This is a genomic window from Sinorhizobium chiapasense (genome assembly GCF_045277575.1).
Classification (GTDB): domain Bacteria; phylum Pseudomonadota; class Alphaproteobacteria; order Rhizobiales; family Rhizobiaceae; genus Ensifer; species Ensifer chiapasense_A.
On the sequence record NZ_CP144206.1, the window covers coordinates 1027768 to 1143110 of the forward strand.

The window sequence follows — 115343 nt, forward strand, 5'->3', positions numbered from 1 at the left end:
GCATTGGCGGCCAGCGAGACCGCCTCGTCATAGCTGCCCGTGTTCGTATGGTTCAGCGACTCATACTGCGTCAGCGTCACCGATCCGTCGGCCGCGTTGATCGCGACCGTGAAGGCCACCGTGCTGCCGACGCGGCCCTCGATCACGGAGCCGTTCTGCACCAGCAGGATCTCCGTCGTGCCTCCCGTCAGGTAGAGCCCGGTGTGGCCCCCGTTGACGATCGCCAGCGAATAGGCCGTCGTCGCGCCTTCGTTGTCCTGGCCGACCGACGTGCCCGCCGTCGTGAACAGGTCCGAACCGGCAACCGTCACCTGGCCGAGGCCGACAGCGGCCTCACCGGCGTTCTCGCCCACCGTCTCGTCGACCACGAGCGTCTTCGGCTGCGACACCAGTCCCAGCGCCGCGCTCGGCCCGTCGTCCTCGAAGCTGATCAGGCCGCCGCCGAGGTCGACCTTGGCGGTGGCGACGTCCTTGTCGCCGTCCGTCACCGTCAGGACCGCCTGCAGCGCATTGGCGGCCAGCGAGACCGCCTCGTCATAGCTGCCCGTGTTCGTATGGTTCAGCGACTCATACTGCGTCAGCGTCACCGATCCGTCGGCCGCGTTGATCGCGACCGTGAAGGCCACCGTGCTGCCGACGCGGCCCTCGATCACGGAGCCGTTCTGCACCAGCAGGATCTCCGTCGTGCCTCCCGTCAGGTAGAGCCCGGTGTGGCCCCCGTTGACGATCGCCAGCGAATAGGCCGTCGTCGCGCCTTCGTTGTCCTGGCCGACCGACGTGCCCGCCGTCGTGAACAGGTCCGAACCGGCAACCGTCACCTGGCCGAGGCCGACAGCGGCCTCGCCGGCGTTCTCGCCCACCGTCTCGTCGACCACGAGCGTCTTCGGCTGCGACACCAGTCCCAGCGCCGCGCTTGGCCCGTCGTCCTCGAAGCTGATCAGGCCGCCGCCGAGGTCGACCTTGGCGGTGGCGACGTCCTTGTCGCCGTCCGTCACCGTCAGGACCGCCTGCAGCGCATTGGCGGCCAGCGAGACCGCCTCGTCATAGCTGCCCGTGTTCGTATGGTTCAGCGACTCATACTGCGTCAGCGTCACCGATCCGTCGGCCGCGTTGATCGCGACCGTGAAGGCCACCGTGCTGCCGACGCGGCCCTCGATCACGGAGCCGTTCTGCACCAGCAGGATCTCCGTCGTGCCTCCCGTCAGGTAGAGCCCGGTGTGGCCCCCGTTGACGATCGCCAGCGAATAGGCCGTCGTCGCGCCTTCGTTGTCCTGGCCGGCCGACGTGCCCGCCGTCGTGAACAGGTCCGAACCGGCGACCGTCACCTGGCCGAGGCCGACAGCGGCCTCGCCGGCGTTCTCGCCCACCGTCTCGTCGACCACGAGCGTCTTCGGCTGCGACACCAGTCCCAGCGCCGCGCTCGGCCCGTCGTCCTCGAAGCTGATCAGGCCGCCGCCGAGGTCGACCTTGGCGGTGGCGACGTCCTTGTCGCCGTCCGTCACCGTCAGAACCGCCTGCAGCGCATTGGCGGCCAGCGAGACCGCCTCGTCATAGCTGCCCGTGTTCGTATGGTTCAGCGACTCATACTGCGTCAGCGTCACCGATCCGTCGGCCGCGTTGATCGCGACCGTGAAGGCCACCGTGCTGCCGACGCGGCCCTCGATCACGGAGCCGTTCTGCACCAGCAGGATCTCCGTCGTGCCTCCCGTCAGGTAGAGCCCGGTGTGTCCCCCGTTGACGATCGCCAGCGAATAGGCCGTCGTCGCGCCTTCGTTGTCCTGGCCGGCCGACGTGCCCGCCGTCGTGAACAGGTCCGAACCGGCGACCGTCACCTGGCCGAGGCCGACAGCGGCCTCGCCGGCGTTCTCGCCCACCGTCTCGTCGACCACGAGCGTCTTCGGCTGCGACACCAGTCCCAGCGCCGCGCTTGGCCCGTCGTCCTCGAAGCTGATCAGGCCGCCGCCGAGGTCGACCTTGGCGGTGGCGACGTCCTTGTCGCCGTCCGTCACCGTCAGGACCGCCTGCAGCGCATTGGCGGCCAGCGAGACCGCCTCGTCATAGCTGCCCGTGTTCGTATGGTTCAGCGACTCATACTGCGTCAGCGTCACCGATCCGTCGGCCGCGTTGATCGCGACCGTGAAGGCCACCGTGCTGCCGACGCGGCCCTCGATCACGGAGCCGTTCTGCACCAGCAGGATCTCCGTCGTGCCTCCCGTCAGGTAGAGCCCGGTGTGTCCCCCGTTGACGATCGCCAGCGAATAGGCCGTCGTCGCGCCTTCGTTGTCCTGGCCGACCGACGTGCCCGCCGTCGTGAACAGGTCCGAACCGGCGACCGTCACCTGGCCGAGGCCGACAGCGGCCTCGCCGGCGTTCTCGCCCACCGTCTCGTCGACCACGAGCGTCTTCGGCTGCGACACCAGTCCCAGCGCCGCGCTCGGCCCGTCGTCCTCGAAGCTGATCAGGCCGCCGCCGAGGTCGACCTTGGCGGTGGCGACGTCCTTGTCGCCGTCCGTCACCGTCAGGACCGCCTGCAGCGCATTGGCGGCCAGCGAGACCGCCTCGTCATAGCTGCCCGTGTTCGTATGGTTCAGCGACTCATACTGCGTCAGCGTCACCGATCCGTCGGCCGCGTTGATCGCGACCGTGAAGGCCACCGTGCTGCCGACGCGGCCCTCGATCACGGAGCCGTTCTGCACCAGCAGGATCTCCGTCGTGCCTCCCGTCAGGTAGAGCCCGGTGTGCCCCCCGTTGACGATCGCCAGCGAATAGGCCGTCGTCGCGCCTTCGTTGTCCTGGCCGACCGACGTGCCCGCCGTCGTGAACAGGTCCGAACCGGCAACCGTCACCTGGCCGAGGCCGACAGCGGCCTCGCCGGCGTTCTCGCCCACCGTCTCGTCGACCACGAGCGTCTTCGGCTGCGACACCAGTCCCAGCGCCGCGCTTGGCCCGTCGTCCTCGAAGCTGATCAGGCCGCCGCCGAGGTCGACCTTGGCGGTGGCGACGTCCTTGTCGCCGTCCGTCACCGTCAGAACCGCCTGCAGCGCATTGGCGGCCAGCGAGACCGCCTCGTCATAGCTGCCCGTGTTCGTATGGTTCAGCGACTCATACTGCGTCAGCGTCACCGATCCGTCGGCCGCGTTGATCGCGACCGTGAAGGCCACCGTGCTGCCGACGCGGCCCTCGATCACGGAGCCGTTCTGCACCAGCAGGATCTCCGTCGTGCCTCCCGTCAGGTAGAGCCCGGTGTGTCCCCCGTTGACGATCGCCAGCGAATAGGCCGTCGTCGCGCCTTCATTGTCCTGGCCGACCGACGTGCCCGCCGTCGTGAACAGGTCCGAACCGGCAACCGTCACCTGGCCGAGGCCGACAGCGGCCTCGCCGGCGTTCTCGCCCACCGTCTCGTCGACCACGAGCGTCTTCGGCTGCGACACCAGTCCCAGCGCCGCGCTTGGCCCGTCGTCCTCGAAGCTGATCAGGCCGCCGCCGAGGTCGACCTTGGCGGTGGCGACGTCCTTGTCGCCGTCCGTCACCGTCAGGACCGCCTGCAGCGCATTGGCGGCCAGCGAGACCGCCTCGTCATAGCTGCCCGTGTTCGTATGGTTCAGCGACTCATACTGCGTCAGCGTCACCGATCCGTCGGCCGCGTTGATCGCGACCGTGAAGGCCACCGTGCTGCCGACGCGGCCCTCGATCACGGAGCCGTTCTGCACCAGCAGGATCTCCGTCGTGCCTCCCGTCAGGTAGAGCCCGGTGTGTCCCCCGTTGACGATCGCCAGCGAATAGGCCGTCGTCGCGCCTTCGTTGTCCTGGCCGACCGACGTGCCCGCCGTCGTGAACAGGTCCGAACCGGCGACCGTCACCTGGCCGAGGCCGACAGCGGCCTCGCCGGCGTTCTCGCCCACCGTCTCGTCGACCACGAGCGTCTTCGGCTGCGACACCAGTCCCAGCGCCGCGCTCGGCCCGTCGTCCTCGAAGCTGATCAGGCCGCCGCCGAGGTCGACCTTGGCGGTGGCGACGTCCTTGTCGCCGTCCGTCACCGTCAGGACCGCCTGCAGCGCATTGGCGGCCAGCGAGACCGCCTCGTCATAGCTGCCCGTGTTCGTATGGTTCAGCGACTCATACTGCGTCAGCGTCACCGATCCGTCGGCCGCGTTGATCGCGACCGTGAAGGCCACCGTGCTGCCGACGCGGCCCTCGATCACGGAGCCGTTCTGCACCAGCAGGATCTCCGTCGTGCCTCCCGTCAGGTAGAGCCCGGTGTGCCCCCCGTTGACGATCGCCAGCGAATAGGCCGTCGTCGCGCCTTCGTTGTCCTGGCCGACCGACGTGCCCGCCGTCGTGAACAGGTCCGAACCGGCGACCGTCACCTGGCCGAGGCCGACAGCGGCCTCGCCGGCGTTCTCGCCCACCGTCTCGTCGACCACGAGCGTCTTCGGCTGCGACACCAGTCCCAGCGCCGCGCTTGGCCCGTCGTCCTCGAAGCTGATCAGGCCGCCGCCGAGGTCGACCTTGGCGGTGGCGACGTCCTTGTCGCCGTCCGTCACCGTCAGAACCGCCTGCAGCGCATTGGCGGCCAGCGAGACCGCCTCGTCATAGCTGCCCGTGTTCGTATGGTTCAGCGACTCATACTGCGTCAGCGTCACCGATCCGTCGGCCGCGTTGATCGCGACCGTGAAGGCCACCGTGCTGCCGACGCGGCCCTCGATCACGGAGCCGTTCTGCACCAGCAGGATCTCCGTCGTGCCTCCCGTCAGGTAGAGCCCGGTGTGTCCCCCGTTGACGATCGCCAGCGAATAGGCCGTCGTCGCGCCTTCATTGTCCTGGCCGACCGACGTGCCCGCCGTCGTGAACAGGTCCGAACCGGCAACCGTCACCTGGCCGAGGCCGACAGCGGCCTCGCCGGCGTTCTCGCCCACCGTCTCGTCGACCACGAGCGTCTTCGGCTGCGACACCAGTCCCAGCGCCGCGCTTGGCCCGTCGTCCTCGAAGCTGATCAGGCCGCCGCCGAGGTCGACCTTGGCGGTGGCGACGTCCTTGTCGCCGTCCGTCACCGTCAGGACCGCCTGCAGCGCATTGGCGGCCAGCGAGACCGCCTCGTCATAGCTGCCCGTGTTCGTATGGTTCAGCGACTCATACTGCGTCAGCGTCACCGATCCGTCGGCCGCGTTGATCGCGACCGTGAAGGCCACCGTGCTGCCGACGCGGCCCTCGATCACGGAGCCGTTCTGCACCAGCAGGATCTCCGTCGTGCCTCCCGTCAGGTAGAGCCCGGTGTGTCCCCCGTTGACGATCGCCAGCGAATAGGCCGTCGTCGCGCCTTCATTGTCCTGGCCGACCGACGTGCCCGCCGTCGTGAACAGGTCCGAACCGGCAACCGTCACCTGGCCGAGGCCGACAGCGGCCTCGCCGGCGTTCTCGCCCACCGTCTCGTCGACCACGAGCGTCTTCGGCTGCGACACCAGTCCCAGCGCCGCGCTCGGCCCGTCGTCCTCGAAGCTGATCAGGCCGCCGCCGAGGTCGACCTTGGCGGTGGCGACGTCCTTGTCGCCGTCCGTCACCGTCAGGACCGCCTGCAGCGCATTGGCGGCCAGCGAGACCGCCTCGTCATAGCTGCCCGTGTTCGTATGGTTCAGCGACTCATACTGCGTCAGCGTCACCGATCCGTCGGCCGCGTTGATCGCGACCGTGAAGGCCACCGTGCTGCCGACGCGGCCCTCGATCACGGAGCCGTTCTGCACCAGCAGGATCTCCGTCGTGCCTCCCGTCAGGTAGAGCCCGGTGTGTCCCCCGTTGACGATCGCCAGCGAATAGGCCGTCGTCGCGCCTTCGTTGTCCTGGCCGACCGACGTGCCCGCCGTCGTGAACAGGTCCGAACCGGCGACCGTCACCTGGCCGAGGCCGACAGCGGCCTCGCCGGCGTTCTCGCCCACCGTCTCGTCGACCACGAGCGTCTTCGGCTGCGACACCAGTCCCAGCGCCGCGCTCGGCCCGTCGTCCTCGAAGCTGATCAGGCCGCCGCCGAGGTCGACCTTGGCGGTGGCGACGTCCTTGTCGCCGTCCGTCACCGTCGCCACCAGCTGCAGCGAGCCACTCGTGATCGTCAGGCTGGTCGTCTCGTTATAGTTCGACGGGCTGTCGCCGTGCCAGATCGCCTTGATCTGATCGAGCGTCACCTGGCCATTGGCCAGCGTGATGGTGAAGTAGGTCGTGCCGTTCACTGCACCGGTGATCACGTTGTCCGTCTGGCTGAGCAGGATCTCCGCACCCTTGGTGCCGTTCTCACCATGCGCAAACAGACCTGAACCGACAGCGCTGCTCGACAGTTGCAACCCATAGCTCACCGAGCCCGCACCATCCGCGCCATAGGCCGAGAACCCCGCCTTGAACACGTCCGAGACCTCGAAGGAGGCATTCGTGCCCAGCGCCGTCTCGTCGACCGTCAGCGCCGCCGGCGCCGCGATCTGGGTCGTGTCGATCGTCGGACCGTCGTCCTTGAAGGTAAAGGTGCTGCCGGTGCCAAGGTCGACGCCTTGGCTCTTCGCATCGCCGTCGGCATCCGTTACCGTCGCCACCAGCTGCAGCGCATTGTTGGCCAGCTTCAGGCTCAGCGGCTCGTCGTTGCTGCCCGTGTTGTCGTGCCAGATCGCCTTGATCTGATCGAGCGTCACCTGGCCATTGGCCAGCGTGATGGTGAAGTAGGTCGTGCCGTTCACTGCACCGGTGATCACGTTGCCCGTCTGGCTGAGCAGGATCTCCGCACCCTTGGTGCCGTTCTCACCATGCGCAAACAGACCCGAACCGACAGCGCTGCCCGACAGCTGCAACCCATAGCTCACCGAGCCCGCACCATCCGCGCCATAGGCCGAGAACCCCGCCTTGAACACGTCCGAGACCTCGAAGGAGGCATTCGTGCCCAGCGCCGTCTCGTCGACCGTCAGCGCCGCCGGCGCCGCGATCTGGGTCGTGTCGATCACCGGCATGTCGTCCGAGACCGAAACGCTCACCGTGCCTTCGGCCTTGTCGCCGTCCGTATCGGAGGCGATCACCTTGACCGAGCCGAGGTCCGCGAGGTCGTCGGCATCGATGCCGGGATGGCTGGCGTAGTTGTCGTTCAGCGTCGCCGTCACCGTCGCGCTGTCGCCGCTGCGCACCAGGTCGAGCGTCACGATCGCAACGCCGCCGGCGCGGCCGACGATCTGCGTGTCGGAGACACGATCCCAGGTCAGCGCGCCGCTCAGGCCGCTGACATCGTTGCTGAAGGCGATCGTCGCGATCGCATCCGAACCGGCAGTAAAGCCGATCGTGCCGCTGCTCGTGTCGGAGCCAGCCGGCGTCGAGCCGTCGGCAAGGTTCTGATCGTCGAGCGTCAGTGCGGCCGAAGCCGCAAGCGGATCGACCGTCGGGCCGGCGCCATCTGTGATGGTGATCGTCTGGCTGTCGCTCGTCGTGTCGCCATCGGCGTCCGCGGCCGACAGCGAGAAGCTGACATTGACGCTGCCGGCATTGTTGAGGTTGTTGGCCGCAGCGAACGACCAGCTCTTGTCGGCATTGACCGTCAGCGTGCCCTCGGCCAGCGCGAACACCACCTTCTGGCCGGCCGCAAGTGTCAGCGTCTGCGTCGTGTTGCCGACCGTCACGTTCACCGTGCCGACACCGTCAGCACCGGCTGCAAGCATCCAGTTGCCGGCCAGCGTCTGACCCTCGACCACCTGTGCAGATTCCGGATCCGTGATGCCGATCATCGGAACGTCGTCGACGACGTCGATGCGGAGCGCCGCAGTCCCGGTCGCGCCGTCGGCGTCGGTCACCGTCAAGTTGAAGGTGTCCCGGTCCTGTTCGACATTCGTGCCGGGACCGGAGCCGGTTACAGGGCTCGTCAGTTCATAGGTATATTGCGCGACACCGGTGACAGGGTCGTAAGCGGTGATGGTCAGCACGCCAAACAGGCCTGTTACCGATTGCCCGGCGAGGCTGCCGATTGGAAAAGTCTGACCGTTGATCGTCAGGCTGGCGACATCGTCGAGGCCATCCGGATCGGAAATCGTGAAGACGCCGTTGACCGAAGCGCTGCCATCGCCGGCGCGCGATCCGCTGGCGAGACCGGCTTCGTCAACCTCACGATCACTCACGAAGATGCCGCTCGGATCACTGCTGCCGCCGTCCGGGATGATCGACGGGTTCTCATTGGCATCAAGCGTGAAGGGAAGAAGCTCAGTCGCCTCGAGCGCCGGAAACTGCAGGGATGTCGGCGGCAGCAGGTCGATGACCGGGCCAGCCTGGCCGATGTCGCCGTTGGCATCGGAGAAGCCGCCGCCGCTGCTCTGGTTCGAAACGACGCTGATGCTGCCGTCCGGGCCGGCTGCAACGTTGATGCCGTTTTCGCCGAGCACTGCCACGAGCGTTTCGCGCGGAATTTCGGCGTCGCCGATCACGAAGGTCGGAACCTTCAATGCGGCATTGTGAATGGTGATCGTCGAGCCGTCCGGCTGTTCCAAAACGATATCGCTACCGACCACCTTGATTTTCTCGATCGACGCGCCTGCGGGTAGGTGCACCACGTTCGAAGCATCGGCGGTGACCGTCGCCGGCATGGGCGGCGTCTGGGGCGCAGTCTCGGCACCTTTCACCGGCGCTCCGGTCGCAGGATCGACGAGCTGGGGTTCTTCCTCCGCTCGGGTCGCAGCCTGTGCCACCAGTCGATCACCCTTGCCATCCGGCGCGTTGCGGAACTCGATTGCGTCTGCCTGCGCAGCGGCGGCTTCGTTGGAAATTGCGGTGCCTTCGGTTGCCATAGAAATACCCCTCGACCTTTGCGAGCACGAAAACACCAAGCTTTTGGGATCGCAATCGGTCCGGCCGAGATTCGCGAAAAACAGCATAATATCTTATGCCAATACCCAAAATTGGTTACGTTAGTACAAATTTAGTATTTCTGGTCATCGGCTCGTAACCATCCTCCGCACGGGCGGACGGCGACTCGATAACGTGCGCCGAAATCGTGCTCCAAAACACCAGATTTCTTCCGTTGGTTCGCTGTGCAGGCTTGTCGCAGAGGGACCCATATGGGTGCCCGCTCAAAACAAGCGGTCGCGATCGGCAACTGCTGCGACATGCCGCCATCGATGGTGATTTTGGTGCAGCGGCGAAGTCGGGTCGTATCCGCATCAAAAGAATACACAAGTATAGAATTTGAATAAAATTTTATATAAAACGTATTACTTCGAAACACACTAAATAATACATACGGCTTTACCGGCGTTTTTCTTTTCATTCGTACAGTGTCCTCATGAAACCGAGAGACACGGCGATGAACAAGAAGAGCTGGAAGCGCTGCGGAAAATACCTGAAGACTTCAGTGTTCGCGATCGGCCTGGTGTCGCTATCTGCGACATCGTCCGTTCAGGCGGGCCAACCCGGCATGCTCCACCCCGGCCTCTTCCAGCAGATGCTGAGCATGGCAAGCCCGCTGGCCGCCGTCGCCACGGAGACGATCAACGTCTGGTCGAAGCAGGCTGCCGAGACGCTGAAGAGCCAGCACGTGCAGAAAGCGGCGGTCACTGCTCGCACGAGCCTAGGCGGCCAGGCACCGGCGGCATCCAAACCCTCCGCCGTGTTCCATTCGGTTGCCTTCCGTGTCTCGTCAATCCCGGTGGCGCGCAAATGGAAGACCGTCTATCCGGCAGTCGTGGCTGCGGATTTCAGCCACTGCGCACAGGAGAGCGGGTGTGCCGCCCGCGGCATCCTCGGCAAGGCGATCGAAAACGCCAACGGTCTCGCATTCCGCCAGAAGATCAACGGCATCAACCGCACGGTGAACCGGATCGTACGCTACCAGCCGGACGCTGAGAACTACGGCTCCAAGGACTATTGGGCGACACCGGACGAAATTCTTGCCCGCGGCAAGGGTGACTGCGAAGACTATGCCATCCTGAAGATGGCTGCCCTGAAGGCAGCCGGCTTGCCGTCGGAGGCTATGTCGATCGTGGTTCTTCGCGATGTCCGACGCAACCTCTATCACGCGGTGCTCGCGATCACGACGAGCCAGGGCCACTTCATCCTCGACAATCTGAGCGACGAGGTGAAGCTCGACCGTGCGCTTCCGAGCTATCAGCCACTCTTTTCAGTCAGTGCCGATCGCTCCTGGATCCACGGCATCAAGACCACAGGAGACAAGGTCGCGTCTGCGGCGCCCCTCGCGGACGTGATGCCCGGCGAAGGCATTGCGGTTCGCTGAACATCGTCTCCAACGTCGACACTTTCACCGAGTCCTGACGGCTACCCCCTCGCCCTCACGCCAGGATGAAGCCGATGATCACGTCCTGATCGGCGAGCGGCGCCAGCGCGGCGTTGAGCTTGCCGCGCGTGACCTGCCCCTGAACCCCGATGGTAAAGCCGGCCGGTTGAGGCTCTCCGGGCGCCGTCTTCAAGCGACGGACGAGATCGACGAACTGAACGTCGAAAGAGAGCCTCAGGCCGCGCGCCGGTTGCGGTTGCTGCGACCGCAGGACACGGGACTGGACGAAGGAGAGGAATGCGGGGTTGTAGGCAATGATATGCTTGTTCCCGGTGAGCGCGAAGGCTGGTGACGGGCTGGCGCGGACCTGTCCTGCCACGACCGCGAGATTGCTGCGATCCTTGGCCGTCCTCAGTTCATCACGCAGGTAGCGGGTCGCGACATAACGCAGCCGCGCCGTCAGGTTCCCCTCGCCTTCGAGCTCTCTTTCACAGGCCGCAACGATATCGGCGAGCCGACGTCCCTGCCGCTCCGCAAGCTCGCCAAGGCACTGCCAGTAGATCTCCTCGAGCTTGATCCCGCGGCGCTGACCGCCGACGGTGACGACGCGAAACCGCAGCGCGCTCAGGTCCTCATCGGACGGTGGAGGCTGCGTTTCGTTCATTCATCAGCGCTCCCGCAGGGCTTCCTCACGCGCCTTGTTGATCGGCTTCATGAGATAGGCAAGGATGGTCTTCTTGCCCGTCATGATATCGACCGATGCGATCATGCCGGGCATGATCGCATATTCGCGCCCGTCCTTCACGAGCGCGGCTGTGTCGGTTTTGACGCGCACGAGGTAGTAAGTCTCGCCATTGTTCTGGTCGACGAGGCTGTCAGCGCTGACGGTTTCGACGATCCCGCCGAGCCCCCCATAGATTGAGAAGTCATAGGCCGAAATCTTGATCAATGCAGGTTGGCCTGCGCGCACGAAGGCGACATCCCGCGGTGAAAGCCTCGCCTCGACGAGCAGCGTCTCCGACGTCGGGACGACGCCGCCGATCACTGCGCCCGGCGTCACATAGGCACCGACCGTGTTGACATCCAGCGTGTTGATGATGCCATCAACAGGCGAACGAATGTCGGTATTGGCGACCCGGCTGCTCGCCCCGCGGATCGTCTCCTCGATCACCGAAAGCTGCGAGAGCGCCTCCGTCTTTTCCGCCAGGGCTTCCTGCTTGAGTTGCAGCGAGAGCTCAGTCACTTGGAGGCTCGCCTCCTTGAGCGCCGCCTCCAGCTTGCCGACCGACTCCTTCCAGAGGGCAAGCTGCCCGCGGGTGTCGGTCAGTTCCTTTTCGACCCGCAACAGTTCCGTCTGCGCGACGAGCTTGCGCTTGGCCATCGGCTCGAGCAGCCCCTGCTCCCGCTCGGTGACCTGCAGGCTCTCGGTGAGCCGGGTGATGTTGGCCTCCGCTTCCGCCAGTTCCTTCTGGCGCTGGCCTTCCCGGGCCTGCATGACCGACAGCTTGTTGTTGAAGTTGCCAGCTTTCGCCTGAAGTAGCTGTTCTTCGTTGGCGCAGATCGCCGGCGCGACCTTGGCGATGTCCTCAGGGCAATTGTATTTTGCGTCGTAAGCCCCGGTCTCCTCGAGCTCCAGGCGCGCGACTTGCGCCCGCAGTGACCGTGCCTTGGCCTCGAGCTCGCCTAGCGAGGAGCCACTGGCCGTATCGTCGAGCCGCAGGATCAGATCGCCGCGGCGAACGACCTGGCCGGGCTGCACGGCGATCTCGCGCACAATTCCGGGCTCACTCGACTGGATGATCTGCGTCTTCGAAACGGGAATGACCTTGCCTTCGCCGCGAGCAATTTCGTCAACCTCGGCTATCGCCGCCCAGGCGACAAAACAGCTGATCAGCAGGCCGATGACAAGCAGGCCCGCACGTGCGGCAAGCGGCGGTTTCTCAGTCATGCTGCCGCCCTCCCGCCACTTGCGGACCGATATTCTTTCACCGTCATGCCGAGAGCATCGATCATAGCCCGGCCCCCTCCACCGGTCCGGCAGGACCGGACCGCCTCTGCAGCTGTTCGATAACCGCAGCCTTGGGACCATCGGCAACCAGTCGCCCGCGGTCGAGGACAAGCAGGCGATCGACGAGGCTCAGCATGCTGTGGCGGTGCGTGGATATCAAAAGGGTGACATCGCTGCTGAAAACGTTGGAGAGTTTGTTGATCAACTCGCGCTCGCTCGCGAGGTCCATTGCCCCGGATGGTTCGTCGAGGAACACGACCTTCGGCTTGCGCAACAACAGCCGGGCGATGGCGACCGCCTGGCGCTGCCCGCCGGAAAGTTGGGAACCGCGCTCGCCTACCGGCATGTCATAGCCGCGCGGATGATGGGAGACGAAATCGTCGACGCCAGCGAGCCGTGCTGCCGCTACCACCTCTTCATCGCTGGCGATCGGGTTCGCCATCAGTAGGTTTTCCTTGATGGTGCCCGAGAACAGGTCGGAGTTCTGCGACACGAAGGAAACCGCCGAGCGGACCACGGAGGGATGCAACTGCCGGATATCGACGCCATCGAGCAGGATACGACCGGCGCTGGGCGCGTAGAGACCGGCGAGTAGTCGGCCGATCGTGGTCTTGCCCGAACCGATGCGGCCGATGATGCCAACGCGTTCGCCCGCTCTTATCGTGACGTTCATGCCGCTGACCACTTTGTAGTCGGTCCCCGGATAGGCGAAATCGAGATTGGTGAAAGTGATGCTGCCGTTGCGGATCTCGCGGTTGACGAACCCGATCGTGTCGGGCCGGTCCTCCGGCTGTTCCATCACCGCGTTCAGGATGCGCAGCGACAAAATCGCCTGACGCAACCGGGCCAGCGTCATCGCGATCTGTCCGAGCGGCGCGACGGCGCGGCCGGCCAGCATGCTGGCCGCAATAATCGCGCCGGAGGAGATCTTGCCCTCGGTAAACTGGTAGGCGCCGGCAACGACAATGCAGACGGTCACCAATTGCTGCACGAACTGTGTGGCGTGCGAGGCCCAGGAGGAGATTTCCTTGATCTGCTCGGCTGTGTTCGAAGAATGCTTGGCCAGTTCGTTCCAGCGGCGCAAAAGCTGCTTTTCCGAATGCAGCGTCTTCACTGTCTCGATGGCGCTGATCGTCTCGACCAGCAGCGCCTGACGCTGGGCAGATTCGTTCGACGCCGCAGCGACACGGTTGCCGATCTTGTACTGCGCGACATAGCCGATCACGAGGCTCAAGAGGAAAGCGACCGCCGGCACGAGCGCGATCCAGCCCGCGACCGCATAGACGGCCGCGATGAAAACGAAGACGAAGAGGCTGTCGATCAGCGTGCTCAGCGTATTCGACGTGAAGAATTCGCGAACGAATTCATACTGCATCGCCCTGTTGGCGTATTCGCCGGTAGAAGGCGGCCGCGAGGCCATCGTTGCATGCAGGATCTTCTCGAACAGCATGTAGGAGAGCTTCAGATCGGCCTTCCGCCCGGCAAAGTCGATCAGCGCCGCGCGAACCGTCTTCAGCAGGAAGTCGAACAGGATGGCCGTGCTGATGCCGAGCGCCAGCACCCAAAGTGTCGCGATCGCCTTGTTCGGGAGGATCCGATCGTAAACGTTCATGGTGAAGAGCGGCGCGGCAAGCGCCAGCACGTTGATGAAGAAGGCCGCAATCGCCACCTGCACATAGGCCTGCCAGAAAGGCTTGACCGTGGCCGTCAGCCAATGCCGGCGGTCGATGTTGCGGGGCTCGCCAACGCCACGGCCCGTCGCCGTATTGAGATAAGTGGCCGAGAAGGATACCGCATAGGCGAGACTTCCGAGCTGCAGCTCGGACAGCTTCATCGCCACTTCGCCCGGAGCGGCGGCTCTGTTCGAAAGGCTCAAGGTACCGTCAGGCGCCTCTTCCAAAAGCGCCATGGCACTGCCGTCGCGAAAGACGAGCAGCAGAGGGTACACGAAATCACGATTGCCGATCGCGCGCCCGGACACGAGCTCCGTTTCCAGGCCGACGCGCTCTGCAATACGTGAGATGTCCTCGGCGCTCGGCAACCGTGCGTCGAAAGGAACATCCGAATAAAGCACGCTGTCCGACGAAGGACGATTCAAGAAGATACAGATCTCCTTGAACGCCTCGGAAAACCCAGTCACAGACGGGCCAATCTGGACATGCCTGTCAATGCCTTGCACTACCACCGATTGTGTCCGCCCTGACGAGGACTATCATTTCTGTCGAATCGGCGCCAACAAATCGAGCGGCAAGTCGTTCGTCTGGCGCGACGGAACACGGCGATAGGTCTCCGTAGCCGGCGTCTCCGGGACATTGAACTCGTTGCGAGCATAGGCTTCGGCCTGGGCCGGCGCCTTGATCTGCATCGTCGACAAGAGCTGGCCGGTGGCCGCAAGCAGGCGGTACTCGGCAAACAGGGCGGCGTACTGCGCGGTCTTTGCGAGCACGCTGACGTTGAAACGCGAGTTCTGGGCGCCAAGCACGTCGAGCAACGAGCGCTGTCCGACCTTGAGCTGTTCGCGATAGGACTCGACGAGCTGTACGTTCATCTGAGCCTGAGCATTCAGAGTGCGTGCGATTTCATACTGGCTGTTGCGGCGTTCCCAGGAAATGCGAACGGCTTCCTCGACCTCGCGATGCGCCTGGTGGAAGACCAGCCGCTGTTCGCTGGCGCGGCGCATCTGCTCCTGCTCGTTGGCGATATCGATACCGCCGCGATAAAGGTTCCACTTCGCAACGATGCGTGCCTGAGCGTCCCAGGTATTGCCGGTCGAGCCATCGATATCGTTGCCCGTGCGTACGCGCCCTTCGGCGAAGACTTCCGGAAGCATGTTCGAGCGCGCGGCTTTGACCTGCGAATCCGCAACGCTGATGTCGGAATCGGCGGCCTTGATGCGCGGGTTGTTGCCGCGGGCAATACCGATTGCTGTCTCCAGCGTCTTCGGGAGGGCGCCAGCAACCGACTTCGGCATGGACGGCTTCGTGAGCGGTTGGCCAACCAGGCGGTTGAAGCTGATCTTTACGGTTTCGAGCGCTTCTTCAGCTTCCTGCAGGCGGGCCTTCGCCGACAACAGGCGCTCACTGGCCTGCTGGCGATCTGCGTCGGTCAGGGCGCCCCCTGAAATCAGCGAGCTGATATCCGACAGGATCGACTGGTGCACGCTGACGTTCTTGCGCGCTTCGGCAACGATCTGCTGCTGGAGGATATATTCGAAATATTCGCGGACGATCTGCAGACCGATCGTCTCGGAGCGTTCGAGGACGCGGAAGGAGGCACTGTCAACGCGCGCTGCCTGACGCTCCAGCTCGGCGCGACGACCACCACCATCGAAGAGTTTCTGTGTAATGGTGAGCCCGACGTCGGACGGATAGAGCGGATCGTTCTCGATTGAACCAAGGCGACGGCCCTCGTCCTCGAGATGTTGAACGCCGGTCGAGGCTTCGACGTCGACGCTCGGTAGATAGAGACCGCGTGCCTGCCGCAGCTCGAACTCGATTGCCTCGCGGTTTTCGACCGACTGCCCGATTTCCGGGTTCGATTCCATCGCGATCTGAAGCGCTTCCTTCAACGTCATAGCTTCGGCCGCGCCACCCGCAAACACGGTGGACGTGAGCAGCATGGAAAAAAGTCCGCTCTTAAAAGTTTTCCCGACGTTCAATATTATCCCCCTCGCAATCAGTACGTCATGCTGGCTAATCCGAGCGTGCGTTACAACTGCCGAAATTTATCGATAGATAATACAGAGGTAATATAACGCGGCCACCAATTTTGGGGTGGTTCCCGAGCGTCGCGAGCTTTCGCACGGCTATGTTGCAAAAATGGAACATCCGCGCGGCAGCAAGAGAAACCGTTAACCCATTGAAATAAAATAAACCACGCGCAGATGGTCAAGGTCATCAGCCGCCTCGGTCAACTGCAACGTCACCGCCAGCTCAACGTTAGCGCGAACTCATTCCTGCAACCTCATCCACTGCGAGCGAAGAGCAAATCTCTTTCCGCGCACACGCGGCGGAATCAAGTATATCAGGCCGAAGGCAGCCGGACGAAATCGACACTTTGGGTTCCTTCGGCGGCAACCATCACCGTCTCGGATGCCGCCGCACGGCGCAACCGTTCGAGATCGACGCTGCCGTCGAACAATGCGCCGCCGACGCTCAGCGCCAGATCGACTTTGCTGCCGTCGGCTGAGAAGTGCGCCGAAGCCAACGCCTTTGTCAGGCGCATGGAAACCTGTTCGGCTTCTGATTCGGTCGCGCCGATCAGAAGCACGTCAAAGCTTGCCGGGCCGGTTCGAGCGACGATGTCATCGCGCCGCACCGAGGTGCTGATGGTGGAGGCGACGAATTGGAGCAGTTCCTCGCTCCAGGCCGGACCGAAAGCGGCACCGACGTCATCGAGGTTGTTGATTCTGAGGTGGATGAGCGCGCCGTGAAGCTCTTCGCCGGCGCGTTGCCGGCGGCGCTCGAGACCGTTGACCTGCTGCACCAGCCCGCGGCCGGTGACGCAGCCCGTGGTGGCATCGTGGGCGACAACGTGGTTGATCTGGTTGCGCAGGCGCTGGGCCCGGCGAAACTGTGTTGCTGCGAGCACGATCAGCGGCACGCCCATCAGCAGCGAGATCAACGCGGCTCCCACCATGGCGGCGGCATAGGGCCGATCGACGAGAGCGACCAGGCTCAGATAGACCAAAACCTGCGCGAGTACGGCGAAGCCAACAATGCCGCCGATGACATATCGCGCGATTCGCCAGTCCCTTTGCCCGTTGAACTGTACTTCTCTTCGCATGCGCCGCTCCCGATTCACCAATGTCGATCGGTCTAGCGCGAGACTATGGATATTCCATTTCCATAGTAGCTACAACTTTATGCAGTGCGCAGGCTTTCCAAGAAAAATGCTCCAAAACGGGATATCCGGCTCGCCGACAGCAATTGCCGGCGCCTCCCGCGGTGCATGAACAGGCCCTGAAACGCTCCTGGCCAAACGAGACCGATTCGACACAGGTTGCCAGCCTATCGACCGGGATCGCGCACGGCAACGCTGTCCGAAGCGGTCGCAGGCGCCGTCGATTCGCATCACTCTCGGCATGCAGTCGCGGTTGGCGACCTTTGTGCGTCTGATAAGCGGCGCGGCGCTATAGACGAGGTCGATGCGTGCGTTCGGTTGCAGCAGGCTTGGAACCCTCCCCGTCTTTCGGCGTTCCTAATTTCACCGGGCGCCATCGCCCGGTGGTGAAGCGCCACGAAAGGATCGGATGATGTACGACAGGGAGCGTTGGCCAGAACAAAGGGCATCAACCGGGCTGCCGGTCGGCATCATGCTTCTTTCAGCATTAGCCATAACCGCCTATCTCGCCGTCGGGGGTGCCTTCTCGGACGGTACCGATCAGGTTGTCGTGTACATCCCACAGGCGATTGGAAAGTAATCCTCGCGGCCCGACAACGCACCCTACCTTTGTCCGCGAAGTAGCGCGTAGCGGCGTGAAGACGGGGCGGCTCCTCCTCCGTCCCGTAGTTCACGACAGGCTCGAAATATTCCTACAAGCAATACTATGAGTGACCGGCAATGAATCCGGCGAGCATTACGGGGGATACCGCCCATCCGGTGGCCACTCACGGGCTATCAACGTGACAGCGGCAGCCGTCAAAGGCAACGAATCAAACGGGTGGCGAACTACTCAATTTGGGTTAGGCGGAACCAAAGGCACAGCCCTGGCTTGGAGCAACATGTCGGTCGGCTGGGCGACTGCGCAGCCACGGACACTCGGCGCTCGAAAGTATGGTTCGACGGGAATGCATCAGAATGGCGGGCAGCGGGTTTCAAATTCATTCTGAGCGTGCGGCTCCCGTTAAATCGGCTATAAGCGTCACGCTCGAACCAATCAGGAGGATTTATGGAAACCGTCGAGATCAATGGCCGCAGTGACTTTGCGCTCTGGGCAATTCAGCGTGCCCAGGAAATCGTCACGGCCGAGGGCGCGGCCTTTGCGATGGCGGCTCGCGACATGAACGAGGAGATGCTGGCCGAAACGGCGGCTGCGCTCGGCCAAGCCATCAGCGATGCCATGCTTGAGATTTTTGACGGTCTTACCGCGGAGTGATCTGATCTTCGGGTTGCGCCCCAAACCTCGATAGGCGCAGGACACCAACATCCAGAGTGGCCTGGTGAGTTGCGATCGTTCGTGCTTGTGCGGGGTGCCGGCCTTCGCGTGCGGCCAGTCCTCTTTACGGTATCCGTAGGCTTGTCCCACGGAGCGGGAGGTCGAGGCGGGCTGCGACGCGTTGTGACGAGGCATTGTCGAAGGTTGTACTGTAAAAGAGCGTGCGCGAGCGAAGCGCAGGAATTCGCGACCAGCCCGCAGTCACGGCCGCAGCGAGGCCCTGCCCTCTAAAAGTTTTCACGGTTACAACGCCCAATTCGGCACCGTCGTCGGCGAGCCGTGCAGCGAGGGCGATGGATGCGACCTCGCCGTCAATGACCGCGACACACCAGGGCGCCCATAGGTCGGCCAGAGTCCGGAAGCCCAGCTCAACCAGTCCAGCAGGCATGCCTGCCCCTGCCCAGGACCGCACAAGAGCATGACCGTCACTGGTGTCGCTGGTTATGAGACGAATCCCACCCGGATAGGGATGTGCGTGCGGAAGTTCGTAGATCAGACCAAGATAGTAGGCAGCGGCGCCATCGCCACCGAGCAATGACAGGTAGCGGTCAAGATGCTGCGGTGTCGCCGGGTGTACGAGTCGCGGTTCCGCGAAAGCGAGATCTTCAAGCCTTGCCGCCAAGTCATCCGGCAGATCGGCACGAAGTCCAAAGACATTGCCCTCCGGGCAGCCTGCGAACCAGAACCGGGGTCCTTCGCTTCCGTCCGGGTCGTTCTCGCGCTCTATTCTCCCGTCGGGACGCAGTCGAAACAAGGTGCGGTAATCGGTTCTGAGGAAGTGGCTATCAGTGATCATCGGCGCGGGCTCTAAAATTTTGGCGCATGATTAGCTGCCTGCAACGCCCGTTCAAGGGCAGGCAATGTCGACGGGGCGCCGCTGATTTTTCTCGGTCGTCCTGGAAGCCCGTCAGTGTATCCACTTTTGGGACGATTCATTTCCGCCGTACGTCGAGGCCCAGCGCCTCGGCGATAGTGATAGTCTGATCGATCGTGATGATCGCGTCCTTGAGTCGGGCGCTTTCCGGTTCGATTGCACTGAGGTCGGTGCCCCTGAGGTCACAGGCAGTGAAGTCTACGCCGTGCAGCCAGGCACCGGAGAGGTCGACGTCTCTTAGCGAACCGCCCTTGCAGGAGGCGCCGGTAAGGTCTGCTTCCCGCAAGCGAGTTTCCTTGAAAGATGCGCGGCCGAGAGCGGCGCCGGGCAAGCCGACAAACGACCAATCGCCGCCAGCGACCTGTATCTGGTCGAAGTCGCAGGCGTCGAACATGCTGCCGACGAACTTGCACTCGGTGAAACGGCTGTCGAAGAATTTGCAGGACACGAAGGTGCAATTCACGAAGGCACCCGCCTGATGCGACGAGGCATTGAAACGCGCGCGCCGAAAGGTGCATTCGTGAAAGACGACGCCAACGGTCTGGGCTTCGGTCAGGTCGAGATCGACGAACAAGGTGTTCTGATGACGCTCGCGATCGATCTGCCGGCCATACCAGTCGGCGCCGGCAATCGTGATATCTGTCTTCGGCGGCGCCTCGCCATATCGTCGTTCAGCCATTATCATCCATCCGCTGCGCCCGGCTTGTGCAGCGAACGCCTGCTGTTTCGTCGCCCTGCGCCGACGCTTGGGGAATCCGAGAAAGATCTCGCTTCACGCAAGCGCCAATAACTATTCGCTTCATAGGGTCGATGGTGTGGCGAAAGAGCCGGAGATCGCCCCCGCCGCGCGTCAGTCGTCAATCCGGAACCCGACCTTCATGACCACCTGGTAGTGCGCCACTTCGCCATCCTTGATGTGGCCCCGGATCTGTTCGACCTCGAACCATTCGAGATTTCTCATGGTTTTCGAAGCCCGCGCGATCGCCGTTCCGATCGCCTCGGTGACGGAAGACTTCGAACTGCCGACAAGTTCTACTTTCTTGTAGACATGGTCACTCATGACACCCTCCCGGTTGCCTCTGGAAGCTACCACCAAGCCTACAACCAAATCACGAAAACACCACCTCCACCGCGGCAATGGAATTCCTTTCAGCATCGGACCCGCCGGCTTGCGTTAGGCGGTTGTCAATCGCCGATCAGCGGCGATGCATTCTGCCATTTGCTTATATGCTTATCGCTTGACGTTCACGGATTGTGAGAATGATATCGATCTATCATTTTCATATTCGGAATGATTCCGGATGTTTCTGTTTGCGACGACGTCAGATCAGGGAGACACAGATGGATATCGGCTCAAGGGACGAGTGCACGATCGCAGCGGTCCATGGCATCGCAACCGACAGCGCGTTCGGCGCCGTGACGCCGCCGATCTACCTGTCGAGCAACTATGCATTTCCGGGATTGGAGAAACCGGGGGCATTCGAGTATTCCCGCACGTCCAATCCGACGCGGAGCCTGTTGTCGGAAACGCTCGCCTTGCTTGAGGACGGAGCCGGCGCGGTCGTGACGTCGTCGGGAATGGCGGCCGTCAACCTGCTTCTCGACCAGTTGAACCCGGGACAAAGGGTCGTCGCTCCCCATGATTGCTACGGCGGCGTCTACCGTCTGCTGGCCTCGAGGCAGGCCAAGGGTCATTTCGACGTGCAGTTTGTCGATCAGTCCGATCATGCGTCCGTGGCGGCAGCGTGCTCCCCAACTGTCGCGCTGGTACTGATAGAGACGCCGAGCAATCCGCTGATGCGGGTAACCGACATCGGGGCGATTACCGACATCGCCCACTCCGCGGGTGCCAAGGTTGCGGTCGACAACACGTTTCTGTCACCGGCCCTACAGCGCCCGATGGCGCATGGCGCCGACTTCGTCGTCCATTCCACTACCAAATACCTGAACGGCCACTCCGATGTGGTCGGCGGCGTCGTGGTTGCAGCCAAGGCGGCCGACGTCGAACCGTTGCGAGACTGGGCAAATCTGACAGGGGTGACCGGTTCGCCTTTCGATTCCTATCTCACGCTGCGGGGCATTCGCAGCTTGTTCGCGCGCATCGAACGGCAACAGATCACCGCGATGGCGCTCGCAGAGTTTCTGGAAGGACAGCCGCAGGTCCGCGCAGTTCACTATCCGGGTCTTTCCTCCCATTCGGGGCACGGGTTGGCTCGCAAGCAACAATTGGGCTTCGGTGCCATGCTGAGCTTCGAACTCCAGGGCGGCCTGGAGGCGGTGCGGCGCTTCGTGTCCAACATCAGGCTGATCACCCTGGCGGAGTCGCTCGGCGGGGTCGAGAGCCTTATCGCCCACCCTGCGACGATGACACACGCATCGATGGGCGCTGACGCACGTCGTGCCGCGGGCATCGGCGATGGGTTGCTTCGCATGTCTGTGGGCCTCGAAAGCGAGCGTGACCTGAAAGCAGATCTTGCCCAGGCTTTCGCCATCACGTGATTTTGCACAAGGAACGGGCAATTGCCTGGCGCCCGCTTGTTTCTCCCGTAATTCGAGCGCGCAAACGCGGAAAATACTGCAGCGTTTCAGATGGCCCAACTCTTGCTTCACACCATCTGAAACATCCAACCAAGGGATTGTCGGATGATGTGGAGTGGGTTGTTGCTGTCGTTGTTGCTGAGTGTTTCGATGGCTTTCAGTCTGACGGAACTCAGTTTCGTGCGATATGACAGTGGCCCGCAGTCGCACGGCGATGCGGTGCGGGCGACGCTTGCAATGTCAGCCGGATTGACCGCCTTGGGGCTGGCCTTCAGTCATCAGGGGCCGTCATTGGGCGTGATGGCGGTCGTTACTGGCATAGGGCTTTCGTGGCTCGCCGCACGGTTCGCCTCCCGGACGGTTGCTCTCGCCATAGCCGTCCTGTCGCTCGGCTTCTATCTGCAGTTGGCGAACTCGCACCATTGAACCCTTAGCCAAGGGGTGGTGAGGGTGCTCGCTCTTCGGTCACGATGGCATCCATCGCGATGTCGTGCCACTGCGGTCTTATGCTCTCCATCCTTTGCTGCTCGAACCCAACGCCGATCACGAACGGCTTCGGTCGAAGGACCGCGAGCGTGCGGTCGTAATAGCCGCCGCCGTAGCCCAAGCGATAGCCGCTCTCATCGAAACCGACGACCGGTGCGATGACGATGGTCGGTTGAACATCCCGGCCCTTTGCCGGAATTGGGATTCCCCAAACGCCTCTCTCGAGTTCCTCCCCGGCGCGCCAGGACCGAAAACCGAGGGGTGTCGCCTTGGCGAGCACCACCGGAAGTGCGCAATCTGCTCCTCGCGCAATGAGCGTTTTCATCCAGCCGCGTAGATCCGGTTCGCCGCGGAACGGCCAATACAAAGAAACCGTTTCGCCACGAATGTCGGGCAGAAGCTTGTCGAGCGCGGTGACAATGGCATCTGTCTTTGTGGACCGTTCTCTGGTGGGAATGCCCTGCCGTGCGGGTATCAGCCTTTTTCGCTCCTGCTCGCGCCATTCGGCAGTCGAGATGGTCCCCGGAAGACCGAGGCCCATATAGGCCGGATCTACCTCATGCATCAGGCACGGCGGCGACGAAAAGCGCGGCGGAATATCGTCCTCTTCAGGCATGCTCATGGTCGATTGCCTTTCTCCGTTTCCGGGAATGTTTCGAACGCAGTTTCACGCGATCACCTTGATTATCGTTTCCCGTTCGAGAACAATAAAGCAGCTTCATTCCCTTCGCAGATAAAAATGGACTTCACGACTCTCGAGATTTTCCTACTGGTGGCCGAACGCACCAGCGTAACGCGCGCCGCCACGGAGATCGGCCGCGCGCCATCCAACGTGACCAATCGTATTCGCGCACTCGAGGAGGAACTGGGCGTCAACCTGTTCAATCGCGACGGCAAGAAGATGACGCTGACGCGCGAGGGGCGTCTTTTTCGTTCCTATGCCTCCCGATTAGTCGCGCTTGGTGACGAAGCGCGCAACGCCCTCAAACCGTCGTCGATGCCGGACGTCTTGCGGCTGGGCAGCATGGAGAGCACCGCCGCGAGCCGCTTGCCGCCGATTCTGCAGTCGATCACCCGGACGCACCCGAATTTGGCGCTGAGGCTCACGATGGGGTCAACGGAGGAACTGACCCGCGCCGTGCTTGCCGAAGAAATCGACTGCGCCCTGATCGCGCGTCTGCCAGGCGATATCGCCATCTCGCGACCTGATCTGCTGGATGAACTCGACGGCGATCCGATCTATCGCGAAGACGTATTGATCGTCTTGCCCGGCTCCCATCCGCCAATCAAGACCGCCCTCGACGTGCGTGTCAATTGGCTGGCCGCGTTGGAACCGGGATGCACGTACCGCCGCATTGCGGAACAGTGGGCGCGTCCCTCCGCGACGATCGCGACCAAGGAGGTTTCCTCCTACCACGCGATGCTGGCGAGCGTTGCGGCGGGTGACGCGATCGGTGTAGTACCACGCTCCGTATTCGAGCTCATGGACTGGCCCGGCGACGCTCAAACCCATTCTTTGCGAGAAATTCAGACACTGCTCGTCTATCGCAAGGGGGCCTGCTCCCCTGCGATCGAAATCCTACGCCGCGAATTGCTCGACGACGCTGGCGTCCACTGAAAAATAGAACCTACGCACGGCCAATCACAGGTGACTGCATGACCAATTCGCCCAACCCCGCATCCCAGCAGCCGCCGGGCCGCCGCCTCTTCGCGCCGATCCTGGCGGGTGCGACGTTGAGGGAGCGCCTGATTGCGTGTCTCGGAGCGCTGGTTGGTATCCTTCTGACAGGCATGATCAGCGGCAGCATCTTCGGCGGCGGTGCCAGCCTCCCGTTGATCGTTGCACCCATGGGCGCATCCGCGGTTCTGCTGTTTGCGGTTCCCGCGAGCCCGCTTGCCCAGCCCTGGTCGATTGTCGGCGGCAACACGATCTCTGCCTTCGTCGGTGTCCTGTCGGCGATGTTCGTGCCGGATCCGCTGATCGCAACCGGTATCGCCGTGGCGGTCGCGATTGCGGTAATGTCCTTCACCCGCTGCCTGCATCCGCCCGGCGGCGCTGCCGCATTGACAGCAGTGCTTGGCGGGCCTGTCGTGTCGAATTGGGGCCTCCTGTTCCCGTTGGTGCCCGTCGCGCTCAATTCGTGTCTCCTGGTCGCCCTCGGGATCCTGTTTCACAAGCTGGCGAGGCGTAACTACCCGCATGTCGTCGCCCCTCCGGCAAACACGCACGCGACCATTGACCCACCGGCCAGCCGCCGGGTCGGATTTACCGGTGCAGACGTCGATGCCGCGCTGGAAGCGTTGGATGAAACGTTTGACATCAGCCGGGAGGACCTTGATCGGGTGCTGCGCCAGGTGGAATTGCAGGCGGCAATTCGGGCAACACCGCACATTCTGTGCCGGGATATCATGTCGCGCGACGTCATCTGCGTCCATCAGGACGACAGCAGCGAGGCTGCGCGCTCGTTGCTTCTCAAACACAATATCCGGGCGATCCCGGTGAAGGATGGGAATGAGAGGCTTGTCGGCACGGTAGGCCTAAGGGAACTGACCGAGCCCGGCGCCACCGTCGGTAGCAACGTTGCGACGCCTGTCGTCGCGCGCCAAGACGACCGGGCGATGAGCTTGCTCCCGGCGCTGACCAGCGGAGCAATTCACGCCGTCATCATAGTCGATGAGGACCATCATGTGCTGGGACTGATTTCGCAAACGGATCTGCTGGCGGCGGCAGCGCGGACGTTGTTCGATCATAATTCAGGCCGCGAACAGGCTGCTTAACTTTTGCCGTTGAACACCGGATCGTCCCGAGATTGCCGAAAGCAGCAAGGGTTCAGTGCAGCGAAGCCTGTCGTGTTGGTTGCCTCACATGATGTATCAACGGCGTTTCCCTCGATATCAGTCGCGCAACCAGGCGCCCCGACGCCGTGATCACGTCGATGACGGCGTCGTGATACTCGTCGTCCTTGGTCAATTCATCGACAAGTCTTTGACCATAGGCAACTGCGGGTCCGTCTGACGGGTATTTCCGGCCAACTTCGTCGCGGCTGACGACGCCTGCTGCATAGATATTGAACAGATAGCGGCGCATGATATTCCACTCCGTACGGGATGCCGCGCCGGCGCTGGCCATACCAAAGGAACCGAAGGCGCTATAAGCGGCATTGCAGGGTTTGAAATGACCCAGCAACTTATCGTGACCTCGCCTTCTTGTCGCGTGACCTGAGCGTGACATTTACTCTCCGTTAAGCACCGCCAGCTTGGCGCCGCATCGGCGCAGCCCCGAAATCGAGGTGGGATGGTGGCTTTCCGACCTAGCGGATGGGTGCCACGTCTTCCTGTTCCTATCGACAACGCCGAGGAGCACACCTGATCCTGACTGTTTGCGCAGGCACAAAGACGAAGATCCCTCTCTCGCCTAATCAAGGCGATCTCTGCGCCCCCACGGCGACCCGGTAGTCGCCGGTGCCGGAAGGGCCGATACACGTTGCCAGCAATCCCAGACGGTTCGATGCATCCGGTTCGACCAAGCGCCGGGAATTCGTCTGCAAACGTCCAACAAGGAACAGACGATGACCGTTCTCAACCTCGAAAGCACAGTCGCAACGATCGCTGCCGAATTGCCGGGGGCCGCGGAACTGTTCCGCCGTTGCGGCATCAGCTTCTGTTGCGGCGGCAAGATGTTGCTTTCGGAAGCCGCACTCAAGGCCGGACTTGCCCCTTCGGCGCTGCTTTCAGAGCTGGAAACGCTTGAGCGGGCGGCAAGTCGAGATGCACCGGAGGAGACCGCCGACCTTATCGCTCATCTCCTCCACAGATACCACGAGGCGCACCGTGCGGAGCTTGCATGGTTGATCCCGCTCGCCCAGAAAGTGGAACGGGTACACGGCGGCCATCCGTCTGCGCCGGTCGGGCTTTCCCAGGCCCTGGAAGCGCTCCGGGACGAGCTCGAGAGCCACATGATGAAGGAAGAACTCGTCCTGTTCCCGATGATGCAGCGTGGCGATAGCACGACGATTTCCTATCCGATCGCACAGATGCGCCGCGAGCATGATGACGAAGTGGAGCATCTGCGAACGATCGAGCATGTCACCCACGGTCTTTCGCTGCCGGAAGGCGCCTGCGGTTCGTGGACGGCGCTCTATACCGGATTGCGCAAGCTCACCGACGACCTCGTCACCCACATGCATCTCGAAAATGCCGTGCTGTTTCCCCGCTTCGAGGCCGACCTCCAGACGGTTTGATGATCACGGCGCCAAGGGCGTGGACAGCGATGTGGCAGGCTCCGCACCGGCCCCTGTTCTTTCTGGCAGGCCTATGGGCGCTTGTCGCACCTGCGGTCTGGTTTCTGCCGGAAGGCGTTCAGCTGGACAAGGTTGCCTGGCATCGCGAGGAGCTCCTTTTCGGCATGGCCGGGGCGGCGGCAGGCGGCTACTTGTTGACCGCCCTGCCCGCCTGGACGAAGAAGGGGCCGGTCTCCCCCGGTGTCACCATATTCGCGACTGTTCTGTGGTGCGTGGCCCGCCTGACGACGGCCTTTTCTCAGCACCTGCCGGCCGCCGTCGGCGTGTTCGGAGCATCCGCCTACTTTTTGTTTGTCGCGGCCGTTCTCGCTCACGGGATTGCGTCGAGCAGAGCGGGACGCCGCATCTGGGCGCCGTTCGCCATGGTGCTGATCGGCCTGCTCAACCTGCTGTGGCTTGACGGAGAGGCGAGCTATCTCGTCGCAGACTCAGTGCCGCGGGTTTTCCTCGTTTTGATCATCCTGATCGGCGGTCGCGCCGTGCCCGCCTTCACGCATTCCTGGATCGCTCGATCCGATGTCGGACATCGCATTCGCAATCGGCCCAAACTTTCCTACCTGGCGATCGGCGGCGTAATTTCCGCGGCCTGGTTCAGTGCTGCCAAGCAAACGCACGCAGAGGGCATTGCCCTCGTACTGTCCGGTTTGGCGCTGGTGTTGCAGATGAGCGGCTGGCAATGCCTCAAAACCCATCGCTACCCGGCGCTGTTCATCCTGAACCTGGCGTTTGCCTGGACGCCGGCGGCTCTCCTGCTCACCGGGTTCGCAAACATGTTTCCGGACCAGCTCCCACTTGCGGCCGCGCTGCATTCGGCGACCATGGGGGCAATGGGAACAATGATGGCGGCTGTCATGATGCGAGCCGCCATGGCGCGGGACGAAGGTATGCTCTTGCTCAGCCGGACGATGGCGTGGGCCTTCGCCCTTATCTGTGTCGCGACGACGGTACGCATTCTGGCCGGCCGGATCGGTGGCGCCTATTTCGATCTCATCGTCACCGCGGCGGCATGCTGGATGCTGGCATGGGGGCTGTTCCTCATCGCCTATATACCGGCGCTAAGCGGTCCTGTTCCCAGACCAGTCCTAAGCGCTGACGGCGCGCGACTGCCGTTAGCCGTACCCGAACGATAGGCGTCTCTCGCGGGTACGCCGTGGGGTCGCGCAACTGGCGAGGAAGGTAATCTCAGCCGTCGCAATCGCCGCATGCCGGCCTATTTCACAACGCATCGTGAACATTGTCAGGCCACAAGGCTGCGCTAGACTCTGAGAAATTCTTTTAGCGGTAACCGATGCCACGCCCTCCCGAAATCTCCCCCCAGAATCTCAATAGCTCAAGCGCGGGGATCGATCGCCCGGAGGCCTCGGAAGCGGCCGTCGCGCATCGCGAACCGCAGATATCAGCTTCAGGCCCATCAGAAGCTGCCAGCCAATCCTCAGAACCGCCACCGCCCCGCCGATTGTTCAGCCAAAGCAGTCAGGCGGCCCAGCATCTTCTCCATGCGCTCGGCCATGATTTGCAGGCAACTTCGACCTTGGCCCGCGCAAGGGCCAAGCGTGCGGTTTCCCACCTGAAAAGGAAATTCCGACCTTCGAATGGAGACGAGGCCGCGTCAACGATCGACGAGTCCCCTGGGTGGTTCTTTGCTGCCCTGGCCAAGGTCGGGAGCCGGGTTCGCGCGCTGCGGAAAAGGCCCTCCCAAGACCGCGGCGGCACCTCCGCCAGGTCAAGCCGGTGGAAGGTCGCCATAGCGATGGCCCTCCTTGCCGGTCTTCTTCTTCCGGCAAGCGTGCTTGTGTGGGCGTTGAAGGATGTTCCCTGGAGTGAGATCAGGGACGGTACCTTGAAACCCATCGTGGTGCTGGAAACGGCGGACGGAGGACCGTTAGTGAGACAGGGCCCCTATCAAGGACCTTATGCTCAGTACGGTGAATTCCCCCCACGGTTGATCGATGCGGTCCTGTCAATTGAAGACCGCCGGTTCATGGATCATTTCGGCATCGATCTCAGAGGGATCGGACGGGCGCTCGTGCGGAATTTCGAGGCGGGTTCGGTGGTAGAGGGCGGCAGCACCATCACCCAGCAGCTCATCAAGCTGCAATATCTCGACAGCGACCGAACGATAAAACGGAAGATACAGGAGTTCGTGATCGCTCTTTGGCTGGAGTGGAAGCTCGGCAAACAGGAAATTCTGACGCGCTACCTCAACAGCGCCTATCTCGGCGCCGGCGCAACCGGCATGCCTGCAGCCGCGCGGATCTATTTCAACAAGGACATTGGCGCGCTCGACCTGGCGGAATCCGCGATGCTTGCGGGGTTGCTGCGGGCGCCCAGCCAATGGAATCCGATTGACAATTTCGAAGGCGCCCGGCAACGCACCTCCGTCGTCCTCGACACGATGGTGGCCAATGGCAAGATCACCGCGCCCGAGGCTGCACAAGTCAAGGCGAGCTTCGCGACGATCCATCCGACGGTGCCGACGCCACGTTCGGGAAGCTGGTTCGCAGACTGGATCTCGCCGCAGGCGAGCGAAATCGCCGGCGCATCGCCGGGTTCGACCACAGTGCGCACGACACTGTCCCCACAACTGCAACGGATCGCAGAAAAGGTCCTGGCAAACGCCTTGGACACGGAAGGAAAAGCTGTTGGGGCATCCCAGGCGGCGTTGGTTGCGATGACGCCCGACGGCGCGGTCGTCGCCATGGTCGGTGGTCGCGACTACAGGCAAAGCCAGTTCAATCGTGCGGTTACCGCGATGAGGCAACCGGGGTCCACCTTCAAGCTGTTCGTCTACTATGCAGCGCTGAAGGCCGGGTTCACCTTGTCTGATCAGATCCTGGACGCGCCGATCGACATCAATGGCTGGTCGCCGGACAATTCCAGTGGCCGCTATCGCGGCTGGGTGACGCTTGCCGAAGCTTTCGCCCGGTCGCTGAATGCCCCGGCGGTGGCGCTGGCCCAGGAGGTCGGGCTCGACAATGTGATCGCCGCCGCGCGTGAACTCGGAATCAACACACCGCTTGCCAACACTCCTTCCCTGGCGCTCGGCACATCGGAGGTCAGCTTGCTTGACCTGACGAGCGCCTATGCGTCCGTCCATCTCGGCAAGGCCCCAGTCAAACCCTGGGGTATCATGGATTTTCAGGCAGCCGGACAGCCGAAGGCGTTCCGGGTTGGCGCGCCAGCCGCGCCGGCCACAGATCTTTCGGGCTATCAGCCGGATCTTCTCGGCCTTCTGCAGTTGGTGGTCGAGCGCGGAACTGGACGTGATGCCGATCCCGGCGCGTTCGCGGCCGGCAAGACCGGCACCAGCCAAAACAATCGCGACGCCTGGTTCGTCGGCTTCACCGAGCCGCTTGTTGCCGGCGTATGGGTTGGCAATGACGACGACACGCCGATGAAAGGGGTTACGGGCGGCGCCTTGCCAGCGCATATTTGGCGAGATTTCATGCGGGAAGCGATGGCAGCGCCGGCGGCAGGCGCGCTTGTCGAAGGCCAGGCCGCGCCACAGTCCTGCAATATCACGGCCTGCTCCCGCAGCTACCGTTCCTTCCGGCCGTCGGACTGCACCTACCAGCCCTATTATGGCGGGCGGCGGCTATGTGAAAAGTGACCATCCTGTCTGGTGGCGTGAACCAGCTACGGCAAGGACTTCCTCGCTTCCGGATTGGGGATGGTGCCGCCTGTCAGTGGTGACAAACGCGTCCGTTGAGAGAATGATTTTTCGCACCGAGTGTCGGACTCTCGTTCCACCAGTCGTCTTCAAGACAGACAAGCCAGGGAGAATGACGATGCCTATCACGATTACCGCCTTTGAACGGTCGCCCGACCGCGGCAGGGGTTTGGCGCGTGACATGCGCGTTCGCTGGGCGCTCGAAGAAGTTGGTCAGCCCTACGAGGTTCGCCTGCTCTCATTCAAGGCGATGAAAGAACCGGCGCATCTTGCGCTTCACCCCTTCGGGCAGATCCCGACCTATGAGGACGGCGAACTCGCCCTGTTCGAATCCGGCGCGATCGTGTTCCACATCGCAGAGCATCACGAGGGCCTGCTGCCAGACGATGCCGATGCCAGGGCGCGCGCAATCACATGGATGTTTGCCGCACTCAACACGATGGAACCGCCGATCGTCGATCGCGAGGTTACCAGGCTGCTCGAACGCGGCGAGAGCTGGTACGAGCAGCGATTGTCGGCCGTCGAGGAGCGCATCCGCACGCGTCTGGGCGAGCTTTCCAACCGGCTTGGTGATGCCGATTGGCTCGACGGGCAATTCAGCGTCGGTGATCTGCAGATGGTTTCGGTGCTGCTCAGATTGAAGGGATCGGGCTTGCTGGACGAATTTCCAAACCTTTCCGCCTATGTTGCTCGTGGCGAAGCGCGGCCCGCATACAAGCGCGCCTTTGCCGACCAACTGGCGGTCTTCCATGCCACGTCGGCTGGATCGTGACGGTTCGTTCATGAAGGTCGGGGACGTGAACGCTGGCGGGGCCGGCCGCATCGTCATGAGCGTTGGCTGCCCGCGACCGGCGTCCCTAATGATAGCTAAGACAGTTTACCCGTGGTCTCCAGACTACCAGATCCACGTCTGTCGCGAATACCAATCATCAATATCCCGGCGCACGCGATCCTTCTCGATCCCATAGCGCTCCTGAATTTTGCCTTCGAGTTGATCGCGCGCCCCGGCGATTTCATCCAGGTCGTCATCCGTGAGACGGCCCCATTGTTCCTTGATTTTGCCCTTCACCTGTTTCCAGTTACCTTCGACGCGATCCCAATCCATCATATCCTCCAAAACTCTCTCGGCTTCTGATGATGCCCGTTCCGGGCCAGCATCCAATCGCCCCGGTCGCAATTGGTTCCCATAGCCATGGGTGACAAGGAAAACTCCGACTTAAGTCCGGTGTGCTCCGGCAAAGGTCCTAACGGCATTGTCGAATCTGAACGGCGGCGCCATTACTAGTTGAGCGTTAACCGCACCTTTGACGCTAGTGACCCCAGAGCGCGGCCCGCCAATCATTCCCGCGCTCTGGGGTCCGAACTGTCTCGTAAGCTACGGCGAAGACTTGCCAGCCTGACGGGACGCATCTCGATCAGCGAGCACCCATAAACTGATGCAGGGTTTCTTTCAGCACGTCCGCAAGAGCGGCGAAGGAAGGCGGAGGCGCGGCGCGGAGGGCCGACGGTTTTGGCTTGAATGGCAACCGCCACCACATGCGTTCACAATCGGCGCAGCCCCGCTGTTACGCCATCTCGGCCGGCGCTTGCGGCTCGACGGATTGACAGGGCGAATTCCAACGGCGAGATGATCCAGGCGAGCACCGATCGCAGCTCGCCTGCGACCACCATCACTCTTTGCTGAAGGCATAACGACAAGACTGCTGAACCGATGATGCACGGCAATCGTTCGACCTTCGAACGTCCCCTCACTCTGATCGTCCTTTGGTGCCTCCTTCTGCTTCTCGGCGGAGGCATGCTTGCGGGCTGGGAGCGGCAGGTGCTGGTGGCCGAGCTTGAGGAAGAGAGCACGCTCCTCCACAGCCTGGCCTCACAGCGTGTCGATCAGCACGATGCGCACCTGACGGCGCTGTCGGCCGTAGCTGTCGCCTCCGAGGGGCGGAGGCACGACCTGTTTCTGGAAGTATCGCGCACGATTGCGCGCTTCTATCCTCGAATCGACGAGGTTCAGCTCGTTCCGCTGGATCCCAACGCGGAGACCGTCGGAACCGCTCCACTCGACGTCGGAGCAGCAGAGCTTATCCGTGCGACAGCAAGAGCATCGGACGGGAGCATCACTCTCCTGCCCCATCCGCAACGCCCTGACCACTACATCATGATCAAGCGCAGCCCGAATACCGATGAGGCGCGCTATGGTTTGATGCTCGGGATAGATGCCGCAAAATTGCTCGGCGACGGCGGGCCGTTTTGGTCTCGCCCGGGTGTCGCGGTGCGCCTGTCGCTGCCGGACGGACACCGCCTGCTCCAGCCGACCGCCCTGCCGGAGGCAATCCGGTTCTCAAAGGCACTTAGCAGTGCATCGCAGCCGTTGCTGTTGGAAACGGGCATGGAAATAGGGCTTGCGGATATGTTCCCGCCCGTGCAGACCGGCCTGACACTTCTTGGGGTCAGTCTCGCCTATCTCGCGGGTTTGGCGGCGTTGCGCCAGCGTGCCCGCACGCGCGTCGCCGAACGGCTGGCAACGCTTAGTGCCCTGGAATCGCGCCTGACGCACGCCTCACGTGTCAACGCGCTCGGAGAAATGGCGAGCGGCATGGCGCATGAATTGACCCAGCCCCTGACCGCGATCCTGGCGCAGGCTCAGGCCGGACGCCGGCTGCTTAGTCAAGGGCAGGACGCAGCACTTGCTCCGGTGCTTGAGGATACGGTGAACCAGGCGCGCCGGGCATCCGCCATACTGGAAAGGTTCCGCAACTGGTCGCAACCCCATGCAGCGCCGGTTGCTGCTTTCGATCTCCGCAACGCGCTTGCAAATGTTGAAGCGTTGCTTCAGCCGGATGCGAGATCGCGCGGAATTCAGCTCGATTTTCAGGTTCCGGGAACGCCGGTTTCGGTCGTTGCCGACCCGGTCGAGATCGAGCAAGTCGCATTCAATCTGGTCCGTAACGCACTTGAGGCATTGGCCACAAAGGCAGGCGACGCAGGGCGTGTAATCGTTACCTTGAGCGAGAATGACACCTCGGTGGTCTTCGAGGTCGCCGACAACGGGCCCGGAGTCCCGGGAACACTTCGGCCGCGGCTGTTCACGCCGTTCGTAACGACCCGGACCGGTGGCACCGGGCTTGGCCTGGCGCTGAGCCAGCGATTGGTGGAACGGGCCGGCGGCGAGATTGCCCTGGTTGAGAGCGAGCACGGCGCCATCTTCAGAGTAACTCTGCCCCGCCGCCCCCGAACCGAGGAGCCGATGCGATGACCCTCCCCGTCTATCTCGTTGATGACGACGACGCGGTGCGTCGTGCGCTCAGCCTGCTGCTGTCGACCGTCGGCATCAAGGTCACGGGCTTTTCCGATCCGCAAGCCTTTCTCGCGCAGGTTTCTCGCCTCGACCCCGGTTGCCTGGTGCTCGATATCCGCATGCCCGCCATCTCCGGCCTGAAGCTGCAGGAAAAGCTGGCGGACCATGGGATAGACTGGCCGACGATCGTTATCTCCGGGCACGGCGATATCGAAGCCTGCCGACGCGCCTTTCGCAACGGTGCTATCGATTTTCTCTCGAAGCCCGTGGACGAGCAGGACTTGATCGACGCGATCCACAAGGGCCACGAACTGCTGGAGCGCACGATGCGCGCGCATGCGGAGAAGGCGGAAACGCTCGCTTTACTGGCGGCGCTCACCCAGCGTGAGCGCGAAGTTCTCGACCGTATCGCTGCGGGATTCACCACCCGCCAGATTGCCGAAGGTCTCGGTCTTTCGCCGCGCACGGTCGAAAGCCATCGGGCGGCGATCGGTGCCAAGCTCGGCAGCACGTCGCAGGCGGAGATGACCCGCATCTGGCTCGATGGGACGAAAACTCCGTAGAACTACGGATAGGCGTGCAAGGCCTACGAATATCCGCGATATCCGAGGCGGGATAACCTTTCCACATCAACAGGAAAGGAACCCATGATGATCCGCAATATCGTGCTTGCCGCCGCGCTTCTCGCTCCCGTCGCCGCCACGGCGCAGGAACTGCCGACCGCGGCCTACCTGCCGCTCGACATGGCCATCAAGGCTGCCGAAGCCGCGGTGAAGGCCTGCGCCGCGGAAGGCCACAATGTCAGCGTTGCCGTGGTTGGTCGCGATGGCGCAACCAAGGTGCTGTTGAAGGCGGATAATTCCGGTCCGCATACCGGTCAAAGCGCACAGGGCAAGGCCTTCACCTCCGCTGCCATGGGCCGCGACACGGCTGGCCTCGGCGAGTTCATCGCCTCCAAGCCGGCGAACGAAGGTCTTCGCGACATGGATGCACGCATGGTGATCCAGGCTGGCGGCGTGCCGATCAAGTTCGGCAAGGCCCTGGTGGGCGGCATCGGCGTCGGCGGCGCACCGTCGGGCGATATCGATGCGAACTGCGCAACGGCCGGCCTCCAGGCAATCGGCGCCAAATAATCTGCAGGGTATCAGAGGTGGCCCTCCCAGGGGGGCCACTCAGACCGCTGACAAACCCCTGGCGAGAGCTGGGGGGGTGTGGTTCAGGAGATATGTCGGAGAAACCCGACCCGAAGGTCCGAGCGCTCCGACCTGCCGATCAGCAGGAGCATGAATGCTCAAGCCCGGCTCTGCGCTGACCCCTTGAAATTGCAGCCGCCCACTCCATTTAAGGGCCATCACCCGTATCGAGAGCTCGTCATCAGAGATGCTATTGGCATTCAATGACGGCACTCCGGGTTCGAGCAGGGCGCTCCCCGGAACACGGGTCGAGCGCCCTGTTTCGTTGAACTGGCTGTCGGCGATCGGCGGGATCATCTGCCCGCTGCAGGAACCGGGCATATCCAGTGCTCTCAGCCCGCCTTGATCCGCTGGCGATAGACGAGATACGCACCTGCGGCACTCATTATCGCGAGTGAGAACCACGTCAGCGCATAGACCAGATGGCTGTTGCGAAAACGGACGATCGTAAGGCCGCCGATCGGCAGCTCGCCGGGATTGGGCGCGGCATCGGCGTCGATGAAATAGGGTGCGATATCCTGCAGACCCTTCGCAGCGGCGATCGCGACGACATCGCGGGAAAACCAGCGATCGTGCGCCGGATCATTGGATCGCAGGAAGGCGCCACCGGGTTCGCTGATACGCAAAAGGCCCGTGACCGTCACATTTCCAGCAAGTTCGCCGCCGGCGCGGTCGCCGACCTCGCGGCGATCGGAGGGTACGAAGCCGCGATTGATGAGGACGGTCGATCCGTCCTCGCGCAGCATGGGCGTCAACACCCAAAATCCGGCGCCGCGCTCCGTCACCGCCTGGACAAGCACGGATTTATTGTGGCTGAAAGCGCCCGTCGCGGTGACGCGGCGGTACTCGTCCTTCTCGCCGCTTATCTCGTTCCACTCCGCTCTGGTCGGCGCCGGCGTCGGTTGTGCATGGACGCGCGCCTCTACCCGGGCGATGAGATCGAGCTTCCAGAAAAGCCGCTGGACCTGCCAGCCGCCGAGCAGAGCGAACACGACGGTGAGAAGCAACAGGGCGCCCGTCAGTTTCAGACGGGCGCGCGAGGATGCGCGACCCCTTCCCTTCGCTTCACGATCGGTAATCATCATCATGTCGCAGGCATGCCCGGCATTCAGGGCATGTTCTTCATCATCTCGTGGGTCATAGGCATCATGTTCGTGTTGAGGTGATGCATGACCCAAAGCGATCCTGCGAGCGCGATGGCGACGACGACGATCGTGAAAATCAGCGCCATCAGTGTCCAGCCGCCTTCGGAGCGGGCGTTCATGTGCAGGAAGTAGATGACGTGCACGACGATCTGGACGACGCCAATGCCCATGACGATGACGGCGGTCAGAAGCTTGTTGTCGAGCACGCCGCCCATGACCAGCCAGAATGGAATGGCCGTCAGGATCACTGACAGGATGAAGCCCGTCATATAGCTCTTGAACGAACCGTGGCCGGCAGCGTCGCCGTGATGGCTGTGCGCGTGGTGAGGTTCGAACGCGCTTTCGTGGTCGGAATGTGCGCTCATCCGAGAACTCCGAGCAAATAGACGAAGGAGAAGACGCCGATCCAGATGACGTCGAGGAAGTGCCAGAACATCGACAGACACATCAGGCGGCGCCGGTTATCCGGTATCAGCCCATGTTTGCTGACCTGCACCATCAGCGTAATCAGCCAGATCGTGCCGAAGGTGACGTGCAGGCCGTGCGTGCCGACCAGCGTGAAGAACGACGACAGGAACGCCGAGCGCGTCGGACCGGCGCCCTCATGAATGAGGTGATAGAACTCGTAGAGTTCGACTGCGAGGAAGGTCGCGCCGAACACGCCGGTGACGCCGAGCCAGAACAGCGTCTCCATCTTGGCGTTGCGCTCCATCTGGAGCATGGCAAAGCCATAGGTGATCGACGACAGAAGCAGCATCGCCGTGTTGAAGGCAACGAGGCTAAGGTCGAACAGGTCGGCCGGCGACGGTCCCGCCGCGTAGTTGCGGCCGACGACGCCATGCGTGGCAAACAGAACGGCGAAGATCAGGCAGTCGCTCATCAGGTAGAGCCAGAAGCCCAGCATGGTGCTGTGTTCCGGATGATGCTCTTCCGTCAGATAGAACTGCGGCTTTTCGTTCTTTTGGACTTGGGTCTCGTTCATCGGTCTCAGGTCCGTTCCGCGAGCAGCTTGGAGCGCGCATCTTCAGTCGCCGCAACAGTCTCTGCGGGGATGAAGAAATCTCGCTGATAGTTGAAGGTATGGCCGATTGCGACCGTCAGCAGGGCGATGAAGGACACGGCCGCCAGCCACCAGATGTACCAGATCAGCGCGAAGGCGAGCACGACGCTGATGCCGGCGAGGATGATGCCCGTGCCGGTGTTCTTCGGCATGTGGATTGGCTTGAAGCCTTCGAGCGGACGCTCGTAGCCGCGGTTCTTCATGTCGTACCAGCCGTCATGGTCGTGCACGACCGGCGTGAATGCGAAGTTGTATTCCGGCGGGGGCGATGACGTCGACCATTCGAGCGTGCGCCCATCCCAGGCGTCGCCGGACGGCTCGCGCAACTCGTCGCGACGAAGGAAGCTGACGATCAGTTGCATGATGAAGGACGCAATGCCGATTGCGATCAACACCGCGCCGAGGGCGGCGATGATGAACCAGATCTGCAGCGACGGGTCTTCGAACTGGCTGACACGGCGGGTGACGCCCATCAGGCCGAGCACATAGAGCGGCATGAAGGCGAAGAAGAAGCCGATCTGCCAGAACCAGAAGCTCATCTTGCCCCAGAACGGATCGAGCTTGTAGCCGAAGGCCTTCGGCCACCAGTAGACGAGCCCGGCCATCAACCCGAACAGAACGCCGCCGATGATGACGTTGTGGAAGTGGGCGATGAGGAACAGCGAGTTGTGCAGCACGAAGTCGGCCGGCGGGATCGCCAGCATGACGCCGGTCATGCCGCCGATGACGAAAGTCACCATGAAACCGATGGTCCACAGCATCGGCAATTCGTAGCGGATGCGGCCGCGATACATGGTGAACAGCCAGTTGAACATCTTCGCGCCCGTCGGGATCGAGATGATCATCGTGGTGATGCCGAAGAAGGCGTTGACCGAGGCGCCCGAACCCATCGTGAAGAAGTGATGCAGCCACACGATATAGGACAGGATCATGATGACGCAGGTAGCGTAGACCATGGAGGTGTAGCCGAACAGGCGTTTGCCGCAGAAGGTTGCGACAACCTCGGAGAAGATGCCGAAGGCCGGCAGGACGAGGATGTAGACCTCCGGGTGGCCCCAGATCCAGATGAGGTTGATGTACATCATCGGATTGCCACCAAGGTCATTGGTGAAGAAGTTCATGCCGACGTAGCGGTCGAGCGACAGGAGCGCCAGCGTGGCGGTCAGGATCGGGAAGGTCGCGACGATCAGGATGTTGGTGCAGAGTGAAGTCCAGGTGAACACCGGCATCTTCATGAAGGTCATGCCCGGCGCGCGCATCTTCACGATGGTGGCGATCAGGTTGATGCCCGATAGCGTCGTGCCCACGCCCGCCACCTGTAGACCCCAGATGTAATAGTCGACGCCGACGCCGGGACTGTAATCCGCGCCCGAAAGCGGCGGATAGGCCAGCCAGCCGGTGCGCGCGAATTCACCAACGAACAGCGACATCATGATGATGACGGCGCCGCCGACGGTCATCCAGAACGAGAAATTGTTGAGGAAGGGGAAGGAAACGTCGCGTGCGCCGATCTGCAGCGGCACGACATAGTTCATGAAACCGGTGACGAAAGGCATGGCCACGAAGAAGATCATGATCACGCCATGGGCGGTGAAGATCTGGTCGTAGTGATGCGGGTTGAGATAGCCCTCGCTGCCGTTGAAGGCGATCGCCTGCTGCAGGCGCATCATGAGGGCATCGGCAAAGCCGCGCAGCAACATGATGATCGCCAGGATGATATACATGATGCCGATCTTCTTGTGATCGACGCTCGTGAACCACTCGTGCCAGAGATAGCCCCAGAGCTTGTACTTCGTGATCAGGGCGAGGATCGCGAGACCGACCATTGCCACGACCGCGAAGGTCACGACGAGGATTGGCTCATGGTAGGGAATTGCTTCCCAGGTAAGCCGCCCGAAGATGAAATGCGTGAGGCTGGTGTCACCAAACATGGGTCGTCCAATTTATCTCTGTATGCGGCCCGAAGGCCTGGGCGCCCGCCGAAGGGCTGGCGAGCGCGCGAAACTTCTAGTTTGTCTTGTGCATGTCGTGGTTCATCGGTTCGGCCGCCGGCTGCTGTTCGCTGCCTTCGGCCGGCTGATCGCTACCGGCGGCATTGCCGGCTTCCGGAGCCGTCGCGCCGGGCGCAGCCGCTTCGATCACGCCGCCCGCATGGCGGTTGTCATGCTCGAGCTTGGCGCGGTTCCCGTGGCTTTCGACGCCGGCGCCACCCATCATGTCGATGTGCATCATCTCGTTCATGCACATCTGCCCGGCCCGAACGCACATGTTGAGCACGGCGTCATAGAGGCCGTCTTCGACGGAGGCGAAGTAGCGCACCGGTTCCTTGACGCTCGGTTTTTCGAGCTTCAGGTAGGCATCGCGGTTGAGCATCGTGCCGTTCTGCTTCACCTGGGCGACCCACTGGTCGAAGCCCGCCTGGTCCACTCCGTGGAACTTGAAGCGCATGTGGGAGAAGCCGTCGCCGCTGTAGTTGGATGAAAGTCCTTCGTACTCGCCTGCCTTGTTGATGACGGCGTGCAGCTTGGTCTCCATGCCGGGCATGGCATAGATCATGCCGGCGAGCGCCGGAACGTAGAAGGAGTTCATCACCGAGGATGCGGTGATCTTGAAGTTGACCGGCACGTCGACCGGCGCGGCCATCTCGTTGACGGTGGCGATGCCATAGTCCGGATAGAAGAACAGCCATTTCCAATCGAGGGCTACGACCTCGACCGTGATCGGCTTCATCTCTTCGCTCACCGGCCGAGCCGCATCGATCCGGTCGAGCGGCCGATAAGGATCGAGCTTGTGGGTGCTCACCCAGGTAATCGCGCCGAGCGCGATGATGATCGCCAGCGGCGCCGACCAGATGATGACCTCGAGACCCGTGGAATGATGCCATTCCGGATCATATTTGGCGGCCGTGTTCGACTGGCGATAGCGCCAGGCGAAGAAGAGCGTCAGGAAAATGACGGGGACGATGATCAGCAGCATCAGGACCGTCGAGATGACGATCAGATCCCTCTGCTGTGCGGCAATATCGCCGGACGGCGACATGACGACCATGTTGCATCCCGAGAGAACAGAGAGCAACAGGACTGATATCATCGATCGTCCGGCTAAACTGAATGGCTTCGGCATTGCGGCCTCAACTTGCGTTTTGTCTAGTCGGCATTACTCGGGCACGATCGCGCATGGAAGTGAGGTCCATCGTCGCAGCGCAGCATTTTGCCGCAGTGCAGTGACGGCATTATCGCTCTATGCGCGTTGTACTGGCGCAATGGCTATAGTCGGTTCGATGCCGGCCGTTCCAGGGAACGCCAGGCACGAACTCGAATGAGGCATGTGCGCATGTACGTGCACGGCATTCTTGATATCAGACGCCAATTGGTCAACACTCTAACGACAAGACGCAAGTTCGTCGGAGAAGTTCATGGTTTCGGTCGCTCACCCCACATCGTCCGGTCTCGAACGCGATGCACGTCGCATTCATGAGGACGACAAGCCTCTCTCTCCGGGCAGTATCGCCATCGGCGTGGTGATCGGGCGAACCTCGGAATTCTTCGATTTCTTCGTTTACGGCCTCGGCTCGATCCTTGTTTTCCCGAAGCTGATCTTCCCGTTCGCGCCCAATGCGGTGACCGCGACGCTGATGTCCTTCGCTCTGTTCCCCCTCGCGTTTCTTGCTCGCCCGGTCGGCTCCTTCGTCTTCATGTGGATCGACCGGAACTACGGGCGCGGCACGAAGCTGACCGTGGCCCTCGTCATTCTCGGCGGTTCGACGGCGTCGATCGCCTTTCTGCCCGGCTACGACACGATCGGCTACTGGGCCGTGGCCCTGTTGGCGCTGTTTCGATTGGGACAGGGATTCGCGCTTGGCGGCGCCTGGGATGGTCTTGCCACGCTGTTGAACCTCAACGTGCCGCAAAATCACCGCGGCTGGTACGCGATGATCCCGCAGCTCGGCGCGCCGATCGGCTTTGCGCTGGCGAGCATTCTCTTCGGCTATTTCGTCAGCAACCTTTCTGAGGCGGACTTCCTCGCCTGGGGCTGGCGTTATCCCTTCTTCGTCGCCTTCGCGATCAACGTCGTCGCGCTCTTTGCGCGCCTGCGCATCGTTGCCAGCAAGGAATTCGGCGCAGCCATGGAGGCCAAGGAACTCGAGGCACGGCCGATCTTCGAAATGCTGAGCAAACACAGTATCGACGTCGTTCTCGGCGCGTTCGTGCCGCTTGCGAGCTTCGCGATGTTCCATCTCGTCACCATCTTCCCCTTGAGCTGGGTAACGCTCAATGGTGGGCAGTCGGCTGCTGAATTTCTTTGGGTGCAGGTGGCGGGTGCCACCGTCGGTGCCATCGGCATTGTGCTGTCGGGCGTGATCGCCGACCGGGTCGGCCGCCGCAACCAGCTGATGATCGGCGCGATCCTGATCGCAATCTTCAGCTTCTCCGCGCCCTTCCTGCTCGATGCTGGCGGCAAGGGCCAGGATGCCTATATCCTGATCGGCTTTGCCATTCTCGGGCTCTCCTTCGGCCAGTCCTCCGGTGCCGTATCCTCGCGCTTCACGCAGTATTATCGCTACACCGGCGCCGCACTGACGTCGGATCTCGCCTGGCTCGTTGGTGCCGCCTTTGCGCCGCTCGTGGCGCTCGGTCTCGCAAGCAGCTTTGGCATCATCTTCATCGGCGGATATCTGATTTCGGGTGCGATCTGCACGATCGCGGCGCTCAGCCTGTCCCGGGCACTCGATCAGCAGTAGTGGCGGCGGCAGCCGCTCTGCCTGGCCTCGTCAGAGGCGAACCTCGACGTGGAAGCCCCGGTCCATTCCCGGGGCCGGCGAGGCGATGCGCAAGTGTCCGTGCATCTGTTCCACCAGCCGATGCACGATCGCAAGGCCGAGGCCGGAACCCGAAGCTTCCGTTGGCCCCCGACTGAAACGCTTGGTCAGGCCATCCAACGTTTCCGCGTCGATGACGGCACTGTCGTTGGTGACGCGCACACCGTGCGCGTCGACGTCGATGTTGACCGGGCTCCCGGAAGGGCTGTGTATCAACGCGTTTTCTAGCAGATTGCGCAGAACGATCGCAAAGGCATCGGCCCGGATCGGACGCACGAGTTCGGCGCCGTCGGCGACATGAACCTTGAGGCGGCTTGCGCCGAGTGCCGAGCGGTCCATGTCTTCCAGCACGAGAGCCAGCACCGGCAACAGGTCCGTGCTTTCGTCCGCGATAGCGATCCCCGCCTCCGCCCGCGACATCTGCAACAGCTTCTCGGCCAGTCGACCGAGATGAAGCAGCGCGCGCTCGATCTGACCGGTTCGCTGCCGAAAGGCCGGAGGCACCTCGCTCATCAACCGCTGTGTTTGCGCAAGCGCGCCGGCGATCGGGGTCCTCAGTTCATGGGCGCTGTTCGAGGTGAAGTCCCGCTCGGCTTCGAGCGCGGCCTTGAGCCTCGTCAGCAGCAGGTTCACCGAGCGGGCAATTGCACGAAGTTCTCTCGGGAGTGCGGCTGCGTCCAGCGGAGCCATATTGCCGCTGTCCTTCGTGAGGATTTCTTCGCGCAACTGTTCGACCGGCGCAAGCGCGCGACGCGCTACAAGGATAATGGCGATGATGCTGGTTGGGATCAGCACCAGCAGCGGCAAGAAAAGCGCCGTGCCGCCTTCGAAGAGAGCTTCGGTACGATGGTCGAAGGCATCGGCCACCTGGACGAAAATAGAGCCGTCAGCCGTCCCGGCGGTGTAGATCCGGTGCGTGGCCGTTTGCGAGAAGCCGACCTTAAGCGGAACCGCGAAGGGTGTCGGTGCGCCGTCGTCGAACAAAACTCTGCCGCCTCGATCGCGGACCTGATAGATCAGATATTGTGAATTCAGCGGAGGCGCGATGAGGCTGCCAGCGGGCGTGCCATTGGTACTGTCGCGGGCGATGTCATCGACGACGATCTGCAGCAGCCGCTCGGCCGTCTCCTGGACCCCGCTGTCGAAAATCTCGGTGAATTCATCCTGCATGACATAAACGCCAAGGCCGAGCGCGACGAACCAGAAGACGGCGACGACGCTCGTCAGCGCGATGGTCAGCCTGCGGGTCATGCTTGCCACGCGCGACATCGGGTCACCTGATGCTGTAACCGAGGCCCCGAACCGTCTCGATCCGGTCGGAGCCGATCTTCTTGCGCAGGCGGCTGATATAGACCTCGACCGTATTGCTCTCGATTTCGGCGCCAAAGGCGTAGAGCGCGTCGTGAAGCTGCTCTTTCGATACCAGTGCACCGGGGTGGGCGACGAGCTTGTCGAGCACGGCCCATTCCCTGGCACTGAGGCTCTGGCTTTCCCCTTCGACCAGCACCTTGCGATGAACCTGGTCGATCTCGATGCCGGGAAGCCTGACCGTTGGCGTCGAATTGCCGACATACCGCCTGGAAACGGCCAGCATGCGCGCACTCAATTCGCCGAGATCGAACGGCTTGACCAGGTAGTCATCGGCCCCGCTGTTCAATCCTTCGATGCGATCGGAAATCTGGTCATGTGCCGTCAGGATGATGATGGGCGTGCCGTCGCCCCGCGTTCGCAGCGCGCGCAGCAGCGACAGGCCCGAACCATCGGGCAGCCGAAGGTCGAGCAGTATGAGACCGTAGAAAACTGTCTCCGTCGCTGCCGTGGCATCGACGATGCGTGTAAACCAGTCGACGGCGTGGCCGGCCGCCGCGACATGGTCGCGCAGCGCCTCCCCCAGAACCTGATCGTCTTCGACTAATAGGACTCTCAAGATATCACCGGACACTTGTTCGTCCTTGCCTATGTTCGACGGGGGGATGGGCGTCAAGCCCTCGAGTGTTCGCGGCTGGGTTTGTATCACCATGCGGCAACGGCATGGCCGGCGCATGATGGCCGCGATCGTGCAGAAAACGGGCGCTGTCGCATGGCTAGGAAGCGGCGCGTTCGCGAAACGCACCGCGCCTTTTCATGTAACTGATGATCGCCGTGCCGATGCCGACGAGCGCCATCAAAACGCCGAGCGCCGCGAGCGCAAAGGTGTTGTGTTCAACCGGCGCATTGCTCGCGAACTTGTACATTTCGGTCGCGAGGATTGCGATCATCGCGGCCGAGACCGTCGAATAGTCCTTGCCGATGACGCGCTTGACGTTGAACGTCATGCCCTCGGTCGACTGGGCGAAGTTTCTCATGCGCAATGCCCATCGCGGCACGTCACGGCAATAGGCCTGGTAGGCTTCACCAAATGTCCTGTCGAGAAAGGCTTCCTCGGCATAAACGATGCACTGGTACATGAAGGCAAAGAGCCCGATGCCGAAGACGACGAGAAGCGGGTTGCCGTGCAAAAGGAACACGCCCGAGTAAAGCAGCATGTTCCCAACGTAAAGCGGGTTGCGGCAGACGCCGAACATGCCTTCCGTAACGAGATCCTTGGCATAGACCTTTTTCTTCAGGCCGCCGCGCTGAATGTATTTGTACCCGACCACCGTCGCACGCAAGGCGAGGCCGGCCAGGATGACCAATACGGCCGGAAGGTCCTTGGCGAGCGTCAGCCCCGGGCTATCCAGCACCAGCGCCGGCGGCGGAGCCAGCAGGAACAGAACAATGATGATGGCCGGAAAGAGCTGGTTCCGGAAGCGGAAGAGAAAATTGCCGATCGCGATCATGGGCTTACTTTCCTACTTGATCGCGATGATGCCGCAGAAATTGTACCAGCGGAAAAAGACCTCGACGCTGCGGAAGCCTGCTTCCTTCAGCAGCTGGAGGTTCTCGTCGAGACGGTAGGGAATGAGCACATTTTCGAGAGCTTCGCGTTTCTTGGCGATCTCAATATCGGAATAGCCGTTGCGGCGCTTGAAGTCGTAATAGTGCTCGATGAAGAGACGATTGAACGTCGAATCTTCGCTCGTCAGCTTTTCGACGAGCAGAAGTGCGCCGCGTTCGTTGAGCCCGTCATAGATCGTGCGCATGATGCGCTCGCGATAGAGCGGGCGCACGAACTGCAGCGTCAGCAGCATCATCACGACGCTGGCATTGTGTACGTCGATCCCCTGATGCAGGTCCCCGACCCTCAATTCGATCGCCCGGCTGATCTCGGCTTGCGCGATCTTCTCCTTGGCCTTCTCGATCATGTCGGGTGCATTGTCGATGCCGACAAAGCGCACGGCGGGATCGACCTTGGCGTCAAGGCCAAGGAGCGTAGTGGCCGTCGAACAGCCGATGTCGTAGAGATCGCTGCCGGCTTCCGCGAAATCCGCGGCGAGTTCACAGACCATGCGCTGGATCTCGACGTAATAGGGAACCGAGCGGCTGACCATGTCGTCGAACACGGCGGCCACAGTCGCGTTGAACGCGAAGTCGCCCACCGGCTGATCCGGCGCCGCGAAAACCTCGTCTCGCCTGTTGTTGTTCTCGTGCACCTGTAGGTGCGGTACCTTGCCAACCATTCGCAGGTTCCTTTGTCCTTCCGAAGCACTTCCAGCGGCGGCACCCTGCCCGCGTTGTGGCAGCGACCGATTTGTGGGCTAGAGGGCCATCAAAACCTGACATGAACCTGAAAGGGGCACCAAAGCACACGGCACGCCAACGGCGCGCCAATGGAACACCCTGATTTTATGAAGTTGAATGCCGGCCGTTCGGACGCGGACTATTCGAGACCGTCGACTCCGTCGTCAAAGGTCACGGTGCAGCGATGCCCGGCCGGTATGTAGTTGTCGGGATTGGGAAGCTCTATCCGCAAGCCGAATGTGCCGCTCGCTGCGTCGAAAACCTGATCAATCACCTTGATCTTACCGGTAAAGCGGCCCTGGATCGGCGCATTCGGAACTACCTGCGCATCCATTCCCACTTGTAACTTGCCGAACTCGCTGACCGGGATGAAGGCTTCGACAAACAGCGGGTCAAGCTTGGCGATCGTCGCCAGCTTGCCGTCCTGGTCCAGGTATTCTCCATTGAAGAGCGAACGCTCGAGCACAACGCCGCTGATCGGACTGCGGATCGTCCTTTGCTCGAGCACGGTCTGCGCCCTTTGCAGCTCCAGCTCAGCGCTGCGCTTGCGGGTTTCGGCGGTCGCAAGCTCCTTCTGGATGACCTCCATCTCGGCAACGGCTTCTTCGAGCTTATCGGTCGAGGTGACGTTGCGGGCCAGCAGCGCCTCCGCCCGTTTCATGCGGTTGCGCGCGAGGTCGAGACGCGCCTTTTGCGCCTCGATCTCGGAGGTACTCGCAGCCTGCTCGGACATCAGCTCGACGGTCGCTTGCTCCGTATCGGAATGGAGCCTGGCGATGATCTGGTTTTCGCTCACATGGTCGCCGCGTGCGATCAGCACCTCTTTCAAGAGGCCGGGAACCGGACTCCCGATGCGGACGACGACAGAAGGGTCAATGACGCAATCGTAAGCTTGCGCCGAAGCCGGCAGGAGGGCGCATAGGGGAAAAAGAACGGCCAGCAACCGCCGCATCCCAATTGGCCTTTCCGGTGGGTATTTATCCATCCCGTCATTTGTCATCGCGTCACTCCGGCAGGCCCGAAAAGGCAAGCAGTGTGCCCAGGCGCCGATCCTGAGCGAGAAGGTTCTTTCGGTCCCTGGCATGCGTGCGTTCTGCCCGCTGCTGGGCCAGGTGGAAAAGCCAAAGCCGGGCGTGCTTGCCGCACTGGCCGAGCAGACGCAGCGGCTGCCAAGGAATGAGATCAAGCAGCGGGTCTTCCAGGGACAGGATTGCTTCCGTACTTCCCGGATCTCCCTTGCGGGCGGTTCGCCCCTGCATCTGCCGGTCAATGCGCCCCGCGTCATGTCGCTCGCTCAGCAAAACGTGAAGGCCGCCGAGCGCGAGAGCCTCCGGGACCACGGCAATGTCGACGCCGCGTCCCGCCATGTTGGTGGCGACCGTCACCCGACCGACGCCGCCCGCCTGCGCAATGATCTCGGCCTCTTCCGAACTCTGTTCGGCATTGAGTACGCGATGCTCGATCCCTTGCCCCTGCAGCACGGCGCTGACCGCTTCGGAAGCGGAGACCGAGCGCGTCGCAATCAGGACCGGGCGACCGGCGGTTTGCAGTTCCTGGACCCGTTGGACGATCGTCAGCCATTTGTCCTCGAGGGTGGGGCAAATCGTCGTCGGCAGTTTCGTCCGCCGCGAAGGCGCGTTCGGGGGAATGCGCATCACCTGCAGCCCGTAGACATGCCGGAGCTCCTCAGTGATTTCACGGGCGGTTCCCGTCATTCCTGCCAGGTGGAGATAGCGGCGGAAGAACCGCTGATAGGTCATCCGCGCCATTGTCAGCTTGCGGCTGGTGATCTCGCAGCCTTCCTTGCCCTCGACGAGTTGATGGAGACCGTCGCTCCAGGAGCGATCGGGCATCACACGGCCGGTATATTCGTCGATGATCTGCACCTTGCCGTCGCTGACGAGATAGTGCTCGCCCTTCCGGAAGAGCAGCAGCGCGACGAGCGCTTGGCTGGCGGCCTCCTCTCGCCGGATGCGATTGCGCCAGATACCACCGATCGCTTCGGCACGCTCCGCAAGCTTGGCCTTTCCGGATTCGGTCAATTCCAGCCTGCGTTCGCCGACCATCAGGTGATAATGGGCCGGCTCCTTGAAGCCGTCGATCAGCGCGAAGGTCTGTTCCACCCATTGCCGCTCGCCGTCCGCGTCCGTTTCCTGGGAAATGATGAGAGGCGTTCTCGCCTCGTCCACCAGCACGCTGTCGGCTTCATCGACGATAGCGAAATGCAGTCCACGCATGACAAAAGGCGGCTCCTGGCCGCGGCGATCGTCGAGCATGCGGTTTATCTTCGCATGAACGGGCCGTGGCTGACCGCCGAAGGTGATGCGGTCGCGCAGATAGTCGAAGGCGATTTCCTTATTGCTGGCATAGACGATGTCGCACGCATAGGCGGCCGACCGCTCCGGGCGTGGGACAGTACTGTTGACGAGACCCGTCGTCAGCCCAAGAAAATCGTAGATGGGGCGAAGTATATCCCGATCGCGCGCCGCCAAGTAATCATTGACGGTGATGACGTGAACCGGAAGCCCGGCAAGTGCGGCGATCGAGGCCGGCAGGCCGGCAGTCAAGGTCTTGCCCTCGCCCGTGTCCATCTCCGCCACGCGCCCCTTCAGCATGGCAAGCCCGGCAAGGATCTGGACGTCGAGGTGGCGCAATCCGATCGTGCGCTGTGAAACTTCGCGCACGATCGCAAAGCCGAGACAAATATTGGCATCGGTGAGGCCATGGCACCGCAGGGCCGCACGGACTTCGCTGATGCGGGCTGCGAGCCCCTGCCTGGTTTCGCCGCGCAAGACGGCTTCCGTCGCATTGATCCTCTTTACGAGTTCCCTCAGATGGCGCCGGTGCAAACGACCGGCAACCATCTGCGGAACGCTGGTCACCATCTTCTCGATGCCGTCAAGCCAGTGCTCGGCTCGCTCCTGGCGTTCGGGGTAGGCGACCAGTGGAGGCGGCGACCAGCTCGGGACGAGAACATTCATGGTCGCTTGCCCGGTCCCCCTTAGGCGCTCGCTTCCTCGACGGGCGCATCATGGCCGTTCCGGTAGCTTTTCGCCTGCTTCGTCACGGCGGGTGGAGCGTCGCCCTTACCGGCAGCATCCACGGCTTCGGGCATGCGCTCCAGCATGCTGGAGAAATGCCTGAGCGAGTGAAGATGCAGGTATGTGCACTCCAACTCGTCATTGGTGAACATCGCCTGCAGCTCTTCGCTCGCCAGCGCTTTCAGCTTTTCACGGTTGACCGTCATGAAACCGGAAAGCGAGCGGCGTTCGCCGCTGTTGAGGTTGAACTGAGCCTGCATCGGCTGCAGTAGCCCCAGTGATTTCAGCCGCTCGCAATATTGGCGCGTTCGCTGGTGCCTTGCCTGATAGTCCTGCAGGAAGCCCAGCACGCTCTTCAGGTATTGGGTTTGCTGTCCCTCACTGTCGAACAGGCGTTCGCCACGGCCTTCGCGATTGAAGCCGTCGAAACTTTCGTCGATGTGAAGGATGAACGTCTTGCCGCCACGGTCCGTCGAAAACACGAACGGATAGCGGCGCACGAACGCCGGCACATATTTGCCGAGCCAGGCACCATCGTCGTCGACGAAGAGGTTCTGTGTCTGCTGGGCGCCGAGAACCACCGCAGGTGTCACCGTGTCGTCCGTGCCGGCAAAGACGATCGGATATTCGGCGGCAGCCTGAGCAAATTCGATGGCCGTCACCGGAACCGAGTTCACTTCTCTTGCGAACTTGTAGGAAGTTCCAGCCTTGATGGAGACATCCTTGTGGCGATCAGCCGAGACGGGATGCACGTCCTGATAGAAAAGAAGTTGTGCTGCCATGGTGTTTTCCCTCTAGTATCTTGTAAGCGTTACTCAGGTATTCGAGAAGACAGCCGCCAGATTTTTACTCGGGCTAATTTGATCGAACACTTTATTAGACTTCGTGTCCAGTCAAACTTTAAATAAACGCAGGAATATTTGCCGCGTTGAACGATAAATTCTACTTGCCATAGGCGAAGCCTCATGGGAGAACCTCACAAAGACGCGTCCGCCTACCCGAGGCACGGTCGGGCTCTCGGTCAGCATCAGATCGAGATGCAAGAGATTGGCGAGCACCCGCCGCTGTGACGTGTCGCGTGGGTCGAGCGCAATGGCGCCTCCGCCGACGGTACTGAGCGCCGCATTGGGCAATGTGTCGGTTAGCGCCGGAACCTCACGGACAACGGCCGCCCTGTAGACCTTCGAAATATCCTCGACGAAACGCAGGCTTACCTCCCGTGTCTGCGAGCGAACGAGGTCGGCGTCCTCCTCCGGGACGATGACCCGAATGGTTGGCTTGTCGAAGTGCGCGACATAGGCGATCACCCTGCCACGTTGCACGAACTTGCCGGGCAGATCGTGATCGTCGGGCAAGATCAGCGTGCCGCTCGATTGCGCTCGAACGATCAAATTCTCCTGCCTTTGCCGTGCCAGGTCGAGATCGGCGAGAGCAAGCCGCAGCTCCTCCTTGACCATGCGCGCATGGGCAAGGTCCGAGAGATCCTGCTTGGTAAGACGCCGTTGGAGCTCGGCGACGCGCAGTTCGAGCAGGTCGACGCGGGCCGCCAGCAGTGGATCCTCCAGCCGGATCAGTGGATCGCCAGCCTTGACCTCGGCGGCGGCTGCAGCCGCGATTTCATCGACCGTACCGTCCGTCTGAACATGGACGATCGCTTCGCCTGGCAGCCAGACGACACCTTGCACGACGGTCGCATGCGGGATGGGCAACACGAATAGCAGCAGCGCGGCGACGGCAAGCGTCGAGGCGACGACCGCGAAAGCCCGTCCCCGGTTTCTTCGCAGCAGCGGGCTCGTCAGCAGGAACCAGACGGCTTTCGCCAATGGTACGGCCAACATCAGGATCAATGCCCATATGGCGAGCAGCGTGCCGACGATGAAGAACTTCTGGCTGACGAGCGCGATGATCGCGCTCGTGACCACGAGACGGTAGAAGAACGCCGAGACGCCATAGAGGACGAACCAGAACTCCTCCCCGGGCGCCGTCGCCGGTGAACTGACCGCGCCGATTTTGAAGGCGTGGCGCTGAACGAGGTAGGCGAGATATTTGTTGGCCCGGCTCGCGAGGTTGGGAATCTCCAGAAGATCACTCAGAACGTAATAGCCATCGAAGCGCAGGAGCGGGTTGCCGTTGAAGAGCAAGGTCGACACGCCGCCGATCAGCATGACGTTGAAGGCGAAGGCCCGAACGGGCCCCTCCTCCGCATTGACCCATACGACGAGGGCAAGCGCGGCGAGCGTCATTTCCACGAAAATGCCGGCAGCACCGACGAGGGCGCGCTGCCACTTGCTGGCAAAAGCCAGGCTGTCGGATGCATCGACATACGGAACCGGCATGAAAACCAGCATCATCGCGCCGACCTCGTGAACGTCGCCACCCCATCGCTTCACGGCGTAGGCGTGCCCGAGTTCGTGCAGGGTCTTGATGAGCGGATAGGCGATCAGCATCAGGAAGAGGTTCGACGTTGACAGCACGCGGTCGGTCACATTGGCGGTCAGCCCGTTCCAGTTCATGCCGGCAAGAACGGCGGCATAGGCGACAAGACAGATGAAGAGGAGTGCGCCGAACCAGGAGAACAGTACCCGCCCGACGACGGCGGTGGCGTTCAGAAACTCGTTCGGATCGATGAGACCGAAGCGAATGGCGAGCGGATTGCCGAAACTCATCAAAAGCTTGCGATTGCGCACCTTCTTGCCGCGTTCGGCGATTTCATTGATGTCGGGCGGCACGTTACCGAATAAAACGTCTGCCGCGTGCAACTGCCCGAGAAGCTGAATGACCTCATCCTGGGTGACGACCTTGTCGATGAACTTGTCGCAGGCGATGTCCCAGATCGCCTGCATCGTGCGCTCGCCATCCATCAGGCTGATGATGAAATAGGTCTCGGGCGTGAAACGATGGAAGCGCCCTGAGGTCCGGTCCTGCAGCACGTACCAGAGCTGGCCACGGAAGACCGTGCGATGGATGCGGACATGGCCACGCAGCTTCAGCTTCAGTTGCGCGACGCGGTACCAGGATGAGCTGAAGTAGGACCGTTCCATATCCGCGTCCTCACGGCAACCAGCGCCACGCGGCGAGATAGGCCCACTGCACCATCTTGTCGGTGTAAACGCGGATCAGGAGCCGTTCGTCCACGGCGGTCTTGGCAATGCCCTCCATGCCGGGCCGCAGCCGATCGCTGACATGATCCAGCGCTGCTTCGACCTTGAAGAAATTGTGGCCCTCCTTCTGGGTGGAAATCGCGGTGATCTGCTCGATCCGGTAGGTGAGCGGCTCCTGCGGAAGTGCGGAAACCCGCAGGACTCCCTTGCGGCCGATCTCGACATCGTCGATGTCGCTTTCGTCGACTTCGAGGATGACGCGATAGGATTCCAGCGGTGCGATCGTGAAGAGCTCCTGTCCGCGCTCGACCGCCGCACCAATCGACTGGCTGAGGTCGCCGCTGACGACATAGCCGTCAAAGGGAGCAAGCAGCCGGGTACGCTTGAGCTGCTCGTCGATTAATGCGAGCTGGGCGTCGGCCTGATCGATCTGCGCCTTGACGATGAGCGCTTCGGCCCGTTCGTGCTGCATCAGCGCCCGGTCGTATTCGGTCGTCTTCTGCTGCCGGGTGGTCGTCAGCCGAAGCCGTTCGAGTGTCAGATCCTGGTCGTCGAGCTGCGCCAGGATCTGACCCTGCTTGACCACTTCGCCGGCCCTTGCCGATTGACTGGAGACATAGCCGTTGAACGGCGCCACGACTGTTCGCTGGATTGTGCCGCGAACGACGGCCGAGGACGTGACGGAGTATTCCGTCGTCGCCACGCTGAAATAGGCGGCCAGGACGGCGGCAATCAGCGTCGCGAGCTTGCGGCCGAAATAACCTGGGCCCAATAGCCGCCGCAACTGGTTGCCGGCGGCCTCCCAGAGCTTCACGAAGACGTTCCTGTCGTTGCGGCGTTTCTCCTCGAGAACCGGTCCGACGACCGCTGCCACTGCGTCACACAGATCGACGGTGGTCTCGTCGAAGGTACTGCCGCGTGGGCGCTGCAGCGTCAGCGCCCCGACAATCTGATGCCCCGACTGCAGTGGGATCGTCAAAACGCCCCCGCACTTGTGCGTCTCGACCAGCTCTTCGTGTGCCCGGACGACGCGATACTCCCATTGCTCCTGCGGCGGGTAGAGAACGATCGCACGCTGATCGACAGCCTCGTCCATCGCCGCGCCGATGTCGCGAATAATGTTGACCTTGTTGCCGAAGCCTGCCGCATGCGAGACGGTTGCGACCCGACATCGCCGTCCGCGGACGAAACCGACGCTGACAGGGTCGCAGGCAAGCCGCATGGCGAGTTCGGTAACGAGCGCTGTGGCCGCCTCGACGAAGCCCTTCGCCTCAAGGACCGCGGCAAGCATGTCGAAGGCCAGCCTGTTTCGTTCACTGATTTCTTCGTTCTCGACTTGGAGCTGGCGCCTGAGCAGCACCTCGATCCAGCCGGAGGCCCATTGCACCTTGCGCATCACTTCGTTGATCGCAGATGGCTCGGCGGAAAGCGAAAGTGCGCAGGCGCCATACAGGCGCTCGTTAACGATCAACGGCGAAGCGATCAATTGCACCATGCGGCTGCCGGTGGTTCCGGTGGATATGCCCTGACGTTGGCTCAGCGCCTTTTCGGCGGCGGCGGTCAATCCCTCGTCGGAGCCCCGTTCCGGCCAGAAGGCGATTGGCGTATAGGGTCCGGTGTCTGGCTCCCCGAGCATGACCATGCCGCTGGCGACGCCTGCGATCTGACGGCAGAGTATGGCGAGCCACGTCTCCACGAATTCTTCCGGCTTGGTCGCATTGCGGAATTTTTGCCAAAGCGCTTGATCCAAAATAGCGTACTTCACCGCCCCCGGGCCTTCGACCGGGGGCGGTGGTGAATATTCCCTGGCAATCTGATCAGTCATGCCGGCACGCGATGGCCAGACAGTTTATTCGCACGCTAACGCCCTCCAAAGAGACTGACCAATCGAGAAAGCAGTCCCTTTCGGGCCTCCCACTCGATCATGCCGTTCAACACGTCCTGCTCACTTGTGTCGGCGTCGTTCTCACCGGCGCCGGAAGTCTTGACGGCGTGATTACCGATATCGGCCGTCCAGGCTGTTGGATCGACAAATGTGCCGGTTGCCTCGTCGAAGACCCATGCCTTCACATCATCATTGCCGAAGCGGGCCATGCCATGGCCTCCACCGGTTGCCGGCTGCGACGTGGCAGCCGGAACGTCTCTCCCGCTGCCGGTCCAGCCGGATGCCGCGGCAACCTCGCTCGCGTCGCCGCCTCCCGATATCTGGAGATCAGAAGCGCTGATGCCGGCAAGTTTCATCAGCCGTCGCTCAGTCGGGCTTACGAACAGACCCAACTCTTCGTCGAACACCTCCGCGGCGTTGCGCGCTTCGGGCTGGTTTGCCGCCAACGGCAACCGGCGCTCGCCAATGCCGAGCGTTTCGGCCATGACGTCGCCGACAGCATTGCCGGCAGAGTGGGCCAACCCGGCCTCATGACCCATTTCATGGAGCAGGACCGAGAGCAGATCGAAGCGTCCCTCGGCCGGCCCGCCGGCAATCGCCTGCCACTTGCCGTCGACCAGGCTGTACTCCTCGTTATCCTGCGGCGTGAGATCGACGAACCAGCCCCGGCCGGCGGCGTTGCGGTCGATCCTGATTGCACCGAACACGGCTTCGGCCAGTCGGTCGCCCTCGAGATCGACGATCTCAAGGTCGATCGTGCCGAGACGCGCCAGGGTTGCCGCATCGAGCAGTCCCGATTTCGCCCAGAGGGCGATGGCATCGTCGAGCACCGAGAGTGCCTGCCCTCTGGTGATTTCGCCACCGGTGACGGTCGCTTCGCCAGTCGCCGCCAGCAGATTGGCCGCCGTGTTGAAGGCGGGATCGTTGGTTCTGATCAGGAAGCGATCGAACGAGCTTGATCCGACACGCGACATCGTGCCGAAACCGCCATCGACCAGTGCAGCATTGTAGCCATAGGTGCCGACGAGGCCGCCATTCACCTGAACGCTGACCGCCGCCCCCTTGAAGGTCACCTTCAAGGTATAGTCGACGCCGGCATCGAGGACACGGCTGAAGGACTGATCGACCTTGTAGCCGCCCTTGGCGGTGACATGACCGACAAGCACCTTGTCGCCGGCAACATCGAGGGCGACGAACTTGTAGTCGTTCGCACCGTAGCTGTCGAAGACAATGCCGCCGATGCCCGCGGTCGAAAGCTTGGCCTCCAGCTCAAGGTAGGAATCTGCCCTAAGCGTGGTACCGACGTTGAACGTATTGATAGCAGCGCCCGCCGCGCCGGCAAGCCGGCCGCCGGCGACGGTCCAGCCTGTTGCGGCCGTCCCCGTCATCGGGAAGCGCCCCGTTCCGTCGAAGTTGTCGGCATAGTCAAGCGACAGGTTCGGCGGCAAGATCTGCACCGAAAAGTTGTCCACCTTCGACTTCGAGCCATCGTTGCCGACGCCCACCATGCCGCGGTTGAGGCCCACGGGCGCGCCGTCCTCGATCCTTGGCGCGAAGGTGTAACCGAACCAGTTCACACCCGCGACCGTCACCGTGACGTTCGTGCCGTTGACGGCGACGAGCACGTCATAGGTTATGCCGGCTTTCAACTGAACGGGCTTGTTCGACTTGGCAACCTGATGCCAGCCGCTGGCATCACGATAGCCCATTTCGATCTGGTCGTTCGAAATGTTGATGCCTGCCCATTTGAAATCCGTCGGCGAGCGGTAGTCGAAGATGACATAGGAGTTCGCCTTCCAGCCTGCCAACGGCTTCTGCGCCGTGATCTTCGCCGAGATCTCGAAATAGATCGGCAGATATTGATCGGCGTAGAAGACCGCCGCCGCCTGACCCCACGAAGTCTCGGACTCGACCGACATCATGCCACTCGACACCGTGAACTTGCCCTGGTCGGCAGCGAACACGTCGAGCGTTCCGTCGTTGAAGTCGGCCGTGCGCAGCACGTCGCGCTTGCCGCCGGGGATGTTGCCGGCCTGCGGGTCGGTCGGACCACCGGTCTGGTCTTGCCAGATACCGTGATCCTTCTGGGTCACCAGTCCGAGTTCGCCTTCGACGCCACCCTGGAACTGCGACACATGGCTGTACTTGTCGCTGCCGTTGACGTTGCCGGTGTCAGCAGTCCGCGTGATGTCGACACCGTCGCTGAAGGCTTGGGCATAGAGGAAGTCGAAGAGCTGTGGCGGCACCTGGCGGCTGACCGTCGCAATACCGAACGGCGCGAACGGCACGAGATAGCTGTTGAACTCGCCGACCCAATCGATGAGGCGGTCGCCGCCGGTGTTTCCGATCAGGATGTCGAGCCCGGCGCCACCAAAGACGCGGTCCTCGTAAACCGGATGCGTCTCCGGCTGGTCATTGAGCCAACCATTGGTGCTGAGTACGTCGTCGGCGTTCATGAGGTCGTTGCCCCAGCCGCCATAGATGTGGTCGCGCCCGGTTCCGCCGACGATCCAGTCGTTGCCGAGATCGCCGAAGATGGCGTCGCTGCCGTCCGTGTTGCGGTCGGCGAAGGCAATCGGCGTTCCGTTGGGCGAGAACGCGATCGCGCCATTGACCAACGGGCCTTCATTGTCGACGAGGTTGAGGAAGTACTGGAACTGCGTCGGCGCGACGCCCGACTTCCAGACGCTTCCGTTCGCATTGAACAGGATGGCCCGACGCGGGTCGTACTCGTCATAAAGGAAGAATTCACCGAGCTTGCTCTGCACCGGCTTCGGCGCGTTCCAGGGATCGGTGTCGGCGCCGAAGCGCAGGACGTCACCCGGATTCCACGGCCGGGTGAAATCGGTGCGCACCAGTCCGACCACGGCGCCGTTTTCGAAGCGCTGGGTATAGCTGAGCGGCAGAGCCTCGCCTCCGCCAATGGCATCGTCGCCGGCCCCGCCGTGGACGAAGTCGTCTCCAAGGCCGCCGAAGATGATGTCGTCGACGACATTGGCATCGAACAGCGGATCATCCGCGCCCTGCGCATTCGGCTTCAGGTTATAAGGCGTGAGATCGACGGACTTCTTCAATTGACCGCCGATGTTGATCGTCTCGGTCTGGACCTGCCCGGGCGTGTAGATGAACTCGTTGAGCACGTCGCCCTGGCTTGTGCGATCATCCGGATCGGTGGCAAGGAGCGCCAGGACACCGTAAAGCGGTTCGGCATAGGTGGCGCTGTTGCGGCTCGTAAAGATCCGGCCATCATCGCCGAGGATGCCGTCCTGGCCAGTACCGCCGGAGATCCAGTCATTGCCCCAACCGCCGATCAGATCGTCGTTCTCGGCATCGCCGAACATGCGGTCGTGACCGCCGCCGCCATAGGCGGTGTCGTCACCGGTTTCGCCATGGAATTCGTCATGGCCGCCGATGTCGGTCTTCGCCCACAGACCGAATTCGTAGCGATAGGCCGGATCGTTCGGATTCGTCTTCGAGAACAGGTCGGGACGGAAGTCCGGACCGCCCGGCGTGTAGTCGAGGAGGTGCACGCCACGAACGACGATGCGTTCGGCCCCGGCGCGAGCTGGATCGTTCACATCGTAGTTGAACTGGACGTACAACTGCTGGTTTGCCAGCCCATTCGGATTGATATTGACGCCATTGATTCCGACGATACGGACGATATTGCCGTTGTCGCCGACCATGGTGTCGGCATCGCGGGCATAACGCGCGGCCGCAAGGGTGCCATCACCCGGAAGGTCAAGGTCATTGCGGTCGATTTCGCCGCCGGTACCGCCGAAGATGTAGTCGTCGCCGTCAGGCCGTGCATTCGCATCGGTCAGGCTGAAGAACGATGACGAGCCGCCAATCAGGTCGTCCTGGCCAAGACCGCCGAACAGTTGATCATCGCCGCCACCGCCTTCGATGTAGTCCTGGCCGTCGCTCGCAGCGGCGAAGGATGCAATCACCGTCAGTGGCCCGATCGGATCGGCAACACCACCCGACGTCCTGGAGGCGCCGACATGCGACGTTCCGGCAAACGCAAGCTCGATACCGCCGTCGCCCTGGATGACGTCGTTGCCCAGTTGGCCGAAGATCTCATCATGACCTTCGCTGCCGGCGATGTAGTCGTTGCCGAAACTGCCGACGCCGGCGGATCCCTGATCGAAGGCGAAGGTGTGAAGGGTCGCATAGTCGACCGCATACTCGCTCCACCATGGCGCGCCGTCCGGGTCGCGGTAACGGCGTGCAATATCGTCGACGAGCAGGAGACCGCTGTTGTCGCCGGTGACGGTGCCGAAGCCTGCCGGGATCGGCCGGTCGGTGCGGCTGTAGAGCAGCGCTGCGGCAAGCGTCTGGAAGCGCTTGCTGAAGGTATCGTCCAGCAGGTTGCCATCCGCGCCGCCCTGGCGGGTGAGGTAGACGTTATCGCCGAAGATGCGGTCGTCCTGCTGGTCGCCGTCGAGCATGTCGTGGCCGGCACCACCGACGACCACGTCGCGGTCAAGCCCGGCGAAGACGATATCGTCGGCACCGTTCTGCAGCTCGGCCGACTTGATCGCTGTCACGAGCACGAGCTCGGTCGTCTGGATCTTCTGTTTGAGACCGGACGGCAGGTTCGGATCGTCGACGAACATCTCGATGACGCCGTGGTCGGCGAAGATGATGTCGTCGAAATCACCGAGAACGCCGGCGGCAGCAACCGCACTCGGACCGTACCCAAGATGCGAAGCGTCGTCACCGAAGATCAGGTCGCGACCTGCCTGCATGAGATCGCGGACAGAGGATTTCACCGGCTTGATCGTGGTACCGTTGGTGTCGGTGTTCGGGTTGGCGGAAGGCCGCGGGCTGTTGTCGACCGTGTCGATGAACAGCTGGCGGGTGAAGATGTTCACGTTCACGCCGCTGTCGCCATAGATATGGTCGACGCCGCGGTTGCCGATGATGAGGTCGTCGCCCGAGCCGCCGGCGAGATGGTCGCCGGCCTGGCTGCCGTAGATGGTGTCGTTACCGGCGCCGCCATAGATCGTCAGCCCGACGTTGGGCAGTTGCCCCCCAGGAACATTCGCAAACAGGGCGCTGGCATCGATGATGTCGTTGCCGGCGAGCTTGAAAGGATTGGCGAGCGGGAAGACCCATTCGTCGTCCTCGTTCTCCCCGTCTCGCAATTGCGGGAAGGGATCGAACGGCTTTTCGCCGAATTCCATGCCGAGCACATTGTGGGCCTGGCCGGAATACCAGATGCCATCCTGGCTGGTGTCGCCATAGACGACGAGCGGCGAGTTCGGCCCGGCACCACCATTGACCTTGATGTAGTCGCCGCCGACGCGCTTGCCGCCGTCGAGCGTCACGTCATAGCCGAAGACGGTGAGCGACACACCGCTTGCCGGTGTCAGCGCCACGTTCTGCAGCGTCATGACCGCAGCGGTGAGCGCCTGGATCGTGAACGGTCCTGCGTAGCCGCCGACATAGACCTTCTGGCCGACATAGAAACCATCCACCAACCAGCTCCCGGCGCTGCGGGTCAGGCTGTTGGTGGCAACGTTCATCGTGCCGGAAGCCGTGACCGTGCGTGCTTCGGCGACATGCAGCGAGCGCTCGGCATAGCTGTTGAACGCATCGACCGCCAGCGTGACGCCTGCCCCCTGCCCGACGTGGGTGTTCGGAGCACTCAGCACCAGGGCGCTGAGGTCGCCCCAGGTCAGGGCGGAATTCGGCGGCGGCGGCAGGGTCGCATCGACGATAGCAAGGATCGTGCGGGTATAGGTCTCGCCCTCCAGCTGGATGACCTGGCCAACCTGGTACCGATCTTCCGACCAGTCGCGCCCATCGAGGCGGGTTACGACGATCGATCCACCGCCGGCGCTGGCAATGTTCATCTTGCCGGCGCTCTCGACGTACATGTTGCCGCCGCCATGGACGAGCGTCAGGCCGCCATGCGCACCCTGTACATAGAAGCTCTTGACCGCATCGTTCTGTGTGGCGAGCAGCGCGCCTTCGAGTTTCAGCGAGAAGCCGTCATCGGAGATCTCGATGATGCGGAAGTCGCGCTTTCCGTTTTCATCGACCATGGTGATGAGATGACCGGCAAGATACCCTTCATCCGCCCACTTGATGCCGTCCTGACGGGTGACGATGCCACCGGTGTAGGTGGGGTCGATGTCGACATCGGTGACCACCGTTTGCAGGATCGCATTGGTGACCGGGTTGATGCGGTTGATGGTCCTCGGCGCATCGCTGACCAGCGGAAGCTGGCCGCCGATGACACGCATGGTTGAACCGGAAATCGAGACAATCTGGTACTCGCCCTTGGCGAAGTCCTCGTTGATGCTGATGAAGTCGCCGACCGCAAAGCCGGTCCATGCGCCGCCGTCGGTGCGCACGATGATCCCGCCGGCAATCGTCTGGGCGACGTCGACGGATTTGTTGACGGTGATCACGTCCTTGTCGATCGCGGTGATTGTCAGCGAGCCGCTGGCAACGCCGGCAAGCGACGAGCCGCTCAAGACCAGGATCGAATTGTCGTTCGGATCGGCACCTTCCTCCGGATGCAGCGGATCGATGAGCGCGTCATTGATCGCGACGACGGTCCATGTGCCTGACTGCCCGGCAATCTGCACGGTCTGGCCGACGAGGAAGCCCATGGCCTTCCAATCGAAGCCTGTGCGCACGATCGTGCCGCCATTGCTGCCGTTCGGTGTGACCGTGAAGGTGTTGGTGACCTGAACGGACGGTGCGGGATCGAGCGTACCCTGAATGACGAGGCCGTCATTGCCCTCGCCGAGCATGAGGTTGACGACCTCGATCGTGCTCTTCGTGGCGTTGGTGCCGAACTGGCCGTCGGCGCCGACGCTGATCTTGCCGAAGCTGATGCCGCCCGGGAAGAAGTCGGATTCACCAAAGGTCGGGTCGCCGCTGACACCGAGACCGAGGCTCAGGTCGTCGGCCATGTTGAAGCCGGTCAGCGTCGTCTGCGTCATGACGCCGTCGACATCTTCCTTGCTGGTGTCGTTGAAGATGTTGAGCACGTCGATCTGCTGCGATTCTGGCGGCTGGGCGCCGATCGCGATCAGGAAGTCGTCCGCTTCGCCCGGCAGTTTCAGACCATTTTCCAGTGAGCGGTCGGCGCCTGTCGGACCGCCTTCGACAGCCAGCGGGCCGCGCAACTTCGACAGATAATGTCCCGAGACGGGGAAGACCTTCACGCCTTCGCGCGTGACGGGGATGTCGTAGTTCTCGTCCGCCTGCAGGACGACCGTCTGCTGGACAGAGTAGTTCCCCGGATTGAACGTCGCGACCGCCGCGGTGCGCAGCACTTTGACGCCCGAAAGCGTGCTGCCGACCGGCAACAGTCCGGCGTTTTCCGAGGTGATCTGGATCGTGGCATCCTTGGTGTCGTTCTCGCCGCGGATGATCGCGATCTTGAAGTTACCGATAACGTTATCGGCGGCGTCGAAGACACGTATCCACTGGCCTTCCAGGAAGCCATAGGCGAGCCAGCCGTCCGCATCGTCGGCAAGGCCGGCGATCGTCATGCGATAGGTGAGCGCGCCGTTTTCAAGAACCGTATGGAACTGGATACCGCCGGTAAAGGCACCTTCGCTGGCGAGGTCCGAGAGGATGACGTCGGCAAGCTGGCCGCCGGTGCCGAACGTGCGGTCGACCTTGATGAACTTGCCGTCCACCGTGTCGATCGCGGTGATGTAATAATCGCCGCTGTTGCCGCCGGCGTTGCCGATGCGGATCTGCTGGCCGACGAAGAAGCCTTCGTCGACGAAGCTGCCGAGATCGGCGCCCGTGCCGCGCGTGATCTTGCCGTTGAGGCCGTCATTGCTGAAGACGAGGTTGCCATCGAAAATCTGCGTCGGCCTCAGCCCGCCAATCACCGTATAGCCCGAGCCGGGTGTGACGGCGACACCGTTGACGCTGACGACGTCCGCCAGGCCGTCGGTGACGATCGCAACCTGCACGGTGGTGCTGGGCGCCTTCGTCAGCCGGATCGTATAGTCGTCCGTGTCGCTGCCATCGGCATTGAGCACCGTCGTACCGCCGCTTTCGAGCACGACGGCGCCGGCCGTGTCGTTGTCGATGACCTCGATATCGATGTAACCGGGGCCGGACCGCAAGTTCGGGAAGACATAGTCGTGGTCGGCGTCGGTCGTCAGCACGTCGTCGCGCTGGAAGTAGATGACTGCCGTATGCGGATCTTCCCGCGGGATATCGTCACGCGCCTGCACGCCGATGCGAACCGGGTCGTCCCAATTGGTATGGTCGAAGGTCAGTCGCCAGTAGCCGTCAGCATGCTTGTACATACGGTCGCCGGCCGAGTTGAAGATGTTCGTCGGATCGTCGACATCGAAGATCTGGATATCCTCGTCGCTCGGCTCGTTGAGGAAGAGCTTGACGACGATGATGTCGCCCACCTCCGGCGCCGTCTGGAGCTGAACGAGGATTTCATCCGTAAGCTGGGTCGTCGGGCTGCCTTCGATGACGAGAGACCGGCCGTCTTCGATGTTCGTGCCGGCCGCGACCTCGGTCACATAGATCCCGGGCGTGTCGTTGTCCCTGACGAGCACTTCGACATTGCGGACGTCAGCCGCGTCGAAGGGGTCGCCATCGGGGTATTCGGCATCGATATCGATGACGTTGGTGTCGACGCCGCTGAGATCGGAAATCACGCTGTGCTGGATAACGACCACGCGGTCGCCTTCGGCGCGCGGATCATCCGGCGCATAGACATAGACCTTCTGCGCATTCATCCAGTTGCTGCTGTCGAACCGGAGCACGACCGCGCGATCGTTGATGATCTGCGGCACGCCGTTGACAGTGATGACATGCTGGAAGTCGCTGTCGGTGACGGTTCCGCCGGGATTGACGGTGGACAGCCAGATCGTGTCGCCGAGGCCGTTCGGCAAAGGCGCCGGGTTCAACAGCGTGCCGTCTTCCTCTTCCTGCGGTGAGCGTGCCGCCGAGACGGTGACATAGATTACCTGACCCGCAAGCGGAGCGACCGCAAGTTTCACCGTATAGCTGTCGACATTGACCGGACCGCCTTCGCGCACGGCAGTGAAGCCGCCGGTTTCGTCGATGCGGATAATGCCTTCGTCTTCGGAAGCGACGTTATAGTCGAAGCCGTCGACGAGCACGCCGTCATAGAGCGCATCACCAGACGTGACGAGATGATCGACAGCGCCGGAGGCTCCTTCGAGTTCGCGGGTCACGATGTCTTCGGTGACGTCGCCGGTGACGTTGATCGTATCGGATCCCAAGCCGCCGATGACGCGATAGGCAACGCCGAAGGCGGTCGACTGAACGAAGAATTCGTCGTCACCTTCGAGACCGTCGACCTCGACCACTTCGATCGTCGTGTAGCGCACATTGAGGCCGGCGCCGAAAATGCCGCGTTCGGTGATTGCAAAGTCGTCGGCAAATTCCGTGCCGAGGATAACGAGCTTGTCGAAGCCCGTGCCGCCATCGACGGAAACCGGTGCGTTCACATTGTACTGGACCTCGTCCTCACCGCCGCCGGCGCGGATATCGGGCGCCCGCGCAACAGAGAAGCCGAGCCCGATGATCGGCATCGCAACGCCTTGGTCGTCGCGCACGATCACGTCGTCGGTATAGTCGTCAGGCGTGGAATCAGCATCGGCAAAGTTGATGACGCCGTCGCCATTGGTGTCGAGGGTAACGGCCGGCAGATCGTCCTGATCGATCGTGCCGTCGCCGTTCCAATCCTGATTGGCGACCGCGGCGATCGCAAAGGCCCGCACGATAAACAGGTCGTTGTTGTCGTCGCCTTCGAGCCTCAGTTCGGCCTGGTTCGAATAGACGCGGAACTCGTCATTGCCGGTTCCGCCCTGGGCGACCAGCGGCGCACTGATGCCGGGGCTCAGCCAGCCGCGCGTCGTTGCGACCATGTCCGGGAAGACATCCTGGGCAAGCAGGCCGCCGCCGAAGAACGGTGTCGCGCCGTTTTCCGGGTCGTCGGTGCGCTTGTTGCCGAAGATCTGCCCGATCTGGAAGGAGTCGTCCCCCGCCCCACCCTGCAGCGACACGATGGCCGTCGTATCGTCCGAATAGAAATTGTCGTTACCACCGAGGCCCTCGATGGTGACACGTCCGTTGAGTGCCGTGTCATAGTTGATGCGCGCACTCTCGTTCGAAGGCTCGTTGTCTTCAATGGTGTCCGCATAGGTGGTCGGCTGGCCATAGACCATCGCGACATAGGCGGGACGATCGGCGGTTTCGTGCGGCAGGTAGTTTGCACCGCGCAGCAAGAAGATGTCGTCGATCGGCTTGTTGCCGTCGCCGTCCTTGCCGTTGAAGGCGGAGTTGTAGCCGTAGATGTTCAGCGCATCGACACCGTCGTTCGACCGCCCGGTGTCGAGTACGTTAATGACGTAGTTGCGGTTGAAGTCCGTGCCGGCCGTACCGCGGCCCGGATTGTTCGAGCCAAGCGTGTAGACCTCGTAGAGATCACTGCCGGAGACACCGTCGAGCGTCAGCGTATGCTCGGCGGCCGTCGTCATGTTGGGCGAGGTTTCAGTCGCCGTGTCCTGCAGGTAGTAGACGGTGAAGCGGTCTTCGCCATCGGCAAGCGCCGGGTTGAGCGTCTGACTACCATAGGCGCGGGTCTTCGAGCCGAGGAAGATATAGCCGGGGCTGCCCTGGCTGTTGGTACCGCCGGCGCCGGAGGGATCGCCGAACTGGATGGTATCGACATCCGTGTTGCCGAAGATGCAGGTCAGATTCGTGGCGTGCGGCGCACTGGTCTTCGGTGCGGCGGTACCTACGGGCGTACCGTTGCTCTTGTTGCCTGGCGTTACCGCGGCATTGGCGATGATGCGCCCACGCAGCAGCATGACCGAGCCGAAGCCGATGTCGGCGTTGGCAAGCAGGCTGATGGTTTCGTCGAAGGCGGTGACGTCGCCATAGATGTCGATGCGCTTGGCGGCCAGGATCTCACTGTTCGAGTCGAGCGTGACGTTGTCGCCGACGCGCAATTGCACATTGCCCTTCTCGGCGAAGATCTGACCATGCGGGATGAGACGCTCGGCATCCGCCTGGAAGGTCGGGAAGGTGGCGCCGTCTTCGGAGAAGCGCGCGCTGCCGCTGTGCAGGAGGTCGAGGTTTTCACCCTGGCCCCCTGTCTCGCGAACGGTAATGCGGATATCGCCGTCATAGGTATGCGCCAGCACGAGGCGCAGGTTGCCGGCGCTTTCGCCGGGATTAACGGGCGCTTCCGCCAGATAGATGTTGTTGTCGGCTTCAAGGGCGACGTCGTCGTTGGACGATCCACGCGAGGAGTCGATTTCGAGGTCGTTGTTAAAGGCACCGATGGAGCCGCCGCCATTGGCGTCGAGATCAATGCTCTGGCCGATGAGGTCGGCGAAATCGTCGCCGGCGCCGTTGTTGCGGGCATCGAGGATCGAGCCGGCGACGGTACGCAGCGAGATGTCCCTGGTCGTATGAACGGTGTGAACGAGAAGATCGCCGGCAACTTCGTCGAGGAAGATGCCAAGCGTGTTATCGGCGGTGGTATCGAAGGCCCTGAGCACGCCCAGGCCACCAACGCCGTTGCGGATGTCGACGTTGATCTCGAGGAAATCCGTCGGCAGGCCGATGCCCCCGAGCGGCGAATTGATGTCGAGCAGCGTCGGGTTGAGAACCTGCGCAGCAACCTGTGCATGGTTCGGATTGAAGAGGCCGACACCGGCCGCCATGGTGATGTTGCGGCCGGCGACGTCGGCTTCGACGTCACCCTCCGTCAGACCGCGCGCATCCAGGATGCGTCGCGGCGAATAGAGCAGCACATCCGACGCGGTCGACTTGATGCGCTCGACGCGCATGTCACCGGTCTTCTCGCTGAGGGCGATATAGCCGTTGGTCACCACGTCGATGTCGCCGTTACCGGCAATCTCGGTGATCCCGAGAACGTTGATGGTCGTTGCGATGGGCGCGGGATTTGCGGCTGCAACGATGATGTCGCCACCAGCGGTTACGGATCCGGCCTGGAGGCCGGGCAGAGTCCGGCTGCCGGTTGCGGGGTCGATGCCACGGAAGTCATAGGTCGAGGCGATCGCCGTATTGCCCGTTGCGAAGACACCACGGCTGAGCGGTTCGGGGGAGCCGCTGTCCGGCCGGAAGAAATTGTAATGGGTAAGGCCGGCCGCCTGGCTCGGCGCCTTGACGAGCACGCCGCCAGATGCGCCGGCGCCGGTCTGCTCGATGCTCGCCTGTAGCAGCACGTTGGCGGTATCGCCGGCGCTGATCCGGTCGATTTCAACGATGTAATAGCCGCCGCCGAGGTCTTCGCGCAGCAGGGCCTTGAGGTCGAGATTGACGTTCTGGATGGCATCGACCGTGAAGGTCTCGGCCGAAATCAGGCTGTGCTGGTTGGTGAGCGGCCCGCTCGGCGAAAGATTGATCGCGACACCTGCAAGGGCGTTCGCCAGCGTGCTTGCCAGCTTGACGCTCAGACCATCGGACGATGCGATGACATAGTAGTAGCCGCCATCGGTAAGCCCGCCGATGACAGTGCTGACCGCGTCGTAACGCACGAGTTGGCCGGTGTAGAAGCGGTTTTCGTGGCCGAGGAAGATCTGCTCGGTCAAGCCGCTGACACGGCCGGTATCGAAGCTGATGAGTTGTGGCAGGCCGGCACTGTCAACGATGTCGACATTGACGCGGTTTCCGGTCGTTCCCACGTTTTCCTCGGCACGGATATTGAGGACGTGTGTGCGGATCAGGGATGCCCGGCCATCGCTGCCGACGACACCGCGATCGTTGGTCGCGAATACAGATCCATCGGTATTGACGATCGAAGTGGTCCCGATCGGGTTTTCGATGGTGCCGTTGATGTAGATGTCCGAGTGGCCACCCGTGTCGGTGATCTCGATCAGCGTCGGCGCCACCTCGCGTTCGATGTTGAAGGTGAGCGTCACGGTCTTCGACGGGTTCAGCCAGGCAAGCGGTTGCTCGTCGGTCACGACGTCGATGTTGTTGATGATAATGTTCTTGTCGGACTCGTTGCGGATCGTGACGCGCTGCAACGTGTCGCGGAACGTCCAGGTACCGCCGGAACCGATCATCGAGTCGGAATCGAAGACGACGTCGCCCGGACCGGGATTGACGATATCGTTGACGACGATGTCGTCGCTCTGGATGGTGTCACCCTCTCCTTCGCTGCTGCCGCCACCGCTCGCGCTGTCGTTGACCGTCACCTCGACTGCGACGTCGATCTGGCCATCGGCGCCGATGACGAGTTGCTTGACCACCAATTCGGGCGAACGTCCGGAAAGGATCAGGACATCCGAATTGAAATCGATCTGCTGCGGCCGATCGTCGGGGCTGCTGCCGTCAGAGCCGCCGGCGGCAAGCGAGCGCTTGCTGTGATCCGCATCGTCCGTCTGAGAAATTGAGCCGTTGACCGTGGAAGCATAGAGCGCCAGATGTTCGCTCGACGCCGCCGGCTCCTGCGGATAATCCGGATGGCCAAGCACGGCATCACTGTTGTTACGCGGGCCGGCGGTCACCAGAGCGCCGGCGGCACCGAATATCTTCGACGCCACGTCGGTATCGTTGTGCGCATCGGAGTCGACGAAGCCGAAGAGGCCGGTCGCGCGGGCATAGGACTTGGCATGAGTCTTGACGTTGTCGTAGCGCGTGACGAGATCGACACCTTCCCAGCCGGTCAGTTCGGAATCGGCATTGATATGGACTTCGGCCTTCGGACGCGCCGTCAACGTGCTTTCGGCCTGGCCCTCGCCGTAGAAACCTGCGCCGCGGCCATCGCTGCCTGAGAAGACATTGAAACGTCCGACCTTCGCGCTGGTAACGGCGCGTTTGGCGCTCAGAACAGCCCGATCGCCGAGAGTGGCAATGGTGTCGGCTTGATCCGGATCGGGGTTCGGGTCGGCGATGCCGATATAGACATGGGTGACGGCGTCGCCATCACCGCCGAAGCCGATACCGGAGCCGGTCGAATTTGCGGAGACGCCCGCTTCGGAGTAGGCCGTCAGTTTTGCAAGCTCGCCGGCAATGACGATCGCATCGGAGCCGATCGTTGCCGCACTGTTGTATTCGATCGAGACGATGGTCGTCGGCGAAGCCAGGCCAACCGCGCCGCCGGCGCTTGCGTGCGATGAGGCTCCGGTATTCACATTGGTGCTGGAAGCAACGGTGACGTTATTGCCCGCGACGATACGGGTGCCAGCGCCAATGGAGGCGACGCTGTCGACGTCCTGGTAGCTGTTGGCATCGGCGTCGCCAACGGCGACGAAGCCGCCGGTGCCGTTGACCGCATGTGCCGTCGTGTTGGTGGTGGCCGATGTGCTGACCGAAACGTCACCGCTGGTCGTCACAAGCGTTGCCGAAATCGTGGCGGTCACGTTCGCGTTGCTGGTGATATTGGCGTCGTTGCCGTTTACGCCGACAAAACCGCCGCCCGATCCCTTCGAATAGGCTGACGACACGCCGTCGCCCGACTGCGGCGCGATTTCGCTGAGAGATACCCGGCCGGGGCCGAACAGGAATTGCCCCCCAGCCGCCGAAGTCACGGCATCATTGATATCGATGCGCAGTTGTTGTTCGCTCGTGGCATCGCTCGATATATCGACGGCCAGTGCGCCGATCCGATGGTTGGCATAGGGACCGGACAGCCCGGTCGGCGTCAACGTCATCTGCGTGCCGCCAGTCGGCGCGTCCCACAGTTCGAAAGTGTCGTCACCGGGGCCGCTAACGCCACGGACATAATAGGTCTTGCCGTCCTCGAGCCCGCCGATGGGCAGATTCTTGGCGTTGATCAGTGAATGGATATCATCGGCGGTCTTCGCCTTGTTGGGCGTGAGTGTGATGATCGACTGATCGAAGGTCTTGGTGAGCGTCGTTTCCGTGACACTGTTGACGACCGACAGGATCAACGTGCTGCCGCTGACGCCAGTAACGGTGTAGGTGCCGCTGTTGGCGCCGGCGCCGCTGATGAACAGGGTACCGGTTCCAAAACCGAAATCGGCCCAGTTCTCGCCATCAGTGCGGATGATCCGGTCGCCAGCCCCGTTGCGGACGAACTGAACCTGTTCGGTGACGACGTCGTTGCGTTTCAGTTGGATCGTGGTCGAATTGACGACGTGGACGCGGTAGGTCTGGCCATCGGACAGCCCTCCGATCGCCGTTCCCGGCGCTCCCGTTTCCGTTTCGACATTATAGACGACGTGCTCGCCCTCGCTGAACCCATGGTTCAGCGCGTTACCGTTGTCGTCGAAGAAGCGAATGTTGTTCTGCGTACCGTCGTCGATGGGCGAACCGTCGGGATTGAGGGCCGTCGGATGGACATCGACCTGCCGGCTGACGAAGGTCTTGGCGTCGGGCGCGTCATAGGTGACGGCCATGCCATTGGTGAACCCATGACCGGAGATCGTGATCTGATTGCCGGCGATGTCGTCGGGTTGGAAGTTCTTGAAGTAGTTTTGCGGGTTGACCGCCTTGTCATGCGTATTGACCAGTTTGATATGGGATTCGTCGATAACCAGAACGTAGTAGAGATTGCCTTCGGTCAGGCCGAAGCTGTTAACGGTCTCGTCGGGACCGGCGTAGTAACGCACGGCATCGCCGCTGATGAAGTTATGCGCACCCTGGAAAGTAATGATCTCGGTTTCGGAATCGATGCTTGCGGCATCGAAAGTCGAGCCGAAGTATAGCTTGTTCGGGTCGACATTGCCGCCATCGATGACGTTAATCACGTTGTATTGACGGTTCACGGCCGGGTCCTGCGGATCGGGCCAGTTGAGGCCGGGGATCACCGCGCCGCCGGCGCCCGCATCGTATTCGACGGTATCGCCCGTCACGAGGCCGTGGTTGTTGACCGTGATCGTGTTGGCGACCCCGTCGGCGTCGACGACCGCATAGTCGGGCTGCGTCCCTGGAATGGGCGCAGCAATCGCCTCGACCGAGACGTCGCCCGTCGCATTGATGACACTGCCCGTTCCAATGCTACTGGAAACGGTCGGGTTGACATTGGTGGTCGCGTCGGAGTCGCCGGCGCCGAAGACGCCGCCGATCGTCACTCCGACGACCTTGGAGTCGCCTTCCGTGTTGGCGAGCGCCTTCAGCCGGACATGGCGTGCCGACTGGATGGAGGTGTTGTTGCCGATGGTCGCGGCAACGGATGACGGGCTTGCGGTTGCCGTGGCGCTGTTGAGCGTCAGCGCCCCAAGGACGCCGCCACCGGTTGCTTCAGCAACGGCGAGCGCGCCGTTGATCGCAAGCGCGTCGATCCCGATATCGCGAACCGAAACGACATTGGCATTCATCGACGCATTCGACTGGCCGTTTGCGACCGCCTCGGCATCGGTCGCGCCCACCGCAGCCGCACCGAAGGAGTTCGCCTCGGTATTGGCAACCGCGTAGTTGCGCAGCCGCGACTTGATATCGATGTCGTTGGTAATGGTCAGGCTGCCGCCCGCGCCGATCGAAGCGCTGACGACGGCATTGGACCTGGCGGTGGGCACGGCGCCCTGGCCGCTGAACAGACCGCCGCCAGAGGCTTCGGCGAAGGCCTTGGCGCCGCGATCCGTGGCCGCCGCGCCGGAGAAGTTGTGGGAGGCGAGCATGACGATCCCGCCTGCCGCAATGGTCGAACCGCCGCCGATCAGCGCGCTTGTCGTCGGCACGACATTGACGGTCACGAAGCTCGTGCCTACAGCGCCGAGACCGATGCTGAGCGCGAAAACGTCGCCCTTGGCATTGTGGCTCGAGAGCGCTTCGAGCGTTACGGTGCCGGAGGCGTCGATGTTGGCGCCGCCTTGGATCGAGGCTTCGATGTTGGTCTCAATATCGATAAGCGCGAAATTGAAGGAGAGGCCGAGCGCACCGCCGGCAAGGGCAAAGGTCTTCGCCTTGGCGTCGACGGTCGAATCCGCATGCACGGTGATCGCGCCCACGGTGTCGGTCTGGCCGATCTGGCTGCCGGAACCGATGGTCGCTAAAGACTCAATCGTGCTGTCGTCCGTGTCACCGATGTTGAGGTCGACATAGGAGGCACCGGCCGCCAATAGGCCTGCCTGTATGCCCGTCGTCGTGACGTCGAAATCCTGCGTGTTCGATGCGGTGACCGAAAGAAGGCTTGCGCCATCCACGACCGTTCCGTCGAGCAGGCGCGCCTGTACGCGGCTGGTATCGTTGATAACGATGACCGAGGCGCCCAGGCCAACAAAGCCGCCCTGGAAGGCGACGGTGGTTACATCGATCTCTTCGTCCAGTTCCGCTTCGACCTTGATCTGGTTACCGGCCTTGAGATTGCCGCCTGCCTTTGCCTTGACCTGCTCGGACACATTGAGAACGGTAACAGCTGCGCCGGCGCCGACCAGGCCGACGGCGGCGTTGCCGATCAGCAGATCGACCTTCATGTTCTGGCGCGAAACGACCAGGATATCATGGCCGGCTTCCACGTCCGCACCGGCTTCGATGGTCGCAGTGGTGCCATGCTCCTCACTCGTGGGGGCCAGGGCAGCATTCAGGTCGGCGGCAGAGAAGAACGATGGATCGCTCAACCGATTCGATGCGCCTTGCATATTGTCCCGGACGCGGGAATCGGCTGTACGCGCATTTCCGTCGCCGGTGAAGCCGGTCATCTGACCGGTCAGTTCGCCGACGCCGCCGTCGGTCTTCTCGCCAGCGTCAGCCGCTGCGGTGTCGCCGCCGCCCGTGGTAGCATTGTCGGACGTGCCTTCTTTCTCGTTGGTATAACCGTCCTTGAAGTCCTGGCCGATCGACCAGACGGACACCGACGCACCGAGGCCGACGACACCGCCAACGCCGCTGAAGGCGAAGCCCTTGAGGACCTGGATCGAGTCTGCACTGACAGCGACATCGTTGCGCGCCAGGATGTCGGCATTCGCGCCGATCGAGGCTGTCGTGTCGTTCTTGATGCTGCCGAAGTCGATGCCGCCACCAATGCCGACGAAACCGACGGCTGCCGAACCGGCAAAGGACGTGATGCGGACATCGTTGGCCGCGTTGACGTAGACACCCTGCCCGAAGCCGACATCGGCCGGATGCAGTTGATAGTTGGCAAAGCCCTGGTTGATCGCGGCACCCGCGCCAATGGCGGCGAAGGTATCGGAATCGATGATGGTCACGCTGACCGCGCCGGCAATGCCGACATAAAGCCCGCCCGCGCCGGCAACGGCGATGTGGGTGACGACTTCGGACGATTGCGCCTGGACGATGACACCATGGGCCTCACCCGAAAGCGTCGAAAAGCCGGTCGGATCGCCACCGCTGGTGGCAATGTTGCCGTTGAGCACATTCGCGATGCCTGCGCCGTTGGCGCGTGCATCAATGGTGGCGTTGGCGCCAATCGTCGCCTCGGTGTCCTTGGTGACGTTAACGACGCCGACGGAACCAGCGGCACCACCGCCGGAAAGGCCGATGGCAACCGCGCCGGAAACGATCGTGAACTGGGAGTCGTCCTTCGCCATGACGGCGACGTCGCCACCGGCTTCGACGGTCGAATCCCCGATGCGCGCAAAGGTGTCGGCATCGATCGAGACGACCGAGACGCCGCCGGCAAGGCTGACCGTGCCGCTGAGCGCCAGGCCGGCGGATACGACGAGAACCTTTTCCTTCGCCGTCGCGATCACCGCCACGTCATTGTTGGCATCGACCAGGGTGTCGTCGCCGATCGTTGCGGTTGTTTTCGTCGTAACCACCGACACGTCGACCGCAGGCGCGGCCGCGGCTGAACCGCCGAAGGCTGCACCTGCACCAACGCCGAGATGGCTGAAGTCGCTGGCCGCGGCGACGAGCACGGACTGCGCTCCATTGCCGCCGCCGCTCATGTCCTGATTGATGCGGGCGCCCTCGCCAATCAGCGCAGTGGTCGTCGTATTGAGCACGTTGACCGCCGCACCGACGGCGACACCGACGGAGCCGCCACCGCCAACGCTGATCGCCGCCGTTTCGATATCGTCCTTGGTGCTTGCCGAGACCGCGACGCCACGGAAGCCGCTGTCGACGGAGGCTGTTGCAATCCGCTGTTGGGTCAGGCCCGGATCGGTTGGCGTCCCGTCATCGCTGTGGTCCTGGTCGAGGTCGTTGAATTGTCCGAGGCCGCCGCCCCCTTCCTTGACCGGCACGCCCGCTTCGAGACTGTCCTTGCTGACCTGGCCGTCGGTCTTCGGATCGTAGCCGTCGCCCATGCTTTGCGAACCGGCAAAGCTGATATCGAAGCGACCGGTGCGTGCCGCCACGCTGTGCTGGCCCTCGCCCGTCACGCGGGCATTTTCGCCGATGAACGACTCCGTCACCTTGTCGACGACCGCGACGCCGGCAGCGACACCAACGCCGGCGCTGCCGCCAACGGCAACGCCGCCGACGATCAAGTCGAGTTCCGTTTCGTCGATCGCTTGTACGAGCACGCTGCCAAGCGCGCGCACGTCGGTCAGGCCTGCATTCGCGATACCGTCGAGCGGATCGTCACCGATGAAGGCGCGGGTGGTCATGTCGAAGACGAAGACATCCGCCGAAACGGTGATGCCGGCGGAGGAGGCACCGCCGGCTGCGACCGAGAAGGAACCAATGTCCTCATTGCTGGTTGCCTCGACCTTGACGTTGCCGTCAGCGTCCATGTCCATGCCGGAATCGATCGACGCCTGCGTGGTTTTGATGAGCGTCGCGATATTGACGCCGGCGCCGACCGCCGCGCTGCCGCCGGACACCGCCAGCGATCCGGCGACTGTGAGCAGATCCGTTTCGCCATAGGCGTAGACCGCGACCCCCGGATCGTTTGCACCGGACTGGGCGGTCACCGCCGTATTCGAGCCAATGCGTGCGATCGTTGTTTCCGTCAGCACCGTGACGGCGACAGAGCCAGCCACAGCGGCGCTGCTGGTCGATACACCGCCGGCGGCGGCGATCGTGGTCACGTCCTCCGTCGAAATCGCCGAGACATCGAGACCGACAGGTCCACCGGTTTCAACGTCGGCGTAGCCGCGGATCTCGGCCTTCACGTCGTCGATGTGAACGAAAACGGTGCCGGCGATACCGATGCCGGCCCCCTGGCCGAAGGCGACGCCGCCGGCGAGCGCAAAGATCTTGGCGTCACCGGTTGCCTTGACGGAGGCATTTCCGCCGGCATGAAGCTCGGATTTGTCGAGTGCCGTTCCCGTCTCGACATAGGCTTCGGTCGAGGTGTCGAGCACGACGACACCGACGGAGGCGGCAACGCCCGAGCCGCTGAGGCTCAGGCCAAACGTGGCAGCAATCGAGGTGATGGTGTCGAACGAATCCGCATTGACCAGGATATTGCCCGCAATCGCACCGAGATCCGCGGCTCCGCCGACCCAGGCGCTGGTGTTGCGAATGATGACGTTCACGTCGAGGCCGATGCCGACACCAGCATTGCTGCCGCCGGACAGTCCGATGCCGCCAGCACCGCTGACCATGGTCAAGATGTCGGTCGCTTCGACGGTCACGCCGCCATCGCCGTCAAAGTCGGAGCCATCATTGATGAAGGCATGCGTCTCCATGAAGATGACGTTGACGCTGGAGGAGCCACCCACCGCCGTTCCGTTGCTTGCCGCAACGCCGGCGGCAAAACTGGTCACCGCCAGATTGCCGATGACAGGAAGGCTCTCCGTGATCGGCAACAGCTCGGCATGCGCCGTGACACCGATCGCGCCGGTTGCCTCGGCATCGACGCCGGTTCCGACATCGGCCTTGGTGTTGAGATCGTTGACGATGTTGATGGAGACCGCGACGCCGACGCCGGTGCCACCATTAAGGCTCAGCGCCGCGCCGCCGGCGATACTCTGCATCTCGTTGACGCTGACTGCATTGATGGCAATGCCACCGGTATTGGCGTCGAGATCGGCATTGTTGCCGATTTTGGCACTTGAATTGACGTCGAGATAGTTGATCGCGACGGAGCCGCCGACGGCTGTATTCTTGGACACGGAACCGGCCAGTGCCCGCGCCTGGAAGGTATTCCTTTCGCCGTCGGCCGTGACTGCCCGTACCTTGATCGAGCCGGCGGTAAGGTCGGCGCCGGAATTGACCTGCGCGGTATTGTCGAGCAAGGCGATGTTGAGGCCGACCGCGGCGGCGACGCCGGTGTTGGCGCTGGTATTGGTCGCCGTCGCCGTGCCGAGTGCGCGCGCGTCGGTGGTCATCGTCGCTTCGATTGTCATCGCACCCGAGGACCCGATCACGACATTGCTTGCGATCGTCGCGGTATTATCGGCGTCGAGGAAGTTGACGGCGATCGTTGCGGCGACGCTGGTTCCGCCCTGTGTCGACTTGCCGGTCTCGTTCGTGGTCTTGCTATCGGCGGTACCGAGGCTGCTGCTGCCAGATTGGGTCGGCGCCTTCGAGCCGCCACTCTGGTTCTGCGCCATGCTCGTCTGGTTGCTGGTCTCCTGGTCGGAGTTCGCCTTCGAAGTGTCGTTACCCTTGGCGCTGGCTTTGGATTCTGCCTTCGTGTCGAAAGTCGACGTGGCGGTGACACTGACATTGTTGGCGCCGGAGAAGTTTCTGCCGACAAAGGCGTCGTTGGTCACTTCCGCGATGTTCAAAGCGAGCGAAACGCCGACACCGACATTGCTGCCGGCCGCTTCGCCGTCGCCGAGGGTATGGATCGTGCTGGCATGGGTCGCCTGCGCGGCGAGATTGCCGGTGAGCGTGATCGCGCCGCCGGCACCCGTGCCGATATGCGCATCCGTGTCGTTATCCACGTAGGCGACTGCAATTGCGCCGCCGACGGCGGTGTTGCCGGCTGCGCCGGCCTTGGCCGTGGTGGTGGCCGTATCGTTCGAGGTGGCAAGAACCTGGAAGTTACCGGTATTGCCGCTGACCGTTTCGCCGTTCTCGATCCCGGCGAAGGTCGTGTTGAGTGAAATTCCAAGCGCTATCGATGCACCGACGCCGGTGCTTCCCGACCCGCTGCCGGCGCCATGGGCGGTCGCCTCTGTCGTCGATTTGGTTGTGTTGGTTGCCTGCAGGCTGACATTGCCGCCGGTGAGCGCCACGGTCGTCGTGCCGCCACCGCCGTGGTCGAGCCCGATCGTGCCGAGCGTATTGGTGGTTGCAACGCTCAACGCAAACGAACCCGCCACGCCGGTGTCGCCGCCGCTCGCACCTGACGTGGATTTCGCACCGAAATTGTGCTCGGCATTGCCGCCGACCGTCTTCATTGTCGCCGAAGCCGTGAGGCCATCGGCCGTGATGTGAGCGCCTGCCCCGACCGAGGCTTCGTTCCGCATGGTCGCGACGTTGATGGCAACGGCGACGCCGACGCCGGTGCCGCTGCTCGTGGTCGTTGCCTTGCCGTCGCCCGTGGCACTGGCATTCATGTTGTTGGAGGACTGGAGCCGAAGCGCTCCGGTGCCCACGCCCTGCCCGGCAATGATCGTGACGCCATCACCGATCGAAGCGACGGCAAGCGACGAAGAGACGTTGAGGGCGAGCGCTGCGGCGACGCTCACCTGGCCGCCGCCGGTGCCGCCCTGGCTCGTTGCGGACTTGTCGCCGGTGTTCGTCTTGCCCGATTTCTCGTTGGCAAGCAGCTTTTGCTTGTTCTTCTGATCGTCGGCGGTCGTGTTGCCGCTGGTGTTTTCCTTGTCCTTGTCCGCGCCGGCGGCGCTGGCCGTGGCTTCGGCCTTGCTCGCACCATCGCCATGGGCTGCGAAGCTGACATTGCCATCAGCGGTTATATTGCGGGCCGTGGTCGCAGTGGCGCTGTCGTCGACAAACGCCAGCGCGATTGCCGCACCGACCGCCGTGTCGCCGGCAAGCGCATCGCCCAGTGCCGAGGTAGTGCTATCGCCATGGTGGGTCGCGGTGGCGCTGAAGGCGCCGTCGAGATCGATAAGGCCGCCGGTGCCGAGCTTTGCCTCCGTTACATTGTCGGCAACGGTGATCGCAATCGCGCCACCGACGCCGGTACCATCTCCAGCTGCCGCACCGGATTCTGCCGTCGTGGTGGTCTTGTGGCTGCCCGTGGCGCTGAGCGTCAGGTCATCGAGGCCAGTCAGGACGGCGGAATTCTCGACCTTGGCCGACGCCGTGTTGTCGGCCGCATTGATCGCAAAGGAGGCTCCGACACCGGTGCTGGCGCTCTCGGCATCCGCCTCGGCGACCGCGCTGCTTTCGGACGTATTGGAGACCGTCAGCGAAGCGTCGTCACTACTGAGCGTGACGCTGGCGGAAGGCCGGATCGCCGCTTCCGCGGTGGCATCCGACACGTTGAGCGCAAACGATCCGGCAACGCCGGTGTCGCCGCCGCTGGCGCCGGAAGTCGAATGCGCCTCGAAGACGTTCTTCTGGTCGCCGCCGACGTTCTTCATCGTGGCAGACAGCGTGACACTGCCGTCGGCATTGACGATCGCGCCGGTGCCGATGATCGCCTTGTTGCTCATATCAGCGACATTGATCGCCACTGCAGCACCAACCGCCGTGCCCGAGGTTTCGCTTTCGAGCGTCGCGCTGCCATCGGCGACTGCCGAGGCATCCATGTTGTTTTTGGCTTGCAGGCTCACGCCGCCGGTTCCGGCGCCATCGCCGGCCGTTATGGTGCGGCCATTGCCGATGCTGGCCAACGCTTCGCTGTCGGAGACGTTGATCGCAAGGGCGGCTGCAACGCCGACATCGCCACCGCTGCCGCCACCGGTATTGGCGGTCTGGCTCGTGCTGTCGGCATCGCCTGATTTGCTATTGGCGAAGTCGACCTGCTTCTGTTTCTGCTGGTCGGCCTTGGTGTTGCCGTCGGCGGATTCGTCGTTCTTGTCGGCACCCTTCGCGCTTGCCTTGGCTTCCGCCTTGCTGGAGCCGTCGCCCGACGCCGACAGGCTGACAGAGCCGTCAGCACGCAGATTCCGGTTTGTGGTCGAGATTGCACGGTTGTCGACGAAGGCAAGCGCGATCGCCGCGCCGACAGCGGTCGAACCGATCGCGGTGCCGTCAGCCGTGGCTATGCTCAGCCCATGATGGGTCGCCGTTGCTGAGAAATCTCCTGTTATGTCGAGCTCGACGTCATCCGTTCCGAGCGAGGCGCGGGTGGTGTTGTCGATCACGTCGATCGCCACTGCACCACCGATACCGGTGCTGCCACCGGTGCCGCCGGCTTCCGCCGTCGTTTCGGATTCATGACTGCCGGTTGCTGACAGCGTCACGTCGTCTGCGGCCGTGATCGTCGCCCCATTTTCGATGAGGGCGTTCGTATTGTTGTCGATGACGGCGAGCGCTACCGAGCCGCCGACGCCGGTCTCGCCGGCTTCGCCGAGATCATCGCCGTTCGGGGTGGCGGCGGTCTCGGCATGAGTGGTCGACGAAGCGGTGAGGCTGAGGTCCGCACCATTGAGATCGACCGAGGCGCCCGCCTCGATAACTGCCTCGACGTCGGTCATGATGATGCTGATTGCGAGAGCGCCAGCGACATTCGTTTCGGCGCCGCCGGCACCGGCTTCCGCGGTCACGACGAAGCTGTCGCCAGCATTGAGCGTGGCATTGAGGTTGACGGAGCTTGCCGTCAGGTCAGAGGTGCCGGCGATATAGGCTCGCGTGGTCACGTCGGCGATGCCGAGCGCGACAGCGACGCCGACGCCGGTTCCAGCGCTACCGGTAGCGGAGCCGTCTGCCGCTGCGGTCACGCTCTCGGTGGAGGTCGCAGTCAAGGCAAGCGTGCTTGCGGAAACGAGGATGGAGCTATCGACATAGGCCTCGGTCGTGGTCCGGTAATCGGAAACCGTGACGGCACCTGCAAAGGTGATGTCGCCGCCACTCGTCGTGGCCTTGTCCGAGGTATTGCTGTCCTGGTTCGGGTCGGCGAGCCGCTTCTCGGATTCGTTCGAGCCGTCGCCCTGGTTCGAACCGCCGGCGCTGGAAATCGCGGTGGTGCTGACGTTGCTGGTCAACGTCGCGCTAAAGGCGACGGAATCGGGCAGGTTACCACTATTGGCGTTGAGCGCCGAATTGCCCGCCATATAGGCGCGCGTCGTCGCATTCACTTCCGAAACGGCAACGCTGGCACCCTTGGAGCCCGAGCCGCCATCGGCGGTTGTCGTCAATGCGAGATTAGTGTCGGCGGTCAGCGAAACTGCCCCGGATACGTTGAGGGCGCTGCCGCCCAGCACTTCGGTGATGGAATCGCTGACGACAACCGTCACGGAAACCGCGGCGTCCTTGGTGGTGTCGTTCTCGCTTGCATCGCCTTCGTCGGCCGCGGTCAGCGAAACGCTGACCGAACTGCCGGCCGACAGGCTCGCAGCCGTCAGGGTGCTGTTGTCAAATTTGATCCTCGCCTCCGGCAGCAAGGTGACGATGACGCCTTCGAGCGGCCCGACTTCCGCGGTCGAAGCCGAAACGGTCGCATCCGCCGTCGCCGAGATCTCAACGGCGCCTGAGGCGGTGATGGTCGCACCGCTGAGGTCGATGATCGCCTCGGGTGTCGCGAAATAGGCGCCGCCGGTGATTTTGCCGTCGTCTTCGGCGAGCGCCACAAGGGTGACCGTCGTCGCCGAAACATTACCTGAAACCGTGATTTTTTCGGCGTGAACCGCCAAGGCGCCGAACGTGTTCGCTTCCTCGATGAGGACTTCGTCCTTGCCGTCATCGCCAGCCGTATCGGCAGCGTTCTCGCCGAAAACGGTAAGGCTTGCAGCCCCGAGGTTGACGCCGGTAACCGTCAGGACATCCTTCGACAGGAGCGGGATGCCGAGGTCTGCGCCAAGTTTGATCGTCAGGCTGTTGGTGGGCTTGGCGAAGGTGACCTTTTCGAAGGTCGGGATCAGCGACAGGGACTCAAGCGTCAGAGTGCCGTCACCGTTGTCTTTCAGCCTTGCTTCGTCGTCGAAATCGCTGGTCGCGATTATACGATCGGCGACGACCGTATTGTCTGTGATCGGCTCCAGGCCGTCGTAGCGCAGAACCTGGCCATCGCGAGTGATCGTGCCGGACGCGGGGCCGGTCGCAACGTAAGCGACGGATTGGAAGACACCACCATCGAGAACGAGGCTGTCGAAGCCGCCGGCGCCGCCGTCCATGACCCCGGTCAGTCCGCCGCCGGCTGATACGAAGAAGGTGTCCTCGTTGTCGGCAGAACCTCTGAGATTCTCAACCTCGACGAAGGACACCCCTGAAACGTTGCCGGCGTTGAGCCCGGTTATGTTCCAGTTGGTATCTACCGGAGGCCCGATCACTGCGTCGCTGCCTGCACCGCCACTCAGGAGAACCTTGCCCGAAATGGCGTTGTCGAAGGCGTTGTGAACGAAGGTGTCGTCGCCGGCGCCGGTGTCGATTGTCAGCTTCAGATTGGGTGACGCGAAGGTGTAGGACACCAGCGCACCGCCGTTGATGCTGTCGAGCGTCGAGAACCCATCTCCCGGCGTGCCGGCATCGCTGAGGCGCAGAGTCTGCCCCTCGCCTGTCACGTCGGCAAAGATCCGCTCCTGCGCAGTCGTCGCGTCGGTCACGGCCGAGACGCCGCCGATACCGATCCGATGGCTGATCTGGCCGTCCACGGCGGTGAACACGCCGGACCCTGCGCCATCGGCCGCGAACTCGACGAGATCGAACACGCCGCCCGTCAGCGAGAGCTTGTCGTCGCCGTCGCCGCCTTGAAAATCGATGTCGAGCGCCTGAAGGAAGTCCGTGCCGAAATCGATTGTCAGCGTGTCGTTCGCCGCAGTACCGGTCACCCGGATATAGTCGATCTCCGCAGCATTCCGTTGCGCAACGAGGAGGCTCGACCTGTTGTCGTAAACCTGGACCGCCTGGATGAGGTTGTCATAGCGCAGGCTGTAGTCAGCTCCGGCATCACCGAACATGTCCACCGCAAAGGGCATGATATCGGCCGACAGCAGGTAGCGAGGCTCAAGCGTCTCGAGCGCGAGCCCAGGCAGATGGTTGGTTTCGGAGCGCGGTGTGAAGCTTCGCGCCTTCCTGCCACCGAACCAGCGGAAAAGGCGTTCGATCATCGCCGTTTCCTGGGCGGGTGGCCCATCCTGTGCGGCTGATTTTCGGCGAAGGTGACGGGAATTCCTGGAATCAAGCATCGACGACAGCGGCATGCCACCCTCCCGCGTTCAAAGCTGTAATGAAACCCCTATATTCGAATGTTAACAAACACTAATGCGGAAAGACAAGTCGTAATCTTCCGTTGTCAATAAATCTTCATAATTCGCTAGGTTTTTACTTAAACCATAAAGCATATGACAACTTCGTTACACAAATTTCCTAATAAAGCTGTCGCCATTAACGGATTGGTTTGACTGGCTTTTATAGCTCTTACGAGCTAGTTTGGCCGCCTCCTCTTGATGACCCAAAGTGATCAGAAGCTCGATCTGTCGAGCGTTGGTTTGTACGCGCACTCGGGTATCAGCTAATCGCCATGCGCTAAACGATGGATAGTTTTGCAATTAATACTTGCATTCTGATGATCCTAGATCGTGGCGCTGTCTTGCCTGCCACCGGAAGTCCACCCCGAAAACCGCCCGGAAGGAGACAGCGCGGATGGTCGCTGTCAAGATCACGCGAATTTGCAAGCAGTCCGCCTCCCAAGTCGCCCGTGTTTTGCCGATAATCGAGCGACCGGAAACCGGAGGACGAGCTATGCGCCCTGGCTTCTCAGGCACGTTGCTGGCCTTTTCATTGCTCCTGTCGACACCGGCTGCTCCCGGTGCGGCCGACGTCACGCGTTCGGGCCAGCCCGTGTTTGATCGCGTCGTCGAACTGGTGGATAAGGACTTCTACAACACGACGGCGCTGGCCCGCTTCAACACCGCTGCCCGGGCACAAATCGATGGCAGGACGCACCCGATCTCGGCAGCGAGCCCGCCCAGCGACGTCGACGACGCGATCACATCGATCCTTTCCAGCCTTCGGGTCTCGCATACCGGACGCTACAAGCCCGATACGATCGACTATTTCGAACTCTCCGATATTTTCCGTTTCGCGATCAGAGACGATTTGCGCCGCCTCTTTCCGCCAGACGGTGAAGTTCGCTATCCCGGCATCGGCATGGTGACGGCCGTTGATGGTGGTCGGCGCTTCGTTGCCGATGTCTACGATGGATCGCCGGCCGAGAAGGCCGGCCTGCTCGTTGGTGACGAGATTCTGTCGGTTGACGGGCTACCCTACCGGGAAATCGGTTCGTTCACCGATAAGGTCGGCCGGAGCGTCGAAATCCGGCTTCGACGCCATCCCGATGCGGTGCCGACTTCGGTGAAAGTCCAGGTCGAGCGATTGCGGCCGCTGCCGATGTTCGAGCGGGCAATCGATGAAAGCCTTGCCTTGAGCGAACGCGAAGGTCACAAGGTCGGATATGTGCGGCTATGGACGCTCTCGACGCGCAGCGGCCTTGATATTATCGCGCAGGCCCTTGCGACCGGTCGCCTCAAGGATGCCGAGGGCGTTATCGTTGACCTGCGCGGACGCTGGGGTGGTGGCCCTGCCGATGCGGCCGAGCTTTTCGTCGGCGACACGCCGTCCTTCCGGCTGGTACCGCGCCGCGGAGATGCGACGCTTGCAAACTTCCGCTGGCAAAAGCCGGTGGTTGCGTTGATCGATAAAGGTACGCGCAGCGGCCTGGAACTCTTCGCCTATGCTCTGCGGCAGAACGCCATTCCGCTGGTTGGTGAACGGAGCGCGGGCGCTCTGCTCGCAGGCCGCGCCTATGTGCTGCCAGATGACAGCCTGCTCGAACTCGCGGTTTCGGACGCAGTGATCGATAACGATCTGCGGCTTGAGGGGATCGGCATCGAACCGGACCGGGCGGTGCCGTTTCCACTTGCCTATGCGGCTGGCAGGGATCCGCAAAGGGAAGTGGCGATAGGCGAAATGGTCCGAATGCTCGAAGCTGGAACGACAGGGCATGCAGCCCCATCGCAAGAGCCTGCCGCGACCCGATGAAACTTGCGCTCACGCGTAAAAAAGCCCCAAACGGTTGCGACGCCCGCGAAAATCTCTTGCCCCAGCCGAACAACCTCTTCGTCGGCGCCACGCGTTCGAGTTGTGGCTCGCCTTAGGTGACATGTCACAGGAGGTGGCCCCGAGACACTTTATGCAGCGGGGATATTGCTCGTAAATTGCGAGCAAATTGGAGATTTTATAAAGTCGTAATTGCGATTACAAAAATTGGAGCGCGTCGCAGTGCTCAATTGCGTCATCGCCGTTCCCAGTTTTGCAAGGAAAAACCGCGGCGAAGCGTTCGCGTCCTGTGCCCGGCATTTTGCTCTAATCTCGTGGCCGCGCGTTCCTCCACGCTGCCTGGAGGTTTCCCCTCAAGCTGTTGCCCTACTGCAGTTGGCGCGTACCGACCACGACGGTTGCGGTGGAGCGCAGTTCCACCTTGCCGGCCCGCATCGACTGCCGGGCGAGATCCAGGACTTCCGCCTTGATACGCTCCCGCGTCGCAATATCCGCCTGCCCCAACCCCGCGACCACGGGCGCCGCGATTTCGGTCATGAACGCCCAATAATCCTCGGGACTGTCGTGAACCATCGTGGTGGTGATCTCTTCCTCCCGAACGTCATGCAAGCCGGCGTCGGCAAAGACGGCGGTCATCATGCCTTCGGGTGCACAGCGGAACAGGCCCGGCGCTCCAACTGGCGGCTTCGGAAGTTCCACGTTGCGCGCGATGGTCGCCATGATCGTGGTTGCCCAGGTATTCTTTTCCGGCGAACTCCAGACGGCGGCGCAGACATGTGCGCCCGGTTTCGCGACCCGTCTCAACTGCTCAGCCGCTGCCGCGACATCAGGGAAGAACATGAACCCAAATCGGCAAAGGACGGCGTCGAATGCCGCATCCGGGAAAGGCAATGCGCCGGCGTCGCAGATCTTGGTTTCAAAATTCGTCAGTCCGCGGTTCCTCGCGTTCTCGCTCGCCACCTGAAGCATGCGCTCGGATAGATCCGTGACGGTGACACGACCGTTCGGGATCAATGCGGCGACCGTGAGCCCCGGCTCTCCTGTACCGGCAGCAACGTCGAGCACCTGATCGCCGTCCTCGATGGCCGCTTGTCGGATCATCGCCTGGCCAAAGGGGGCGAGCCAGCCGAGAACCAGAGCATCCCATTTCTTCCAGCCGGCGGAGAAGCGGTCCCAGGTTTCTCTCTGTTGGTCGCGGATTTGATCGAGATGCGCGGACATAGAGGTTCCTCCCTTGGCGCCGTTTTCCAGACCTCGTCTGGCGGAACTATGGACCCGGCGCGGAACGTTACAAATCACTTTTGCGCCGCGGGACGAGAGCCTTTGTGACCGTGGTTACATGTGCGCTGAGACAATCCGCTCTAGGGTGGGGAGGAAAGGCAGGCTATATTCTAATCGAGGAGACCGGGAAGGAGAGATTCGCACCGATGTCGAACCGGACGAACGGCAAGAGTAACGGCCGGATAGAACCCAGCGACGAACAACCCCTCGGTGATCAATTGCGGATGATGCATCGGGCCTTCATGGCCTCGCCGCTACGCAACAAGATCATCTGGCTGAGCATAAGCATCATCGTCGTCATTGTTGTAACAGCCTTCGGCCAGATCATTCTCAATCGATGGTACAAGCCGTTTTACGACACGCTCGAGCGACGAGACCTGCCGGCCTTCCTTCACCAACTCGTCGTCTTCGCCCAGATCGCCGGCGTGCTTCTCGTCCTCAACGTGGTGCAAACCTGGCTCGGGCAGGTCATCAAGCTGCGCTTGCGAGAAGGATTGACGGAAGATCTCATCAACGAATGGATGCGCCCCACGCGCGCATTTCGCCTGGCGAATGCCGGCGCGATCGGCATCAATCCAGATCAACGCATCCATGAGGACGCACGCCACCTGACCGATCTTTCCGCCGGGCTTTCGATCGGCCTTTTCCAGTCGGGCATTCTGCTCGTGAGCTTCATCGGCGTCCTGTGGTCCCTGTCCGACGGCTTCGTCTTCCATGTCGCGGACTACGCCTTTGCCGTTCCCGGCTATATGGTCTGGGCGGCCATTCTCTATGCGGGCACGGCCTCCTGGCTAAGCTGGCTCGTCGGCCGTCCGCTGGTGGGACTGAACGGCGAACACTATGCCCGCGAGGCGGCGCTGCGCTTCTCGCTGATGCGCGTCAACGAACATATCGAAGCCGTGTCGCTCTCATCGGGAGAAGCAAATGAAAAGAAACGCTTACAGCGCGATCTTGCTTCTGTACTCGAGATCAGTTACGGCCTGTTGCGTGCGGTCACGCGGCTGACATGGGTGACGGGTGGCTACGGCTGGATCACCGTCGTCGCACCGATCGTCATTGCCGCACCGGTCTATTTCTCCGGAGACTTGAGCTTCGGCGGGCTGATGATGGCAGTCGGCGCCTTCAACCAGGTGCATGCATCGCTGCGCTGGTTCGTCGACAACATCGGCGCGATCGCCGATTGGCGTGCTACGCTGCTGCGTGTTGCCGCCTTCCGTTCAGCATTGCTGATGACCGACGAACGGCACGAGGGCGACAAGCGTATCGACTTCAAGACGGCGGAAACGCCGCAGATGAGCTTCGACAATATCGAAATCGTCTCACCGACCGGCTGCATCAAGCTTCGGGAAAAGAGCGTCACCATCGACCCGGGCGAACGGGTGCTTGTCACCGGCGCTCCGGAAGTGGAAAAGGCCCCGTTCTTCCGGGCGATCGCCGGCCTTTGGCCCTGGGGTCACGGCCGCATAGCACTGCCGGTGGACGATGGTCTCGCCTTCGTTCCGAAGTCACCTTACTTCCCGCCAGGTACCCTTGGCGACGTTCTCGCCTATCCCAGCCCGGCCGATACCTATGGCAAGGGAGAACTTGCGGCGGTGCTCTCCAAGGTCGGGCTCGGTCGGCTTAGCGGCCGGCTTGACCAGGATGCACGAAAGCAGATGAACCTCAGCGAAGCGGAGCAGCGCCTCCTGGCCATCGCCCGGCTCAGCCTGCACAAACCGCGGTGGCTGATCATCGACGAAGCGCTCGATACGCTCGAGGACGACGCCTACCAGCGCGTTCTGAAATTCATGGACGAAGAGCTCAAAGGTGTCGCGATCGTCAACATCGGACGGATGGAGCGCGGCAGCGACTTCTTCAGCCGCGTGCTGCACCTGGACAAGGACCCGGCGGGCAATACGTTGCGCCGGCTGCAGCCAAGGAGCCTTCGGCCTGCTGATCCGCAGTTGGTGGATTGAAGCAAAAGAGCAGCGGGCACTGCCTGCCCTGGCCACTTGTCGGCCGATGCATCCGGAAGAGGCCGCAACGCATTGAAAAAGAGAAACCGCGCGTTCATCGGACGCGCGGTTTGCTTTGCCTTGCGTGAGCTTCCTTAGCGCGACCGCAACTTCATATGGCGGTTCACGTCCTTATAGAGCAGGTAGCGGAACTTGCCTGGGCCACCGGCATAGCAGGCCTGCGGGCAGAAGGCGCGCAGCCACATGTAGTCGCCGGCCTCGACTTCGACCCAATCCTGGTTGAGGCGGTAGACCGCCTTGCCCTCGAGTACATAGAGGCCGTGCTCCATGACATGGGTTTCCGCAAAGGGGATGATCGCACCGGGCTCGAAGGTGACGATGGTGATGTGCATATCGTGGCGCAGATCCGAGGGATCGACGAAGCGGGTCGTCGCCCACTTGCCGTCCGTGCCGGGCATCGGCGCCGGGGTGATCTCGGCCTCGTTGGTGAAAATGGCTTCCGGGACGGGCAAACCGTCGACGTGCTCATAGGCCTTGCGCACCCAGTGGAAGCGAACAGGCGCCTCGCTTGCGTTGCGAACAGTCCAATTGCTGGCCGGCGGAATGAAGGCGAAGCCGCCCGGCTGCATCTTGTGCACCTTGCCGTCGAACGTGACGGTCAGTTCGCCTTCGACGACGAAGATCGCGCCTTCGGCACCCTCGTCGAGCTCCGGCCGGTCGCTGCCGCCGCCCGGAGCGATTTCCATGATATATTGTGAAAATGTTTCAGCAAAACCGGAGAGCGGACGCGACAATATCCACAGTCGGGTCTTGTCCCAGAACGGCAGGTAGCTGGTGACGATGTCCATCATCACGCCCTTCGGGATCACGGCGTAGGCTTCGGTGAACACCGCGCGATCCGTCAGGAGTTGGGTTTGTGCCGGGTTGCCGCCATGCGGCGCATAGTAACTACGGTTGGTCATATCTTCCTTCAGTCTGCTGGCAGGCACCGCCTCTTCTTCAAATGCGGTGCAATTGGTCCTGCGCTGCTGCAGCTGTCCTGAAATCGTCTCCGATTTGAGGACGAAAACTGCAGCAAATCAAAGCGCTACAGCGACCTTTGCGCATCGGATGAGACACGCGGCGCTGTCGGCCTCAAAGCAATGCGGTGCGAAGATCCCGGGGCTGATCCTTTTCTTCGTCCAGATCCAGCTCCGCTTCGACGTGGTTCAGATGTTCAGCCATTTCCTTGATCGCGCTCGCGACATTGCGGGCCGCTATGTGCTCGACGACGGCCAGATGTTCGTCCGGCCCGCAATTGTGCAGATGGTTCGAGCGGTACATCGCGGTAATCAGAGATGTGCGCGAGACGAGGTCGCGCAAGATACCGAAGAGAAAGGCCGAGCCCGACAGCTCCGCGAGCAACAGGTGAAAGCCACCGGAAAGCCGAACGATATCAGAGAGATTGCCGGAGCGGCCGGCAATGCGCTCTTCTTCGATATGGCCTCGCAACCGCACGATATCCTTGGGGGTGGCGCGTTCGCACAAGCGTTCGACGACGCGCTGCTCGATCGCCCGTCGGGCGACGAAAACGTCGCGCGCCTCATCGACGGAGGGCTCGGAGACGAAGGCTCCGCGGTTCGGCATGATCGTCACGAGGCCATCGCGTTCCAGCGCGGTCAATGCCTGGCGAATGCGGGCCCTGCTGACGGAGAATATTTCGGCAAGTTGCTCTTCCTTCAACCGCGTGCCCGGCCGTAGCCGCCGTTCTGCAATCGCAAGCCAGATCTTCTCGCAAATGATCGCCGTCGGAGCACCGGCGGCTTCGTCCGCGTTGTACATGAAATCTCCCTTAGCCGTTCGCCTACTCTCGCCGTGCGGCGCTCAAAGTCAATTCCATCCGCTGCAGTTAGATATTGACTACAAAATTGTAGACAATATTGTGTACCGCAACTTGATGTGCAATGGCAACTGCTTAAACACGATCACGCGATCAGCCTGAAGCCGGTGCGTGGTGCCACTTGAGAGCCCCGATGGACTTTGAATTCACTGAACTGCCGCACCAGGACCGGGCCGTAATGCGCGCTCCCGACATCACGGCCCATGCGCTCCTTGCAATCGTCCATCGGAAAACGAGCTGATCCCAATGCGCCTCCTGCTCATCAACCCGAATTCCACCCGCTCCATGACGGAACAGGCGCGTCGCAGCGCCGAGCGCGTCGCAGCACCCGGGACCCGTTTGGAGTCCGTCAACCCGACGTCGAGCCCGGCCAGCATCGAGGGCCACGCCGACGAGGCGATGGCCGTCCCGGCGATGCTCGCCGAAATCCGCAAGGGCGAGGCGCGCGGAACCGACGCCTATGTGATCGCCTGCTTTGATGATCCCGGCCTTGGCGCCGCGCGCGAAATCGCCCGCGGTCCGGTGATCGGCATCTGTCAGGCGGCGGTGCAGGTGGCGATGAACATCGCCACCCGCTTTACGATCATCACCACCCTGCCCCGCTCTGTGCCGATCATCGAGGATTTGGCGGAGGCTTATGGTGCGGGCCATCGCTGCCGCAAGGTCCGTTCGGTGGACATGCCGGTACTGGCGCTGGAAGAGGATCTTGCCCATACCGAGGAGATGCTGGTGCAGGAGATCCTCAAGGCGCGGCAGGAGGATGGTGCGGAGGCGATCATACTCGGCTGCGCTGGCATGTCCGAACTCTGTGACCGCCTGAAGGCGCGCACCGGCATGCCTGTCATCGACGGCGTGACCGCTGCGGTAAAGCTCGCCGAAGCCCTTGTTGGCGGCGGCTATGCCACTTCGAAGGTGGGGGCCTACGACTACCCTCGCGCCAAAGAAGTGTCCACCTGCCGCCTGGTTGACGTCGCCGGCTAAGTCTCCGCATGTCACCGGGCACTCCCCTGCCCGATAGAGAGCCAGCGTAGATTTTCCGCTAAATATCCCCACTGCATGTCTTCTTAAATCGACCTCGATTTAAGGACGGAGACATGCAGCAATTCAAAGCGCTACATCGACCTTTGCGCGTCTGATTAGACGCGCGGCGCTGTAGGGGGTAGGCAAATTGAACGAGGCTTGGAAGCCGATGCGTCCCGCAGACTGCTGAGAACGCCTGCGTTCTCCCTTCTGGCAAAGAGGGAGAACGCTCATAAATATGCTGCTTCAGGGTTGCCGCTAAAGATCGTCACGCAGGCCGGTCGGAAGCGCTCGGTCGCCACTTGATGAGTCGCTTCTCGGCGACGTCCAGGATGCTGTCGATAATCAGGACAAAGATCGCGAGGATGAAGATGCCTGCGAAGACCCCGACCGCATCGAAATTGCCTTCCGCTTGAGCGATCAGATAGCCCAGGCCGGCAGACGAGCCAAGATACTCACCGATGATCGCCCCGACGACGGCAAAGCCGACCGACGTGCGCAGCGAGGAGAGGATCCAGCTTGCGGCTGCCGGGAAGTAGACGTGTCGAAGCAGATCCGATCGCTTGGCTCCCAGAATGCGGGCGTTGGACAGCACCACCGGGTTGACTTCACGGACGCCCTGCATGGCGTTGAAGAAGGTGACGAAGAACACCAGCGTCACGGCGAGCGCCACCTTGGACCAGAGGCCGAGGCCGAGCCAGAGCACAAAGATAGGCGCAAGCACGACCCGAGGGATCGCGTTCAAGCCCTTGATGAAAGGGTCCAGAATGCGCGCCGCCGAGCGGCTGAGGCCGAGCCAGACGCCTGCTGCCACCCCAAGTCCCGTTCCGACGAGATAGCCGAGCACGGTTTCGGTCAGGGTGATTGCCACGTGGTTATAGAAGCCGGCGTCTACAACCCAGGACACGACCTGGTTGAAGATGTCGGCCGGTGCCGGGAAAAAGAAGACGTCGATGACGCCGGTCGCGACACCGAGCTGCCAGCCGCCGACGATTGCCAGCAGCAGCACGACCTGAATGAGGCGTTCAGTCATGGCGTTCATAGCTTTTCTCCACTTCGCCGCGCAGCGATGACCAGATGTTGCGATAAAGATCCATGAAGCGTGGATCGAGCTTGATTTCGGCAACGTCGCGTGGACGTTCGAGATCGACGGGGAAGCTGTCGATCACGCGCGAGCGCGGTCCGGCGGCAAGCACCACCACTCGATCCCCGAGAGCGATTGCCTCCTCAAGATCGTGGGTAATCATCACCACGGCACGCCGTTCCTCCTGCCAGAGCCGCAACAGCTCGTTCTGCATCAGGTGACGCGTATGAATGTCGAGCGCCGAGAAGGGTTCATCCATGAGGATGACCTTGGGGGCCGTTATCAGCGCCTGCGCCATCTGCACACGCTTGCGCTGACCGCCCGACAGCTGATGCGGATAGCGGTGCTCGAAGCCCTTCAGACCGACCTTCGCCAACCACTTCATCGACTGCTCGCGCCGTTCGGCGGCGCCTGTGCCCTTGAACATGGGGCCAAGTTCCACGTTCTCGAGCGCAGTCTTCCAGGGAAGGAGTGCATCCTGCTGGAACAGATAGCCGATGTCGTTTTGGACACCTCGTACCGGTTGACCGTCAATGGCGACAGTACCGCTCGATGGTTTCAACAGCCCGGCAATCGCATTAAGAATCGTGCTCTTGCCGCAGCCAGTCGGTCCTACGATCGCGAGAAACTCGCCGTCGGCGACACTCAAGTTCACATCCTGCACGGCCACATAGGCGCCGAAGGACATGGTGACCGCGTCGATGGAAACCATCGCCTTTGCCTGATGCCGACTGTCCGTCGGGGGTGCGGTTTTCACTACAGCCAATGCCATGAACTCCTCCTGTCTCAGTTGGCGGCGACGTTCGGGGCCTTGCCGACGAACTCGTTCGTGTAGGTTTTCGCCAGGTCGATTTCAGCCGCCGCGACTTTTTCGTTGAAGCTCTTCAAGACGGCGAGCGGTGTCTTGATGTCTTCCTCGTTGATGCGCCCGTCCTTTGAAAAGATCGGCTTCGCGTTCTCGACCGCCTTGATGTAGGTGTCACGATCGCCGGAGATGAACTCCTTTGGGAGCTTGTCGACAATCTCTTCCGCTGAGTGGCTATTCATCCACTCGAGCGCTTTGATCGTCGCATTCGTGACCTTTTGGATGATCTGCGGATTTTCCTCGATATAGCTCTGCGTGGCATAGAGGACGGAGGTCGGATAAATCCCGCCATAGATTGCCCTGGCACCCTCGTCGCTGCGTCCGTCGATCAGGATCTTGCCGACGCCCTTGGCCTCGAGGAAGGTCGCTGCCGGGTCGTAGTTGACGAGGAGGTCAACCTTGCCCTGTTCAAGCGCCGCGACGGCGGCAGACCCGGAGCCAACGCCGATCAGCGAGACGTTGTTTGCGGACATGCCGTTGCGCTGCAGGTAATAGCGGACGAAGAAATCGGAAGACGAGCCTGGCGAGGTGATGCCGACTTTTGCCCCTTTGATCGTTTCCGGTTTTGCCGGGTCGAACGTGCTGTCCTTGCCGCCCGCCAGCACGAGCCCGGAATTACGGGCGAGTTGCACGAACGCCACGACAGCCTTCTTCTGCGACTGCATCTGGATCGTATGGTCGTAGAAGCCGACGGCGATATCCGTCGAGCCGGCAACAAGCGCCTGAAGCGTCTTCGAGCCGCCCGATGCGAAGTTTTCGACGGTCACCTCCAGGCCTTCCTTTTCATAGAGGCCGAGGCCCTGTGCAACCGGAAAGGGAAGATTGTTAAGATTATAGGAACCGACGCTGATGCGGACGGGATCCGCCAATGCCGAACCGGCAAAGGCGACGGTTGCCGCGAGGGCGAGCATGAGCTTGCGCATGATATTCTCCTCCTGTTGGTGGCGCCCTCCCGGCTGCCACGATCATTATGCCGCGCAACCGAGTTGCGTGACAGGTTTTGCAAAGACATGACCTTCGAACAGCCGCCGGGCGGTGCGAAGGATGCCGGCGACGACCTTGCCGTCCCTTTCATGAAGCTTGACGTCCAGGTGGCCGCTCGGGTGTTCAATCGAAAGCACCACCGGCGGTTTGCGTGTGCCTACGAGAAGGGAAGCAACCGTGCCTTCATGGATGCAGGCGGTGGCAATCCCCACAGCCCCGGTCGTCGCCAGCGAAGGGTGACATTGATGCGGCATGAAATAGCGCACGTTGACATCCGCTCCTGACTTTGGCCGGGAAATGAGCACCGGCTTCGGGGTCACCTGGTTCCGCACGTCGCCAAGGCCCATCCGTTCTCCGGCAGCGATGCGCAGCTTCTCCAACCGGTCAAGCAGTGTCCTGTCGGCGTTGAGTTCTGCCGCTGACTCGAAGCCGGTTGCACCGATCGAGTCTGCCTCGATCAAGATCATCGGCATCGCGCAATCGATGCATGTGACAGCCACACCGTCTATCGAATCGATCGGCTTGCCAGTGGGAAAGAGCTGTCCGGTACGCGCGCCGCCTGCGTCCATGAAGGTCAGCGCGATCGGCGCTGCGTTGCCCGGCACACCATCGATCGCCGCTTCGCCGAGATAGGAGACGTTGCCATTTGGCGTGGGAACGTCGGCTTCGATCATCTTGCCCGTGTTGACGTTGTGGATTCGCACGAGAGTCGTTTGGCCTCGGGCCGGAACGAGACCCGCCTCGATGGCGAAGGGGCCGACCGCAGCAAGCATGTTGCCGCAGTTCGGGGACGTGTCGACGATCTGTTGATCGACCCGCACCTGGGCAAAAAGATAGTCTACATCGGCGCCCGGAACAGTGGCGGGGCCGACGATGGCCACCTTGCTCGTGACGGGATTGCCGCCCCCAATGCCATCGATCTGCAGGGGATGACCTGAACCCATCACGGAAAGCAAGATCTTGTCGCGTTCGTGAGTATCGACGGGAAGATCGCTTGCCAGAAAGAAGGGACCTTTCGAGGTTCCGCCTCTCATCAGTACGCAAGGGATCGCCAACAGGTCGTTCATCGCTTGTGCTTCCATTGGAATTATGTCATCGCCGTATCAATCGGGCTGTTTGATCCAATTATCGGAACTAAGGGTTGATTTGTGAAATGCTAAGAATCGGGAAATTGATGCAAGATGAGCATTAATTGTGAGATCCTAGACCTTCGGGCGTTCTTGAGCGTCGTCGAGTTGGAGAGCTTTCATCGCGCTGCCGATGCGCTGCATCTGTCGCAACCCGCCCTGAGCCGCCGTATTCAAAAGCTTGAGCAGGCGATTGGAGCGCCTCTCCTGGAGCGAACGACGAGGCATGTGTCGTCGACGGCGCTCGGAACAGAACTCATTCCGCTTGTGCGGCGCATGTTGGAGGAGTTTGACGGTTCCTTGTTCGCCGTACGGGACGTTGGTGCCAATCGAGGCGGATTGGTAACGATCGCATGCCTTCCCACCGCAGCATTCTACTTCTTGCCGACCGTCATCCGACAGTTCAACGAGGAGTATCCCAACATTCGCTTTCGGATCCTCGACCTGCCGGCGACCGACGGCCTCCAAGCCGTGGCACGCGGCGAGGTGGAGTTCGGGATAAATATCATGGGCACATCAGATCCGGACTTGATTTTCGACCGGCTTGTCGAAGACCCATTCGTGCTTGCAGCGCGCAGGGATCACCCCCTCGCCGCCAAGCCCGTGGTCGGCTGGGCAGAGCTTGAGCCCTACCATCTGATTACAGTTCATCGATCGAGCGGCAACCGAACCTTGCTTGATGCAGCCCTGGCAAAATCGAACATCAAACTACGTTGGTTCTACGAGGTGACCCATCTGTCCACCTCCCTCGGCTTGGTGGAGGCCGGCCTCGGAATTTCGGTCCTACCGCGCATGGCGACCCCGCAGGACGACCATCCGTTCCTGATCACGCGCCCGATTGGCGATCCCGAGATATCGCGCACGATCGGCGTGGTCCGCCGCCGCGGCGGCACCTTGTCGCCTGCAGCGGAGAGATTTCTTGAGATGCTGATGGGCGCATGGGGAAATGACTGAGAGGCCCCAGGAAACTGGAAGCCTCATGCGATCATGGGCCGCCCCCTCCGCGCACCAGGGATTTGCGGTGTGCCAAGACCGAGCGGCTCTCGCCGTCAGTTGGGAGCTCACTCTGTTGAAGGTTCCTTCCCCTCAGCGGCGTCGTCTTGAACGGGCTATGTTGGCCGACGAAGCTCAGGCTACCCTCTCCAAAAGAGACCTCAGGCTTTTCAGCGCATCAAGGCGTCAAGCTGCTCCTGCAGCGTCGCCACCTTTTGCTCAAGCGCTTCCAGCCGCTCCTCAAGGGCAGACAGCGCCGAACCGCTCGACGCCAATGACACTGCCACCCTCTCGTAAGTCGCCTGCTCGACTTCCCCGCAAAGCAGATGCGCGAAGCGGTCCTCGCGTTGACCGGCGCCCCGGTTCAGTTGAACGATGAGGGGCGGCCGGCGGCCCATCATCAGATCGAGATTATCCTTCAGGTCCTCGATCGATGAGAACCGCGCCATGCGCTCGCTGCGCGCCCAAAGTTCGTAAGCCGTCTGCGGACCGCGAAGAAGCAACAGGCCCAGTGCGACGATCTGCGGCGATGTCAGCGAGAAACGGTTGGCCACCAGGTGCTCGTAGCGCTCGACCCTCGACGCGAACGCCTGCCGGACCAGTCCCTTCTGCACCAATGATGCGAGCGCACGGTGGACATCCACCTGTTCGAGCGCCATGACGGGATCGCGTGCGGTCTTCTGGTTGGCCGCCGCATGTGCCGAATTGAGCGTCAGCGGATAGACGTCGGGCGTCGTTTCCTTCTTCTCGATCAGGCATCCGAGAACGCGGGCTTCAACGGCATTGAGGACGGGGAAATCAGTGTCGGAGGTCGTGTTCATAGGCCAACTCTTCAAATCAACGCATCGATCCCAGCCGCACCCGCCAAGCGTAGCGCGGCCCAGCTTTCGGCCCCTACCCTAACGTGAGTGTCGAGGCCCGGAAATGGTCATCGGTCTATTTCGTTGAATTCCGGTTAGCAGTCTTGCATGCGGCTGACGACAGCAATGCGAAACACGCCCGTGCCGCAAAGGCTCACTCGAATTGCGGCCAAAAAAGAGGCTCCGCGACTGGCACGACACGGAGCCCAAGGCTTCAGGGAAGAAAGTTGCCTCAAGCGGCGTGGATGGCTTTCACCGTCTCTTCGATGCGGTGGCAGGCGGCACGCGAGCCATCGGCGAAATTGCGCATTTCCGGACGCTCGCTCTTGCAGCGCTGGTCCGCGAAGGGGCAACGCGGATGGAACGTGCAGCCTGTCGGCGGATTAAGCGGGCTCGGCACCTCACTGGCGGCGATACTGCGCCCGCGCTTCGGGTCCGTGATATCCGGGATCGTCTCCAGGAGCAACTGCGTATAGGGGTGTCGCGGATTGGCGAAGAGCGTCTCTGTGTCCGCCTCCTCGACGATGCGGCCGAGATACATCACCGCGATGCGGTCGGACATGTGGCGCACCACGCTCATGTCGTGGCTGATGAAAAGATAGGTCAGCCCCATCTCGTCCTGTAGCTTGCGCATGAGGTTCAGGATCTGGGCCTGGACCGAGACGTCGAGCGCCGAGGTCGGCTCATCGCAGACGAGGAATTCCGGCTCACCGGCGAGGGCGCGCGCGATCGAGATGCGCTGGCGCTGTCCGCCGGAGAATTCGTGCGGGAACTTGGCGCCATCCGAGGGGGCGAGGCCGACGATCGTCAGCAGCTCGCCGACCCGCTCCATGATCTCGTCTTCCGAGTTGCGCAGCTTCAACTCGCGAAGCGGCTCGGCAATGATGTTGCGCACCCGCCAGCGCGGATTGAGGCTGGCATAGGGATCCTGGAAGATCATCTGCGCGGAGAGTGGCTGCCCGCTCTTGCCGGGCGCAAACCGCACTTCGCCTTCGCTCGCCCTGTACAGACCGGTGACCAGCCTTGCCACCGTCGACTTGCCGCAGCCGGATTCGCCAACGAGGCTCAGGCATCCCCCCATCGGCACGGTGAAGCTGATATCGTCCACAGCGCGCACGAATTGCCGCGGCTTGCGTTCGATCACGCGGTTGAGCCAGGGCGCGGACACATCGAAGTTGCAGGTCAGGTCCTTGACCGTCAGGGCATCACTCATAGAACTCCTCCTGCATTGAGCCAGCATGCGCTGACGCCTGAGCCGACCGGTGCCGGTTCGGGGCGATCTTTCCGGCAGCGCGGACCCGCCTCGGGGCAGCGCGGGTTGAAGGCGCAGCCGGTCGGGATTGCGTTCAGCCGCGGCATCGAGCCGTCGATCTGGTTCAGCCGCTCGACGCGACGGCCGAGTGCCGGGATCGAGCCCATTAGACCACGGGTATAGGGATGACGGGCGTTCTTCAGCACGTCGCCCACCGGACCGATCTCGACCAGCCGCCCGGCATACATGACCGCGACCCGATCGGCCGTCTCGGCGATGACGCCCATATCGTGGGTGACCAGCATGACTGCGGTGCCATGATCGTCGCAAAGCCGACGTAGCAACGAAGTGATCTGCGCCTGGATCGATACGTCGAGCGCCGTTGTCGGCTCATCGGCGATGATCAGTTTCGGCTCGGCGGCGAGCGCGAGCGCAATGACTACGCGCTGGCGCATGCCGCCCGAAAACTGGTGAGGATAGTGGTCATAGCGCGCCTCGGGCGCCGGAATGCCGACTTCCTTCAGAAGCTGAATGGCGCGCGCCTTGGCATCGGCCTTGGAGAGCTTCAGGTGAAGGCGGATCGTCTCGACCAGTTGGGCACCGATCGTGAACAGCGGGTTGAGCGAAGTCAGCGGATCCTGGAAAATCGCGCCGATCTGCCGGCCACGCACCTGTTGCATCTGCTTGTCGTCGAGCTGGTCGATCCGACGGCCAGCGAGCCAGACCTCGCCCCCGGAAATCCGGCCGGGGGGCTCCAGTAGCCCCTGGACCGCCAGCCCGGTCATCGACTTGCCGGCGCCGGACTCGCCGACGACACCGAGGATTTCACCCGGGCGGATGCTGAGCGACACGTCGGAAAGCGCCGAAACGGTACCATGGCGCCCGGGGAATTCGACGCAGAGGCCGCGAACGTCAAGCACGACCGATGATGCATTTTCCGTCATCGCTGCTCCTCCAGGGGGTAGCTCGGCGGGAAGATCTCGCTGACCGGCGGGTGACCCCAGCTTCTTTCGGGGTATTTTGCGATTAGGCCGTCGAATTGCACCTGCGCCTTCGCGCGCGCTTCGTTCATGTCGAAACCTGCGACTTCACCATCCCGCATCGACAGGCGGCCGTCGACGAAGACCGCCTTGGTGACGCGTCCGGAACCGCCGACCACCAGCGTGGTGATCGGATCGACCGCCGGCGCCATGTGGTGGTCCATGAGGTCGAAGACGGCGATGTCGGCACGGGCACCCGCCTCCAGGCGCCCGAGATCCGAGCGGCCGAGCGCCTTGGCGCCGCCAAGGGTCGCGGCATCGAAGAGATCGGCGCAGCGCACCGCGGTCGCGTCGTTTTCGACGACGCGACAGGTGATGAGGCCGACCAGCAGATTCATCAGCATGTCCGGCGGCGTCGTGTCGGTACCCATGGCGATGTTGATGCCGCGGGCCTTGACCGAGCGGAAGGAATTCAGCGTGCTGCCACCGCGGGCTGAAACCAGCGGACAATGGACGATGCTGACGCCGTTTTCGGCATAAAGACGCAGATCGTTGTCCGTTGCCTGGGTCGCATGCGGCGCAATCAGCCGATCACTCAGGAAGCCGAAGCTTGCCAGCCATTCCGGCGCGGTCTTGCCGTGCAGGCGGCGAACGGTATCGACCTCCATGGTGCCCTGCGCCGCGTGCAGGCGGATCGGGCAGTCCAGGTCGCGAGCCGCGTCGGCGGTGCGGAGCAGGAGTTTTTCGGTGCAGGTTTCCACCCGGTCCGGAGCCAGCAGGCCCTTGACGAGGCCACCGTGACGGCCTTCGTGCTCGCGAATGAAGCCGATGGCATCGTCGAGGCCTTTCAGGCCTCTTTCTTCGTTGAAGATCGCTTCGAGCTGCCCTGGGGCCGTGACCATCATGCCGCCGGCGCGGTAGGCGGGGCTCAGATAGACGCGCAGGCCGAGATCGCCGGCAGCATCCGAAGCAGCGGCGAACTCCGCAACGGTCTCGCCCCACTCGCGATAGAAGAGCGAGGCAATCGGTGCTGCCGTGGTGATGCCGTTCAACAGGAGCTGCGCAAAGGCGAAGCGTTTCTGGAAGGCGAGCTCCTCAGGCGTGTACATCTCATAGGGCCCGCGCTCGATATAGGAACGCGGCCAGACACGCCCCTTGGCCCAGCCCGGCTGGTGATCGATCGAAAGAACGGTCGTGTCGAGATCGGAAAGCGCGTCGAGGTCGATCAGGCCGGGGCTGATCATGGCTGCGCCGAGATCGATCCGCCGGGCGACCTCGCCTTCAAAACGTGGTCCGACATAGAGCAGCGTACAGCCTTCGATGACGACCTCGCCGTTCGGGATCAGCCGGTGTGAGCCGTCGCGGTGGCCGAGCACCCATTGCGCCGTCAGAAGCGTGCGACCGTCGGGACGACGGCCGAGTGTCAAATCCTTGATGCTGTTCATGGGATGGCTACCTCCGCAATGCCATTACGGGCGATGACGCGACCACGCTTGACGACTAGCGGCCGCGGGGCCACGTCGACAACGGCATGCGCCAGCGTCTCGCCGGTGAGCAGGGTGAAGTCGGCGTCACAGCCGACGTCCAGGCCGTAGCCCTTGATGTCCATGACCTCGGCGCCGCCCTTGGAGCAGACATGCAGCGCATGTTCGAGATCGACATCACGGCGGAGCCCGTTCTTCATGCCGAGAACGCGAGCGCGGTCCATCATGTCGGGCTGGCCCCATGGACCCCAGGTATCGCGGATGCCGTCGCAGCCGGCTGCCACCTTCACGCCGGCGTCCTTCAGCCGAAGGATCGAAGGCACGGTCGAAGACGGCGAGCCTGTAGTGATGATGCGGACGTCAAGTTCGGCGATCTGATCGATCAGACCCGCCACGCGCAGGTAATCCGGCGCGCCGAGCGCAAAGGCATGGCTGATTGCGACCTTGCCCTGCATGCCGAGCGCACGGATTCGCTCGAACATCAGCTCCATACTGAAGGCACCAAGCTCGCCTTGTTCATGCAGGTGAATGTCGATCGGCTTTGCATGCTTGTCAGCGAGACCGAAGATCGCGTCGAGATGACCCTTCGGGTCACGGTCGATGCCACAGGGGTCAATGCCACCAAGGACTTCCGCGCCGTTGCTCAGAGCCTGGTCGAGGAGCTCGACCGTGCCCGGGCGGGTGACGAGCCCCGACTGCGGGAAAGCGACGATCTCGATATCGATGATGCCTTCGAGCGTATTGCGGGTCGCAACGATGCCTTCCATCAGGCGCAGGCCGTGGGTGGTGTCGATGTCAACATGGCTACGGATGTGGCTTGCACCATTGGCCGCGAGCATGATCGCCTGGCGCATGGACTGACGGTGCGGGTCGATACCGATTTCCAGCCGCTTCTCGCGCTCGAAGTCGATGCGTTCGCGCAGCGTCGCAGACTTGGCGTTCACATGCCAGGGCATGCCCCAGACCGATTTGTCGAGATGCGTGTGCGCCTCGACGAGGCCGGAGATCATGATATGGCCGTTGCCGTCTTCGGTCGCGGCGCCTTCGGCAGAAAGCCCCTTGCCGATGGCCGCGATCTTGCCGTCGCGCACGAGAATATCGGTCGCTTCGCCGGCATTGGGCCTGACGTTACGGATCAGGAGACTGGACATCATTCACCTCAATTTCGGATTGAGCGCATCGCGCAGCCAGTCACCGAGCAGGTTGACCGAGACCACGAGAAGGCAAAGCTGGATGACAGGGAAAAGCACGACCCACCATACGCCCGAGAACAGGAACTGGTTGCCGAGGCGGATCAGCGTTCCGAGGCTCGGCTGGCTGGGCGGCATGCCGATACCGAGGAACGAAAGTGTTGCCTCCGTCAGGATCGCCATGCCAAAGTTCAAGGTCGCAGCGACCATGATCGGCGTCAGCGTGTTCGGTAGGATGTGCTTCAGCATGATGCGCCGAGCCGGCGTCTTCAAAAGACGCGCGGCCTGGACATATTCCTTGCCACGCTCGACGATTGTCTGGGCGCGTACGGTACGGGCATACTGCACCCAGGCGCTAAGCGTGATCGCCAGCACCAGCACTGCGGCGGCGCCGACGTCCCTCAGTTCCGGCGGCAGCATCTGGCGTGCGACTGCGCTGACGAGGATGGCGATCAGGATGGTCGGGATCGACAGGAGCACATCGCCGATACGCATCAAGAGGTTGTCTATAAACCGGCCGAAATAGCCGGCGATGAGACCGAGGCTGAGACCAACGGCGAGCGATAGCATGACCGAAGCGACGCCGATCAGGATCGAAATGCGTGAGCCGTAGAGGATGGCCGAGAGCATGTCGCGGCCTTGCGTGTCCGTGCCGAGCACGTAGGGCCACTGGCCATCGGTCTCCCATATCGGTGGCAGTTCGGAATTCCAGAGTTCGAGCTGGGCCGGATCGAAGGGGTTCTGCGGCGCAATCAGCGGTGCCGCGAAAGCGGTCACGATCAGGAAGGTGAGCATGACCGCCCCGATGATCGCCGAGGGCTTGTGGGTGAAGGACCACCAGAGATCGCTCTGGCGCCAGCGAGCAAGCCTGGGGCGCTGGCGTGGCGGCGTGGTTGGCTGAACGTGATCTGTCATGACAGCGACCTCAACGGGTAGCATCGCGCAGCCGCGGGTCGATGACCGCATAGGCGATGTCGACCAGGGTGTTGAGCGTGACGAAGATGAACGAGACGATGCAGAGGTAACCCGCCATCACGGGCATATCGAGGAAGGTGACCGCCTGGATGAAGAGCATGCCCATGCCCGGCCACTGGAAGACGGTTTCGGTGATCAGCGCAAAGGCGATCAGCGAGCCGAAATTCATCGCCGTCATTGTGACGACAGGCATGAGACAGTTGCGCAGCGCGTGGCGGAAATAGATGCGCCAGCGCGGCACGCCGCGGGCACGCGCGAACTTGACGAAGTCGGAGCGCAGAACCTCCATCATCTCGGCCCGAACGAGGCGCATCACCAGGGTGATCTGGTAGAGCGCAAGCGCGAGAGACGGCAAAAGCAGCGATGCGCGGCCCGAGCCCGTCAGCAGGCCGGTGCTCCACCAGCCGAGTTGCACGACATCACCGCGACCGAAGGCCGGCACGAGGCCGAGGGTTACGGCAAAGACGAGGATCAGCAGGATACCGACGACGAAGCTCGGCAGCGAGACGCCGATGATGCTGACGAATTGCAGCCCCTCCGAATACCATCTTCCTCGATGGATGGCGGTGACGACGCCAAGTGGAATGCCGATCAAAAGCGACAGGATGGTCGCAACCAGTGCAAGTTCCATGGTCGCCGGGAAGCGCTCGGCAATGAGCGTCATGACATCCTGGCCGTTGCGATAGCTGATGCCGAAGTCGCCCCGCGCAGCGTTGACGACGAAGCGGCCGTACTGGGTCAGGAACGAATCGTTGAGCCCGAGCTTTTCGCGCAGTTCGATGCGGTCGGCCTGCGACATCTGCTCGTTGGCCATCAGTTCGACCGGGTCACCGGCGAAGCGGAAGATCAGGAAGGCCAGCAGCGCGACGGCGAGCATGACCAGCACGGCATTGGCCAGCCGCTTTATGAGAAAGACAATCATTGGGTTTCTCGCTGAATGAGAAGGCCCGGCAGAGTGAACTCTGCCGGGGCAAGGAAACTCAATCGCCGATACGGGTCAGCCAGTGACGCGGCTTGTTGTCGGCCCGAATGGTCACATCCGTGACGTTCTTGGACATCGCCCAGGCCATCGGCTGCTGGTGCAGCGGGATCATGATGACCTCGTCCTTGGCGAACTTCAGCGCTTCGGTCTCGATTGCCAAGCGCTTGTCATGATCCATCTCGAGCGCGGCCTTCTTCACCATCGCGTCGAGCTTCGGATAGGACCAGCCGCCGTAGTTGGCGACACCGGCGGCACCTTCGCGGGTCGAAAGCACCTGAACCAGGATCGAATAGGCATCGAGCGTCGGCTCGTTGGCCCAGCCGATCATGTAGGCATCGGATTTGCCGCCGGCGCGCTTCGGTGCCTGGACCGCGCGCGGGCCGATGTCGAGGGTCGGCTTGAGGCCGATGCGCGACAGCATCGAAACCAGTGCGCTGCAGACGTCTTCTTCGTTGACGCTCTCGTCGTTCATGCAGACGAGCGTGAATTCCTTGCCGACGGCGCCGGCCTCTTCAAGCAACTTCTTGGAGAGTTCCGGATCGTAGCTCGTCGGCACGTCGAGCTCCGCGCTGTAGCCAGGGATTTCCGGGGCGACCATGGTGCCGGCGACATGCGATTTGCCGCGCATCACGCGCTTGAAGATGAGTTGCCGGTCGATTGCATGGTCGATCGCCTGGCGCACCTTGATGTTGTTGAAGAAATTCTCGCGACCGTCGGCGAAGGTCTCGTGACGGTTGAAGACCATGTGCACGGTGCGCAAATCGGTGCGCTCGACGACCTTGATGTCCGGCGAGCTCTTCAGCCGCTCGAGATCCTGTACCGGCGCGCCGTCGGTAAGATCGATTTCGCCTGAGAGCAGTGCTGCCACACGCGTGGCGGCTGAAGTGATCGGCATGAACTCGATGCGGTCGAGATTGTGCTTCGGCGTATCCCACCAGCCGTCGTTCTTGACGAGCACCGTCTTGCTGTCGGGAACACGGGATTCGAGCTTGAACGGGCCGGTGCCGTTGGTGTTGTGGGTGGCGTAGCCTTCGACCTTGGCGCCGACGTCGGTTGGCAGCTCGGACTTGTTGTCGACCAGCCAGTCCTTGTCGAACATGAAGATGTTGGTCATGTCGTTGAGGAACAGCGGGTTCGGCGAGTTCACTTCGATGTCGACGGTATAGTCGTCGACCTTGGTGGTGGAGACGTAGGCGGGAATATTGCCGCGCAGCGGCGAGGTCGGGTGGCTGACGCGAGCCATGGAGGCAACGACGTCGTCAGCTGTGAAATCGGCGCCGTTCTGGAATTTTACGCCCTTGCGCAGATGGAAACGCCAGACCTTGTCCTTGACCATCTCCCAGCTGGTGGCAAGCGCCGGCTCGACCTTGAACTCGGGCGTATAGCGGGTCAGCCCCTCGTAAATATGGTTGAGGAAGGCCAGGTTGGAGGTACTGCCGTAAGAATACGGGTCGAGCGAGTAGATATCCCGCGGACTCCCCCAGCGCAGCGTTTCGGCGGATGCGGTGGTTGCAAGAAAGGCGAATGCCAGCCCCGCAAGGAGATGCTTTCTCAGTTTCATGTGGTTCCCTCTATTTTCTCGTCAGTCGCCATATCCCGGCGTCCTCACCCTAGATTTGAAGTTGTTGGCGACAATGTCAACTATTTTGTCGACAATTTTGTATGCATAAATGTTTAAAGTCGAATACGGCCCGGAGGGTCCGGCATGATTGCCGATCGGTTTCACGAGTGGAGTCTGCCATCCGTGGCCCCTGGCGCCGTGCATATTCGGGAAGACTTGCAAAAACAGATAGCCCGCCGACGTCCTGCAAGACCGGCGGGCAAAACGCTATTATTTCGAGAAAATAAGTGCTTGGGTGTGTGAACTCACGTCGAGCGCGTCGTCCGTAACGTCACCGGAGGCGGCGTCCTCGACGTCAGTCGGGGTGGTCGACACAGCCGTATCCCTGACGTTAGACGCCACCCTGCCGAGCCGCAGAAGCGAGACCGTGATGCGCTCTCTATGACGACTGGCGCCTTCGATCGGCTAACGCGAGGCTGAACCAAAACCCGTAAGGAATGCCGTCAAGTTGTCGGACAGCGCATCGCAGAGATAGCCGCCTTCCTGGACGATTGCCGTGGGAAGCCCCAGTCCGGCGATCGCTTCGCCAATGCGGGCAAATCCCGGCGTGGATACGGAGAGGCCGCCAAAGGGGTCTCCTTCGTAGGCGTCGAGTCCGAGCGCCACGACCAGCGCATCGGGCGCGTAGGCTCGGATGCGGCGAGAGGCGGCATCGAGTGCGGCCAGGAATTCCGTATCGCCGGATTTGCGTTCGAGCGGCAGGTTGAAGTTGTAGCCCAGTCCCGGGCCCTCGCCGCGTTCATCGGCATGGCCCCAGAAGAAGGGATAAAAGCGCACGGGATCCGCGTGGATCGAGACGGTGAGCACGTCGGCGCGCTGATAGAAGATGCCTTGCGTGCCGTTGCCGTGATGCAGGTCGACATCGAGGATCACGACGCGGGCAGCGCTCTTGAGAAAGCGCTGCGCGGCAACGGCCGAATTGTTGACGAAACAGAAGCCGCCGGCGACGTCGGCGAAGGCGTGGTGCCCCGGCGGCCGGCATAGCGCATAAGCCGCACGCTCTCCCGCCATGACTGCATCTGCCGCTTCAACCGCACTCCAGGCGCTCCAGCGCACGCTGTCCCATGTCTCACCGGATATCGGGCACGCGGTGTCAGCCATGTGATAACCCGCCTGCCCGACGGCCGAAGCCGGATACCGGCCATCGCGCGCCAACGGATGGATGTTTGGTATGACCTCGTCTGAAGCCTCTGCAATGCGCTGCCAGCGCGCGTAGATATGTTCGAGGAAGTCGAGATATTCGGGCGTGTGCACGGCAGCGATCGGGCCGAGCCCGTGGTCGCGTGGCCTGAGGATCTCGCAGCCTGCTGCCTTCGCTCCGGCGACCAACCGTTCGACGCGCTCTGGCTGTTCGGGATTCGGCTTCGGCGCGCCGCTTGACAGAAAGGCCTTCGGGTCGTGGCGCTTCTGTTCCTCTGCATAGAAGGCTTTCATGCTCGTTCCGTCCTCATCAAATCAGTCCATCGGCGAGCGCCCGAAAGGCGTCACCATAGGCGGCGTGTTCATGGTCGGCTTTTTGCCAGGTGATGCCGAGCCGTTCATAGAAGCGTTGAGCGGCGAAGTTCTCGGCATCGACCGCCAGTCGCAGATAGTCGCCACCCCGCGCCTTCGACCAGCTTGCCGCCTCGCGCAGCAACCGCTCGCCGATGCCCTGCCCGCGCAGGCGTTCATCGATATAGAGATCCTGGATGAAAACGCCGGGCCGGCCGCGCCAGGTGGAAAAGATCGGGAAAAAGAGGCAAAGCCCGACCAATTCCCCGCGCGCTTCCGCGACGAAACTGCCAAAGGCGGCTTCAGGCCCGAAGCCGCATCGGCGAAAATCCTCAGCACTGCTGGTGACCTTGGCTTCCATGCCAAGCCCGCGCCCCATTTCAAGGATTGCCCGGTGCATAGCCTCGGCATCCTGCGGCCGTCCGGCGCGGATCACCACGTCCAAGGCATTGGCTCCTATTGTCATCACCTATTCTTCCTCTATTCCTCTGGCGATGGCGGCCCGCGCTTTGGCCGCAGGCTGCGCCATTAGAACGCGACCTTGTCTCCACCCTTTAGGGCGAGAAGATCGCGTGCCTCGGCTGGCGTGGCAACCTCCAGCGACAGCGCGTCGAGCACCGTGCGGATGCGGTGAACCTGTTCGGCGTTGCTGGTCGCAAGCGTCCCGCGGCCGTTATAGAGACTGTCCTCCAACCCCACGCGCACATTGCCGCCCATGGCAGCAGCCATTGTGATCATCGGCATCTGGTGGCGGCCGGCAGCCAGCACCGAGAAGCTGTAGTCGTCCCCGAAGAGCTTGTCGGCGATGCGCTTCATATGCGTCAGGTTTTCCGGGTCAGCGCCGATACCGCCGAGAACGCCGAAGACGAATTGGATGAAGAGGTGGCCCGACACCAGGCCGCGATCGCGGAAATGCGCCAGCGAATAGAGATGGCCGACGTCATAACATTCGAACTCGAAGCGCGTGCCGCAGCCCTGACCGAGCCGCGTCAGTATGAACTCCATATCGGCGAATGTGTTCTTGAAGATCGAACTGCGCGTTGCTTCCAGAAGCTCCGGCTCCCATTCGTGCTTCCATTCCGTCGGTTTGTCGAGCGCCGGAAAGAGCGCGAAATTCATCGAGCCCATGTTCAGCGAGCACATTTCCGGTTCGGCGCGAAGCGATGCGGCAAGCCGGTCTTCCAGCGCCATCAGCGACGAGCCGCCGGTCGAGATGTTCACGACCGCATCGGTCGACTGCTTGATGCGCGGCAGGAATTGCATGAACAACGCCGGATCGGCGGACGGACGGCCGTCCTCCGGGTTACGCGCGTGCAGATGGAGGATGGAAGCGCCGGCCTCGGCCGCTGCAATCGCTTCAGAGGCGATCTGGTCGGGCGTGATCGGCAGGTAAGGCGACATGGTCGGCGTATGCACCGATCCCGTCACCGCGCAGGTGATGACCACTTTGCGCGATGTCTTGGCTTTCGTCATGGTCAAGCCCTCAGCGATTGACGGGAAGGTTGAGTTCTTCGGCGAGCACTTCGAGAACGTCACCGAGGATGGCGACGATCTCGCCGATCTGCTCACGGGTGATGATCATCGGTGGGCAGACGAGGAAATGGTCGCCCTCGACGCCGCCGCGCGTGCGCCTGGAATAGATGATCAGGCCGCGTTCATAGGCGAGATCGACCATGCGCTGGTGTGCATTCAATTCCTTCGGCAATGGCTTCATTGTTTCGCGGTCGGAAACAAACTCGGCCGCCAGCAGCAACCCCTTGCCGCGCACGTCGCCGATGAAAGGGAAGCGACCGGAAAGCGCCACCAGTTCTGCCTTCAACGCCTCGCCCATGGCGGCGGCATTGTCTATGAGGTCAAGCCGATCAATCTCGTCGAGAACGGCAAGACCGGCGGCGCAGGCAAGCGGATTACCGGCATAGGTGAAGCCATGTTGGAAACCGCCGGCATCGAGAACCGGCTGGACGATCCGTGACGGTGCGGCCATGGCGCCGAGCGGGCAATAGCCAGACGCAAAGCCCTTGGAAAGCGCGATCAGGTCCGGGCGGCAGTTCCAGTGGTCGCCACCGAGGAACCTTCCGGTGCGGCCGGCACCGCTCATCACCTCGTCATGGATCAGCAGGATGCCGTACTTGTCGCAGATTTCGCGAATGCGCGGGTAGTAGCTGTCCGGTGCTACGAGCGCGCCGGTCGAGGCGCCGCCGATCGGCTCCATGATGAAGGCCAGCACCGTTTCGGGGCCTTCCGCCTGGATCTTCTCCTCCAGCATATCGGCATATTTGATGCCGCGTTGCTCCATTGTCAGATTGTCCCGGTCGAGATAAGCGGTCGGTGCCGGCACCTTCGGCATCTCGCGCATCATCGGCGAGAAGGGTTCAGAGAGTGCGGCATAGCCGGTGACGGCCAAGGCGCCGAGCGTGCCGCCGTGGTAGGAGGGAAAGCGCGAAATTACCTTCCAGCGATCCTTCTGGCCGGTGGCAACAGCCCATTGCCGCGCGAGCTTGAGGCAGGATTCGACGGCTTCCGAGCCGCCTGACACGAAGAAGATCTTGTCCATGCCCTCAGGCAGCTTTTCGGCCGCGCGGCGGGCCAAGTCTTCCGCAGGCTCGTTCTCGAAGTGCAGCCGGTAAGCGAAAGTCACCCGATCCATCTGGCGCTTCATCGCGTCGAGCACATTGCGGTTGCCATGGCCGATATTGACCACCATGGCGCCGCTGGAGCCGTCGATCACCCGGCGTCCGTCCTGATCCCAGAGATAGATGCCTTCGGCGCGGTCAACCAGCGGACGGCGCAGGCGCGACTGGTAGAAGAGGTGAGAGGCGGGTCGTTCGTTGGAAGCTGTCGTCTTGAGCATGGCAAGTCTCTGTCAGCGGTTGAGATAGTGATTGAGAACATTGGCGGTGACGCGCTCGACCATCGCGTCGCCGCGTTTGAGCGCCGCGACCCATTCGCAGCTTCCGGCGTGGAAGACCTCGCCCTTGCCGCGCGGAAAATTGACGATCATGCCTGAGCCGCGCTTGATGCGTTCGACGGTCGCCGGGCCATTGTCGCCGATCAGAGTCTCGGCGACGAATTTCGCATCGGCATCGGAGAGGAACTGGTCGTCGGCGGGAATGTCGGCGCTTTCTTCCTTCAATGACGACATGCCGAGCGCGAGGATTTCGAGGCCCTTAGGCGCACCACTGTCTTCGGCAGGCTCCGGCAGTCCACCGCGGATGATGTAGTCGAGACCATCGACCTCGTAGCCGAAGGCATGGCCCTCCGCTCCGAGGATATCGCCGTAGTAGATACCTGTTCCGGCAAAAGCCCAATGCTCGGGCCGGTAGACCGGAAAGCCCCGTGCGCCGCGCGGCGCGCAACCACCCCAGCCGACATAGAGGCCGCGGGTGGCATTGAGCCCGAAGGTCGCCGCGCCCGGCCGGCCAATCTCGGCGGCCTCCCAGGAGCCGCTCGTGCGCGTCGGATCGGCTGAGCGATAGGCGGGGTCTTCGGCCCGTGACCGGTATTTGTAACAAACCTGGCGCTTGCCGCCGTCTTCGAGGCGCGTCTGCCACATGAAGTTGCCGGCAAAGCGGGCCGCCCTGCCGCCGCGCTCGACATAGGTGTCGACCGCATCGCGCATTTCCCAGGTCCAGTATTCGTCGTGGCCGACGAAGACGACGCAGTCATAGCCGTCGAGGATCTCAGGATTGAAATGCAGCTCATGCTGACTGACGAGATCGACGGCATAGCCCTGACGTTCCGCCCAGCGGAAGAAATGGCTGTCGTAACTTGCCCAGCCGGAGGAGGCATATTTCTTGGAATAGCCGTTGGCGTAGGCCCATTCCATATGTGGGTAACGCGGAGCGACGGCCATTGGCGCGTAGATTTCAAGCGGCACGCGCGGCGCGTCGGCCGGCAGCACGACGAAGCCACGGCAGAAGGGGCGCTCGATGCTGACCGTCGTCGCATACTGGTCGCGGTTGGGACCCGTGATGCCCTGGTAGTGGTTGGATCCACCCCAGGTATTGTAGGAGGTCCAGGAGCCGGTGGCGGCGACGTGCAGTACGCAGCCCGGTTTTCGGCCAGCGATCGGCCGCACGATGAAGAGATGGTGACAATGGATCGGCGTGCCGTCGCTGCCCTCTGCTCTCAGCGTGACGCGGTAGGCGCCGGATGGCCAGTTCTCCTCAACCTTGAACTCGAAGCTGGTCTCCCAGCCGCAGCCGATCACCGAGCACTGGTCAGGCGTCTCCTGCCAGCGCGCAGCAAGGCCGTCACGCTTCAGAACGCTCTGTTCCGTCGCACCGTCGCGCACGATCTCAAGCGAGAAGCTCGCCGCGGTCGAACTGACCTGCAGTCGCACGGTGGCACCCGGTGGATAGGCATAGGCATCGGTGTAGCACCAGATCTCGCCGCCCTCCCCGTCCATACCCGGATATTCGTAATAGTGACCGAGCACCGCCTCGCGGCGCTGTTCCGGCGTCAGGCCGAAATCGGGGTACTGGTTGCTCTTTTCCATCATGACACCCTTCATGCCGCCAAGTACTTCTTGAGGAAGGCCCGCGTGCGCTCCTGCGTCGGTTGGCGGAAGATCTCGCCAGGCGCCCCCTGCTCGACGACGACACCGCCATCCATGAACAGGACACGGTCGGCGACCTCACCGGCAAAACGCATCTCATGGGTGACAATCAGCATGGTCATGTGCTCGGCCGCGAGTTGCTTCATGACCGCGTTCACTTCGTCGACCAGCTCTGGGTCAAGGGCCGAAGTCGCCTCGTCGAAGAGCATCACCTTCGGCTGCATCGCAAGCGCCCGGGCGATAGCGACGCGTTGCTTTTGTCCGCCGGAAAGCCGGGACGGAAAGGCGTCGACCTTGTCCGCAAGGCCGACCTTCGACAGGAGTTCGATGGCGAGTTCACGCGCCGTCGCTTTTGCCATGCCCTTCAGAATGAGCGGCCCCATGGTAATGTTCTGCAGGACGGTCAGGTGTGGGAACAGATTGAAGTGCTGGAACACCATGCCCATCTGTTGGCGCACCGCATTGATATGCCTTTCGAAGGCCTGGCCTTTCAGGTCCTGGTTGACCTGAACGCCATCGAGCCAGACTTCGCCGCCATTCAGCGTCTCCAGATGGTTGATCGACCTCAAGAGCGTGCTCTTGCCCGAGCCACTCGGGCCGATGATCGCAACAATCTGGCCGCGCGCCACGGAGAGATCGATGCCCTTCAGGACTTCCAAGGCACCGTAATTCTTGCGGGCACCCTTGACTTCGACCATGGGTCTCTGTGCCGTCATCGTGAAACCTCCACGTTCTTTTCGACCTGGCGCAAACCCGCTTCGAGGACGAGATTGAGGATGTAATAGAGAGCTGCGACCGTGATGTAGAATTCGAACGGCCTGAAAGTCTCGCTGATCGCGAGCTGTGCGGCATGGACGAGTTCGGCAATGCCGATGATCGAGACGAGTGAGGATTCCTTCAGCAGCACGATCAGGTTGTTGCCCATTGCCGGAATGGTGTTGCGGATCGCCTGCGGCACGATGAAGTAGCGCAGCGTCTGCATGCGGCCGAAGCCAAGGCTGCGGGCGCCCTCCGTCTGTCCGGCATCGACTGCCACGATACCGGCGCGAAGGATGTCGGCATTGTAGACGGCAAAATGCAGGCCGAGGCCGATGATGCCGGCGATCAGCGCCGGGATCTTGAAGCCCAGCTGCCCGAGCCCGTAATAGATCAGGAAAAGCTGCAGGAGCAGCGGCGTGCCCATGAACAGCCACATGAACGCCCGCACCGGCAGGGCCACAGTCTTCGGTGCATAGAGCACGACGAGGGCAAAAACGATGCCGAAGACGAAGCTGATCAGGGCGGCGGAGATGGTCAGGACGACCGTCCACCAGACGCCCAGCCAGAGGATGTCGGCATAGGGTGGAACGACGCTGAAATCGAGGCCTTGCATGCGCGTCTCCCCCTCAAGCTATGGCGTAGCGTCGGTCGATGAGATCGACGATCCGCGCGACGACATAGACGATGAGCATGTAGAGCACGGCGGCAACGCCGAAGATCTCGAACGGCTTGTAAGTCGAACCGATGTAGCGCTGCGCGGTATAGGTGAGCTCGACCACTGAAATCGTCGAGACGAGCGCTGATCCCTTGACGAGGGCTACCGCATTGACGCCGAGCGGCCGGATCATCAGGCGCGCGGCTTGCGGCAAGATCACCTTGCGCATGGTCTGGAACCGGCTGAAGCCGATCGAGCGTGCTGCCTCCGTCTGACCGCGATCGACCGAGAGCACCGCGCCGCGGATGGATTCCGCCATGTAGGCGCCGATGTTGAGACCAAGGCCAATGACGCCGGCAGCAAATGGCTCCAGATTGATGCCGATCTGCGGCCCACCGAAGTAAAGCACGAAGAGCTGAATGAGGCACGGCGTGCCGCGAAACAGGCTGACATAGGCGGTACCGAACGCGCGCAGCAGCAACGAGCGCGACATCTTGGCGGCGGCGATCAGGAACGCCACCACCAGCCCGAGCGCAAGCGCAAGTACCGAGATCTCGATCGTGATCCACGCCGCTTCCACGAAAAACGGGAAGACGCGCTCAACCAGCGAAACGTCCATGGGAAAACTCCGGAAGGCGAATTCATGAGCTCCGGCCGCGGCTCATGCGGCGGCCGCAGAGACGGGAAGCTTGGGGATCAGCGGATATCGCTGCCGACCCACTCCATGGCGATCTTCTCGTAGGAACCGTCTGCCAGCATGTCCTCGAGCGCCTTCTGCATCGCCGCTTTCAGTTCCGGATTGTTCTTGCGGATGGCAATACCGATCGCGACGCTGCCGCCTTCGATGTCAGGCGTTTCCAGGCGGCGGACCTTTTCGCCGGTTTCCTTGACGGCGACCATGACCGGAATGTTGTCGACGACGATCGCGTCGACACGACCGCTCTTCAATTCCATCAGCAGCTCCGGCAGGCCCTTATAGGTGCGCACATCCCAGCCGCCCTGCTCGCGTGCCCACTTCTCATGCGTTTCCCCGAGCGTTACGCCAAGCGTCTTGCCCTTGAGTTCGTCGAGCTTCTGAACACTGGATGCCTCGCTGACGAAGACGGCGCGACCGGCATGGTAATAGGGACCGACGAAATCGACGACCTTTTCCCGCTCCGGGGTGATCGTCATCGAGCCGACGATCGTATCGTATTTGTTGGCGAGCAGGCCGGCGATGATGCCGTCCCAGGCGGTCGTGACCAGCGTACCCTTGACGCCGACACGCTCGGCAATTGCCTGGCCGATCGAAGCGTCGAAACCGACGACCTGGTTTTCTTCATTGACGAAATTGAACGGCGGGTACTGGCCCGACATGGCGATCTTCAGTTCGCCGGCCGCCTTGACGTTCTCCAGGTCGTCGGCCTTCGCCGAGACGGTGGAGAAAGTTGCAGCGATGGTCAGCGTCGCGGCCAGCAGGCCGGAGAATAGGCTCTTCATGAAATGTTCCTTGTTCCTCTGGGTGAATGCGCCTTCTGGTGCGCTTGGGGTCGGCACGGAGGCGCCTTCCGAATTTCATGATTGCTTGTGCTTCAACATTGCGCAAATAGATAATGAAAATAGAAGGCATAGATTTCAGGAATGACTTCACCGCGGTTGGAACGGCTGGTCTGGGAGCTCGACTGGAACCTTTTGCGCACCTTCGTGGTGATCGCCGAGGTCAAAAGTATCACGCGTGCGGCCGAGCGGCTGAACCTCAAGCAGCCGAGTGTGAGCAATGCACTTCGGCGGCTTGAAGACCGTGTCGGGCGGCGTCTGGTCGAACGCGACGCGACGCGCTTCGAACTCACCGAAGTGGGACAGTTGCTCTACGAGCAGAGCGTCGAAGTCTTCGGCACGATCTCGCAACTGCCGCAACTCGTGCGCGGCGTGAGCGACGACGTCACCGGCCATGTCACAATCGCGGTTGCGAGCCATGTGGTCTCACCGATCTTCGACCGGGCGCTGATGGAGTTCCACCGCAGCTATCCGCGCGCGACGCTGACGATCAATGTCGGACCGAGCGGCGAGGTCACACGCCAGGTTCGGGAGAAGCGTGCTTCCTTCGGCCTTTGCCTTGTGAGCGTCCGGGATCCGGCGCTCGACTATCTCATGGTCTTCAGGGAGTTTTTCGGCTTCTTCTGCGGTCCGCACCATCGGCTATTCGGCCGGGAGGGATTGAAGCTTGCCGACCTCAAGGGCGAGACGTCGGTGTCGTTCCATACCGACCATATCGCCGACGCGCTTCGGCCTGTGGCGCTGCTTCGCAGCGAAGCCAAGCTCAACGCCAATGTCGTTGGCGTCTCCTCAAGCCTTGAGGAGGTGCGGCGGATGACGCTTGCCGGTCTTGGCGTCGGCTCACTGCCGCTGCACGTCGCCCGCCGCGATGTGACAGACGGGCTGCTCTGGCGCCTGCCGCCCTACGACAATCCGCCCGCCATCGATATTTTCATGCTGACGAACCCTGAAAAAGCGATCAACCGGGCCGAGAAGGCTTTGATCGGCGGCTTGCAGACGCTGATTGCCGAAACGCCGCTTGAAGAACGCGTCTACGCCGATTGATCGCGAAGTCGCGCCGGCTCATTCGACAACAGCGCTTCCGCCCGTTCCCGCGCGTCCGCTTCGAGCGCGACCGCCGCGCGCGCCTGAAGATCGAAGCGTACGGTCGTAGTCCTGTTAATGGCGTGTACCATGCCGTCAAGCGTACCGGACATGGTCTGCTCGAAAGTGACCGACGAGCGGCCGAGCTTGATGACGCGCGAGCGGATGGTGATCAGCGCGCCAGCCTTTGTTTCGTGCTTGTATTCCACCTCGGAGCGCACATCCGCCCACCCCCTGCCCCGATCCGTTTCGGTTTCGGCGCCGACGATATGGCCAAGAAGCTGGAAACTCGCGTCGTCGAACATCGCCGCGTAATGGCGCACGTTCATGTGGCCCATCGTGTCGCACATCCATGGGTGGGCGACGCCGACATAGGTTGTCAAATCTTGGATGGACATGGGGCGCGCCTCAATCGTCGAGTTGTGACCGGTTGCGAGACATAGCGGATGGCCGATACCTCTGTCCATGGCGGTCGAGCAGGGCGTTCTACCGCGATCGCGTTCGCTCCGGTTTGACAAAAGGCGAGAAAAATCCGTGGGTAAGCACGCTTGCTTTGCTCCGCAGCTAGGCGCGGCGGCGTTGCTCCCCTAGATTGACCGCCTGAGACGTGAGGAGGATTGCGCGTGAAAGTCTATCTCGCTGGCCCGGAAGTTTTTCTGCCCAATGCGGTCGAGATCCAGAAGGAGAAAGCGGCTCTGGCGCGTGCGGCCGGCTTCGCGCCTCTGGTGCCCGGCGACCTTGAAATCCCACCGGCCCCCACCAAGCATGAACGCGGCCTGGCGATCTATGCTGTCGATGAGGGCATGATGCTGGCATCCGACATGATCATCGCCAACCTCACGCCGTTTCGCGGCATCAGTGCCGATGTCGGCACGGTGTTCGAACTCGGCTTCATGTGTGGCCGTGGCAAGCATGTCTACGCCTATACCAACACCTCGCGCAGCTACTACGAACGCATCCTGAACGATCATTACCTGGGCGACGCTGCGCTGCGCCCTGACGGTCGCATGGCCGGCCCCGACGGCCTCAGCATCGAAGATTTTGACATGGCCGACAATCTCATGCTGGACGGCGGCATCCTTCGCCGGGAGGGAGTGCTCATCAAGCGGGAAGTACCGGAGGCCGATCGCCTCACCGATCTCGAGGCTTTCAAGGAATGCCTGGCCATCGCCGCAAGGCAGCACCTGGGGTAGAGTTACGATCGATCCTGTCGTCCGGCAAGGGCCTGCCGAAGTCGGAGAAGTCATCGACTTTGACGGACCGGTCGCCGCCCTCGACATCAAGGGCGAAAACTTTTGCCGTGATCCACCGCTTGTCGCCGATCGCTCAGTCGCCAGCTTGTAGTTCTCCATCCCTTCGGTATCATCGAGGCATCAAAGACTGGTTCAATCCTCTCCATTCGCTTATGCGCATCAAACGATTGGCCGGGGCAAGACAATCCCCATGAAATTTACCGATCGGGAAATTATCGGGGGAAGATATCCCTGACCGCGTTAATTTTCCCGTTCGGGAAAATTACTCTCGACAGAGCGCCCAATATTTTGCTATTTTCCCGAGCGGGAAAATAATGATGGCGAAGCGCGTTAAAACTCCATCTGATATCGGCGCCTTGGTCCGAAGTGCACGCAAGGAGCAAAACTTGCGGCAGGACGAACTTGCCGGGGTTGCTGGCGTCGGGCTCCGGTTCATTGTCGATCTCGAGGCCGGCAAGCCGACAGCTCAGATAGGAAAAGTGTTGCAGGTTCTGCAAACGCTCGGCTGTTCGGTCGATATTCTGGCTCCTGGTGAACGCAGACAATGACTGCAAGGGTTCTCAACGTCTGGTGGGATGGTCGAATTGTCGGGCAATTCACCCAGGACCGGCACGGCGATATCGGCTTCGCCTACGCTGAAGCTTGGCTTGACGATGAAAGCACACTTCCGCTTTCAGCCTCCCTCCCGAAGCGCCCGGCACGTTTTTCCCGTCGTGAATGCCGACCATTTTTTGGCGGCCTGCTTCCCGAAGAAAGCCAGCGCCTGGCTGCGGCGCAAGCATTGGGCGTCTCACCTGCAAATGACTTCGCGCTGCTCGATCGCTTGGGCGGCGATGTTGCCGGCGCTCTTCAACTCTTGCCGGAAGATCAGGAACCCACAAAAACAGAACCGATTGCGGACCAGCAGTCGACACCTTTGGACGACGCAGGAATCGTTCGCGTGCTGGACGTACTTCCTATGCGGCCGTTACTGGCCGGCGAGGAAGGCTTGAGACTATCGTTGGCCGGCGCGCAATCGAAAGTACCAGTTGTTCTGATGCACGGGCAGATCGCGCTGCCGCTTCCCGGACAGGCGACCACACACATCCTTAAGCCGCCGATCGCGCG

At 62.2% G+C, this 115343-nt stretch carries 76 protein-coding genes (2 of these 76 only partly in view); 23 read left to right on the top strand and 53 right to left on the bottom strand.

The features are described from left to right. Window positions 1–8792 carry the 5' portion of a DUF5801 repeats-in-toxin domain-containing protein gene (locus tag QM996_RS23620; RefSeq protein WP_334198451.1) on the bottom strand. 2179 nt of this gene lie to the left of the window's left edge, so 8792 of the gene's 10971 nt are visible here — the first part of the coding sequence; its start codon is at window positions 8790–8792; the stop codon falls past the left edge of the window. A gap of 131 nt (window positions 8793–8923) precedes the next feature. Next, a complete protein-coding gene (locus QM996_RS23625) occupies window positions 8924–9271 on the bottom strand; it encodes a hypothetical protein (RefSeq protein ID WP_334198452.1) in 348 nt (115 codons plus the stop codon). Window positions 9272–9307: 36 nt separating this feature from the next. Here QM996_RS23625 and QM996_RS23630 point away from each other — a divergent pair, with 36 nt between their 5' ends. Further along, window positions 9308–10234: a transglutaminase-like cysteine peptidase gene (locus QM996_RS23630; protein WP_334198453.1), complete on the top strand. Its 927-nt coding sequence runs from the start codon at window positions 9308–9310 to the stop codon at window positions 10232–10234. Between the two features lie 55 nt (window positions 10235–10289). Here the strand turns inward: QM996_RS23630 and QM996_RS23635 are convergent, their stop codons facing one another. From QM996_RS23635 to QM996_RS23655, 5 genes are all read right to left on the bottom strand, one after another. After that, complete coding sequence (locus QM996_RS23635; protein ID WP_334198454.1) at window positions 10290–10898, bottom strand: ribbon-helix-helix domain-containing protein; 609 nt, start codon at window positions 10896–10898, stop codon at window positions 10290–10292. A gap of 3 nt (window positions 10899–10901) precedes the next feature. After that, entirely contained in the window at window positions 10902–12182 is a 1281-nt protein-coding gene (locus QM996_RS23640; RefSeq protein WP_334198455.1) for an HlyD family type I secretion periplasmic adaptor subunit, read from the bottom strand. Between the two features lie 61 nt (window positions 12183–12243). After that, on the bottom strand, window positions 12244–14340 hold the full coding sequence (locus tag QM996_RS23645; RefSeq protein WP_334198456.1) for a type I secretion system permease/ATPase: 2097 nt from the start codon (window positions 14338–14340) through the stop codon (window positions 12244–12246). Window positions 14341–14454: 114 nt separating this feature from the next. Beyond that, entirely contained in the window at window positions 14455–15861 is a 1407-nt protein-coding gene (locus QM996_RS23650) for a TolC family outer membrane protein (protein WP_334198457.1), read from the bottom strand. A 404-nt stretch (window positions 15862–16265) separates the two neighbouring features. Next, the gene (locus tag QM996_RS23655; protein WP_334198458.1) at window positions 16266–17027 is read right to left on the bottom strand and encodes a GGDEF domain-containing protein; all 762 of its coding nucleotides are present in this window, start codon (window positions 17025–17027) and stop codon (window positions 16266–16268) included. 466 nt (window positions 17028–17493) lie between these two features. On the opposite strand from QM996_RS23655, the gene QM996_RS23660 reads away from it, so the two are divergent. Both QM996_RS23660 and QM996_RS23665 read left to right on the top strand, forming a co-directional pair. Further along, window positions 17494–17664 carry a hypothetical protein gene (locus tag QM996_RS23660; protein ID WP_500270487.1) on the top strand — a complete coding sequence of 57 codons (171 nt, stop codon included), beginning with the start codon at window positions 17494–17496 and terminating at the stop codon, window positions 17662–17664. Between the two features lie 468 nt (window positions 17665–18132). Next, window positions 18133–18339 carry a hypothetical protein gene (locus QM996_RS23665; RefSeq protein WP_334198460.1) on the top strand — a complete coding sequence of 69 codons (207 nt, stop codon included), beginning with the start codon at window positions 18133–18135 and terminating at the stop codon, window positions 18337–18339. A 124-nt stretch (window positions 18340–18463) separates the two neighbouring features. On the opposite strand, the gene QM996_RS23670 is transcribed toward QM996_RS23665, so the two are convergent. The 3 genes from QM996_RS23670 to QM996_RS23680 all read right to left on the bottom strand — a co-directional run bounded on the left by QM996_RS23670 (window position 18464) and on the right by QM996_RS23680 (window position 20333). Continuing rightward, window positions 18464–19195, bottom strand: coding sequence for a GNAT family N-acetyltransferase (locus QM996_RS23670; protein WP_334198461.1), 732 nt, complete (start codon window positions 19193–19195; stop codon window positions 18464–18466). Window positions 19196–19331: 136 nt separating this feature from the next. Next, a complete protein-coding gene (locus QM996_RS23675; RefSeq protein WP_334198462.1) occupies window positions 19332–19952 on the bottom strand; it encodes a pentapeptide repeat-containing protein in 621 nt (206 codons plus the stop codon). A 171-nt stretch (window positions 19953–20123) separates the two neighbouring features. Next, complete coding sequence (locus QM996_RS23680) at window positions 20124–20333, bottom strand: dodecin (protein WP_334198463.1); 210 nt, start codon at window positions 20331–20333, stop codon at window positions 20124–20126. Window positions 20334–20614: 281 nt separating this feature from the next. On the opposite strand from QM996_RS23680, the gene metB reads away from it, so the two are divergent. Then, the gene (gene metB, locus QM996_RS23685) at window positions 20615–21772 is read left to right on the top strand and encodes a cystathionine gamma-synthase (protein WP_334198464.1); all 1158 of its coding nucleotides are present in this window, start codon (window positions 20615–20617) and stop codon (window positions 21770–21772) included. Window positions 21773–21934: 162 nt separating this feature from the next. Then, window positions 21935–22237 (top strand): hypothetical protein, encoded by a 303-nt coding sequence (locus QM996_RS23690; protein WP_500270488.1) that lies wholly within the window; start codon window positions 21935–21937, stop codon window positions 22235–22237. Between the two features lie 4 nt (window positions 22238–22241). On the opposite strand, the gene QM996_RS23695 is transcribed toward QM996_RS23690, so the two are convergent. Further along, window positions 22242–22919 carry a 5-formyltetrahydrofolate cyclo-ligase gene (locus QM996_RS23695; protein WP_500270489.1) on the bottom strand — a complete coding sequence of 226 codons (678 nt, stop codon included), beginning with the start codon at window positions 22917–22919 and terminating at the stop codon, window positions 22242–22244. A gap of 6 nt (window positions 22920–22925) precedes the next feature. On the opposite strand from QM996_RS23695, the gene QM996_RS23700 reads away from it, so the two are divergent. Together QM996_RS23700 and QM996_RS23705 are read left to right on the top strand one after the other, a co-directional pair. Continuing rightward, on the top strand, window positions 22926–23915 hold the full coding sequence (locus tag QM996_RS23700) for a LysR family transcriptional regulator (RefSeq protein ID WP_500270490.1): 990 nt from the start codon (window positions 22926–22928) through the stop codon (window positions 23913–23915). Between the two features lie 38 nt (window positions 23916–23953). Beyond that, window positions 23954–25075, top strand: a complete 1122-nt coding sequence (locus QM996_RS23705) for an HPP family protein (protein ID WP_334198468.1) — start codon at window positions 23954–23956, stop codon at window positions 25073–25075. A gap of 52 nt (window positions 25076–25127) precedes the next feature. Here the strand turns inward: QM996_RS23705 and QM996_RS23710 are convergent, their stop codons facing one another. Then, window positions 25128–25385: a DUF6894 family protein gene (locus QM996_RS23710; RefSeq protein ID WP_334198469.1), complete on the bottom strand. Its 258-nt coding sequence runs from the start codon at window positions 25383–25385 to the stop codon at window positions 25128–25130. A gap of 481 nt (window positions 25386–25866) precedes the next feature. On the opposite strand from QM996_RS23710, the gene ric reads away from it, so the two are divergent. From ric to QM996_RS23730, 4 genes are all read left to right on the top strand, one after another. Next, window positions 25867–26538 carry an iron-sulfur cluster repair di-iron protein gene (gene ric, locus QM996_RS23715; RefSeq protein ID WP_334198470.1) on the top strand — a complete coding sequence of 224 codons (672 nt, stop codon included), beginning with the start codon at window positions 25867–25869 and terminating at the stop codon, window positions 26536–26538. Between the two features lie 29 nt (window positions 26539–26567). Next, window positions 26568–27728 (top strand): NnrS family protein, encoded by a 1161-nt coding sequence (locus tag QM996_RS23720; protein ID WP_334198471.1) that lies wholly within the window; start codon window positions 26568–26570, stop codon window positions 27726–27728. A gap of 158 nt (window positions 27729–27886) precedes the next feature. Continuing rightward, a complete protein-coding gene (locus QM996_RS23725) occupies window positions 27887–30208 on the top strand; it encodes a PBP1A family penicillin-binding protein (protein ID WP_334198472.1) in 2322 nt (773 codons plus the stop codon). Window positions 30209–30386: 178 nt separating this feature from the next. Further along, the gene (locus QM996_RS23730) at window positions 30387–31040 is read left to right on the top strand and encodes a glutathione S-transferase family protein (RefSeq protein ID WP_334198473.1); all 654 of its coding nucleotides are present in this window, start codon (window positions 30387–30389) and stop codon (window positions 31038–31040) included. 123 nt (window positions 31041–31163) lie between these two features. Here QM996_RS23730 and QM996_RS23735 read toward each other — a convergent pair whose 3' ends face one another. After that, complete coding sequence (locus QM996_RS23735) at window positions 31164–31373, bottom strand: CsbD family protein (RefSeq protein WP_334198474.1); 210 nt, start codon at window positions 31371–31373, stop codon at window positions 31164–31166. Between the two features lie 606 nt (window positions 31374–31979). Between QM996_RS23735 and QM996_RS23740 the strand changes: the two genes are divergently transcribed. From QM996_RS23740 to QM996_RS23750, 3 genes are all read left to right on the top strand, one after another. Then, window positions 31980–33521 carry a sensor histidine kinase gene (locus QM996_RS23740; RefSeq protein WP_500270491.1) on the top strand — a complete coding sequence of 514 codons (1542 nt, stop codon included), beginning with the start codon at window positions 31980–31982 and terminating at the stop codon, window positions 33519–33521. After that, a complete protein-coding gene (locus QM996_RS23745; RefSeq protein ID WP_334198476.1) occupies window positions 33518–34126 on the top strand; it encodes a response regulator transcription factor in 609 nt (202 codons plus the stop codon). The genes QM996_RS23740 and QM996_RS23745 overlap by 4 nt, the downstream gene beginning before the upstream one ends. An 87-nt stretch (window positions 34127–34213) precedes the next feature. Beyond that, complete coding sequence (locus QM996_RS23750; protein WP_334198780.1) at window positions 34214–34696, top strand: GlcG/HbpS family heme-binding protein; 483 nt, start codon at window positions 34214–34216, stop codon at window positions 34694–34696. A gap of 392 nt (window positions 34697–35088) precedes the next feature. Here the strand turns inward: QM996_RS23750 and QM996_RS23755 are convergent, their stop codons facing one another. From QM996_RS23755 to cyoA, 5 genes are all read right to left on the bottom strand, one after another. Beyond that, window positions 35089–35844: an SURF1 family protein gene (locus tag QM996_RS23755; protein WP_334198477.1), complete on the bottom strand. Its 756-nt coding sequence runs from the start codon at window positions 35842–35844 to the stop codon at window positions 35089–35091. A gap of 20 nt (window positions 35845–35864) precedes the next feature. Next, complete coding sequence (gene cyoD, locus QM996_RS23760; RefSeq protein WP_334198478.1) at window positions 35865–36266, bottom strand: cytochrome o ubiquinol oxidase subunit IV; 402 nt, start codon at window positions 36264–36266, stop codon at window positions 35865–35867. Further along, complete coding sequence (gene cyoC, locus QM996_RS23765; RefSeq protein WP_334198479.1) at window positions 36263–36883, bottom strand: cytochrome o ubiquinol oxidase subunit III; 621 nt, start codon at window positions 36881–36883, stop codon at window positions 36263–36265. Before cyoC ends, cyoD begins: the two co-directional genes overlap by 4 nt. Window positions 36884–36888: 5 nt before the next feature. Then, window positions 36889–38892 (bottom strand): cytochrome o ubiquinol oxidase subunit I, encoded by a 2004-nt coding sequence (gene cyoB / locus QM996_RS23770; RefSeq protein ID WP_334198480.1) that lies wholly within the window; start codon window positions 38890–38892, stop codon window positions 36889–36891. A gap of 76 nt (window positions 38893–38968) precedes the next feature. After that, the gene (gene cyoA, locus QM996_RS23775) at window positions 38969–40084 is read right to left on the bottom strand and encodes a ubiquinol oxidase subunit II (protein ID WP_500270492.1); all 1116 of its coding nucleotides are present in this window, start codon (window positions 40082–40084) and stop codon (window positions 38969–38971) included. Between the two features lie 292 nt (window positions 40085–40376). Between cyoA and QM996_RS23780 the strand changes: the two genes are divergently transcribed. Continuing rightward, window positions 40377–41702 carry an MFS transporter gene (locus QM996_RS23780; protein WP_334198482.1) on the top strand — a complete coding sequence of 442 codons (1326 nt, stop codon included), beginning with the start codon at window positions 40377–40379 and terminating at the stop codon, window positions 41700–41702. A 30-nt stretch (window positions 41703–41732) separates the two neighbouring features. On the opposite strand, the gene QM996_RS23785 is transcribed toward QM996_RS23780, so the two are convergent. The 10 genes from QM996_RS23785 to QM996_RS23830 all read right to left on the bottom strand — a co-directional run bounded on the left by QM996_RS23785 (window position 41733) and on the right by QM996_RS23830 (window position 80418). Next, the gene (locus QM996_RS23785; RefSeq protein ID WP_334198483.1) at window positions 41733–43049 is read right to left on the bottom strand and encodes a sensor histidine kinase; all 1317 of its coding nucleotides are present in this window, start codon (window positions 43047–43049) and stop codon (window positions 41733–41735) included. Window positions 43050–43053: 4 nt separating this feature from the next. Then, the gene (locus tag QM996_RS23790) at window positions 43054–43707 is read right to left on the bottom strand and encodes a response regulator transcription factor (protein ID WP_334198781.1); all 654 of its coding nucleotides are present in this window, start codon (window positions 43705–43707) and stop codon (window positions 43054–43056) included. 157 nt (window positions 43708–43864) lie between these two features. Beyond that, window positions 43865–44599 carry a methyltransferase family protein gene (locus QM996_RS23795; protein WP_334198484.1) on the bottom strand — a complete coding sequence of 245 codons (735 nt, stop codon included), beginning with the start codon at window positions 44597–44599 and terminating at the stop codon, window positions 43865–43867. A 12-nt stretch (window positions 44600–44611) separates the two neighbouring features. Beyond that, window positions 44612–45379 (bottom strand): carboxy-S-adenosyl-L-methionine synthase CmoA, encoded by a 768-nt coding sequence (gene cmoA / locus QM996_RS23800; protein WP_334198485.1) that lies wholly within the window; start codon window positions 45377–45379, stop codon window positions 44612–44614. A 200-nt stretch (window positions 45380–45579) separates the two neighbouring features. After that, window positions 45580–46470, bottom strand: a complete 891-nt coding sequence (locus QM996_RS23805; protein WP_500270493.1) for an efflux RND transporter periplasmic adaptor subunit — start codon at window positions 46468–46470, stop codon at window positions 45580–45582. Continuing rightward, window positions 46445–48421 carry a preprotein translocase subunit SecA gene (locus QM996_RS23810; RefSeq protein ID WP_334198487.1) on the bottom strand — a complete coding sequence of 659 codons (1977 nt, stop codon included), beginning with the start codon at window positions 48419–48421 and terminating at the stop codon, window positions 46445–46447. The genes QM996_RS23805 and QM996_RS23810 overlap by 26 nt, the downstream gene beginning before the upstream one ends. A gap of 20 nt (window positions 48422–48441) precedes the next feature. Next, on the bottom strand, window positions 48442–49263 hold the full coding sequence (locus QM996_RS23815; protein WP_334198488.1) for a SapC family protein: 822 nt from the start codon (window positions 49261–49263) through the stop codon (window positions 48442–48444). A 111-nt stretch (window positions 49264–49374) separates the two neighbouring features. Beyond that, a complete protein-coding gene (locus tag QM996_RS23820) occupies window positions 49375–51522 on the bottom strand; it encodes an efflux RND transporter periplasmic adaptor subunit (protein WP_334198489.1) in 2148 nt (715 codons plus the stop codon). 10 nt (window positions 51523–51532) lie between these two features. Continuing rightward, the gene (locus QM996_RS23825; protein WP_334198490.1) at window positions 51533–53278 is read right to left on the bottom strand and encodes a GAF domain-containing protein; all 1746 of its coding nucleotides are present in this window, start codon (window positions 53276–53278) and stop codon (window positions 51533–51535) included. A 164-nt stretch (window positions 53279–53442) separates the two neighbouring features. Then, window positions 53443–80418, bottom strand: a complete 26976-nt coding sequence (locus tag QM996_RS23830; RefSeq protein ID WP_334198491.1) for an LEPR-XLL domain-containing protein — start codon at window positions 80416–80418, stop codon at window positions 53443–53445. Window positions 80419–81052: 634 nt separating this feature from the next. Between QM996_RS23830 and QM996_RS23835 the strand changes: the two genes are divergently transcribed. Further along, window positions 81053–82351 carry a S41 family peptidase gene (locus tag QM996_RS23835; protein ID WP_334198492.1) on the top strand — a complete coding sequence of 433 codons (1299 nt, stop codon included), beginning with the start codon at window positions 81053–81055 and terminating at the stop codon, window positions 82349–82351. 384 nt (window positions 82352–82735) lie between these two features. Here QM996_RS23835 and QM996_RS23840 read toward each other — a convergent pair whose 3' ends face one another. Further along, a complete protein-coding gene (locus QM996_RS23840) occupies window positions 82736–83590 on the bottom strand; it encodes a class I SAM-dependent methyltransferase (protein ID WP_334198493.1) in 855 nt (284 codons plus the stop codon). Window positions 83591–83796: 206 nt separating this feature from the next. On the opposite strand from QM996_RS23840, the gene QM996_RS23845 reads away from it, so the two are divergent. After that, window positions 83797–85605, top strand: coding sequence for an ABC transporter ATP-binding protein/permease (locus QM996_RS23845; RefSeq protein WP_334198494.1), 1809 nt, complete (start codon window positions 83797–83799; stop codon window positions 85603–85605). Between the two features lie 134 nt (window positions 85606–85739). Here QM996_RS23845 and QM996_RS23850 read toward each other — a convergent pair whose 3' ends face one another. After that, window positions 85740–86567, bottom strand: coding sequence for a bifunctional allantoicase/(S)-ureidoglycine aminohydrolase (locus QM996_RS23850; protein WP_334198495.1), 828 nt, complete (start codon window positions 86565–86567; stop codon window positions 85740–85742). Between the two features lie 172 nt (window positions 86568–86739). Then, complete coding sequence (locus QM996_RS23855) at window positions 86740–87426, bottom strand: GntR family transcriptional regulator (protein ID WP_173518295.1); 687 nt, start codon at window positions 87424–87426, stop codon at window positions 86740–86742. 304 nt (window positions 87427–87730) lie between these two features. On the opposite strand from QM996_RS23855, the gene QM996_RS23860 reads away from it, so the two are divergent. Next, the gene (locus QM996_RS23860; protein ID WP_334198496.1) at window positions 87731–88465 is read left to right on the top strand and encodes an aspartate/glutamate racemase family protein; all 735 of its coding nucleotides are present in this window, start codon (window positions 87731–87733) and stop codon (window positions 88463–88465) included. A gap of 307 nt (window positions 88466–88772) precedes the next feature. Here QM996_RS23860 and QM996_RS23865 read toward each other — a convergent pair whose 3' ends face one another. The 4 genes from QM996_RS23865 to QM996_RS23880 are packed head-to-tail and all read right to left on the bottom strand — an operon-like array spanning window position 88773 to window position 92504. After that, window positions 88773–89546: an ABC transporter permease gene (locus QM996_RS23865; RefSeq protein WP_334198497.1), complete on the bottom strand. Its 774-nt coding sequence runs from the start codon at window positions 89544–89546 to the stop codon at window positions 88773–88775. Beyond that, window positions 89530–90360, bottom strand: a complete 831-nt coding sequence (locus QM996_RS23870; RefSeq protein WP_334198498.1) for an ABC transporter ATP-binding protein — start codon at window positions 90358–90360, stop codon at window positions 89530–89532. Before QM996_RS23870 ends, QM996_RS23865 begins: the two co-directional genes overlap by 17 nt. 14 nt (window positions 90361–90374) lie before the next feature. Then, a complete protein-coding gene (locus QM996_RS23875; protein ID WP_334198499.1) occupies window positions 90375–91376 on the bottom strand; it encodes an ABC transporter substrate-binding protein in 1002 nt (333 codons plus the stop codon). A gap of 45 nt (window positions 91377–91421) precedes the next feature. Then, window positions 91422–92504, bottom strand: coding sequence for a 4-oxalomesaconate tautomerase (locus tag QM996_RS23880; protein WP_334198500.1), 1083 nt, complete (start codon window positions 92502–92504; stop codon window positions 91422–91424). 114 nt (window positions 92505–92618) lie between these two features. Between QM996_RS23880 and QM996_RS23885 the strand changes: the two genes are divergently transcribed. Further along, the gene (locus QM996_RS23885; protein WP_334198501.1) at window positions 92619–93518 is read left to right on the top strand and encodes a LysR family transcriptional regulator; all 900 of its coding nucleotides are present in this window, start codon (window positions 92619–92621) and stop codon (window positions 93516–93518) included. Window positions 93519–93727: 209 nt separating this feature from the next. On the opposite strand, the gene QM996_RS23890 is transcribed toward QM996_RS23885, so the two are convergent. The 17 genes from QM996_RS23890 to QM996_RS23970 all read right to left on the bottom strand — a co-directional run bounded on the left by QM996_RS23890 (window position 93728) and on the right by QM996_RS23970 (window position 111843). After that, window positions 93728–94378 (bottom strand): YceH family protein, encoded by a 651-nt coding sequence (locus QM996_RS23890; RefSeq protein ID WP_334198502.1) that lies wholly within the window; start codon window positions 94376–94378, stop codon window positions 93728–93730. 271 nt (window positions 94379–94649) lie between these two features. Beyond that, complete coding sequence (locus tag QM996_RS23895) at window positions 94650–95630, bottom strand: ABC transporter ATP-binding protein (protein ID WP_334198503.1); 981 nt, start codon at window positions 95628–95630, stop codon at window positions 94650–94652. Beyond that, window positions 95627–96613 (bottom strand): ABC transporter ATP-binding protein, encoded by a 987-nt coding sequence (locus QM996_RS23900; RefSeq protein ID WP_334198504.1) that lies wholly within the window; start codon window positions 96611–96613, stop codon window positions 95627–95629. The genes QM996_RS23895 and QM996_RS23900 overlap by 4 nt, the downstream gene beginning before the upstream one ends. After that, window positions 96610–98094, bottom strand: coding sequence for an amidohydrolase family protein (locus tag QM996_RS23905; RefSeq protein ID WP_334198505.1), 1485 nt, complete (start codon window positions 98092–98094; stop codon window positions 96610–96612). The genes QM996_RS23900 and QM996_RS23905 overlap by 4 nt, the downstream gene beginning before the upstream one ends. Next, window positions 98091–99284, bottom strand: a complete 1194-nt coding sequence (locus tag QM996_RS23910; RefSeq protein WP_334198506.1) for an amidohydrolase family protein — start codon at window positions 99282–99284, stop codon at window positions 98091–98093. Before QM996_RS23910 ends, QM996_RS23905 begins: the two co-directional genes overlap by 4 nt. 3 nt (window positions 99285–99287) lie before the next feature. Next, the gene (locus tag QM996_RS23915; protein WP_334198507.1) at window positions 99288–100238 is read right to left on the bottom strand and encodes an ABC transporter permease; all 951 of its coding nucleotides are present in this window, start codon (window positions 100236–100238) and stop codon (window positions 99288–99290) included. A gap of 10 nt (window positions 100239–100248) precedes the next feature. Continuing rightward, window positions 100249–101220, bottom strand: coding sequence for an ABC transporter permease (locus QM996_RS23920; protein WP_334198508.1), 972 nt, complete (start codon window positions 101218–101220; stop codon window positions 100249–100251). 58 nt (window positions 101221–101278) lie between these two features. After that, on the bottom strand, window positions 101279–102841 hold the full coding sequence (locus tag QM996_RS23925; protein ID WP_334198509.1) for an ABC transporter substrate-binding protein: 1563 nt from the start codon (window positions 102839–102841) through the stop codon (window positions 101279–101281). Window positions 102842–103306: 465 nt separating this feature from the next. Further along, the gene (locus QM996_RS23930) at window positions 103307–104335 is read right to left on the bottom strand and encodes a histone deacetylase family protein (RefSeq protein ID WP_334198510.1); all 1029 of its coding nucleotides are present in this window, start codon (window positions 104333–104335) and stop codon (window positions 103307–103309) included. A gap of 16 nt (window positions 104336–104351) precedes the next feature. Continuing rightward, on the bottom strand, window positions 104352–104858 hold the full coding sequence (locus QM996_RS23935; protein WP_334198511.1) for a GNAT family N-acetyltransferase: 507 nt from the start codon (window positions 104856–104858) through the stop codon (window positions 104352–104354). Between the two features lie 62 nt (window positions 104859–104920). Further along, window positions 104921–105865, bottom strand: coding sequence for a 3,5-dioxohexanoate:acetyl-CoA acetone transferase (gene kce / locus QM996_RS23940; protein ID WP_334198512.1), 945 nt, complete (start codon window positions 105863–105865; stop codon window positions 104921–104923). Window positions 105866–105875: 10 nt separating this feature from the next. Then, entirely contained in the window at window positions 105876–107243 is a 1368-nt protein-coding gene (locus QM996_RS23945) for an aminotransferase family protein (RefSeq protein WP_334198513.1), read from the bottom strand. A 12-nt stretch (window positions 107244–107255) separates the two neighbouring features. After that, window positions 107256–108893: a N,N-dimethylformamidase beta subunit family domain-containing protein gene (locus QM996_RS23950; protein WP_334198514.1), complete on the bottom strand. Its 1638-nt coding sequence runs from the start codon at window positions 108891–108893 to the stop codon at window positions 107256–107258. An 8-nt stretch (window positions 108894–108901) separates the two neighbouring features. Continuing rightward, entirely contained in the window at window positions 108902–109666 is a 765-nt protein-coding gene (locus QM996_RS23955; protein WP_334198515.1) for an amino acid ABC transporter ATP-binding protein, read from the bottom strand. Then, a complete protein-coding gene (locus QM996_RS23960) occupies window positions 109663–110322 on the bottom strand; it encodes an amino acid ABC transporter permease (RefSeq protein ID WP_334198516.1) in 660 nt (219 codons plus the stop codon). The genes QM996_RS23955 and QM996_RS23960 overlap by 4 nt, the downstream gene beginning before the upstream one ends. 13 nt (window positions 110323–110335) lie before the next feature. After that, a complete protein-coding gene (locus tag QM996_RS23965) occupies window positions 110336–110983 on the bottom strand; it encodes an amino acid ABC transporter permease (protein ID WP_334198517.1) in 648 nt (215 codons plus the stop codon). 77 nt (window positions 110984–111060) lie between these two features. Further along, a complete protein-coding gene (locus QM996_RS23970; protein WP_334198518.1) occupies window positions 111061–111843 on the bottom strand; it encodes an ABC transporter substrate-binding protein in 783 nt (260 codons plus the stop codon). Between the two features lie 141 nt (window positions 111844–111984). Here QM996_RS23970 and QM996_RS23975 point away from each other — a divergent pair, with 141 nt between their 5' ends. Further along, a complete protein-coding gene (locus QM996_RS23975) occupies window positions 111985–112944 on the top strand; it encodes a LysR family transcriptional regulator (RefSeq protein ID WP_334198519.1) in 960 nt (319 codons plus the stop codon). On the opposite strand, the gene QM996_RS23980 is transcribed toward QM996_RS23975, so the two are convergent. Continuing rightward, the gene (locus QM996_RS23980) at window positions 112932–113381 is read right to left on the bottom strand and encodes an acyl-CoA thioesterase (RefSeq protein WP_334198520.1); all 450 of its coding nucleotides are present in this window, start codon (window positions 113379–113381) and stop codon (window positions 112932–112934) included. The two genes, QM996_RS23975 and QM996_RS23980, sit on opposite strands and share 13 nt — an antisense overlap. A gap of 219 nt (window positions 113382–113600) precedes the next feature. Here QM996_RS23980 and QM996_RS23985 point away from each other — a divergent pair, with 219 nt between their 5' ends. From QM996_RS23985 to QM996_RS23995, 3 genes are all read left to right on the top strand, one after another. Further along, on the top strand, window positions 113601–114176 hold the full coding sequence (locus QM996_RS23985) for a nucleoside 2-deoxyribosyltransferase (protein WP_334198521.1): 576 nt from the start codon (window positions 113601–113603) through the stop codon (window positions 114174–114176). A 377-nt stretch (window positions 114177–114553) separates the two neighbouring features. Continuing rightward, complete coding sequence (locus tag QM996_RS23990) at window positions 114554–114784, top strand: helix-turn-helix transcriptional regulator (RefSeq protein ID WP_151613400.1); 231 nt, start codon at window positions 114554–114556, stop codon at window positions 114782–114784. Beyond that, window positions 114781–115343, top strand: partial view of a type II toxin-antitoxin system HipA family toxin gene (locus QM996_RS23995; RefSeq protein WP_334198522.1) — the 5' portion only. The gene runs 700 nt beyond the window's last position; the window shows 563 of its 1263 coding nt (coding positions 1–563); it begins with the start codon at window positions 114781–114783; its stop codon lies off the right edge, out of view. Before QM996_RS23990 ends, QM996_RS23995 begins: the two co-directional genes overlap by 4 nt.

Excerpts from the sequence above, each read along its gene's own strand:
- kce (WP_334198512.1), bottom strand. The coding sequence starts at position 105,865 with ATGACGAAAGCCAAGACATCGCGCAAAGTGGTCATCACCTGCGCGGTG.
- QM996_RS23860 (WP_334198496.1), top strand. The coding sequence starts at position 87,731 with ATGCGCCTCCTGCTCATCAACCCGAATTCCACCCGCTCCATGACGGAA.
- QM996_RS23885 (WP_334198501.1), top strand. The coding sequence starts at position 92,619 with ATGAGCATTAATTGTGAGATCCTAGACCTTCGGGCGTTCTTGAGCGTC.
- QM996_RS23780 (WP_334198482.1), top strand. The coding sequence starts at position 40,377 with ATGGTTTCGGTCGCTCACCCCACATCGTCCGGTCTCGAACGCGATGCA.
- QM996_RS23755 (WP_334198477.1), bottom strand. The coding sequence starts at position 35,844 with ATGATGATGATTACCGATCGTGAAGCGAAGGGAAGGGGTCGCGCATCC.
- QM996_RS23705 (WP_334198468.1), top strand. The coding sequence starts at position 23,954 with ATGACCAATTCGCCCAACCCCGCATCCCAGCAGCCGCCGGGCCGCCGC.
- QM996_RS23950 (WP_334198514.1), bottom strand. The coding sequence starts at position 108,893 with ATGATGGAAAAGAGCAACCAGTACCCCGATTTCGGCCTGACGCCGGAA.
- QM996_RS23830 (WP_334198491.1), bottom strand. The coding sequence starts at position 80,418 with ATGATCGAACGCCTTTTCCGCTGGTTCGGTGGCAGGAAGGCGCGAAGC.
- metB (WP_334198464.1), top strand. The coding sequence starts at position 20,615 with ATGGATATCGGCTCAAGGGACGAGTGCACGATCGCAGCGGTCCATGGC.
- QM996_RS23875 (WP_334198499.1), bottom strand. The coding sequence starts at position 91,376 with ATGCGCAAGCTCATGCTCGCCCTCGCGGCAACCGTCGCCTTTGCCGGT.
- QM996_RS23980 (WP_334198520.1), bottom strand. The coding sequence starts at position 113,381 with ATGTCCATCCAAGATTTGACAACCTATGTCGGCGTCGCCCACCCATGG.
- QM996_RS23965 (WP_334198517.1), bottom strand. The coding sequence starts at position 110,983 with ATGGACGTTTCGCTGGTTGAGCGCGTCTTCCCGTTTTTCGTGGAAGCG.
- QM996_RS23750 (WP_334198780.1), top strand. The coding sequence starts at position 34,214 with ATGATCCGCAATATCGTGCTTGCCGCCGCGCTTCTCGCTCCCGTCGCC.
- QM996_RS23640 (WP_334198455.1), bottom strand. The coding sequence starts at position 12,182 with ATGACTGAGAAACCGCCGCTTGCCGCACGTGCGGGCCTGCTTGTCATC.
- QM996_RS23720 (WP_334198471.1), top strand. The coding sequence starts at position 26,568 with ATGTGGCAGGCTCCGCACCGGCCCCTGTTCTTTCTGGCAGGCCTATGG.
- QM996_RS23660 (WP_500270487.1), top strand. The coding sequence starts at position 17,494 with ATGATGTACGACAGGGAGCGTTGGCCAGAACAAAGGGCATCAACCGGG.
- QM996_RS23935 (WP_334198511.1), bottom strand. The coding sequence starts at position 104,858 with ATGACAATAGGAGCCAATGCCTTGGACGTGGTGATCCGCGCCGGACGG.
- QM996_RS23955 (WP_334198515.1), bottom strand. The coding sequence starts at position 109,666 with ATGACGGCACAGAGACCCATGGTCGAAGTCAAGGGTGCCCGCAAGAAT.
- QM996_RS23815 (WP_334198488.1), bottom strand. The coding sequence starts at position 49,263 with ATGGCAGCACAACTTCTTTTCTATCAGGACGTGCATCCCGTCTCGGCT.
- QM996_RS23845 (WP_334198494.1), top strand. The coding sequence starts at position 83,797 with ATGTCGAACCGGACGAACGGCAAGAGTAACGGCCGGATAGAACCCAGC.
- QM996_RS23655 (WP_334198458.1), bottom strand. The coding sequence starts at position 17,027 with ATGCGAAGAGAAGTACAGTTCAACGGGCAAAGGGACTGGCGAATCGCG.
- QM996_RS23670 (WP_334198461.1), bottom strand. The coding sequence starts at position 19,195 with ATGATCACTGATAGCCACTTCCTCAGAACCGATTACCGCACCTTGTTT.
- QM996_RS23915 (WP_334198507.1), bottom strand. The coding sequence starts at position 100,238 with ATGACAGATCACGTTCAGCCAACCACGCCGCCACGCCAGCGCCCCAGG.
- QM996_RS23725 (WP_334198472.1), top strand. The coding sequence starts at position 27,887 with ATGCCACGCCCTCCCGAAATCTCCCCCCAGAATCTCAATAGCTCAAGC.
- QM996_RS23840 (WP_334198493.1), bottom strand. The coding sequence starts at position 83,590 with ATGTCCGCGCATCTCGATCAAATCCGCGACCAACAGAGAGAAACCTGG.
- QM996_RS23835 (WP_334198492.1), top strand. The coding sequence starts at position 81,053 with ATGCGCCCTGGCTTCTCAGGCACGTTGCTGGCCTTTTCATTGCTCCTG.
- QM996_RS23990 (WP_151613400.1), top strand. The coding sequence starts at position 114,554 with ATGGCGAAGCGCGTTAAAACTCCATCTGATATCGGCGCCTTGGTCCGA.
- cyoA (WP_500270492.1), bottom strand. The coding sequence starts at position 40,084 with ATGCCGAAGCCATTCAGTTTAGCCGGACGATCGATGATATCAGTCCTG.
- QM996_RS23710 (WP_334198469.1), bottom strand. The coding sequence starts at position 25,385 with ATGCGCCGCTATCTGTTCAATATCTATGCAGCAGGCGTCGTCAGCCGC.
- QM996_RS23970 (WP_334198518.1), bottom strand. The coding sequence starts at position 111,843 with ATGAAGAGCCTATTCTCCGGCCTGCTGGCCGCGACGCTGACCATCGCT.
- QM996_RS23890 (WP_334198502.1), bottom strand. The coding sequence starts at position 94,378 with ATGAACACGACCTCCGACACTGATTTCCCCGTCCTCAATGCCGTTGAA.
- QM996_RS23975 (WP_334198519.1), top strand. The coding sequence starts at position 111,985 with ATGACTTCACCGCGGTTGGAACGGCTGGTCTGGGAGCTCGACTGGAAC.
- QM996_RS23625 (WP_334198452.1), bottom strand. The coding sequence starts at position 9,271 with ATGAAAAGAAAAACGCCGGTAAAGCCGTATGTATTATTTAGTGTGTTT.
- QM996_RS23855 (WP_173518295.1), bottom strand. The coding sequence starts at position 87,426 with ATGTACAACGCGGACGAAGCCGCCGGTGCTCCGACGGCGATCATTTGC.
- QM996_RS23850 (WP_334198495.1), bottom strand. The coding sequence starts at position 86,567 with ATGACCAACCGTAGTTACTATGCGCCGCATGGCGGCAACCCGGCACAA.
- QM996_RS23960 (WP_334198516.1), bottom strand. The coding sequence starts at position 110,322 with ATGCAAGGCCTCGATTTCAGCGTCGTTCCACCCTATGCCGACATCCTC.
- QM996_RS23905 (WP_334198505.1), bottom strand. The coding sequence starts at position 98,094 with ATGAACAGCATCAAGGATTTGACACTCGGCCGTCGTCCCGACGGTCGC.
- ric (WP_334198470.1), top strand. The coding sequence starts at position 25,867 with ATGACCGTTCTCAACCTCGAAAGCACAGTCGCAACGATCGCTGCCGAA.
- QM996_RS23630 (WP_334198453.1), top strand. The coding sequence starts at position 9,308 with ATGAACAAGAAGAGCTGGAAGCGCTGCGGAAAATACCTGAAGACTTCA.
- QM996_RS23895 (WP_334198503.1), bottom strand. The coding sequence starts at position 95,630 with ATGAGTGATGCCCTGACGGTCAAGGACCTGACCTGCAACTTCGATGTG.
- QM996_RS23865 (WP_334198497.1), bottom strand. The coding sequence starts at position 89,546 with ATGAACGCCATGACTGAACGCCTCATTCAGGTCGTGCTGCTGCTGGCA.
- QM996_RS23675 (WP_334198462.1), bottom strand. The coding sequence starts at position 19,952 with ATGGCTGAACGACGATATGGCGAGGCGCCGCCGAAGACAGATATCACG.
- QM996_RS23900 (WP_334198504.1), bottom strand. The coding sequence starts at position 96,613 with ATGACGGAAAATGCATCATCGGTCGTGCTTGACGTTCGCGGCCTCTGC.
- QM996_RS23665 (WP_334198460.1), top strand. The coding sequence starts at position 18,133 with ATGGAAACCGTCGAGATCAATGGCCGCAGTGACTTTGCGCTCTGGGCA.
- QM996_RS23695 (WP_500270489.1), bottom strand. The coding sequence starts at position 22,919 with ATGAGCATGCCTGAAGAGGACGATATTCCGCCGCGCTTTTCGTCGCCG.
- QM996_RS23870 (WP_334198498.1), bottom strand. The coding sequence starts at position 90,360 with ATGGCATTGGCTGTAGTGAAAACCGCACCCCCGACGGACAGTCGGCAT.
- QM996_RS23680 (WP_334198463.1), bottom strand. The coding sequence starts at position 20,333 with ATGAGTGACCATGTCTACAAGAAAGTAGAACTTGTCGGCAGTTCGAAG.
- cyoB (WP_334198480.1), bottom strand. The coding sequence starts at position 38,892 with ATGTTTGGTGACACCAGCCTCACGCATTTCATCTTCGGGCGGCTTACC.
- cyoD (WP_334198478.1), bottom strand. The coding sequence starts at position 36,266 with ATGAGCGCACATTCCGACCACGAAAGCGCGTTCGAACCTCACCACGCG.
- QM996_RS23920 (WP_334198508.1), bottom strand. The coding sequence starts at position 101,220 with ATGATTGTCTTTCTCATAAAGCGGCTGGCCAATGCCGTGCTGGTCATG.
- QM996_RS23820 (WP_334198489.1), bottom strand. The coding sequence starts at position 51,522 with ATGGAACGGTCCTACTTCAGCTCATCCTGGTACCGCGTCGCGCAACTG.
- QM996_RS23810 (WP_334198487.1), bottom strand. The coding sequence starts at position 48,421 with ATGAATGTTCTCGTCCCGAGCTGGTCGCCGCCTCCACTGGTCGCCTAC.
- QM996_RS23735 (WP_334198474.1), bottom strand. The coding sequence starts at position 31,373 with ATGGATTGGGATCGCGTCGAAGGTAACTGGAAACAGGTGAAGGGCAAA.
- QM996_RS23635 (WP_334198454.1), bottom strand. The coding sequence starts at position 10,898 with ATGAACGAAACGCAGCCTCCACCGTCCGATGAGGACCTGAGCGCGCTG.
- QM996_RS23650 (WP_334198457.1), bottom strand. The coding sequence starts at position 15,861 with ATGCTGCTCACGTCCACCGTGTTTGCGGGTGGCGCGGCCGAAGCTATG.
- QM996_RS23880 (WP_334198500.1), bottom strand. The coding sequence starts at position 92,504 with ATGAACGACCTGTTGGCGATCCCTTGCGTACTGATGAGAGGCGGAACC.
- QM996_RS23925 (WP_334198509.1), bottom strand. The coding sequence starts at position 102,841 with ATGAAACTGAGAAAGCATCTCCTTGCGGGGCTGGCATTCGCCTTTCTT.
- QM996_RS23740 (WP_500270491.1), top strand. The coding sequence starts at position 31,980 with ATGATGCACGGCAATCGTTCGACCTTCGAACGTCCCCTCACTCTGATC.
- cyoC (WP_334198479.1), bottom strand. The coding sequence starts at position 36,883 with ATGAACGAGACCCAAGTCCAAAAGAACGAAAAGCCGCAGTTCTATCTG.
- QM996_RS23785 (WP_334198483.1), bottom strand. The coding sequence starts at position 43,049 with ATGTCGCGCGTGGCAAGCATGACCCGCAGGCTGACCATCGCGCTGACG.
- QM996_RS23730 (WP_334198473.1), top strand. The coding sequence starts at position 30,387 with ATGCCTATCACGATTACCGCCTTTGAACGGTCGCCCGACCGCGGCAGG.
- QM996_RS23945 (WP_334198513.1), bottom strand. The coding sequence starts at position 107,243 with ATGCTCAAGACGACAGCTTCCAACGAACGACCCGCCTCTCACCTCTTC.
- QM996_RS23930 (WP_334198510.1), bottom strand. The coding sequence starts at position 104,335 with ATGAAAGCCTTCTATGCAGAGGAACAGAAGCGCCACGACCCGAAGGCC.
- QM996_RS23910 (WP_334198506.1), bottom strand. The coding sequence starts at position 99,284 with ATGTCCAGTCTCCTGATCCGTAACGTCAGGCCCAATGCCGGCGAAGCG.
- QM996_RS23795 (WP_334198484.1), bottom strand. The coding sequence starts at position 44,599 with ATGATCGCGATCGGCAATTTTCTCTTCCGCTTCCGGAACCAGCTCTTT.
- cmoA (WP_334198485.1), bottom strand. The coding sequence starts at position 45,379 with ATGGTTGGCAAGGTACCGCACCTACAGGTGCACGAGAACAACAACAGG.
- QM996_RS23745 (WP_334198476.1), top strand. The coding sequence starts at position 33,518 with ATGACCCTCCCCGTCTATCTCGTTGATGACGACGACGCGGTGCGTCGT.